Source organism: Rhodococcus globerulus, assembly GCF_019334125.1.
Lineage (GTDB): Bacteria > Actinomycetota > Actinomycetes > Mycobacteriales > Mycobacteriaceae > Rhodococcus_F > Rhodococcus_F globerula.
The window spans coordinates 1,711,716-1,827,058 of record NZ_CP079698.1; the positions used below are offsets into that span (position 1 = coordinate 1,711,716).

Here is a 115,343-nt window from a genome sequence, read left to right on the forward strand (position 1 = left end):
CGCTCTTGATGGCCTTGGAGACCATCTTGGCTTCGATCGGAACGTCGTCCGGAAGATTGAGGCGCGTCATGATCGACTCGAGTGCGGAACCGTTGAATCGGCGCATGAGCTCGTCACCGAGCGAGAGGTAGAACCTGGATTCTCCCGGGTCGCCCTGGCGTCCGGAACGGCCGCGAAGCTGGTTGTCGATACGACGCGATTCATGGCGTTCGGTGCCAAGCACGTACAGGCCACCGGCATCGCGAACCTTCTCGGCGTCGGCCTTGACGTCTTCCTTGACGCGGTTCAGGACGTCGTCCCACGCGGCTTCGTACTCTTCCGGCGTGGTGACCGGGTCGAGGCCGTTCTTGCGCAGTGCGATGTCGGCGATGATGTCCGGGTTACCGCCCAGCACCACGTCGGTACCACGACCAGCCATGTTGGTGGCCACAGTCACCGCACCGGAACGACCGGCCTCGGCGATGATCGTCGCTTCCTTTTCGTGGAACTTGGCGTTGAGGACGTTGTGCGCCACTCCGCGCTTGGTGAACTGCTTGGACAGGTACTCCGAGCGTTCGACGCTGGTGGTACCGATCAGAACCGGCTGACCGTTCTCGTGACGCTCGACGACGTCGTCGACCACTGCGTCGAACTTGGCTTCCTCGGTCTTGTAGATGAGGTCGCCGTTGTCGACACGGATCATAGGGCGGTTGGTCGGGATCGGAATGACACCGAGGGTGTACGTCTGGTGCAGCTCCGCGGCCTCGGTCTCGGCGGTACCCGTCATGCCGGACAATTTTTCGTACAGACGGAAGTAGTTCTGCAGGGTGATCGTGGCGAGGGTCTGGTTCTCAGCCTTGATCTCGACCTTTTCCTTGGCCTCGATTGCCTGGTGCATGCCCTCGTTGTATCGACGGCCGACCAGCACGCGGCCGGTGAACTCGTCGACGATGATGACTTCACCGTCGCGGACGATGTAGTCCTTGTCCTTGGTGTAGAGCTCTTTGGCCTTGATGGCGTTGTTCAAGTAGCTCACCAGCGGCGAGTTCGCTGCCTCGTACAGGTTGTCGATGCCGAGCTGATCCTCGACGAGTTCGACGCCGGCCTCGTGGACACCGATGGTGCGCTTGCGGATGTCCACCTCGTAGTGGACGTCCTTCTTCAGGAGCGGCGCGATACGTGCGAACTCGCTGTACCACTTGCTGGAGCCGTCGGCCGGACCCGAGATGATCAGCGGCGTGCGGGCCTCGTCGATCAGGATGGAGTCGACCTCGTCCACGATGGCAAACGCATGTCCACGCTGGACCAGATCGTCCAGGGAGTGCGTCATGTTGTCACGCAGGTAGTCGAACCCGAACTCGTTGTTGGTGCCGTACGTGATGTCGGCTGCATACGCGACTCGACGCTCGGCCGGCGTCATACCCGAGAGGATCACGCTGGTTTCGAGTCCGAGCGAGCGGTGAACACGGCCCATCCACTCGGAGTCGCGCTTGGCGAGGTAGTCGTTGACCGTGACAACGTGAACACCGTCACCCGCGATGGCATTGAGATAGGCCGGCAACACACAGGTAAGGGTCTTGCCCTCACCGGTCTTCATCTCCGCGACATTGCCGAAGTGGAGTGCCGCGCCACCCATGATCTGCACGTGGAAGTGCTTCTGGTCGATGACTCGCCACGACGCTTCACGCGCGACGGAAAAGGCCTCGGGCAGCAACTCGTCCAGCGTCTCACCAGCGGCGTAACGCTCGCGGAACTCGTCGGTCTTGGCCTTGAGTTGATCGTCTGTCAGGCCTTCTACCTCGGGCGACAGTGATTCGACATGCTCAGCAATGTGCTTGAGGCGCTTGACCATGCGACCTTCACCAACACGGAGCAGCTTCGATAGCGACAGCGACGGCACAGTCTTGTTCGTCCTCAATCTTCGGCAACAAATGGGTGACACAGTAAAAATCCGGCCGGGGTCCGAAAACTCCGGCCGGATTCCATGGTAGGCGCTAACTCGAGGTTGCGAGGCAACCCACCTACAGATCGGTCACGTCAGGCGGATCAGGCCGTAGTCGAATGCGTGCCGACGGTAGACGACGGACGGCTTGTCGGACTCCTTGTCATGGAAGAGGAAGAAGTCGTGACCGACCAGTTCCATCTCGTAGAGAGCGTCGTCGATGTTCATCGGCTCGGCTGGGTGATCCTTGGTGCGGACCACGCGGCCCGGGCCGTCGTATTCGTCCGGTTCTTGACCGTTCAGCGAAATATCGGGCGTGGCACCGAGTGAGTCTGCGTCGACTAGCGAGGCGGTTGCCTCGGCGACGGACAGCGGTCGCTTGTCACCGTAATGGACCTTCTTGCGGTCCTTGGTTCGACGGAGGCGGCTCTCGAGTTTGTCGATCACCGATTCGAATGCGGCATAGAAGCTGTCTGCGGCGGCTTCTGCTCGCGCTACCGGTCCTTTGCCGCGGGCCGTGATCTCGACTCGCTGGCAGTTCTTGGACTGACGTCGATTGCGTTCGTGCTGAAGTTCCACGTCGAAGTGGAATATGGAGGGGTCGAAGTGTTCCAGTCGCGCCAGCTTGTCCGAAACATAAACTCGGAAGTGATCGGGTATCTCGACATTGCGTCCCTTGACGACGATGTCGGACTTCGGAACGGTGGTTTGCGTGGAACGCTCGGTCGTGGCGTCCTCGATGAAAAACGAGGCTTGCGAAGGGGTCGTCACTCGTACCTCCCAATTACGGCCCCGCTCAGTGTTTGAGCGGCGGCAAGTTCTTCAAGTACCGAGAGGGGATCCGCCCGGCATCAGGATTGAAGTACCACCTCCCACCTGTTTTCGGGTGTGCCGCCGACGCTAGTACGTAATCCGCGCGAGTGCCACTGTTAGCCCGAAATTCATTTACACACCGGCAACAACGAGCACGAGAGTTGTCCGGATTCCGATCCTCGCGAGCACCCGAATCGATTCTGCCGCAGTCGCTCCCGTCGTCAGCACGTCATCGAGGAGTACTACGTCGACGTCACGATCCACCAATCCGGCCCCCGCGCGTGTCACGACGATTTTCTCGGCAACGTTGGTGGCCCGAGCAGCGGCAGACAACCCGACGGAATCGCGGACGCCACGCGTCATGGCCAATGCCGAATGAACTTCGGCACGGCGCGGCGGCAAGACCTCACAGGCCGCATGAGCAATGCGGCGGACCGGATCCCCGCCGCGCGAACGAGCGGCGCGCGAACGGGACGGGGCCGGGATCAGGACCAAAGTCCGACGCGTCGGATGGTGGAGCTCACCCCACCGCGCCAGATGCGTCAACGCTTCGGCCACAGCGACTCCCAAAGGCGCCGCGAGGTCGCGTCGGCCGCGCTCCTTGATCTCGATCACACTGCGCCGTCTCGCGCCACTGTATGGACCGAGCGCCCACGCCGGCGCGCCGGGATCGACTCGAGGTGTGAGCCGGATCGGATGATCGCGAAGCATGGCGACGCAGTCCTCGCACCATTGCACACCGATCCGTCCGCATCCCCCACACTCACGCGGCAACACCAGATCGAGCGCTGCTCCGCCGATACTGCTCCATGTCCGAAAACCGCCGACCCCCATGACCGTCAGTGTGCATCCGCCCACCGACAGCAACCCCCGTGCACCACCGGGAAACTCAGCCGGGCAGTACCGGAATCGCCCTCTGCCCCGTCAATCCAGGCACCTCACGCCACAACCTGTCGCCCGCGGGATCGTTGTTGTTCAACTGGAAAACTGCTCGGGCATCGGCAACGTACTCGGTGGTGGGCGACGCGTCGACGGACACCACCGGCGCCGTGAGATTGCCCCGGGGCAACGAGTCCATTCGAGAACCGTCGATCGCGACCTGCACAACGGGTACATCGGAGTTGTTGCGTGCGATCACAATGGTGTCGCTGTTGCTCCAGTCGAGTGAGAGCGCTGTGCTGCCCAATCCCGGAGCCACAGCCCGCGGACTGGTCAACGCGAAAACGCCGCTGGGCAGGCGGACCACGGTCGCCAGGTACACCTTGCCGTCGATGATCATCGCCGCTCGAACTCCGTCGCGGGACAGGCGCAGCTCGGTAATGTTCGATCCCAGTGGGATCAAAGCGCCCACGTCCACGTTCATGACCGACGTCCGACCGGTAGTGGGCTCGCGAACCACGCGCACCACGGTGTTGCCGTTCACCGCCGCCCAGATCGTGTTGTTGTCGATTTCCCACGTCGGCCTGGTGATCACCGGGGCGTCGAGGACCGGGGCTGCACCTTCGGTGTATGGACCGAGTGTCAGCGAAAATCGTTTTGCAGGATCAGGATTCGCGGTATCCGCCACTGCGGCGACGGTCTTGCCGTCGCGAGAGAGCGCAACAGACGCAAGATTGCCTGCAGTTCCGGCAAATCCGGGCACGGGTGTGACCGCTTGTTCACCGACACTGACCAGTGAACCGTCGCGTAGGGCGTGCAACCCGACCGTCGCACCGGTCGTCGCCAGCGGATTCGTGGAGGCGACGTCGGCCGTTGTCCAGCCTTCCGGATGCGCTGCGTCCAAAGGCGCCCCGTCCACCAGCAAAACGTAGGGTCCGGCGATGTCGGCGCCGGCCAATGTCCAGATGATCTGGGCGGCAAACAAAGCGCGAGTTTCGGGGTCCATCGACTGACCGATCCGGAAATCGATGCGGATGCCCCCGAGACCGACTCCCACCTGACCGGATCGACCGTCGGCCTTCGTGATGGGCCCGATCACCGCGACGCCTGCGCCCAGTTCGTTGCGGACCGCCGACGCGAGCGCCTGCTTGGGCCCCTCGATCAGCAGGCCGACCAACTGCGATGTCATCTGGTCCTGGGAACCCGATATCCACCGCAGATCCGGAACCATGGTCTGTCCGCTGGGATCCGGAAAGTACAACGACTTCCGTTGGTACGCACCGAGGAACGCCGCGCGCTCCATGATCACACCCGAAGGAAGATCGCTGATCCGCCACTCGCCGTCGACCAGAGTCAGCGTCATCTTGGCTTCGTAACTGCCGTCCTCGGGAACGTAGATTCCCCCGGCTTCGAGACGCCCGACCTTGTTGACTCGAATCGTGTAGATCGCTTCCTGATCGGTCCGCGACTCCGAGAGCGTGTCGACCTTGTCGACGATGATGGCGCTTGCTGCGTCGTCCCATTTTGCGGACATCTCGGGAGTCAGGTACTGCCGTGCCGCGAGGTGCCGGTTCGCGGGTTCGGTGCTCGCTTTCACGAAGTCCCGCACCAACAAATCGGGCTCACGCCCCGAGGCCGGCGGAGCAACGGGAGTCCCCGGCGCCACAGTGGCAAGCGTCCCGATCGCCTGCGGCGACGACGAGGCAGGCAAGCTCGCGCACGCACCGGTCAACAGCAGCGCGCTCAGGCTCAGCGCCAAGAGACCACGGCGGTATCGCTGCATCACGAACGCTCACCCCCTTGCGAGCCGGTTCGTGATTCGGTCTCGTGCGGCGTCGGAATCGACGACGTGACCTCACCGACCTCTTCGGCGACGATGTCCGCGTTGGAGGGTGTGCGCACGAACTTGGCCGTCGTCGGCTTCAGCGGTAGCGGGCTGGACACCAGCTTCTTGCCGCGCACTCGCGGCAACGTCAGACGGAAGCACGCGCCGACACCGGGCTCACCCCAGGCTTCGAGTTTGCCGTCGTGCAGATTGGCGTCCTCGACGCTGATCGCCAAGCCGAGACCTGTGCCGCCGCTACGACGGACCCTCGACGGATCGGATCGCCAGAAGCGGTTGAACACAAGTTTCTCCTCGCCGGGACGCAGTCCGACACCACTGTCGCGAACGATGAAGGCCAGAGCGTCGTCGTCGGCTCGCAAGCGCAGCAGGATGGGTTTTCCTTCTCCGTGATCGATGGCGTTGGCGAGTAGGTTCCGCAGGACCCGTTCGACCCGCCGCGGATCGACGTCGGCGATCACCGGGTCGTCTGGCATGTCGACTATCAATTCGGTGCCGGATTCACGGGCGAGGTGGCGGACGGTGGACACTGCGGCCCGCGCACACATACGGACGTCGAGTTGCTCGGACGCAAGTTCCGCAACACCGGCGTCGTGCCGGGAAATCTCGAGCAGATCGGCCAGCAGACCTTCGAACCGGTCGAGTTCGGCAACAAGCAGTTCCGACGAGCGGCGGAGTATCGGATCGAGGCTCTCGCTGCCGTCGTGGATGAGGTCCGCGGCCATCCGCACTGTGGTGAGCGGGGTGCGCAGTTCGTGGCTGACATCCGATGTGAAGCGTTTCTGCAGATTGCCGAACTCCTCGAGCTGCGTGATCTGCTTCGAGAGACTCTCCGCCATTTCGTTGAAAGACATTGCGAGACGAGCCATGTCGTCCTCACCGCGAACCGGCATACGTTCCTTGAGTCGGCCGTCGGCGAAGCGCACCGCGATCCTCGACGCCGATCGGATCGGCAGCACTACCTGCCGCGCGACGAGCAGAGAAATCGCTGCCAACAGGACCAGTAGGACAGCGCCACCGATCAACAGGGTGCTGCGGACCAGCGACAGGCTGCGATCCTCACTGGCAAGTGGGAACACGAGATACAACTCGAGGCCGGAGATCGACGACGCCGTGGGACTGCCGATGATCAAGGCCGGGCCGGAATACCCTTCGGGATCCGAGACCGTTGCGAACTGGTAGGCGATCTGTCCGTTGTGAACGAACTCACGCAAGTTGTCGGGGATCTGATCAGCCGGCCCGGCAAACACCGGATCTCGGGGCCCGTCCTGCTCGACGATCAGTGCGGGATCGAAGGTGCCCGCAGAACCCGATGCTTGACCGCCCGCCTGATTGCGGCTCGTCAAACTTGACGCCGCACTCTCGAGTTGGTCTTTGAGGGCTGCACTGCCGTCGACGCCGGCCAACTGATCTTCGACGACGCCTCGGGCGCGATCCATCTCCTCCGTGGCGGCGGTGATCTTCGCTTCGAGCAGCCGGTCGGTGATCTGGCTCGTGAGCACAACACCGAGGATCACGATCACAATCAGCGACAACGACAACGTGGAGACGACAACCCGTAATTGCAGTGATCGTCGCCACATGTGGGCGAGGGTGTTACTCAGTGAGTGGCACCACCGGAGAAAAGGCGTCAGCCACCGATTGAGGCGGCGACGCCAACGGGAAACGCCACCGGTCACGGCGGTCCGGCCTTGTAGCCGACACCCCTCACCGTCAAAACCACTTCGGGATTCTCGGGATCGGTTTCGACCTTGGCGCGCAGACGCTGGACGTGGACGTTGACCAGGCGGGTGTCAGCGGCGTGACGGTAACCCCACACCTGTTCGAGGAGCACCTCACGGGTAAACACCTGTCGGGGCTTGCGCGCAAGAGCGACGAGGAGATCGAATTCGAGGGGTGTGAGCGAAATCTGCTCGCCGCCTCGGCTGACCTTGTGCGCCGGCACGTCGATCACGATGTCGGCAATACTCAGCAGCTCCGCCGGTTCTTCCTCGGTCCGGCGCAGGCGAGCGCGAACCCGAGCGACGAGTTCCTTGGGCTTGAACGGCTTCATGATGTAGTCGTCCGCGCCGGACTCGAGGCCGAGGACAACGTCCACGGTGTCGGTCTTCGCGGTCAACATCACGATGGGAACGCCGGAATCCGCACGCAGGACCCGACATACGTCGATGCCGTTCATGCCGGGCAGCATCAGATCGAGCAAGACAAGGTCGGGCCGAGTCTCGCGCACCGCAGCAAGTGCAAGAGTTCCGTCGCCTACCACGTAGGGATCAAAACCCTCACCCCGCAGCACGATCGTGAGCATCTCGGCGAGTGCCGTGTCGTCGTCGACAACCAGAATCCTTGGTTTCATATCCCTATCGTTGCATCTTCGAGTCGTAATTAAGACCGTTACGTGACTGTGCGGCGTGCCGCGTGTTCCCTCTACTGTGCCGGAAACTTCCGAATCGGGTGGCTATCGTGACGCATCACCCGAAATCGACCAGTTTGCGGGCAAGGTCCGACGGGTCCGTATCGGGACCAATGACCCACCACGGTGATACCCACTCGGCTGCCGCGAGCTGTGAGTACAGCTCGCCAGTTCGGACCTGGAGGTCTCCGTCGCGCTCGTAGGCGTCACGCTCGCGCGTCGAATCTTCCACCTCACGACTGCGCGCACGCTCGTTTGCCAGTGCGATCGGCACGTCGAGGTACATCTGCAAATCAGGCGCCGGGAGGCCGAGGCGACCCAGTTCCAGATCACCAACCCACGCCACCATCTCGCCGTCGACGCCCTGATGCATCCGCGCCGCGTTGTACGCCGCATTGGACGCGACGTACCGATCGAGCAGAACAATGTCGTTGGTACTCAACAACTCTGCGACCTTCTCTGCCGCTCCCGCGCGGTCGAGCGCAAACAGCACCGCCATCGCGTTCACGGACTGCGCCAGGTCTCCGTGCGCTCCCTTGAGGGCTTCGGCAGCAAGATCGGCATGGATCGATTGTCCGTAGCGGGGGAAATCGAGCGTGGCGACAGTGGTCCCCGAGCGCCGAAGCTCGTCCACCACTTTGCCGATCAACGTCCGTTTGCCGGCTCCGTCGAGCCCTTCCAACGCCACGAGTATTCCCACGGCTGACAAGCCTATCCCGCAGCCTGACAAGCCGATCCCCCGGTCCGTCGAGTCAGACCGGGGGACGGCGTTGTTACTTCAGGCCGGCACTGTTACTTCAGACCGGCACTGCTACATCAGTAGCGGTAGTGCTCGGGCTTGTACGGGCCCTCGACGTCGACGCCGATGTACTCTGCCTGCTCCTTGGTGAGCTTGGTCAGCGTGCCACCGAGGGCCTCGACGTGAATCTTGGCGACCTTCTCGTCGAGATGCTTCGGGAGACGGTAAACCTCGTTGTCGTACTCCTCCGGCTTGGTCCACAGTTCGATCTGCGCGATGACCTGGTTGGAGAAGCTGTTGCTCATCACGAACGACGGGTGGCCCGTCGCGTTGCCGAGGTTGAGCAGACGACCTTCGGACAGCACGATGATCGAATGACCGTCGGCGAAGGTGAACTCGTCGACCTGCGGCTTGATGTTGATCCGCGTGACATCACCGGACTTCTCGAGTCCGGCCATGTCGATCTCGTTGTCGAAGTGACCGATGTTGCCCAGGATGGCCTGGTGCTTCATGGCCTTCATGTGCTCGAACGTGATGATGTCCTTGTTGCCGGTGGACGTGATCACGATGTCGGCCCAGCCGATGGCCTGCTCGACGGTCTTGACCTCGAAGCCGTCCATCAATGCCTGGAGTGCGTTGATCGGGTCGACCTCGGTGACCGCGACGCGAGCGCCCTGGCCACGAAGCGCCTCGGCGCAGCCCTTGCCGACGTCGCCGTAACCGCAGACGAGTGCAGCCTTGCCGCCGATCAGGACGTCGGTGCCGCGGTTGATGCCGTCGAGCAGCGAGTGGCGTGTGCCGTACTTGTTGTCGAACTTGCTCTTGGTGACCGAGTCGTTGACATTGATCGCGGGGAACGTGAGTTCACCGGCAGCAGCGACCTGGTACAGGCGCAGAACGCCCGTTGTGGTCTCTTCGGTGACGCCCTGGACGGATTCGGCGATTGCCGACCACTTGCCCTTGTCGGCCTCGAGGGACTGACGCAGGAGAGCCAGGAAGACCTTGTACTCGTCGGAATCCTGATCGTCGTCCGTCGGCGGAACAACGCCGGCCTTCTCGAACTGCGCGCCCTTGAGGACGAGCATGGTGGCGTCGCCACCATCGTCGAGAATCATGTTGGCAGGCTCACCCGGCCACGTCAGCATCTGCTCGGCTGCCCACCAGTACTCCTCGAGGGTTTCGCCCTTCCACGCGAACACCGGAACGCCCTTGGGCTCTTCCGGGGTGCCGTGGGGACCGACGACGATAGCGGCGGCAGCATGATCCTGGGTGGAGAAGATGTTGCACGAAGCCCAACGAACCTCGGCGCCGAGCGCGGTCAGCGTCTCGATCAGAACTGCAGTCTGAATGGTCATGTGGAGCGAACCGGAAACGCGAGCGCCCTTGAGTGGCAAGACCTCTGCGTATTCACGGCGCAGCGCCATGAGGCCCGGCATCTCGTGCTCGGCCAGTCGGATTTCCTTGCGACCGAATTCGGCGAGCGAAAGATCTGCAACTTTGAAGTCGACACCGTTACGGTTGTCGGCCACGGGCGTTGTTGAAACTGAGGTCGTCATCGTCCCTCTCCTGGTTGACGTGCATACTCCACTCAAGGCTATCCGCTCGACCCACGCAGTAGGACATCACCGTGATTGCGGCGAACCTCACACCGTGCCGCGCGCACCTCGGGCAACATCGATGAACGGTCCGAGCAAGGCACCCAGATCCTCCGCCACCGACGCCCCGGACTCGGGCGGCATCGATATATAACTCAGGCCAAGCCTCGCAATTGCCCTGGCCAGGATGCCCGCATCAGCGGCCGACGCCTGAATCCACCCACGCTGAAAACTCTCCGACAACCGAATTGATGCCCGATCGATGATCACGGCGCTGTCCGTCGTGATCAAACGCAACAAATCGGGCTTCGCCTCCCCCGTCAGGAGCGAACGCACCAACGGGTCCATCGCGCTGGAGGCAAAGAACGCCCCGAACCCTGACATCAGGGCGTCGACGCTCCGACCCTCGTTTGCTGCAACGGCGTCGTCCACAGCGTCGACAAACCCGTCCGCGAGCCGCAGCGCGTACGCCTGCGCCAAGCCCTGCCGCGAACCGAACTCGTTGTAGAGCGTCTGCCGACTGACACCCGCATGCTTGGCCAGAACGGTCAGACTCACCTCGGACCAGTCCCGCTCGGTCAGCAACTCCCGCATCGAATCGAGCACCGCACCGCGCAGCAGCAGACGGGACGCCTCTTTCTGAGGCAAGCGGGTGGGCGTCGACATCATGATGACGACATTACCGCCGCTCCCGCCGACCCATTCAGGCCCGCTCGATCTCCACCATGAAGAAATCACTCTTCGCCGCGCCGCAGTCCGGGCAGCTCCAGTCGTCCGGAATGTCATCCCAGCGAGTACCTGGTTCGATACCGTCGTCTGGCCAGCCTTGCGCCTCGTCGTACTCGAATCCGCACTGCGCGCACTGATACAGCTTGTAGTCGTTCATCATTCACTCTCCTGCCCTTGCCGATACAGCTTCGAAGTCCACCTTTTCCCGGACACCACAGTCTGGGCAGCACCAGTCGTCGTGGACTGCATCCCATGGCGTGCCTGCCGGAAACCCTTCTCGCGGTGCGCCGTTCACTTCGTCGTAGACGTAGTCACACACGGGGCATTTGTAGGCACTCATGCACTCGCTCCGTACCGCGCGAGGATCTTCTCCCGCTTGCCCGGCTGGATATTGACCCGGGTAATATCGCCGCCATAGTGAGCAACGACCTTGGGGTCCATCACTTTTCGCCACAGCGGCGGCACGTAGGCCAGCATGATCATGCTGGCGTAACCACTCGGAAGATTGGGTGCGCCGTCCATGCTCCGGAGCGTTTGATAGCGACGGGTGGGGTTGGCGTGATGATCACTGTGCCGCTGCAGGTGGTACAGGAAAATGTTGGTGCAGATGTGGTCACTGTTCCAGCTGTGCTCCGGCGCGGCGCGCTCGTACCGGCCGCTGGCCAACTTCGTCCGCTTCAGTCCGTAGTGCTCGAGGTAGTTGACCGTCTCGAGCAGGCAGAATCCGAAGACGGCCTGCAATGCGAGGAACGGCAGAATCGACAGCCCGAACACGGCGGCGAGTACAGCGAACAGCACTACCGACATCAACCACGAATGCAGGACGTCGTTGCGAATTGTCCACGGCTTCTTTCCTAATCGATCGAGACGCGCCTTTTCGAGTTCCCACGACGATCGCAGGGATCCCCATACGCTGCGCGGCAGGAAAGCCCAGAAGCTCTCACCGAATCGCGACGACGCGGGATCTTCCGGAGTTGCCACCCGGACGTGATGACCACGGTTGTGCTCGATATAGAAGTGACCGTAGAAGGACTGCGCCAGAGTGATCTTGGACAACCACCGCTCGAGATCGTCCTTCTTGTGGCCGAGTTCGTGTGCCGTGTTGATTCCGATGCCCGCAACACACCCGACGGTGATCGCCACACCGATCTTCGACACCAATCCGAGCCCGCCGTCGATACCGAGCCACGAGAGGTCGGTAGCCGACCACAAGTAGCAAGCCATGACGAGGCTGACCAGCTGGAACGGAATGTAGACGTACGTGCAGTAGCGGTAGTACTTGTCGTTCTCGAGCCTCTCCATGACCTCGTCGGGCGGGTTCTCACCGTCCGGCCCGAAGAAGATATCGAGGACCGGCAACACCAGGTACACGAGTAGCGGCCCGATCCACCACCAGATCGGCGACACGACGCCCAAACCAATGTTGTTGAACAGGGCCACCATTCCCACCGCGATGAAAATCGCGACCGGAGGAACCAAGCCGAGCAGCCAGAGATGCCGCTTCTTGTCTCGCCACTCCCCCGATATCTGATCGGATTCTGCGCTCACGTGTGTCGACACTGCGTGCCTCCTCCATCCGGAACGACTCACGGCTGTGAGTCACTTCACTATGAGGTAGACAATACTGCCAACATTGTAAAAAAACTATACAAATCCTTAAATTTGTACACTCAGTCGATTTCGCCGCGCTCGCGCTTTCCGATCAACGAATGCCGACGGCTGTACGCAAAGTAGATGACCACGCCGAGCGCCATCCAGACGACGAACCTGATCCAGGTCTCCACCGACAGATTGAACATGAGCCACACGCAGGCCAACACCGCCAGAATCGGCACCCAAGGCACGAGAGGAACCCTGAATCCGCGGGGTAGATCCGGACGCGTGCGGCGCAACACCACCACTCCGATCGAGACGAGAACAAAAGCGAACAGCGTTCCGATGTTCACCATTTCCTCGAGCGTGCCGATCGGGAAGAATCCGGCCAATACGGCAACCACCACCCCGACGAGCACGGTGATCCGAACCGGAGTTCCGTGCTTACCCGTCGGCGCCAACCGCCGCGGCATCAAACCGTCGCGCGCCATCGCAAAAAGCACACGAGTCTGCCCCAGCATCAACACCATCACCACGGTTGTGAGTCCGGCGAGGGCACCGAACGAGATCACATTCTTTGCCCACGTGATGTCGTGGAACGCGAATGCCGTTGCCAGATTGGATGTGTCACCCTCGAGCACTGTGTAGTTCACCATTCCCGTGAGCACCAGCGTCACCGCCACGTACAGCACGGTGACGATGAGGAGTGAGCCGAGAATTCCCCGCGGCAGCGCCTTCTGCGGTTCCTTCGTTTCCTCCGCGGTGGTGGCAACGACGTCGAATCCGATGAACGCAAAGAACACCAGGCTCGCCGCTGCAAGGAGTCCGTACCATCCGAACGTGCTGCCGCCTGCGCCCGTGACGTAGGAGAACAACGACTGATGTATGCCCTCCCCGGTGCTGCCGGGCTGCGAGGGCGGAATGTACGGCGTGTAGTTGTCGGTGTCGATGTAGAACATGCCGACGATGATCACGAGCAGCACCACGGCGACCTTGATCGACGTGATCACCAGCGACACTCGCGACGACAGTTTGGTTCCGGTCACCAGCAACACCGTGATGACCGCGATGATCAGCACCGCGCCCCAGTCGAACGAGACCGGACCCAACTCGACGATCGGACTTCGTGAACCCATCACCTCACCGAGGTACAGGGACCATCCCTTTGCGACGACGGACGACGCCAACGCAAATTCGAGGATGAGGTCCCAGCCGATGATCCAGGCGACAAACTCGCCGAACGTCGCGTACGAGAAGGTGTATGCGCTACCGGCGACGGGAACCGTCGACGCGAATTCGGCGTAACAGAGTGCCGCCAGGCCGCAGGCAACAGCGGCGATGACAAACGCCAGCGACACCGACGGCCCGGCGACATTGCCTGCCGTCCGAGCCGTGAGTGTGAAGATTCCTGCACCGATGACCACCGCAACACCGAATACGGTGAGATCCCAGGAGTTCAGATCTTTTCGGAGTTTGGTCTCGGGTTCGTCGGTGTCCTTGATGGACTGCTCTATCGACTTGGTTCGGAACAATTTGGAACGACCGGATCCGGCCTCGTCCTTGATCGCCACTGCCGCCTCCTTAGAGATGGCATCAGCCTAAGCCTGTGCGAGAGGCTTTGTTCAGGGTTTGCGAGTGACCAGTTTGTCCAGATCCGGTTCGATGTAGATCACGCGTGCCGCCGGAACAGCAGCACGCACGCGCGCTTCGGCCTCGTCGATTGCGGTCGCGACATCCGAGATGGTCGAACCGAGCGGAACGGCAACCTTCGCCGCAACAAGAATCTCCTCGGGACCGAGGTACTGGGTCTTGCAGTGGATGACTCGTTCGATGCGGGTTCCGTCGACCAACGCGGCCAGGATGAGATCGGTTTCGACGCTGGTCGCGCCTTCCCCGATCAACAGGGATTGCATTTCGACGATCAGGACGATCGCGATGATGCCGAGGAGCACGCCGATGCACAGGGTGCCGATGCCGTCGAAAACCGGATTGCCGGTCACCATCGTCAGGCCGACGCCGCCCAGTGCCAGCACCAGTCCGATCAGTGCGCCGGTGTCCTCGAGGAGGACAACCGGCAGTTCAGGACTGCGCGACGTACGGATGAACGACCACCACGACGCGTTTCCCTTCAGCGGACGAGATTCCTTCATCGCGGTGTAAAAACTGAACCCTTCCAGGCACATGGCGATGACCAGGATGACAACGGCTACAAACGCCGAGTTGAGTTCCTCCGGATGCTGGATCTTGTGAATGCCCTCGTAGATCGCGAACAGTGAACCCAAAGTGAAGAGCACCAGCGCAACCACGAACGAGTAGAAGTACCGATTGCGCCCGTATCCGAACGGGTGCAGTTGGTCGGCTTCCTTCTCGGCCTTCTTCTGCCCGAGCAGCAGCAGTCCCTGATTGGACGTGTCGGCAACGGAGTGCACCGACTCGGCAAGCATCGACGACGACCCGGTGATCAGGAATCCCGCGAATTTGGCTACGGCAATTCCGGCATTAGCCCCCAATGCGGCCAGGATTGCTTTCTTTCCACCTTCTGCCGACACGGTTATCGGCCAACCGTGGCGCTGAAAACCTGTGCCTTTGTGCTTCGGGGAGAGATTGTCGCGATGGGTTCGTCAGCGGAAATCCAGGCTGCGCGGCCACGATCGAGTTCCAGTTCGCCAGTCCCACAGCGCACCGTGACCGAACCCTCGGTGCAGATCAGGATGCGCGGATCCCCAGCCGGAACGACGCTGTCCGTCAGGTCTGCACCCAATTCGATACGCGTGAGCCGAAATTCCGGAGCGGGCGTCGGATAGACGATGTCCGCGCTGCCCGCGTGCGGCGACGGGTCGAGAATCGTGATGTCGGATCCGTTGAAGTCGAGGACCCGAAGCAACTCGGGCACATCGACGTATTTGGGGGTAAGCCCGCCGCGTAGAACATTGTCGGAGTTCGCCATGATCTCGACAGCCAGTCCGTGCAGATAGGCATGCAGGTTTCCGGCGGCCAGGAAGATTCCCTGACCTGGTTCGAGGGTGACCCGGTTCAACAGCAACGCAGCCAGCACGCCGGCGTCACCCGGATACGATTCGCCGAGTTCGAGCGCGGTGCGGATCTCCGCGGCAAATTCCGCGTCTCGCGACGACGCGTAACCGATGCATCCCGCGAGGACGGCCGGCAACAATGTTCCGAGCGCGGTGGACGGCAAGGTTATCCACGTTGTGAACAACGCCCGCAGGCCGTCCGAATCCGGTTGTCCTTCAAGGAGACCGATGTACGGCTCCAGTTCGGGCACCGCCAGTGCGCGCAGCATCTTGACAGTCCTCGTCGGTTCGCGGAATCCCGCGAGCGCTTCGAACGTGCTCAGGGCGACGACCAGTTCCGGCTTGTGGCTGCCGTCCTTGTAATTGCGGACGGGTGCGTCAATCGGAACACCGAGGGCGTTTTCCCGGCGGAAGCCCTCTTCTGCCTGGCGGGCGCTCGGATGCGCTTGCAATGACAGCGGTTCCTCTGCTGCCAACAGCTTGAGCAGGAACGGCAAGCGTTCACCGAAGGCCTCGATGTTCTGCTCACCCAGTTGCCGCGCCGGGTCCCGGCCGAGCACGTCGAGTAACGACTCACTGCCATCGTCGGTGACGACGCGCGCAGGATCGCCCGGATGCGCGCCCAGCCACAATTCCGCCTCAGGATGTGCGGACGGCACGGGAAGCCCACGAAGTTCGGCAATAGCCGTACGTGACCCCCAGGCGTAGGACCGCAGAGCGCCCTCGAGTTCGTGCACTAGCGCGGCCCACCCGTCAACTGCACGTATGCGGACGCCATGTCCACTCTCGATGCCAAGACAAACACCTGTTCCACTTCCGATACCCCCGTATTGGCGCTGTCCTCGTCTGCTGCGATCACCAGATCCGCATCGGCCAGCGCATCCATGCGTCGCACAACCTCGCCGCGTCCCGCTTCCATGGCAAAAACGAATGCCCGAACCGGGTCGATCGGCAACGGGCCGTCGAGCTCCGGATCGTGGAAGAAGGGATCGTGAAAAACCGAATCGGGGGCCCTTGACGGCGGAGCGAAGAGGGCCCGTGCCGCTGCGATCACATCCGACAGTTCACCGGAGGCCGCGGAGCATCCCGATGCCAGAAGCGACGCGCTTGCATAGTCGGCAAGCGCAGTGGCGACCGCGCCGCTGCCGCACACGACCAGTCGGCGATCGCGCATTCTGGCAGCCAAGGATTTGGCTGGATTGTGAAACACCTCGTTGGACAACCCGTCGCTGATGGCTTCGGCGTCGACGGCGTCCGCGATCCGATCGAGGGACGACGGTCCGGCTTCACCCTTGTCGCGGTTCTCGATCGCGGCAACCACGGCAACGAAGACCGCGAGAAAGCGAATCATCGTGTGGCGCGGAGCAGTGAACACACGCGGCGGCAGGGTCATAGTGCGCCCGGCAGCCGCTGCCCTCATCGGTCCCTCTTCGGGAACCGCGACAACAACTTCTGCGCCGCGGCGCACCGCCCCGTCGACGGACTCCACCAGGCGCGGATCCCCCGCGTCGTCTCCCGCAACCACCACGACGTCGAGGGGGCCGACCCACGACGGCGTCCGGTCGAGCAGCACCAGCGGGCACGGCACAGCATTGCCGAGCAGGGCAACGGCGATCCGGGCGGCGTGTCTGGCACCGGCCGATCCCGCGATCAACACGATGCTTCGTGGGCGCAGCCCGGCCAACCGATCGAGCGAGCCTTCCGCGACCGCCGAAGCCGTCGAACGAATCTGTGCGCCCCCCATGGCTACCGAACGCAGTAACCCCTCGGAATCGGCAGCTGACAATGCGTCACTGTCGTCGAGGTCGAGGAGCGGTGTCGGCGCTGTCATCTCACCGCACCCCCTTCTCCGTAACAACTTCTCTCGCAACCAACATCGACCGCAGCACCGCGTGCGCGGATAGTCCCCCAACTATCCCAGGCGGCCGACGCGCCGACAAACCAATCGGGCAGAAAAATGAACTCAGCCTCGAACGATCGCCAGAATCTCGCCGACCAACGCGTCGACGTCGGCCTGCGTCGGAGCTTCGACGTTGAGTCGGAGCAACGGTTCGGTGTTGGATGCCCGCAGGTTGAACCACGCATTACCGGACAAGTTGACCGTGACACCGTCGAGGCGGTCGACGGATTCTGTGCGGTCCGCGAAGGCGGCGAGGACCGCAGCCGTTCGATCGGCCGCATCGGCAACGGTCGAGTTGATCTCGCCGGAAGCGCTGTACCGGGTGTACTCGGCCATCAGTTCAGACAGCGGCCGGTCCTGCTCACCGAGTGCGGCCAGCACGTGCAGAGCAGCCAGCATGCCGGAATCGGCACCCCAGAAATCGCGGAAGTAGTAGTGAGCGGAATGCTCGCCGCCGAAGACTGCGCCCGTTTCGGCCATCTGCTGCTTGATGAACGAATGGCCGACACGGGTGCGGATCGGAACGCCACCCAATTCGGTGACCAGTTCCGGCACGGCGTGCGAGGTGATGAGGTTGTAGATGATCGACGCGCCGGGCTCTTTTGCCAACTCGCGCTGGGCAACCAGTGCCGTCACGGCGGACGGGGACACCGGGTCACCCTTTTCGTCGACCACGAAGCAACGGTCCGCGTCACCGTCGAAGGCAAGACCGACATCTGCGCCCGTCTCACGGACGTACGCCTGCAGATCGACCAGGTTGGCCGGATCGAGCGGGTTCGCTTCGTGATTGGGGAACGAGCCGTCCAATTCGAAGTACAGCGGCAGCACGTCGAGCGGCATCGGGCCGAAGACGGCGGGCGCTGTGTGTCCGCCCATCCCGTTACCCGCATCGACGGCAACCTTCATCGCGCGCATCTCGGACAGGTCGACCAGCCCACGCAAGTAGCTTGCGTACTCGTCGAGCACATCGCGGCTGCTGACCGCGCCGGCCGGACCGTCGAACTCGGGAACTCCGGAGACGACCTCACCGGAGATGACAGCAAGACCGGTGTCCTGACCGACTGGCTTCGCACCCGCCCGGCACAACTTGATGCCGTTGTACTTCGCAGGGTTGTGGCTTGCCGTGAACATCGCACCGGGGCAGTTCAACAACCCGGAAGCAAAATAGAGCTCGTCGGTGGACGCCAGTCCGATGTGTACTACGTCGAGTCCCTGCGCGACGACACCCTCGGCGAACGCGGCCGACAGCGCGGGTGAGGACTCACGCATGTCGTGCCCGATCACCACAGTCGATGCAGCGCCCTCCTCGTCCCGAACCAAGCGGGCAAACGACGCGCCGACATCGCGGACAAAATCTTCGTCGATCTGCTCACCCACCACGCCACGGACGTCGTACGCCTTGATGATTGCAGCAACCGACTCGGCTGTTCGCCCCACTGAATTCATTCTCCTTGTGTGCGCATCCCGTCGGATCTTTCGACCGGGACACTGGAAGTTCGCAAGACGCTGGAAGTTCTGAGCAAGCCTAATGCTTCACGCGTGACTACGGGATGTCAGGCAAAAGCGGCCGGAAGTTCAGGCCGACGGATCCGGCAGAACACGCAGGTGACCGCGACGACCGGTGCGAACCGCGGGAGGCGCGACGGAACGGGCGTCGTCGCCTGCGGACACGCCGGTGTCCTCACGTCCCTTGGCGCGGTCGCCGAAACCTGCCTCACGGACAGCTTCGGCAAGAGCGGTCAAATCGTCTTCGTCCGGAGTGCTGGTCGAGAATCCACCCTCGTACCGGACCATTTCCCAGCCCTTCGGGACCGTGATACGCGACGCATGGTTGTCACACAGATCCCACGAGTGCGGTTCAGCGACGGTCGCGAGAGGACCGACTACCGCAGTGGAGTCCGAGTAGACATACGTCAACGTCGCGACGGCGGGGTTCTTGCACCCGGGGCGGCAGCAGCGACGCAGAGATCTCACAGGTACGGAGCCTAGCCCTCCCCGCGGCGGGAACCTACTCGGACACACCGACGGAGCGTCACTGTCGTAATCTCGACGCCATGTCACGCTCCCCCCGCAGACGGTCGATCACCACCCGTTCGATCGAACGGCACGGCCGCGGCCTGCGCGGACCTTTGTTGCCGCCGGAAGTTCCGGCACGGCGAACCCGAGCGGAGAAATTCGATCTCCTCGTGATGGAGGCGTTTGCTCCGGTCGACCTGGCATGGCACGACCGGCTGAAGAAACTCGACATCGCCGTAGACGAGGTTCCGAAGATTTTTGCCCGCGATCCGGATTCGGTGAACTGGCCACCGGAAGTTGTCGCGGACGGACCTGTCCCACTCTCACGTTTGATCCCCGCCGGCATCGATCGCCACGGCAAGACGACACGTGCGCGAATTGTGTTGTTCCGTCGACCGTTGGAGCAGCGTGCCAAGAATCCGGACGAACTCACGGATCTGGTTCACGACGTGCTGGTGCATCAAGTCAGTACGTTCCTCGGCGTCGATCCATCAGTGATCGATCCGACGTTCCCTGAAGAAGACTAGGCACCTGAAAAAGACTAGGCACCCGAAGAGGACTAAGTACTCTGCAGGCTAGGGCCGAAAGCCCATGTCCCTTAAGCAAATACCTCTGAAAGTCTGTGCACGACCTGCAATTCCCCGTTGCAGGTCAAGACTTTTCGCAGACCGTCCCGTCAGCCCCGACGCTGACCGAACCGATTCAGCAGCAGATCAGATGATCCCCCGCTTGAGACGTCGACGCTCGCGCTCCGACAACCCTCCCCAGATTCCGAACCGTTCGTCGTTGGCGAGTGCATAATCGAGGCACTCGTCACGAACCTCACAGCCGAGGCAAATTCGCTTGGCTTCCCGAGTAGATCCACCCTTTTCAGGGAAGAACGCCTCAGGATCGGTCTGCGCACAGAGTGCGCGTTCCTGCCATTGATCCTCGATGGTGTCGAACAGTTCCTCGAAGCCGGTCACCAGACTCAGCACAGGCCGAGCAGTCACCGCCTCGATATCACTGCAGGCACCTTCTGCTGCGCCTGCTTGGGAATCGGTCTGCGGTTCGTAGCTCACTGTCATTGCCAGAGCACTGATCTCGACATTTTCATTGGGCATCGTTCCGCCTCCTCACCTGTAATAGCGCAGAATTTCACTCCGTATTTCAACCCATTTCAACCCCACCCCGTTGACCACTCGAAACTACGTTCGAATGTGGTCCCGCTGCAGGCAAACTCGCCGACATCGGTGGAATGACACATTTGAGATTACACACGTCCAGCGTGTCGCGGTCAAGCTAATGAACAGGAATCCATTAGTATTCCGGCCCGAGTTTTACATCTGACACACCGCCCAGCGGACACGGCAAGCCGAGCACCGCCTAGTCTTTGTCAAGTGAACGTGACTGTATTGGTTGGCGGCGTCGGCGGAGCTCGTTTCCTCCAAGGAGTGCAACACGCACTCGGCATCTCCGGTGGTGAAACGCTCGAGAAATATCAAGGCCCACACCGGATCACAGCCGTGGTCAACGTCGGCGACGACGTCTGGATGCACGGGCTGCGTATCTGCCCCGACCTCGATACCTGCATGTACACCCTCGGCGGCGGCATCGACACCGAGCGCGGATGGGGCCACAAGGGCGAGAGTTGGAACGCAAAAGAAGAGCTCGCCGCGTACGGCGCAAAGCCGGACTGGTTCGGGCTCGGCGACCGCGATATCGCCACCCATCTGATCCGCAGCCAGATGCTCAGAACGGGCTATCCGCTCTCCGCAGTTACCGAAGCGTTGTGCAATCGTTGGAATCCCGGCGTTGACCTCATCCCCGTCAGTGACGACCGCAGCGAAACGCACGTCGTGATCACCGACCCGGAGGACGGCGAGCAGAAAGCGATCCATTTCCAGGAGTGGTGGGTACGTCACCGCGCACACGTCCCGACCCACAGCTTTGCTCACGTCGGTGCCGAACAGGCGAAGCCGGCCCCGGGAGTGCTCGAGGCGATCGAGAACGCGGACGTCGTCCTGATCGCTCCGTCCAACCCGGTTGTCAGTGTCGGCGCGATTCTGGCGGTGCCAGGCATTCGTGGTGCACTGCGCACCACCGCAGCCAAAGTGATCGGACTCTCCCCCGTGATCGGCGGAAAACCGTTGCGCGGAATGGCCGACGAGTGCCTCGACGTCATCGGCGTCGAGACGACATCCGAAGCAATCGGTCGCCATTACGGCGCCCGGTCGATCAACGGCATCCTCGACGGCTGGCTGATCGACGAGGGTGACACCGCCGACGTCGACGGTGTGGATGTGCGCGCCGTCCCACTGATCATGTCCTCGCCCGCGGCCACCGCCGAGATGGTGGCCACCGCATTCGATATCGCCGGAGTGTCGCTGTGACAACAAACACGACCGATCAGGCACCCGGCGATCACTCGCCCGGCGCAGCCATCGAAGTGATTCCCGTCCATGGTCTTCCGGAGTTCCGTCCGGGGGACGATTTGGCTGCTGCCCTCATCGAGGCAACACCGTGGATCCGCGACGGCGACGTCCTTGTCGTGACGAGCAAAGTGTTCTCGAAGGTCGAAGGCCGCATCGTCTCGTCCCCGACCGACCCCGACGAGCGCGATGCCGCGCGGCGTGTACTCGTCGATCAGGAAGCCGTACGCGTCGTAGCGCGTAAGGGCCGAACCCTCATCACGGAGAACAAGCTCGGAATCGTTCAGGCCGCATCCGGCATCGACGGCTCCAACGTCGACGGCGGCGAGTTGGCTTTGCTTCCCGTCGATCCCGACGCGAGTGCCGCCGCGCTGCGCGCTCGGTTCCTCGATGCCGCCGGTAAGTCCGTCGCCGTCGTGGTGACGGACACCATGGGCCGCGCGTGGCGCAACGGGCAGACCGACGCCGCGATCGGCGCCGCCGGAATCCCGGTGTTGCACGGTTACCTCGGAGCGCAGGACAGCCAGGGTAACGATCTGATCGTGACCGAGATCGCCGTTGCCGACGAAATCGCGGCTGCCGGCGATCTGGTCAAGGGCAAGCTCGGCGGAGTACCGGTTGCCGTCGTACGCGGCTTGCGATTCCAGGACAACGGTTCCACAGCGCAGGATCTCATCCGTCGCGGTGCCGACGATCTGTTCTGGCTCGGCACGGCCGAAGCCACGGCGATGGGCCGCGGCCAGTCGTTGCTTCTGCGCCGTTCGATTCGCGCGTTCAGCGAGGAACCTGTTGACGCCGACGCGATTCGGTTGTCCATCGCCGAGGCGTTGACCGCGCCGGCGCCGCACCACACCCGACCCGTTCGCTTTGTCTGGTTGCGCACCAACACTATTCGCAAGCAACTGTTGGAAGCACTACGCGAGAAGTGGCTCACCGATCTGCGCGCCGACGGACGCACCGAGGAATCCGCGCAGGCCCGCGTCGCGCGTGGCAACATCCTGTTCGACGCCCCTGAAGTTGTCATCCCGTTCTGCGTCCCCGACGGCGCGCACAGCTACCCGGACGAGCGCCGCACCGCTGCGGAGTCCACGATGTTCACCGTGGCGGCGGGAGCGGCGGTGCAGGGCTTGCTGGTTGCGCTCGCGACCCGTGAGATCGGGAGCTGCTGGATCGGTTCGACGATCTTTGCCGCCGACACGGTGCGCGAACATCTGGGCGTGCCCGCCGATTGGCAACCGCTCGGCGCCGTCGCTGTCGGTCACCCCCTCGAACCGCTCACTCCCCGTACGGCTCCCGCAGCCGGTGACGCATTGGTGGAGATGTAGGTGAGCGCAGAGACTCTGCACAGGTCCGCCAAAGGTGTTCTGGAACAATGGCCTACGCCGTCAGCGCACGACGAGTCCCTCCGTCACACCATGTTGGCTTTTCTCGACTCCGCACCAGACGGATGCCTTCGTCGTCATGTGCCGGGGCACATCACCGCGTCGTCGCTCGTTGTCGACGAAAGCCTGAATCACGTCCTGCTCACTCTGCATCCGCGTGTCGGGAAGTGGATTCAGCTCGGCGGACACTGCGAACCGACTGATGACACTGTGATCGATTCCGCCTTGCGGGAAGCTCGCGAGGAATCGGGAATTCACGATCTGCGCATCGACCCCGCACTTCTTTCCGCACACACGCACCCCATCACGTGTTCACTCGGCGTCCCGACCCGGCACCTCGACCTGAGGTTTCTTGTTGTGGCACCGGACAACTCACCGATCGTGCGCAGCGAGGAGTCGACGGACCTGCAGTGGTGGCCCGTCGATTCCCTCCCAGCCAATGCCGAACACGAGAGCGTCAACCACATGGTCTCGCTGGCGAGACTGCGCCTTCAGGTCTGAACCTTCAGGCTTGAAAAGCGGGGGCCAACTCGGGCCGCTTGGCGCTGACTCCGTCACCCGAGGAGACGCCCTTGACGCGCCGAGCCAGCCACGGCACCAGGAACTCTCGGGTCCATTGACGGTCTTCGCGCCTGGCCTCGATCTTCGACTGCGCCGGCACGGGACCGAGATCCGGCGCGGTGAGAGTGTGGTCCACACCGATGGCGTCGAGCACGTGAGCGGCCATGTTCTGATGCCCGGCAGGTGACATGTGCAGGCGGTCGAAGTCCCACATCCGCAGATCCTGATATTCGGCGAACCGCCAGAAGTCGACGATGGTCGCGCCGTGTCGATCAGCGACTTCGCGCACCAATTCGTTGTAAATGGCCATCCGGCCACGGAGTTTGCCGAAGAACGCCGACCATCCGGTGTCGTAGGCGGTGAACATCACTACGCGAGCACCGGATTCGGTGAGCGCGGCAATCGCGGTGTCGTAGCGAGCGACTACGGCATCGAGGTCCAGCTTGGGGCGCATCATGTCGTTGCCGCCGGCGTAGATCGTCACGAGGTCCGGCTTCAGCGCCAGCGCGGGCCCCAGCTGCTCGTCGACGATCGGACCGAGTAGTCGACCACGAATCGCCAGATTGGCGTATCGGAAATCCGGGTTGCCGATTGCCAACTGCTCCGCGACGCGTTCGGACCAACCTCGTAGTCCGTTGGGGAATCTGTCGTCTGTGTCGCCGACGCCCTCGGTGAACGAATCACCGAGGGCGACGTAGCGGCTCGGAAATGAAGTCATCCGGCCATTATTCCAGTTGCGAAGCTCAACAATCACACATCTGTGCTGAAACGCACGCCGCCGTCGGGCAGCGTCACACCCGGCCACACCCGAGCGCCGCGGAGCAATTCGCAGCGAGCGCCGATATCGGCACCGTCGCCGATCACCGCGTCGCGGACGAGTGCGCGGGGTCCCACCCGAACACCGAATCCGAGGATCGATCGCTCGACAACTGCCCCGGCTTCCACCACGGCGCCGTCGAACAGGATTGCGCCGTCGAGGCGGGCGCCTGCGCCCACTTCTGCGCCGCGTCCGACAACCGTGCCGCCGATCAACACAGCTCCGGGAGCCACACCGGCACCGGGATGCACCAGGGACTCGCCGCGCGGGCCCTCGAGTGCGGGTGACGGCGCGATACCGCGAACCAGGTCGGCTGAACCGCGCACGAAGTCCTCCGGAGTGCCCATGTCACGCCAGTACGACGTGTCGACGTGACCGAAGACGCGCTTGCCCTCGGCCAGCAGGTTCGGGAACACCTCGCGCTCGACCGACACCGGGCGACCCTCGGGGATCTGCTCGATGATCTCGCGCTTGAAGACGTAACAACCGGCGTTGATCTGATCGGTCGGCGGATCCTGGGTCTTCTCCAGGAACGCGGACACCCGACCGTCTTCGTCGGTGGGTACACAGCCGAACGCTCGCGGATCGCCGACTCGTACGAGGTGCAGCGTGACGTCCGCATCCGTTTTCGTGTGTGTGTCGAGGATCGCGTTCAGATCGGTGCCGCCGAGTACGTCGCCGTTGAACACCATGATGTTGTCGCCGCGAAGTTTCGGAAGAACGTTGCGGATACCACCGCCGGTGCCGAGCGGTTCGTTCTCGAACACGTAGTCGATCTCGAGGCCCATCTTCGATCCGTCACCGAAGTAGTCCTCGAACACCTCTGCCTTGAACGACGTACCGAGCACGACGTGCTTGATGCCCGCAGCTTCGATCCGCGCGAGCAGGTGCGTCAGGAACGGCAGACCGGCCGTCGGCAACATCGGCTTGGGAGCCGACAAGGTCAGGGGGCGCAGGCGAGTGCCCTTGCCGCCTACCAGGATTACCGCGTCGGTCGGAGTAGGTTCGGTCATCGTTGTTGTCCCCTGGGATTCGAAACTGAAGTGTCATCGGTCTGGTGATCTGTGCGAGCTCGCACTGCGGATGCGACGGCGATCTTGGAACGAAGCGCCAGGCCGCCGCGCAGTGCCAGACGCAGCGGGGCCTGCCACCAATGTGGATGGCGATCGGCTTGGAAACGGTAGGCACTGCGGTGGTGTGCCGGCAGCATCAACTCCGGATGACGCCCTGCCGCATGCCCTTTCGCGTGAGTTACCTCCGCAGAGGGCACAAACACGTTGAGCCAACCCGCTTTCCCGAGGCGATCACCGAAATCGACGTCCTCCATGTACATGAAGTAACGGGAGTCGAACCCGGAGATGGCGTCGAAGGCGGCGCGGCGAACGAGCAGGCACGAACCGGACAACCAGCCGACCGCGCGCTCGGTGAGCGCCTCGTTCTCCTGGCGGTAGCGAGTCGTCCACGGATTCTTCGGCCACACCGTGCCCAGAATTGCGTGTCCCGCACCGGAAGTGATGTCGGGAACCGATCGCGCCGACGGATACACGCTGCCGTCGGGTTCGAGGACCTTGGGCCCCAGCGCACCGGCCCTTGGCCACCGATTTGCCGCAGCCACCAATTTGTCGAGTGAACCGGGGCTCCATTGGACGTCCGGATTGGAAATCACGATGAATTCGACAGCCGGATCGATCTCCGCGACAGCCCGATTTATCGCGCCTCCGTACCCGATATTTCCACCGGTACGGAGCAGACGAACGTGTTCGTACTTGCTGTCGGCGGCCTCGGGAGTTCCGTCGGTCGACCCATTGTCGGCCATGATGACCTGGGGTTTTTCTGTCGTCGCCTCGGCGAGTGTGCTCAAAAAGTTCTCGAGATGCTCGCCGGGCGAGTACGTCACCGTTACCACGGCCAGCTTGGGACTCACGCCGGTCAGCCTAGCCGCCCGGAGCGCTCCATCTGAACTTTGCTCACGCGATTGCGTCGTGAAGCGCCTCACGCCACGGGCGCAACGGGCTCAGGCCCGCGGCCGCCCACGCGTCACCGGACAACACCGAGTACGCGGGGCGCGGCGCCGGGCGGACAAATGCGGCGCTGGTGCACGGGCGAACCCGATTCGGATCGGCACCGATCTCCTCGAACACCGCGCGCGCCAGATCGAACCAACTGGCCTGCCCGTCGTTGGTCGCGTGCAGTGTCGAAGTGCCCGTGAACGGACGTGACGCCAGTTCCAACAGACCGGCCGCCAGATCGACGCTGTACGTGGGCGAACCGATCTGATCGTCGACGACGTCGATAAAGTCCCGTTCACCTTCGAGGCGGCGCATCGTGCCGACAAAATCACCGGCCTCACCCGAGTAGACCCAGGCGGTGCGAACGATCACAGAATCAGCGCCGGACTTGCGCACGGCTTCCTCGCCCGCAAGCTTCGTGCGGCCGTAGACCGTCGACGGCCCTGTCGGCGCATCGACCTCGTACGGGCTGTGAGCGTCACCAGGAAAGACGTAGTCGGTGGAGACGTGGATCAATCGGGCACCCGCCCGCGCGCAGGCCGATGCCAGGTTGCTCGGCCCGGTCTCGTTCACTGCCGTGGCCGCCGCCTCATCCGACTCCGCTGCATCCACTGCCGTGTACGCGGCGCAGTTGATCACCACCGTCTCGGGTGAGAGAACATCGGACGTCAGCGCTTTGTCGACCGCACCACGATCGGTGATGTCCAACTGTGCTGAACCCAGAGCGACAACGCTTCGACCCGCCGAGAGCGCAAGCGATTCGATACGACTTCCAAGCTGGCCGCGCGCCCCTGTGAGCAGGATATTAGTCATACCCGTCAGTTTGGCACGCCGTCGCCAGGTACCCGACCTGACGTGAGTAGACCAGTAACCTGGATGGGTGTCACACCAGCAACCACAACGCCGCGTGCGTCCGCAGCCTGCGCCTAGTCGAGCAAAGACCAGCCCAGGCCGGATCGCCGTCGCCGTCGTGTCGGTCCTGGTGTTACTGGTTACCGGCTTTGCCTGGCGCGGAGTGGACTCACTGCGCAATTCCCTGGCCACCGCCAGCGGACTCGGCTTGGGCGGCGGCAAGGACGGCGCCATCGACATCCTCATGGTGGGAACCGACAGCCGAACGGATGCGCACGGAAATCCCCTGAGCCAAAACGAGCTGGATTCGCTACGGGCCGGTGAGGAAGTTGCGTCCAACACCGACACGATCATCTTGATCCGCGTTCCCAACGACGGCAGTTCCGCCACCGCGATCTCCATTCCCCGCGACGCGTACGTCAATGTTCCCGGCATCGGCATGTCGAAGATCAACGGAGCCTTCGGAGCAACCAAGGAGACCGAGCGTCTGCGGCTGGTCAACAACGGAGCAAGCGAATCGGAGTCGGACCGCAAATCCACTGAAGCGGGCCGCGAAGCACTCATCGAATCCGTCGCGAACCTGACCGGAATCACCGTCGACCACTACGCCGAGGTCGGCCTGCTCGGATTCGTTCTGCTCACCAATGCTGTGGGTGGCGTCGACGTATGCCTCAACGCGGCCGTGAACGAGCCTCTCTCCGGCGCCAATTTTCCGGCCGGCCAACAGACTCTCGACGGATCGAACGCCCTCAGCTTTGTCCGGCAACGTCACGATCTTCCCCGCGGCGACCTCGACCGCATCGTGCGTCAGCAAGTGTTCATGGCTTCCCTTGTCAGCCAGGTCCTCAGCGCGAAAACACTCAGCGATCCCGGCAAGCTCAGTTCGTTGACCAACGCCGTGTCACGCTCGGTGGTGATCGACGACGACTGGGACATCATCGAATTCGCGAAGCAACTGCAAAATTTGGCGGGCGGCAAGGTTCAGTTCGAAACCATCCCGGTGCTCGACATCAACGGTATGACCGACTACGGCGAGTCGATCGTCAAGGTCGATCCGAAAGAGGTGAAGAAGTACATCGCGAACCTCGTCGGCGCAGAGGTCGAGGAAGAAGAAACCACCTCGGCGGCGCCTACCGTCGATGCCTCGAAATTCACCGTCGACGTAGCTAACGCCAGCGATATCGGCGGACTCGCGAGCGGAGTCTCCGAAGCACTGAGCGCACTCGGCTACCGGGAAGGCGAAGTCGGAAACAACACCGGTGCAGACGTATCCGAGTCAACGGTCTTTGCGAAGTCCAAGGACGACGACGCAGCCCTTGCCGTCGCCGAGGTATTGGGCGGCTTGACCGTAAAAGCGGATTCGTCGTTGCCCTCGAACACCGTTCGAGTTGTTCTCGCCTCGGACTACTCCGGTCCCACGTCCGCCGATTCCGTGTCACCAACGGATTCCGGCTCGACTTCAGCTTCCGGGACACCGGACTCGGCGAGCACAACCGAGACCAGTCCGACTCCCGCTCCCGCCGGACCGCCGATCGACGCCGCATCCAGCGGACCCCGCTGTGTGAATTAATACTCTGCGTAAACTGAGCGGATGCCTTCATCTGCCGACAATCTGACCGACGCACTCCTCGGACCGATCCTCGCGGCCGACCCTGCCGGACCACGGGTCACGTACTACGACGATGCGAGCGGCGAGCGCATCGAGTTGTCGGCAAGCACCCTGATGAATTGGGCTGCCAAGACCGCAAACATGGTGCGCGACGAGTTTGCTCTCGAGCCGGGAGCAAAAGTTGCGGTGCTGCTGCCGGCCCACTGGCAGAGCGTTGCCGTCCTACTCGGTGTGTGGTGGGCCGGGTGCGAGGTTGTCCTCTCCCCCGAGTCCGACGCCGAACTTGCTTTCGTGACGGCGGATCGACTCGATGACGTCGCCGATGTCCCTGAGGTCGCGGCGCTGTCCCTCGACGCATTCGGCAAGGGCCTGAGCGACCTGCCGATCGGGGTTGCCGACTACGCGACGTCCATCCGAGTGCATGGCGATCAGTTCCGCGCCGCGGGCGCCGGAGCAGCCCTGGAAGGCCGATCGGTTGCGGAAACCGTGCGCGCGGCAACGGAATCCGCCGCCGCCCGCGAACTCACGTCGTCGGATCGTGTGATGTCCAGCGCGTCGTGGGATTCGGCTGAAGAACTGATCGACGGACTGCTGTCGGTGCTGGCCGCCGGCGCGTCGCTCGTGCAGGTAGCCCACCCGGACGCGGATGTTACCGCGCGCCGAGTGGGCACCGAGAAGGTCACGAAGCAGTTCTGACCGCACTCAACTCGACAGTGCGCTGACGGGTGAGACCATCCCGGCTCGGCGGGCAGGCAGGAGTGAGGCGATCACTCCGGCCACACCGCCGATCAAGGTGATGGCCACCAACTGCGCCCAGGGCACGGCGCCGAGCGACACGTCGCCAAGCCCGAAAACAGACGCCGTTCCCGCGACTCCGAACACCAGACCGAAGACAACACCGATCACCGACGCGACTCCTGCGACCAACAGCGCTTCCCAGATCAGCATCGCTCGAATTCCCTTCCTGGTCAGTCCGAGTGCGCGCAACAGTCCGGATTCGCGGCGCCGCTCGAGAACGGAGAGCGCCAGGGTGTTCCCGACGCCGATCAGCGCGATCAGGATGGCAACCGACAGCAGGCCCGCAACCACCATCAGCATGGTGTCGAGGATCGAATCGATCGCCGAACGCATCTCTGTCATACCTTGAACGTCGCTACCCGGCGCGATCTGCCGCGCGAGTTCGGTGATGCGGTCGGTGACGGCGAGCGCCTCTTCGTCGGTGGAGGTGCCCAGTCTGACCCAGTAACCGTCGATGGTCGGGGTGGACACCGCCGCTAGGTCTGCTCGATCCACCAGTGCAGGTTGCCCTTTCACACCCTCGATCACACTCACGGTGAATGGTCCACGATCTCCGCGCAGCGTGACGGTATCACCGGCACCAAGTCCGTAGTCGGTCAGGTCGGCTCGCGATAGCACGAGTTGGCCGGGAGCCGGAACTGAAATATCGGTACGCAGAACGTCTTTCACCTGCGCCGCGTCCACCCCGTACCCCTGCAGAGTCCCGTGCCCGTCGAGCATCAGATCTGCATTTACCAGGCCGCTGACGGCACGGACTCCTGCTATCGCGCCGATGTCGGTACCCAGAGCCTCCGGCAGTGACGCGGATCCGGAACTGCTCACCATGACATCGACCGGAAACTGGTTGTCCATCGCCACCGGCGCAGCGTCTTTCACCGTGGCGATACCCACCGCCATGGTGCTCGTCAATGCCACTCCGATCAGCAAAGCCAGTGCTGTCGCAGAGGTTCGACGCGGATTCCGGCCGGCGTTGCCCGCTGCGAGTTCGCCCACCGAGCCGATCATCCGCCCGAGGACACCACCGGCCGCTGTGATCAACGCAGGCACGATCCGCCCTGCCAGGGCCGCGATGCCGACAAACGAGAGCAAGCCACCGACTGTTGCCACCATCACCTGCTGCCCGATCACACCCATTACTGTCGCCGCGATACCGCCGAGTAGTGCAACGATGCCGAAGGCAACCCGAATCACCGAGGCTGCCACGTGTTCGGGCTTCGACTCCATCGGTACCAGGGCCGCCAAGGGCGACAACCGGGTTGCCGCACGGCCGGGTGCCGACGCTGCAACCATCGTCATCACGATGCCGACCACCAGTCCGACCAACAGGGTCACCGGTGTGACGGTCAGAGTCGACAGCGGTACCGGTACGTCCGCAGCAGTGGCCACCGCACCGATCGTGGCCGCCAATCCGATGCCCAGTCCCACTCCGAGGATCGATGCGATCACACCAACTGCGGCAGCCTCGGTCCGAATGCTGCGACGAACCTGTGTGGCGGTCGCACCCACACACCGCAGCAACGCGAGCTCCTGCGTTCGGGCCGCCAGCAGGACCGCAAACGTGTTGGCGATGACCAGTGCCGCAACCACTACCGCAACCGCGCCGAAGGCCAGCAGCACGGTGCTGAGAATGTCCGTGCCGCCGAGGTACTCGGCTGCCGCGGCGTCGGTGGCGGATTCCGCACTGACAACGGTCGAGTCCGCCGGCAGCGCGTGCGCCACCCGCTCCACAAGTTGGTCAGGCGTCACCGAACCGTCACCGACGATGCGGAACTCACGGGTGGCGGAGTCACCCGCCCACGTCGCAGCCTGCTCCGGTGTGGCAAACACTTTGGTGCCGCCGAGTCGTTGCGCCGACCCACTCAGATCGACAAACCCGACAACCCGAGCACTCGGATCTGCTGCGCTCTCCCCCGAATTCGCCGCAGTTACAATGATCTCGGCCCCGAGGGGAATCCCTGAATCAGCACTCACGAGAACCTGTCCCGGCGAGGTCGGCCACTCTCCTTGGGCGAGACTCTGCCAACGCAGCCGCGGGCTGTCGGAAACCGACAGCACATCGCCGTAAGACACACCTTGCTCCGCGGAGTCGACCCGGACGTATCCCGCGACGTCCTCGGCCACTGCCGACACACCCGGCACGCTGCGCAAGGCCCCGAGGTTCACATCCGGACCCGACGCAACCGCATCCGTCGTATTATATTGCGCAGCAAGCGATGTCCGCACGCTGGCGGTCACCGTCGAACTCAACGTCAACGTCGCGACGATGTACCCGACGGCGATCACCACGGCAAGGATCGACGCGACGTACCGGCCCGCATGTGCCCGGGCCTGAGCAAAAGCCAGTGCCCTCATCGGTAGACACCGATCGGTTGCGGGGCGTTGCTCGAGCCGGCGTTACCCAGATCGTCTGCCCCGAGTCCGCGCATCGCGGCCATCACCGAATCAACGGTGGGGCCGGAGATCTCCCCGGCCGTACGACCGTCCGCAATCAGCACCACTCGGTCGGCGTACGACGCCGCAACCGGATCATGAGTGACCATGACCACGGTCTGACCACTCTCCCGAACGGCGGTGCGGAGCAAACCGAGAACCTCGGTACCGGAACGTGAATCCAGATTACCGGTGGGCTCGTCGGCAAAAATTACGTCCGGTTGTGGCAACAATGCCCGCGCCACCGCAACGCGCTGCTGCTGCCCGCCGGACAGCTCGTGCGGAAGGTGGTCGAGTCGCTGGGACAGGCCGAGGGTTTTGACCACTTGGTCCATCCACGCCGGTTCGGGTTCACTGCCGGCCAACTTCATCGGAAGCACCATATTTGCGCGGGCCGTCAGCACCGGCAGCAAGTTGAAGGCCTGAAATACGAAACCGATTCGCTCGCGGCGCAATTCGGTGAGATCGGTGTCGCCGAGCTTGGTGATCTCCGTGTCTCCGAGGTAGACCTGCCCACCCGTCACCGTGTCGAGGCCGGCCAGGCAATGCATGAGCGTCGATTTTCCGGAGCCGGACGGACCCATGATCGCCGTGAACATTCCGCGGCCGAAATCCACGTCGATGCCGCCCAATGCGTGGACAGCGGTGTCGCCGGTGCCGTAGACCTTGGTGACACCGCGCGCCGTGATTGCAGGCGCGCTGTTCCTATGCTGATTCATGTCTACGACGCTATGGGAGCACCGGGGGCGGGCGCGTCGGAGCGCGGACCGATTTCGGGCTCGCCGGTATCCTCCTACAGGAGGACACCGGATCAGTCTTCAGCAGTACGAAGCCCTGCAGTACCAAGTTTACGTATCAGCACTCAACAGGTCAGCACGGCGCACCAGTCCGATCTGGAACGCGAAGACAACTGCCTGCACCCGATCGCGGGATTTGGTTTTCGAAAGAACCCGTCCCACATGAGTTTTCACGGTTGTCTCGGAAACATGGAACTTGGCCGCGATTTCCGAGTTCGACAGCCCGTACGCCATGGCCTCGAGAACTTCGATCTCCCGGGGGGTGAGATCGCCGGGTAACGCCGCCTCGGGGGCTGAGCCTTCGAGGAGTGGTCCGACATGCTGAAGCAGACGCCGCGTTGCCCGCGCCTCGATGACGGCGTCGCCGCGGTGCACCGTGCGAATGGCGTCGAGCAACTGCTCCGGCGGCACGTCCTTGAGCAGGAATCCGCTGGCACCTGCCCTGATGGCCGACATCACGTACTCGTCGTTGTCGAATGTGGTGAGCACCACAACCTTTGGGGCATCCGCCGTAGTCAGCAGCCGCCGCGTCGCTTCGATCCCGTCCATGTTCGGCATCTGGACGTCCATGAGCACGACATCCACCCGACGAGTTGCCAGCTGGTTCAGGCCTTGCTGCCCGTCGGACGCCTCGACCACCACTTCGAGGTCGGGTTGTGAGTCGATCACCATCCGGAAACCCGCTCGAACCAATTGCTGATCGTCGACAAGAGCCACTGCAATCGGAGTCACCGGATTGTCCATGGATGACACCCTAGGTCCTCTCGTACGGCAACACCGCATGCACGGCGTATCCGCCGCCTGCCTGGGGGCCGGCGGTAATCGTCCCGCCGTGCAGCCGCGCGCGTTCCGACATCCCGATCAAGCCTTGTCCACCGGGTGAGGATTCGACAAGCGCAGCACTACCACCGCGTCCGTCGTCGGCGATGCGAAGTACGAGTTCGGTATCGGTCCAGGTGATCTCGACGCCCGCGTGGGCGCCGGGTCCGGCGTGCTTGAGTACGTTGGTCAGCGATTCCTGCACGATGCGATACGCGGTCAGACCGGCACCGGCCGACAGATCGCGTGGTTCTCCGGCCACGGACGCGGTGACATCAAGTCCACTGCGGCGCAGGTCCTCCAGCAGAGCGTCGATATCGCCGGCGCCGGGAATCACCGCAAAATCTCGCGGCCGATCTTCGCGGAGCACCGAGAGAAGCGCACGCATGTCGGTCAAGGCCGCCCGCCCCGTCGACGCGATGGTTTCCAACGCCTGAACCGCTGCCTGCGGATCCTTGGCCGCGCTGTACCGACCGCCGTCCGCCTGGGCAATCACCACGGTGAGCGAGTGGGCAACGATGTCGTGCATCTCACGGGCGATTCGCGAACGCTCACTGATGGTGGCGATCTCGGCTTCCTGCGCTCGCTCGAGTTCGAGCAGTCGCGCGCGTTCGGTCAGACCTTCGAGTTGTTTGGTTCGCACACGCCGCAAGTCTCCGAATGCCCAGACCGCAAGCATGAAGATCATCAGGCCCACCGCTTGAAACACTTGCGCGGAGAACGAAATGCCGTCGTAGCCGAAGTATCGGAACTCCGCCGCGATCGACCCGAGTAAGGCGATCCCCAGTCCGGTGAAACTACTCCACCGCGCGCCGTATGCAGCGAGGGCGTACAGCGAGATCGGAACGGCTATCGCGCAGCCGAGCAGAGTGTTTCCGATGACAAGAACGTGCAGTACCGCGAAGCCGGCAATCAGCATGCCGGACAGCTCGGGGCGGGACCGTCGCCACGCCAACGGGACGCTCATGCCGAGCGAGACGATCACAGCCCAGACTCCGGCTGTGGCGGCGGTGACCAGGCTCAGCAAGGCGACCGCGCAAGCCAGGGTGATGTCGATGCCGCGCGCGTGTTCCGTAGTCCAGCGCACAAATCGTTCACTAGTCGGAAAACGGGCCATGCCGCCCACAGTAGCGCTACTCAGACGCGGTAACCGCCGTCTGCCAGCCCGGCTTCGATCTCGAACTTGTTTCGCACGCCCGGGTGGCGCAGTTCCTCGCGCAAGTACTTCGGCCCGAATGCCAGTCCGTGCCTGGCCCATTGGTCGGCATGAATCGCCTCGTGACGCAGCACTGCCCGAGTAATGTTCCGGCGGGTCAGATACACACCACCGAGAGTTGTTCCGCCGCGGGCAAATCCGCGCCGCATCCCGGAGGCGACAAAAATTCCGAACTCGTCGTCGAAGGTGATGCGCGCGCCCAGCACTCGGGCATAGAGCAACGCCACCTGCGTCACGAATGCGGCCTGCGCGCTGCCCCGACTAGCTCGGATCAGGGTCAGCGGCAGGCCGCGTCGTTCACGCATGAAAAATCTCAGCTACGCAGCTTCTCAGCCCAGCAGCTTTTCGCGCAGCGCCTTGTCCTTCTCGAGCACCATGGTCTCGAGGCTTTCCTGGAATACCACCATGGCTGCCTGCAGCGCGGGATCCGAGGCACCGAGGATGCGGGCGGCGAGCAGACCGGCGTTGCGGGCTCCACCGATCGACACCGTCGCGACCGGAACACCGGCAGGCATCTGGACGATGGACAGCAGCGAGTCCATACCGTCGAGATACTTCAGCGGAACCGGTACACCGATGACCGGCAACGGCGTTGCCGAGGCGACCATCCCGGGCAGGTGCGCCGCTCCGCCTGCGCCGGCGATGATGACCTTGATGCCGCGGCCGGCAGCGTCCTTCGCGTAGTCGAGCATCCGTTGCGGTGTGCGGTGTGCCGAGACCACACCGACCTCGAAGCGAATTCCGAACTCTGCGAGCGCTTCGGCTGCGGCTTCCATCGTCGGCCAATCGGAGTCGCTGCCCATGATCAGGCCGACCTGCGCGCCCATACTCTCACTCACCGTGTACATCCCATCCGTCGGTCCATACTGCATACGAAAGCCAGTGCGCTGCCCGCTCAGCCCGTTCCCGAACTGCGGCAACGTAATTCGGGTCGTCGATCGAGCCTGCCCCGCCCACGATGTTGACGTGGCCGATCTTGCGGTCCTTGCGCTCACCCTTGCCGTACAGGTGAATCTTGGCGTCGGGCATCCGGGCGAAGAGGTGGTGGACACGCTCGTCCATGCTCATCTCGGGAGCTTCGGGAGCACCGAGAACATTGGCCATCACCGTGACCGGAGCAATCGGCGACGTATCGCCGAGCGGGTAGTCGAGAACGGCGCGCAAGTGCTGCTCGAACTGCGACGTCCGGGCACCGTCCATGGTCCAGTGACCCGAGTTGTGCGGGCGCATCGCCAATTCGTTGACTACAAGACGGCCGTCGGTCGTCTCGAACAGTTCCATGGCCATCGCACCGACAACCCCGAGCTCCGACGCGATCCGCAACGCAAGCTGTTCCGCTTCTGCCGCAACGGCACCGGGCAGATCTGGAGCCGGCGCGATGACAACGGCGCACTGGCCGTGTCGCTGCACGGTCTCCACGACAGGCCACGACGCACCCTGACCGAACGGTGACCGCGCCACCATCGCCGACAGTTCGCGGCGCATCGACACCATTTCCTCGACGATCAGCGGAACACCCTTGTCCAACTGCTCGGTGACGATCGCCTCGGCTTCGTCGGAGTCGTCGGTGATCCACACACCACGGCCGTCGTATCCACCGCGCGTTGCCTTGATGACAACCGGCCAGCCGTGCTCGGCGCCGAAACGTACGACGTCCTCGGCCCACGTCACCTCGGCGTACGCGGGCACCGGTGCGCCCAGTTCTGCCAATTTACGACGCATCAGCAGTTTGTCCTGAGCGAAGATCAGTGCCTGCGGCGGCGGCTGCACGTTGACACCCTCGGCCACCAGCACCTCGAGATGTTCGGTCGGAACCTGCTCGTGATCGAATGTGAGCGCAGTGGATCCGACGGCGGCGCGGCGCAGCGCGTCCAAGTCGTCGTGGCTGCCGAGAACAACATCGGGGCTGACCTGTGCGGCCGGCTCACCGGCCGTTCCGGACAGCACCCGGAGCGTCTGGCCGAGGGCAACGGCTGCCTGGTGAGTCATGCGCGCGAGCTGTCCACCACCGATCATGGTGACGACAGGCATGGCCTTGTTCGCCGGTCGCGCGGTGGTCGGGCGGGGGGAGGACTGAACTGCGTCGTTATTGCCGGTCACGGCTATCTATGTTGTCATGCGCCGGATGTAGTCATGCGCCGGGGCGGGCGCTTCGTAGCGCCGACCCTGTCTGTGATTCTGCTGATGATTTCCGAACAAAACCATGACGGCGTGGTTTTCTTTCGTAAACTCATCTGTTGTGTCATTTGTCGACGGGGTAATCGCCCGCATACCCCAGCCGTTCCGAGACATTGCCCTGCGCCACAGCGAGCTGATCAAGTTCGCGATCGTCGGCGGAACCACCTTCCTGATCGACTCGGGCATCTTCTACACACTCAAGCTCTCGATCCTCGAATCCAAGCCGATCACCGCCAAGATCATCGCCGGCGTTATCGCGGTGATCGCGTCGTACATCCTCAATCGTGAGTGGTCGTTCAAGAATCGTGGCGGACGCGAACCTGCCCACGAGGCAGCGCTGTTCTTCTTCATCAGCGCGATCGGCGTGGTGATCAGCTTCATTCCGCTGTACATCTCGAGTTACGTCTTCAACCTGCGCGTTCCCGAAGTCAGCTTGACGACGGAGAATATCGCCGACTTCATCAGCGCCTATATCATCGGCAATCTCCTGCAGATGGTGTTCCGCTTCTGGTCCTTCCGTAAATTCGTGTTCCCGGAAGAGAATGCCGAGATCGTCAGCGATGACCACACCGAAGAAGAACTCGACCAAGCCTGACGCAGCGATATTCGCGCTTCACGTCACCGCGGTTCGCGCAGCGTGCCGACGTCGACCGGCTTTTCGGACGCCACCGGCAGGAACACCGCAAACAGTGCCGGCGTTCGACGTTGTAGCTCGAGCCGACCGCCGTCCGCTTCGATCAGCGCCCGCGCCAGCGCCAACCCGACGCCGGTGGAACCGGCCCCGGAGAAGCCTCGATCGAAAATGTGCGGAGCGAGATTGTTGTCGACCCCGCCGCCTTCGTCGGTCACCTCGATACAGACCATCGCTTCGCGCTTGGGAGCTCCGTCGATCAATCGAACGGATACCGTGCAGGTTCCGTCGCCGTGGGCAAAAGCATTGTCCACCAGAACGGACACGGCTTCGCGCAGGCGAGAGCCTGTTGTCGACGCTGTCACGCCGCGGTCGCCGGTCAAGCGGAGCGCTCGTCCGGCATCCTCGAACTGCGGCCGCCAATCCCCGCAGACGCCTTCGAGTTCGCTGACCACGGAGACTGTTGTGGCTGCGGAACCGCTGCTGCGCGAGGACCGCACCAACTCGTCGATTCCCTCCGTCAGCCGATCAACCTGGGCCATGGCTTCTTCAGCTTCGTGAACGACATCAGGGTCGCTGTGCACCGACAACTCGTCCAGACGCAGCCGCACTGCGGTGAGTCGGCTACGCAGTTGGTGCGAGACGTCCGCGACCAGCGCTCGCTCACGCTGCAGTCGGCCGGCAATCTCGACAGTCGCTGCATCGAGGACATCGGACACTCGGTCGAGTTCGGGAATGTCGTGGCGTCGTGGGTCCGGCCGGAAATCACCTTCTGCCAACCTCGCCGCCCGTTCGGCAACGTCCTGCAGTGGCCCGGCCAGTCGACGTGCCGTGACCACCGCGACGACGGCTCCGGTAGTGATCGCGACAAGGACCAATACTCCGACCGCCCCAACTGCCTGCTTCTGCTGCGTCCGCAATCTCTCCGACGGCACTTCGAGGCGCAGTGACCCGGACGATCCCATCGCCAACGACTCGACCAGCGGATTTTTCACTACCGCTTCGCCGATGTCGACGCGAGCGGCCCCGTCCGACGGGGTCGGGTACACGACAACAAGTCGAGCGTCGTTCGGGGTGAGCAATCGGAGTGCGTCGGTATTGAGGGCTCCGTCGACAACGCCGAGAGAACCTTCCTGGGCGATCACCTCGGTGGCCATGCGATCGAGTCGCACCCGCAAATCGTTGCGGCTCACGTCTTCGACCCACAACCAAGCCGTGTAGATGAGCGGAACACCCAGCAACAACGCGGTGAGGATGACGACCCCGAGAATCGACTGGAGAATGCGCCGACGCATCGAGCGAACTAGTCCGTGTTGATGCGGAAGCCGACGCCGCGCACAGTGGCAATTCGACGTTCGACCGCAGGGCCCTCGTCGCCGATCTTCCGGCGTAGCCAGGACATGTGCATGTCCAACGTCTTCGAGCCGCGCAACTCGACGTCCCCCCAGACCTCACGCAGGATCGCGTCGCGGGAGACGACTTCACCAGCGTGTTCGAGGAGCACCCGCAGAAGTTCGTATTCCTTGTTCGCCAAGGCGATCTCGGATCCGTTGACGAGGACACGCCGCGCGGCCGGTTCCAGGCGGATACCGCCGACCTCGACGATGCTGTCCTCACGACTGCCGTGTCGACGCAGGAGCGCGCGCACCCGGGCCATCAGTTCGGCCAACCGGAAGGGCTTGCCCACGTAATCGTCGGCGCCGGCGTCGAGACCGACGACAAAATCGACCTCGTCGGTACGGGCGGTCAGCATCAGCACGGCCAGAGTCGTCCGATGAGCGCGAATCTGTCGGCACACCTCGAGCCCGTCCATACCGGGCAGCCCCAAATCGAGGATCAGCAGATCGAAGTCACCTTCGAGCGCCTGCTGCAGTGCGGCGGGACCGGTCTGTTCCACTGTGACCGTGTACCCCTCCCGCCCCAATGCTCGGGCAAGTGGTGCGGCAATGGCCTCGTCGTCTTCGGCTAGCAATACGGCAGTCACAGGGACAGCGTACGGACAGCGAGCCTTTGCGCGGTGATTACCAAGCGTTTCCGTCATCTTCGCCCTGATCCTCGGGGCGGTTTCGCTCGTGCTGTTGCTGCGTGGAATCGAAAACCTGGTGATAGAGCAGCGAATGCACGTGCTCCACGTCCGGGATGTCGTCGAATTCGAGCGGATCGTCACTGGCCGACGCGATCACGAGCGTGCCGGTCTTGAGAAGCCGGTCGACCGGGCCGTGCCGGAACTGGACGTTGCTGATCCGGCCCATCGGGATGTCAATTCCGGTGTGGGTCAACACACCTTGCCGAATCAGGACCCGTCGATCGGTGACGATGAAATGCGTGAACTTCCAGACGGTGAACGGCGCCACCGATCGCCAGGCGACAACGCCGAACCAGGCGACGCCGATCACGATCGACAGCACGGTACGCGCTGTCCCGTCGACCTGCTTCTGTGTCACGCCGAGCAAAAACCCTGCCACGGCCGTCGCCAGGACAAACGTGAGCGCTGGAACCACCAGCATCTTCCAGTGTGGATGCCGATGCAGGATCAGTTCCTCGTCCTGGGCGAGCGCATCTTCCGGATATCCCATGACGGGAAGTGTGCCATCTACCTCGGACAGATTAAGGCTGGGCGAGCTTGCGCAATACGAACGGCGTGATGACGATAACGATGCCGTACAGCACCATCCAGACACCGACGACGATCCGGAAGACCTCGAGGGACAACTCAGGCTGCAGCAGCACAACCGCGCCGGCCACGATGCTGATGACACCGAGCACGATCGACAGGCCACGATCCGCAGTGCCACCGGACGCCGCGGCGATGATGTCGAGTACACCGCGGAACACCCACCAGGCACCGATCACCAGGGCGATCAGCACCACGGTCTGCAGCGGGCTGCGCAGGACGAGGAATCCGAGGAGCACTGCAAGCGCGCCCGAGATCGCGACGAGCGTGCGAGTGCCGCCGCTCGCGGTGACGTCGGCGAAGGAACGGATGATCTGCACGATGCCGAACGCGAACAGCTGGATGGCGATCACTACCGCGACGACAAACAGTGTGGCGTCCGGCCATACGAGAACCGCAATACCGAGGCCGAGCGTCAGGAGGCCGAGGAGCACAGTCATGCCGGTCAGAACGCGCCGGGCGCTTTCTGCCATTTCTGATTCGGTCGGAAGCACGATCGGTGTGGTCATGACCGAAAAATAGCACCCGAGCGGTCAAAAACGGACACGACTCGCTGTTTTTCTAGTCCGTGATCGGCGCCGCCCGCAGATGCGTGATGTCACCGGCGGCAACGGCAAACGTCTCGCCACCACTTCCCTCGATCTCGATGACCACGCGACCGGAGGTGTCGATGTCCGTCGCCGTGCCGAAAACTTCCTTGTCCCCCGGCAGGACAGCACGTACCCGTTTGCCGAGAGTTCCGCAGCGCTCGCGATATTCGGCTGCCAGCGCCCCGGTATCCCACCCGGAGTTCTCCCAGCCGCGGAACTGCCTCGCCAGTTCCCGTGCCAGTGCCCGCACCAACGTGTCCCGGTCAACGGTTTCCGCGTTTTCGAGAAGGAGCGAGGTGGCCGTCGGCACCGGCAGTTCCTCGGCGCCCAGACTCACGTTCAATCCGATTCCCACGACCACCGCGGGTTCCGGGGTGGTCCGCGCGACCTCGGCGAGAATGCCGGCCACTTTCTTGTCACCGATCAGAACGTCGTTGGGCCACTTCAGTTCTGCGGGCACCTCGGCCACCGTGCGCAATGCGTCGACGACGGCGATACCGGTGAGCAGCGGCAGCCAACCCATGTCGGCGAGGTTCAGTCCAGGCATCCCCAGCAGAACCGACATCGATATCTGTGCCTGCGCGGGGCTGACCCACGTGCGCGCGTGTCGCCCGCGCGCGCTTTCCTGATATTCGGCGATCAGCACATGACGATCGGCGCCCGGATCCGACGCGCGTGCCAAGAGGTCCGCGTTGGTCGACCCGGTGCTCTCGACGACGTCGAGCCGGTTCCAGAACGCACGTGCATCGCTACCGCCGTCGCTGCGCACGAGTGCGCGTCGCAGCGACGCTTGATCGAGGGGTGGTCGGTTCAGATCAGTCCACATAGTCCCAGCCTAAAGCGACGAGCAAAATGTACTGGTCAGTAGCTTAGGCGGGCGAAACCGCAACAATCGGACCTGCCTTCGAACCGACCCGAGGAGCCTCGTTAAGCTCACGACTCATGACCACTGTCCAAGAGCCCAACGCGCCGGAGGCGGCGACCGCACCCGATATCCATACGACCGCGGGAAAGCTCGCGGATCTGCGGATCCGGCAAGCGCAGGCGCAAGCACCGAGTGGCGAAGCCGCCATCGACAAAGTGCACGCCAAAGGCAAGCTGACCGCCCGTGAGCGCATCACCGCCCTTCTCGACGAGGGTTCCTTCGTCGAACTCGACGCCTTGGCCCGTCACCGCTCGGTGAACTTCGGCTTGGCCGAGAACCGTCCCGTCGGCGACGGCGTCGTCACCGGTTACGGCACCATCGACGGCCGCGACGTCTGCGTCTTCAGCCAGGACGCCACCGTCTTCGGTGGATCGCTCGGCGAAATCTACGGTGAGAAGATCGTCAAGGTCATGGACCTCGCGATCCGCACCGGCCGCCCGCTGGTCGGCATCAACGAAGGTGCAGGAGCCCGCATCCAGGAAGGCGTCGTCTCGCTCGGCCTGTACGGCGAGATCTTCCACCGCAACGTTCAGGCGTCCGGTGTCATCCCGCAGATCTCCCTGATCATGGGCCCCGCCGCCGGTGGCCACGTGTACTCCCCCGCGCTGACGGACTTCGTCGTGATGGTCGACGAGACATCGCAGATGTTCGTCACCGGCCCCGATGTCATCAAGACCGTCACCGGCGAAGACGTCACGATGGAAGACCTGGGCGGCGCACGCACCCACATGGTCAAGTCCGGTGTCGCGCACTACGTCGCGTCCGGCGAGCAGGATGCCCTCGACTACGTCAAGGACCTGCTGAGCTACCTGCCGTCCAACAACCAGGCAGCAGCACCGCGTGGCGAGATCACCGATCCGATCGTCGGTTCCATCGAGGAGAGCCTCACCGCCGAGGACATCGAACTCGACACCCTCATCCCGGATTCGGCGAACCAGCCGTACGACATGCACGAGGTCATCCGCCGCATCCTCGACGACGACGAGTTCCTCGAGGTCCAGGCTGAGCGCGCGATGAACATCATCGTCGGCTTCGGTCGCGTCGACGGTCGCAGCGTCGGTATCGTCGCCAACCAGCCGATGCAGTTCGCCGGTTGCCTCGACATCGACGCTTCCGAGAAGGCTGCGCGCTTCGTCCGCACCTGCGACGCGTTCAACGTCCCGATCATCACCCTCGTCGACGTTCCCGGCTTCCTCCCGGGTACCGAGCAGGAGTACAACGGCATCATCCGCCGCGGCGCGAAGTTGCTGTACGCGTACGGCGAGGCCACTGTGGGCAAGATCACCGTCATCACCCGCAAGGCATACGGCGGAGCGTACGACGTCATGGGCTCCAAGCACATGGGCGCCGACCTCAACCTGGCCTGGCCGACTGCACAGATCGCCGTCATGGGCGCATCGGGAGCCGTCGGATTCGTCTACCGCAAGCAGCTTCTCGAAGCCGCGAAGAACGGTGACGACGTCGACGCATTGCGCTTGAAGCTGCAGAACGAGTACGAGGACACCCTCGTCAACCCGTACGTAGCGGCCGAGCGTGGATACGTCGACGCTGTGATCCCGCCGTCGCACACCCGCGGTCAGATCGTTGCCGCTCTGCGTCTGCTCGAGCGCAAGTCCGTTTCCCTTCCGCCCAAGAAGCATGGGAACATTCCCCTATGAGCACAGTTACCGAGGACATCACGACGGAAGAGGTCACAGTTGTGGCGACTTCGTCCGTCAACGGTGCCGATGTCGACGGCGCCGTCGCTGACTCCGCGGTGACCGAAAAGGCCGAAACCCCGGTTTCGGATGCGTCGGTCATCAAGATCGTCAAGGGTTCGCCCACCGACGTCGAGATTGCCGCGCTGGTCAGCGTCCTTGCCGCTGCATCGGGTGGTTCGGCTCCGGCCGAGTCGCTCCCGACGGAAACATGGGGAGATCCGACGCAGTTCCATCGCACGCGTGCGCCGTTCTCGCCGTACTCGTACCTGAACCCGTTCGGACGGCGTACCTGAACCCGTTCGGGTAGCGCACCTGATCTAGCCTGCTTGTGTGACTCAACTAGTTCTGGCTTCGGCATCCCCGGCACGCCTCGCAGTTTTGCGGGCGGCCGGGGTTTTGCCTGTTGTACGTGTTTCCGGTGTCGACGAAGACAAGATCGCGGGTGAACTCGGACCGGGTGCGGCCCCGCAGAAGGTGGTCACGGTGCTGGCCGAGGCAAAGGCCGCGGAGATCGTTCCCGGCCTGGCGGCAGACGGTTTGACCGATGTTGTTGTCGTCGGCTGTGATTCGATGCTTCTGATCGATGGTGAACTGCACGGAAAACCTGGCAGTGTAGAAGTTGCGCGGCGTCGGTGGGCCGCGATGGCGGGCCGTAGTGCCACTCTGCTCACCGGTCATTGTGTGATGCGGGTGATCGAAGGCCAAATAGTGCGCGTCGCGTCCGATCACAGCGCCACGGTGGTGCATTTCGCGAATCCGTCCACCGAAGATCTCGAGGCCTATCTCGCCACGGGCGAACCCCTGCAGGTTGCAGGCGCTTTCACGCTGGACAGCCTTGGTGGATGGTTCGTCGAGAAGATCGAGGGCGACCCGTCGAGTGTGATCGGTATCGGATTACCTTTGGTGCGAACCCTTTTGGAGCGCGTAGGTGTCTCCGTCTCCGATCTGTGGCGCACTCAGAGCGTCTTCTGATCTTCCATCACCAGAATATTGACCTTCGGCAGCCCCAGCGATGCAAGTGCAATTGCCAGCGCGATGACGGAAATGATCGTCAGCACGCTGCGCTGGGCCTGCAGGAAGGCTTCTCCCGCCGCTGATCTGGTGGACGCATACGCTGCCGTGACGGCCACCTGAGCGGGGCCACTCGCTGCGACTGCGGAACCTTTCGAACTGCATTCCGGCGCCACCGTCATCGGCGAGCCGGATTCGAGTTGGCTTGTCGCACAATCGACAAAGGCCTTCTCGGCAATGTCGCGGATACCTTCGTTCACGCCGGCAGCCTCGAGCGTCGCGACGTAGTTCTCGCGCTCCCCTTGCACCGCGGCGGGCGCATTGCCGGCGACGAGCGAAAAGAACACGACTCCGATCAGCGCCAGCCCGATCGAGCTCCCCACCTGTTGCACGGTGGGCAGCAGGCCAGACACCGAACCTGCGTGTTGTGGCCGCACCGAAGCAAGAATGGCCGTCTGCAACGGCGCGACGAACAGACCGAGTCCGGCGCCGCCGATCAGCAGCGGCCCGGCCAGGGAAAGCCAGGACGGATCGGTCCCCACCTTTTCGAGAATCGTCGAGAGCGTCAGCAGTGATCCGGCAAAAACCACCATTCCCACAATGAGTACGCGGTTGCCGAGCAGCCGGTAGACCGCCGACGAGAGCACCGCCGCCACCCCCATTCCCACTGCCCATGGCAACGTCATGACGCCGGCACGAAGTGGGGAGAACCCGAACCCGAACTGCAGCGTCAGGCTGATCGTGAAGATCAATGACGTCAAAGTGCCGAAGAACACGAAGGCCAGGGCTGCGCCGACGGCAAATGCTCGGTCTCGAAAGAGTTCGAGGCGCAGAACGGGATCGCCGCCGTGTTTTCCCAATCGATATTCGTAGAGGACAAACGCCACTGCGATCGGAACCGACGCCGCGATCATCACGACGAGCGGGGTGGGCCACCCGCGGGCGCGACCCTCGGCCAGGGGGAAGATGAGCAAGAAGAGCGCTACGGACGACAGCAGCGCGCCCACCAGATCGAGCGAACGAACAGAATCCGCCTTGGCGTCGGCAAGATGGAAGTAGCCCACGATCAGTGCGGCGATGCCGATCGGGATATTGACGAAGAAAATCAGCCGCCAACCCCAGTCGAAGAGATTCCATTCGATCAGCAGTCCGCCGATCAGCGGGCCACTGACCGTCGCCAGACCGATAGTTGCTCCGTAGATCCCGAACACCCGTGGATGACGGGATTTCGGAAACAATCCCGAGATGATCGCAAACGTCTGCGCGGACATCGAGCCTGCCGCAAGACCCTGCAAACCACGACAGACAATGAGCATCGTGGCACTCTGCGCCAGTCCACAGAGCAGTGACGCGACCACGAACACCGACAATGCGGTCAGGAACACCGCACGACGCCCCCACAGGTCGCCCAGACGCGCTGCCGTGATGAGGGAACAGGCAAATGCCAGGACGTACACACTCACCATCAGCAGCTGCGCGGAGACACCGGCGCCCAGATCGACGGCGATGCTGGGCAATGCCACGTTCACGATCGTTGCATCGAGCAACTGCATGAATGCCGCGGCGAGGCTGGTCGCGAGGCCGAGCCACGGCGTCAGTGACGACGGGGTGGACGACCGATCACGGGTAGTGGGAAGCACCCGGCCACACTAGACGAGGTTGTTGCCACCCTGTCCATATGACGGCATTCTGGATACGTCACTATGGAGATGACCACAATGTCCGGTAGGTGTGGTTGTAATCATTATCGGTTTAGAACAGGGAAGAACAGACAATCCGTTCTCCCGAATGCGATAGTTCATCGTCTGTCCAGTTCCAGGACGGACCTTCTCTTACGACATGCGCAGGAGCCCTACTCGATGGATCTGAATTTGATCACCCATTGGCGTCCACAACCCGGAAGGGTGGTCGAATGGGGGGTCACGGATGCCTGCGCCGCGAGCGCTGCCGGAGCAGAGATCAATCGGGATCTACCTCCTACAACGATGCAGGACCGTCACTTCCGACGTGCGCGGATCGCTGCTGAGAACGGTGATCCCCAATCGCCGTGGATCGGCATCGCCTTCGATTTCGACGGCCCGCTCGACCGCGCGGCGATGACGCGTGCGCTGACGAAGTACGTCCGCCGGCACGACACTCTGCACAGTTGGTTCTCGTTCGACGCTGCGATGGCCGATCCGAGCGACCCGAACTTTCCGGTGCGACGCCATGTGGTGCCGCCGGAAACCATCGATCTCACATACCGAGAAGGCCAGGAGCTGAGCGACCCGGAGGACGTCCGCGCTCTGGTCGAGCAAAAGTTTGCCACCGAGACCAGCGGATTGGGTTGGCCCGCGTTTGTCTTCGGCGCGGTGGAGCACCTCTCGCCCCAATCACCCGGCTTCACACTCTTCCACGCGATCGATCATGCGCACACCGACATGTATTCGATGGTGCTGACGTACGCGGAGCTGCGCGCGTGCTACGCCGCCGAAACGACCGGAACCGACATCGAGCTTCCAGCTGCGGGTAGTTACGCCCAGCTGGGTCGAGCCGAGCAGGAACTCTCCGCGACCTTGACCATGGAATCTCCCGAGGTTCACGAGTGGCTCGGCTACCTCATGCGCAGCGGTGGGTCGTTCCCGGGATTTGCCTTGCCGCTCGGTGCCGAGGACACCCCGAAACCCGCGATCGGATCGCGGTTCGAATTGGCCGACGATATCGAATGCGAGAAATTCGGGGCCGTCTGCAAGGAGAACGGATCGAATTTCATCGGTGGAATTTTCACTGCGCTCGCTATTACCGAATTCGAATTGGCCGGCCGCGACAAGTTCATCGCGCTCTCGCCGGTCAGCACTCGATCAGAAGCCGACACGTTCTCCCAAGGTTGGTACGTCAATCTCATTCCGGTCGGAATCGACATCGGGGAGCAACAGACGTTCACGCAATTGGCCGAGATCGGCCAGCAGGCGTATCACCGGGGCAAGTCACTCCTGCACGTATCGGTGCAACAAGTGATCGACGTCGTGCTCGCCGCCATGGGTGAAGCGGGAGCGTCGACCGGAATTACGAAGACATTGACGCCGCCCCCCATCGTCTCCTACATCGACGGCCGCCGCACGCCTGGATCGGAAACCTACGTCGAGACCAATGCCACCGGCATTGTCGGCGGTAAGGAAACGCAGATCGCCTCCATGTGGATCAATCGGGTGCAGACCGGTACCTGGATGGCGATTTCCCATCCCGACACACCGACCGCGCACGAGTCGGTCACCCGTTTCGCGAAGCACCTGGCGAATGTCATCACAACTGTTGCCACCCAGGGTGATTACTCGATTTCACGCGCGTCGGGTGTCGCCTGATGCATGTGACATCGATCGACCGTTACGGCCTCGAACCCGGCGTCGTCACCGAATGGTCGCTGCAGCCGGCTGACGACGCTGTCACCGAATCCGCGATTCCGCCGTCCTACAATCAGCATTTCCACCTCGAGACGGCGCGCACCCATGGCGTCGGCCGAAGCGTCTGGATGGCAGCAGCTTTCGATCTCCCCGGCCAATTGAACCGTCCGGCACTGGATCTGGCTCTGCGACTGTTCATCAGTCGCCACGACACGTTGCACACCGGCTTCGAGGTCGGCGAGTTCGGTGCGGTTCGGATGGATCTGGACCATGCGACCGCAACTATCGTCACGTCGGAACCGATGACCACGGCCACCACTGCGGAACTGCGCAGCCATCTCAAGAAGCGGTTCACCGAGGTCTGCGATCCCTTGACGTTCCCCGCGTACACCTTCGCGACGGTGGAGCGCGCCGAGCACTACACAGTCCTGAGCGCATTCGACCACACATTGGTGGACGGCTATTCACTGGTCATCGCACTCGGTGAGCTCCGTCAGATCTACGAGGGCTTGAACGCGCTCCCCGCGCTCGACGACGCGAGTGCTGTTGCCGACGTGATGAGCCACCTGGGTGATCCGGGCAGCTTCGTGCGCTACTGCGAACTGGAAGCCGACGGGCTCGTTCCCATCGAGAACGATCCCCGCTTGCGAGAGTGGGAGCGGTTCTACGAAATCTGTGGCGGCACGTCGCCGAGTTTCCCCCTCGATCTCGGTGTGGAGGCCGGACATCCGGCGCCGCAAGGAGCGGACGTGCGGGTTCTCCTCGATGCCGAACGGACAGCGGAATTCGACTCGATCTGCACCGCGGCAGGTGGCAGTGTCTTCACCGGAGTTCTCACGGCGATGGGAATGACCACGGAATCAACTACCGGGAAATCCACACTGCCACTGCAGTTTCCGTTGCACATCCGTAAGGACCCCCGCTGGGCGGACGCAATCGGGTGGCTCACCACGAGCGCGCCGATCACTGTGCGGGTCACCCCGGACGGTGATTTCGGGGCGTCGCTGGCACATACGCACGCGTCGTTCCGGGTGGCACTGACACTCGAAGGTCTCACGATGGCACAAGTTCGTGATGCGTTGGGCGAGAAGATCCGTCGCACTCGCACTGATGTCTTCATGGTCTCGTACATCGACTACCGCAGGCTTCCAGGCACCGACGATCACGACGAACTCAACGCTCACCACATCAGCAACGTCACCGTGGCCGACGACGCACAGTTCTGGATTTCACGGACAAACCGCGGCTTGTCACTGCGATCGAGGTTCCCGGACACCGACGTAGCGAACGTCACGATGGTGAACTTCCTCACCGAACTGGACCGGATACTCCATGACATCTGCAAGCGCGGCGTGACGCCGATCGGAAGTCTGACCGAACAATTGAGGGATTCGGCGATCGGAGCAGGAACACCGCTGATCTAGCCCGACCTGGTTCGGGGCAGCGGGAGCGGGAGCCCTCGCACGCATTCGAGCGACTCCCACGCGGGGAGCGCCTAGAATCGTTGGAGTCCGTCTATCGACCCGATCGATTCGCCTTACAGGAGCCACCCGTGCCCGTTGCCCCCGATCCTTTACCCGCGTTTGCCGAGTTCAGTAATCCCGACCGGTTGGTCTCTACTGAATGGCTGTCGGCGAATATCGGTGCGCCGGGACTGAAGGTGGTCGAATCCGACGAGGACGTTCTGCTGTACGACATCGGGCACATCCCCGGTGCCGTCAAGATCGACTGGCACCTCGACCTCAACGATCGGGTCACCCGCGATTACATCGACGGCGAGGCCTTTGCCGACCTGATGAACCGCAAGGGCATCAGCCGCGACGACACCGTTGTCATCTACGGCGACAAGAGCAACTGGTGGGCGGCATACGCTCTGTGGGTGTTCACCCTGTTCGGACACGAGGACGTCCGTCTGCTCGACGGCGGCCGCGACGCGTGGATTGCGGAGAACCGCGACACCTCGTTCGACGTCCCGTTTGCCACGTCCACCGGTTACCCGGTGATCGCGCGTAACGACGCTCCCATCCGCGCCTTCAAGGACGACGTCCTCGCGCATCTCGGCGGCGGACCGCTGATCGACGTGCGGTCACCGCAGGAGTACACCGGCGAGCGCACCCACATGCCCGATTACCCGGAGGAAGGCGCGCTGCGCGGAGGTCACATCCCCAGCGCCCGGAGCATTCCGTGGGCCAAGGCCGCCGCCCCTGACAGCCGTTTCCGCACGCGCGCAGAACTCGACGAGATCTACGGTGACCTGTCGCGCGAAGACAAGATCGTTGCGTACTGCCGTATCGGTGAGCGCTCGAGCCACACGTGGTTTGTCCTCACACACCTCCTCGGGTACCCCGACGTCCGCAACTACGACGGTTCGTGGACCGAGTGGGGCAATGCCGTCCGCGTTCCGATCGCTGTCGGCGAAGAGCCCGGAGACGTTCCCGCCGGAGCATCGGCATGAGCGAACTACCTGAGCCACTGGCGGAGATAGTCGACGACTTCGCAGCCGTCGGCACCTCCGACAAGCTCACTCTTCTTCTCGAGTTCAGTCGCGAGTTGCCGCCGCTACCCGCCGAACTCGAACAAGACGCCATGGAACCAGTTCCGGAATGTCAGTCGCCGCTGTTCCTTTCGGTGGACGATGCCGATCGTGACAAGGTCCGGCTGTATTTCAGCGCGCCCGCAGAAGCCCCGACCACTCGTGGCTTTGCCTCCATCCTGGCGCAGGGCCTCGACGGTCAGAGCGCGGACGCGATTCTTGCGGTTCCCGACGATTTCTACTCGGCGCTCGGTCTCGCGGAAGCGGTCAGTCCCCTTCGTCTGCGCGGCATGTCCGCGATGCTCGCCCGTATCAAGCGTCGTTTGCGGGGCTGAGTACAAGAACATGGAATTCACCGAACTTGCCGACTACGCGATTCCCAGTGGATCGCTCGTCGAATGGCTTCCGTGCGCAACCGGTCAATGGACGCCTGATCCGCGCCCGGCGTCGTACATCCACGAGGCGCACCTGCAGCGCTCGTCCGCAGGCGCGGGCGGGCAGTCCTGGCTCGGAACGGCGTTCGAGATCCCCGGACCACTCGATCTCGAGGCTTTCCGAATTACCTTGCAGCAGTGGATCGATCGGCACGAAGTTCTTCGCTCGCACACGTCACTCGATACCGAGTCGGGTGAGATCATTCGGCACACGGTTCCCGTGAACGGAATCGACATCGGCGTTGTCGATCACGGATACAACTCGCCGAGCCAGGTCAACTTCGAGCACCTGCACCGCCTGTTCGACGAGTTTGCGTCACCGCACAGTTGGCCGTCGTACGTGTTCGCGACCCTCACACCTCGAACCGACGACGGCCCCTTCACAGTGTTCTTCGCGGCCGATCACTCGATCATCGACGGTTTTTCCATCGTCCTGATCGCACACGAGATCGCGTCGCTGTATCGCGAGAATCTGACAGGCCAGCCTGCCAACTTGTTCCCGGTCGGCAGCTACGTCGATTTCGGGGCACAGGAACGCCAGCAGATGGCCGATCAAGACGCCGAGGACGCCGCTCTCGACGTCTGGCGAGAGGCCATGGAAGACGGCGGACTCCCCCAGTTTCCACTGCCTATCGGCGACCGGGGTCCGGAGTCCCAGAACGGGCTGTCGACGTGGCTTCTCGACACCGATCAGTCGAAGGCGTTCAGCGCCAAGTGCGCCGCGAGCGGGGTCGGCTACTTCGCGGGACTGCTCGGCCGCCTTGCCGCCGTCGGGCATGACGTCGCCGGGGTCGATCATTTCCGGGTCGTGACGCCGATCCACACTCGCACCGCTCAGGAATGGGCCGGCGCGCTGGGGTGGTTCGTCGGTTTGTGTCCACTGGACATCCCGATTGATTCCGACCGCTCCTTCGACACTCTCGCCGAGCGGGCTGCCACATCGATGTCCATGCGCAAACCGGCGGCAGCGATACCGTTCGATCGCATCGGAGAGAAACTCGGAACTCCGATCCGGCCTCGATTTGTGGTGTCCTACATGGATGTTCGATTTGTCCCGGAAGCAGCACAGTGGCCGGAATGGAAGGCACGCGCGCTGCGCAGCAAGGCATACACCCATGACGTCTACCTCTGGATCAATCGAACACCACAGGGTCTCAATCTGGCTGTGCGCTATCCCAACAACGACACCGCAAACTCGTCGGTGCACAGGTATGTGGCGGCGTTCCGTCGAGCGATCGAAGAAACGGTCGTCGGCAACGAAGAGAAGAACCCGACAAACGACGCTCCCGGCTACTCGTCGGTAGCTTTGCAAACCGTTTCGTGAGCACGGCCCAGGTAGACCGATCCGGTTACAACCTGCATCGAAGCGATGAATACACTCCGAAGCGATGCCAGTAAAACTCCGACGGTGACTGCTCCGTCAGTGCACCGAGGAGACAGATAATGCGAACTACAGGAGGCTCAGTGCCCAGTCATGCCAGCGCGCACATTACGAAGGTGCTTGTCGCAAACCGCGGTGAGATCGCGGTGCGGGTCATTCGGGCAGCCAAGGACGCCGGCTACGGCAGCGTCGCTGTCTACGCCGAACCCGATGCCGACGCACAGTTCGTGAAGCTCGCAGACGAGGCGTTTGCCCTCGGTGGACAGACCTCCGCCGAGTCCTACCTCGTATTCGACAAGATTCTCGACGCAGCCCGTAAGTCCGGCGCCGACGCCATTCACCCGGGCTACGGCTTCCTCTCCGAGAACGCCGACTTCGCCCAGGCCGTCATCGACGCGAACCTCATCTGGATCGGTCCATCACCGCAGTCCATCCGCGACCTCGGCGACAAGGTCACCGCTCGTCACATCGCCGAGCGCGCCAAGGCTCCGATGGCAGCCGGCACCAAGGACCCCGTCAAGGGTGCCGACGAGGTCGTCGCGTTCGCCAAGGAATTCGGTGTACCGGTTGCCATCAAGGCAGCATTCGGCGGCGGTGGACGCGGCATGAAGGTCGCCCAGACCATCGAGGAAATCCCCGAGCTGTTCGAATCCGCTACCCGTGAGGCCATCGCCGCCTTCGGTCGCGGCGAGTGCTTCGTCGAGCAGTACCTCGACAAGGCGCGCCACGTCGAAGCTCAGGTCATCGCCGACCAGCACGGCAACGTTGTTGTTGCCGGTACCCGCGACTGCTCGCTGCAGCGTCGTTTCCAGAAGCTCGTCGAAGAGGCTCCGGCCCCCTTCCTGACGGACGACCAGCGCGCACGCATCCACGCGTCCGCCAAGGCGATCTGCAAGGAAGCCGGCTACTACGGTGCCGGAACGGTCGAGTACCTCGTTCAGGGCGACACCATCTCCTTCCTCGAGGTCAACACCCGCCTGCAGGTCGAGCACCCTGTCACGGAAGAGACCGCAGGCATCGACCTGGTGCGTCAGCAGTTCCTCATCGCCAACGGTGAAGAGCTCTCCATCAAGGAAGATCCCACCCCGCGTGGACACTCCTTCGAGTTCCGCATCAACGGCGAAGACGCCGGCCGCGGCTTCATGCCCGCCCCCGGCCCCGTTTCCGTCTACCGTGAGCCCTCGGGCCCCGGCGTCCGCGTCGATTCCGGTGTTGTTGCCGGCGACGTCATCGGCGGCCAGTTCGACTCCATGCTCGCCAAGCTCATCGTCACCGGCGCCAACCGCGAAGAAGCCCTCCAGCGTGCTTCTCGCGCTCTGGCCGAGTTCGAGATCGACGGCCTCGCGACCGTCCTCCCGTTCCACCGCCACATCGTCGAGAACCCGGCATTCGTCGGCAACGGCGAGAAGTTCGACATCTACACCAAGTGGATCGAAACCGACTGGGAAAACACCATCGAGCCGTACGCCGGTTCCGGTGCACCGGTCGACGACGAGGACGAGGCTCTGCCGCGTCAGAACGTTGTCGTCGAGGTCGGTGGACGTCGTGTCGAGGTTTCCCTCCCGGGTCAGTTCTCGCTCGGCAACGGCGGCGGCGCAGCATCCGGTGCCATCCGCAAGAAGCCGAAGGCACGCAAGCGCGGCGGCGCGGGCGGCGGCGCAGCATCCGGTGACGCCGTCACCGCTCCGATGCAGGGCACCGTCGTCAAGGTTGCCGTCACCGAGGGCCAGGAAGTTGCCGAAGGCGACCTCATCGCTGTCCTCGAGGCCATGAAGATGGAAAACCCCGTCAACGCGCACAAGGCCGGTATCGTCACCGGACTGTCCGTCGAGGCAGGCGCAGCCATCACGCAGGGCACGGTTCTGGCAGAACTTAAGTAACAGGCTTCGCGTGTGCGCCTTTCCGGTAGTTCCCACTACCGGAAAGGCGCACAGTCGTTTGAGTAGGCTGTCACTCATGGCTGATGTTCCCGACATTCGTATCGGCACTGCTGAACGTGAGCAGGCATTGACGGCGCTGACCGAGCATTTTGCAGCCGGTCGCCTCACTGTCTCGGAGTTCGACGAGCGCAGTGGAATCGTCACGGCTGCAACAACTCGCAGTGAACTCGCTCCGGTTTTCAAGGATCTTCCCGATCCCGTTCCATCTCCCGCCGCCACATCAGCTTCGGTTCCAGCGCGGAAGTTCGACCCCGACTGGTCCGGTCGCATCATGGCGGTCATCCCGATTCTTGCCCTCATCCTCTTCTTCGTCACCGGTACGTGGCTGTGGTTTCTTGCCATTCCACTGGCCGGCGCGCTGCTGTTCGGGACGGACAAAGAACGCAAGAAGAAACGTCGCGACGACAGGAATTCCTGAATTCATGGACCCGATAGAGATCAATGCGGGCGCGTGGTACCTGCGAGCGTTGCGCTCGGACGAACGCGTCGACGACCGACCGGCGCTTGCCGACGGAGGGATCAGCGACCCCGGTTACGTAGATCTCCGGACATCTCAGTGGGCCGAGAACACCGTCTACTCGTGGGCTGTGTGCCAACCGAATACCGGTGAACTTCTGGCGGAGGTTCTGCTGACGCCCCGCGGCGCCACTGCCGAACTCACCGGTTGGGCAAGATCCGGCCACGACGAGGCTCTTGCTACCGCAACTGACGCGGTTTCGCGTTTTGCCGAGGGCGCCCTCGAACTCACGGTGACGCGCGGATGACGTACAACCGGTACTGGCCACTCGCCATCGCTGTGGTGATCGCACTGATCATGTTGTTCTCCCCCGGATCCACCGTTCCGTCCGGGCCGGAGAACAGCGACAAGGTCACCCACACATTGATGTTCGTCGTTCTGGCGATGACGTCGTTGCACGCCAGAATCCCCTGGTGGCTCACGGCGCTGTGGCTGATCGCGTTTGCCGCGGTGTCCGAAGTCCTGCAGGGAGTCCTGCCGATTTCCCGTTCCGGTTCGGTGTGGGACGCGGCCGCCGATCTGGTCGGTATCGCGATCGGCATCGGGATCGTCGCCGCCGTCGGATACCGGCGACGCGCCCGCGCCGTCTAACCCGCGATCAGCCGATCAGGTTGCCGCGCAACCGAGTCTGAGTGTCCTGGTCGATCTTGAGCCCGTCGGTGAAATACGCCTCGATGGAACCGTGCACCGATTCCAGTTCGGCAAGCGATGCCTCCAGGTACTCGGGCCGCACCCCCAGAACGCCTTCGAGCAGCGTCGGGTCACCACCCGTGGCGGCAAATTTCTCGAAGAGCGGCGCGAACAGCGGTAGCAGGACCGTGTTCGTCAGCAGGTAGTCCTCGAACACCGCGTCCTTCGGCGCACCGAGGAAGAGCAACAGCGCCGCCGCGGCCCATCCCGTCCGGTCTTTACCCGTCGTGCAGTGAATGAGTGCCGGCGCGCTGGATGGCTCTGCGAGATCGAGGAACAACTGGCGGTACGACGCCACCGCGCTGGGCAGGGTCACAAAATCGCGGTAGCTGCCTTGGAAGTACTCGAGCGCCTGCCCGCTTCCCAGCAACTCTGACGCGGCCCGGGGATCGGCGATCATTTGTTGCATCTGGGCCGGGATAGCTCGATACTGCTTGTCCGCCAATACGTCCAGTCCGAGTTCCCGGATTCCGGCCGGGGTCCGGTCCGGTGCTGTTTCGCGCTCGGAGGCGGTTCGCAGGTCGTAGATCGTGGTGACGGCCAAGTCGGCCAGCGTCTGCTCGCCTTCTTTGCTGAGCGACGCTAGATCGGTGGAGCGGTACACCGCGCCGGTTCGCACCGAACCGCCGAATCGGGACTCCGGTCCCCCGATATCGCGCAGGTTCGCGAGCGAAGGAACAACGGAAGACAGCTTCGGATTGTCAGTCATACCTACGAACATAGGCGATGACACCCTCACGACTTATGACACTCGCGACAATTGCGACGTACGATCGCCCGTAATTGCTGCGCTACATTTCCGAAACATGTTCGGATAATGCTGTGGACATGCCTACAACGAATTCCAGCGGTCTCGATGCGTTCAACGCACTCGCAGACCAATCGGTGCGCAAGGCTCTGCTCGACTGTTGCCACTCCGACGCCTGGGCGAACTCGCTCGCGGCGGCACGGCCCTTCGCGAGCGTCGACGCTCTGCTGGACAGCGCGGATTCCGTGCTGCGCGACCTACCCGAATCCGAGATCGACAAAGCCCTCGCGGGGCACCCGCGTATCGGTGAGCGCACCGAGAACGCGTCGTCGAGTCGCGAACAGGCCGCGGTATCCACGGCCGGCGCCGACGTCCTCGAGCAGTTGCGCATCAAGAACGCCGAGTACGAGGACAAGTTCTCGCACGTCTACCTCGTCTGTGCAAGCGGTCGGTCGGCCACCGAACTCCTCGACATACTCCAGAAGCGACTGGAAAACGATCCGGAGTCCGAACGCCGCGTGCTACGAATCGAGTTGGCCGCTATCAATCGCATCAGACTCACCCGTCTGATCGACTCGTTGTCCGGAGATGATGCATGAGCAAGGTACTGAGTACACACGTCCTCGATGCGACAACCGGCAACCCGGCCGAAGGTGTCCACGTCCAGCTCTGCGGGCCGGACGGTTCGCCGATTTCTCAGGCCCACACCGATTCCGACGGCCGGGTCGCCGAACTTGCCCCAGACGGCCTGACTTCCGGCACCTACCGCCTGATCTTCGACACCGGAACATATTTCGAGTCGATCCAGCAGGAAAACTTCTACCCGGAAGTGACAGTGACCTTCCGGATCGACGACACGAGCCGTGGCTATCACGTCCCGCTGTTGCTGTCCCCCTTTGCCTATTCCACCTATCGCGGGAGCTGAGAACCACTGTGAACACCATCAACACCACCACCGCACCGCTCTCCGGGACCATCGAACTCACCGGGCACCAGTACGGCAAGGCCGAGAATCGTGTTGTCCGGATCTACCGCGACACGCCGCGCCACGAGATTCACGATGTCAACGTTTCCACCTGTCTGCGAGGCGATTTCGCCGATGCCTACCTCACCGGCGATCAGTCGAAGGTTCTTCCCACCGATACTCAGAAGCAGACCGCGTATGCCTACGCCAAGGAAAAGGGCCTGATCTCGATCGAGTCGTACGGCCTCGAACTCGCATCGCATTTTGTCGACGACATCGAACCGGTGACGGGCGCACGGATCGAGATCGAGGAGTACGCCTGGGAGCGCGCGGTGGTCGACGGCGCCGAGCACGATCACACCTGGATTCGCAAGGGTCAGGAAGTGCGAACCGCGTCGATCACGCACGACGACACCGGAACCTGGGTGATCGGCGGCCTGAAGGACCTGGTTCTGCTCAAGTCCACCGGCAGTGAGTTCTCCGGGTTCCTCCAGGATCCGTACACCGTCCTCGAACCGACGCAGGACCGCGTCATGGCCACCACTCTGGTGGCGCAGTGGCGATTCACCACCACAGACGTCGACTGGGAATCGGTGTACGTGGCCGTCAAGGCACAGATCGTGAAGCAATTCGCGACGGTGCACTCACTTGCGTTGCAGCAGACCTTGTTCCAGATCGGCAAGGCGATCCTCGAGGACTTCCCGATCATCGCGGAGGTGCGGCTGTCCGCGCCTAACAAGCACCATTTCGACTACGCGCTCGGCCGTTTCGGTATCGAGAACGACAACGAGGTGTTCCATGCCGCGGATCGCCCGTACGGCCTGATCCAGGCCGCCGTCAGCCGCTCGGACGCACCGGACGCCGGCCCATCGTGGACAACCTACGCCGGATGGCTTTCGTGACCGACTTCGTCATCAGGGGTGCCCACGTCGTCACCATGGACGGCGCCCGTACCGAATTCACCGACGGGTACGTAGCAGTTACCGGGAATACGATCACGGCCGTCGGCCAAGGGCCGGCTCCGGAGTTTCCCGGGGCACGTACTGTCGACGCCCCCGGTTGCCTCGTGACGCCGGGCCTGGTGAACACGCACCATCACCTGTACCAGTGGATCACTCGCGGCCTGGCTGCCGATTCGACGCTGTTCCAGTGGCTGACCACGCTGTACCCGATCTGGGCGGGGATCGACGCCGACGCAGTGCATACGGCCGCAACCGGTGGCCTCGCCGCGCTGGCGAAGACGGGATGCACCACCACCACCGATCATCACTACGTGGTCCCACGCGATGCCGGTGACGTGTTCGAAGCGGAAATCACGGCGGCAGCCCAGGTCGGCCTGCGATTCCATCCGACGCGGGGGTCGATGGACCTCGGGCAGAGTTCCGGCGGACTGCCGCCTGATCACGTCGTGGAGAAACTGGACGACATCCTCACCGGCACCGCGTCGGTCATCGACCGGTGGCACGACCCCAGCCCCGATTCGATGCTGCGGATCGCGGTGGCACCCTGCTCCCCGTTCTCGGTCACCGAGGCGTTGCTCCGTGAGTCCGCGGTTCTGGCCCGGGATTCCGGCGTCCGAATGCACACCCATTTGGCGGAGACGCTGGACGAGCAGGACTTCTGCGCAGAGCTGTTCGGCTGCACGCCGATGGAGTACATGGAGCGAGTCGGCTGGGTTGGCCCGGACGTGTGGTTCGCGCACGCCGTCCACCTCGACGATTCCGCGATCGAGACGATGGCGCGCACGGGAACCGCTGCGGCACACTGCCCTACGTCCAATGCGCGACTCGGCGCCGGGATCGCGCGCACCCGCGATTTGCTGGACGCCGGTGTCACCATCGGGCTCGGAGTCGACGGCGCGGCCAGCAACGAGGCGTGCAGTTTGGTCGAGGAGTCGCGCCACGCCCTCCTGTTCGCCCGCGCTCGCGGCGGCCCCCAGGCTTTGACGGTTCGCACCGCCCTGGAACTCGGGACCATCGGGGGTGCGAGGGTTCTCGGCCGTGAGCACGAGATCGGCTCCCTCGAAGTGGGAAAACTGGCCGACCTCGCGGTGTGGGATCTGAACACGCTCGCGCACACCGGCATCACCGACCCGGTCGCGGCGTTGGTGCTCGGCTCGACACCACCGTTGAAACTTCTGATGGTGAACGGTGCGGTTGTGGTCGCCGACGATCGGGTAACCACGATCGACGAGGACGTCGTCGCATCGGACGTTGCTCGCGCTCACCTCGACCTGGTGCGAAAGGCCGGGTGAGCCGACAGTGGATCTGCACACGGTCGATCAGGTTCTGGTGCCGGCCACTCGGACCGATCTGCCCGGTCCCTCGACCGGTGTCGGATTCATCGGAGGCGGCACTTGGCTGTATTCCGAACCTCAACCTCATCTGAGCACGCTTGTCGATCTGGCCGGCTTCGGCTGGGAGCCGCTCACAGTCACCGAACATGGCCTCGAGATTGCCGCGACCTGCACCATCGAGGAACTGTGCCGCTCCGAACTCGTGGCACAGTTCCGGGCTCAGCAGTTGTTTCGGGACTGCGCGGACGCGCTGCTTGCGTCGTGGAAAGTGTTGCGCCACGCCACCGTCGGCGGAAACATCGCTCTGTCGTTTCCCGCCGGCGCCATGACCACGATGGCCGTCACTCTCGACGGCGAATTGACCGTGTGGCGTCCGGGCAGCGGCGAATACCGTGTGGCCGTGAAAGATTTTGTGACCGGAAACGGCACCAACGCGCTGGGCGTCGGCGACATCATTCGGTGCATCACTCTCCCCACTCGGTCGCTGCTCGCCCGCACCGCATTACGCAAACTCGCTCAGACCTCACTCGGACGGTCTGCCGTTGTCGTAGCGGGCCGAAAAGACGTCGCTGGTTTCACACTCAGCATCACGGCGGCAACGCGGCGGCCCCACGTGCTGCGATTCGACGCCCACCCGAGCGCGTCCGAGTTGGCCGACGCCCTTCGCGTGATCCCAGCCGACTGTTATTTCACGGACGTCCACGGCAGCGCACCCTGGCGTGAGTCGATGACAGCACTACTGGCCGAAGAGGTCAGGGAGGAACTCACATGAAGTACTCCGTCGACGGGGTTGCCCGCGACGACGAACCACGTCCGGGACAGTGCTTGCGGACGTTCCTGCGCGAGCACGGCGTAATGTCCGTCAAGAAGGGGTGCGACGCCGGGGATTGTGGCGCGTGTTCGGTACTGCTGGACGGCACGCCCACGCATTCGTGCATCTTCCCGGCGCACCGCATCGACGGGCACGAGATTGTGACCGCAACCGGTCTCGGCACTGAAGACGATCTGCACCCGGTGCAGCAGGCGTTTGTCGACGCCGGCGGATTTCAATGCGGATTCTGCACCGCAGGCATGGTGGTGACGGCGTCGGCGCTGACACCCGCTCAGAAGGAGAACCTGCCGGCGTCGATGAAGGGAAACCTGTGCCGCTGCACGGGGTATCGCTCGATCCGCGACGCTCTGGCGGGCGCGAAGAACGTCGAGGACGCGGTTCGCTCTGTAGCTCAGGGCCGTTCCATTGCGGCCCCGGCTTCGAGTCGAATCGTCACCGGAACAGAACCCTTCACTCTGGATCTGGCCGAGGGCGACGTCCCTTCGGGCTTGGTGCATGCAGCGGTTCTCGGCAGCCCGCACCCCCATGCGTATGTCAAGGAGATCAACACTGACGCAGCACAGTCCGCGCCAGGTGTCGTTGCCGTTCTGACCTATCTCGACAGCCCGGATGTTCTCTTCTCCACAGCGCGCCATCAGAACCGCACCGACGATCCGGACGACACCCGCATCTTCGACCGCACCGTACGTTTCGTCGGTCAGCGAGTTGCCGCTGTCATTGCAGAGACACCGCGGGACGCACAGCGCGCGCTCGCGCTGATCGAGGTCGACTTCGAGGTTCGCGCAGCTGTCTTCGATCCGGAGCCCGCTCGCGCGCCCGGCGCGCCGCTTCTGCACGCGGACAAGGATATGTCCGCTCGTATCGCCGAGCCCACGCGCAATATCGTCGCCGCACTCCACGACGGAGTGGGCGACGTCGAGAAAGCCCTGAGTGCATCCGCTGCCGTTGTCGAAGGCACGTGGCAGACCGCTCGGGTTCAGCACGTTGCCATGGAGACGCACGCCGCGGTGGGATGGCTGGACTCCGGTGGCCGGCTTGTCATTCGCAGCAGCACGCAGGTGCCGTTCCTGGTTCGGGACGAGTTGGCACACATCTTCGGTCTCGCCCGCGAGGAAGTCCGCGTGTTCACCGCGCGAGTGGGTGGCGGTTTCGGCGGCAAGCAGGAAATGCTGACCGAGGATCTTGTTGCCCTTGCCATCCGGAAGACCGGCCGACCGGTGCAGTACGAGTTCAGTCGCAGCGATCAGTTCACGATGGCCCCGTCGCGGCATCCGATGCGGGTGTCGGTCCAGTTGGGCGCTGACGAGCATGGCCACCTGAATGCGCTGGCGATCGACGTCCTCTCCGACGCCGGCGCATACGGCAACCATTCGGTCGGAGTGATGTTCCACGGCTGCGCGGAATCTATTGCCGTCTACCGTTGCCCGAACAAACGCGTCGACGCCGAGGCCGTGTACACGAACAATGTGCCCTCTGGTGCGTTCCGCGGCTACGGCCTGGGGCAGATCATCTTTGCCGTCGAATCCGCGATGGATCAACTTGCTCGGAAACTCGGCGTCGACCCGTTCGAGTTCCGTCGACGCAACGTGGTGGTTCCGGGAGACGACTTCGTGGACTGGCACGTCGAGGACGGCGACCTCGAGTTCGGCAGTTACGGTCTCGATCAGTGTCTGGACCTGGTCGAGCGCGCGCTGTCGAGCGGACGAGGGCAGACGCCGCCAGACGGACCCCGGTGGAAAACGGGGCAGGGCATGGCCGTTGCGATGATCGCCACGATCCCGCCGCGCGGACACTTCGCCGACACCACGGTCACCCTCGAGGCCGACGGGCGCTATGTGGTCCGGATCGGTACCGCCGAATTCGGTAACGGGACAACAACAGTTCATCATCAGATTGCCGCCACCGAATTGCGAACCACCGTCGATCGCATCGTGATCGCTCAATCCGACACCGATATCGGTGGACACGACACCGGCGCCTTCGGTTCGGCCGGCACCGTTGTGGCGGGCAAGGCTCTCCAGATCGCGTGCGAACGCCTCCGTGATCGGATACTCGCACGAGCACAATCACTGTGCGTCGGTCCGGTCGAACTCACGACGGACGGTGTTACCACCACAACCGGCTCTGTCGGTTTCCCTGCACTCCTCGACGGCGGACCGCTCTCGGCCGACGGCCACCATGACGGCTCGCCGCGGTCGGTGGCGTTCAACGTCCACGGCTTTCGCGTCGCGGTGGATACAGCAACGGGCCGGGTCGTCATTCTGCAGTCGGTCCAGGCTGTCGACGCCGGCACGGTACTGAACCCCGCACAATTGCGTGGGCAGGTGGAAGGTGGTGTGGGACAGGCACTCGGCGCAGCGATGTTCGAGGAGATCGTCATCGAGGACGGGCATGTGGTGAATCCGCAATTGCGCAACTATCACGTTCCGCAGTTGGCGGATCTCCCGATCACGGAGGTTCTTTTTGCCGATACCTACGACAAGTTGGGACCATTCGGCGCCAAGTCCATGAGCGAAGCGCCGTTCAATCCCGTTGCCCCGGCACTGGCCAACGCTATCTTCGACGCGGTGGGTGTTCGGTGCCGCGCCACTCCGATGACACCGGATCGGATCTGGGCCGAGCTCACGCGGTAAGTGTGTGCAGTACCCGCTCGACGGCGTCCACCGCTGCGTCCAACTCACCGGTTGTCACGGTCAGCGGTGGACGGAACCGAATTCCGCGCTGCCCGCTCGGCAGAATGAGGACATGCTCGTCGTCGCGAAGCGCGGTCACCACCCGGTCGCGTAACTCGGTGGCGCTCAGGGTGATCGCGCACATGAGGCCACGTCCGCGGGGTTCGGTGACCTCGTCGAACCTTTCGCTTGTCGCGGTCAGTCGCTGAAGTAGGTGCGCGCCGGTGAATCGAACCCGGTCGATCAACCGGTCGCGTTCGATGACCTCGAGAATGCGCCGGGCACGCACCATGTCGGTGAGATTGCCGCCCCACGTCGAGTTGATCCGCGAGCTGATGTGAAAAACGTTGTCGTGCACCTCGTCGACACGGCCGCCTGCCATGATGCCGCAGACCTGAGTCTTCTTCCCGAAGGCCACGACATCCGGTGCCAACCCCAATTGTTGGTAGGCCCAAGGCGTTCCGGTTGATCCGCACCCGGTCTGCACTTCGTCGAGAACGAACAATGCGTCGTTCTCGCGGCACAATTCCTGCATCGCCTGGAGAAACTGGGGCCGGAAATGGTGGTCACCACCCTCACCCTGGATCGGTTCGGCGATGAAACAGGCGATGTCGTGCGGATTCTCGTGAAATGCCTGCCGGGCCTGTGCCAAGGTTTCCTGCTCGACAGCCTCGATGTCGCGGCCGTCCGCGACATAGGGCGAGGTGATCCGAGGCCAGTCGAACTTGGGAAACCGGGCAACCTTTTCCGGATCGGTGTTGGTGAGCGACATCGTATAGCCACTGCGCCCGTGGAAAGCCTCAGTCAGGTGCAAGACCTTGGTCCCGAGATCCGGTGAGCGCCCCTCACTTTCGTTCCGTCGGCTCTTCCAGTCGAACGCCACCTTCAGTGCATTCTCCACAGCAAGGGCGCCGCCGTCCACAAAGAACAGATGCGGTAACGCCGGATCGCCAAGTACCCGAACGAAGGCGTCGACAAATCGTGCCATCGGCACACTGTAGATGTCGGAATTACTCGGCTTGTTTGCTGCAACCATTGCCAATTCGCGCGAGAATGCCTCGTCGTCGGCAATGTCCGGATGGTTCATTCCGAGCGCCGACGACCCGAAGAACCCGAACATGTCCAGATAGTCGACACGGGTGCGGAGATCTTGTAGATACACACCGTGCGAGCGTTCGAGATCGAGAACCAGATCGAATCCGTCCGTGAGGATACTGGCAGACAGGACCTCGAACACCGGGAAATCCGCACTGCCGTCGAAGCCTTGCGTCGCGGTACTCATACGCAAAGATTAAGTCAAAATTATTGCCATGTCGATGATTAGATGGAAAAATTACTGCAGATCGGTCATTCGTCGTAAAATGTTTGAAGAATGACCGTGCTACGGGTGCTCACATTGGCCGCCGTTCGGATCTCCTGCAGCAACGCCTCCAACGCCCGGGGCGAGGCGACTCGAACAAGAAGTACGTAGCTTTCGGCCCCGGCTACCGAGTGACAGGACACCACTTGGGGCAAGTGCCGGAGCCTGGCCGGCGCATCGTCGGGTTGAGAAGGATCCAGAGGGGAGATCGCGACAAATGCCGACAGATTCTGACCCACAGCTTCCGGATCGATCTTTGCCGCGTACCCCCGGATCACGTTGCGCGATTCAAGCCGACGCACCCGCGACTGCACCGCCGAGATCGATAACCCCGCCTTGTCGGCAAGACTCGCCAAAGTGGCACGCCCGTCCACAACGAGCTCTCGAATCAACAACTTGTCCGTGTCGTCGACCGGAGGAATTCCGCCGTCATTCTGTTCGTCACCCACCCGCGAAGGTTAACGTAACCGGACATACACATGCTTGAAAAGTGGCAGTTACGTTCTCGGTTTGCCGCCGAACTGTCGCGGATGTACGGGAACGAGGTTCCAGCGTACAACACGCTGGTTGACGTGACACTGCAGGTCAATCGGGATTACACGGCCACCCGTCCGGGCTCGGAACGCTGGGGAACCCTGGGCCGGATCAGTGCGGAACGGCACGGTGCGATTCGGCTGGGCACTCTCGGCGAACTGCGCGACGTCGCGACGATCTTCGGCGCCCTCGGGATGTCGGCGGTCGGGTTCTACGATCTGCGGCTCACCGATCCCCCTGTTCCCGTGGTCTCTACCGCATTCCGTCCTACCGATCCGGGAGAACTCGCGCTGAACCCATTCCGCGTCTTCACTTCGGTTCTCACTACCGGAGACAAGCGCTTCTTCACGGCCGATCTTCAGCGCAGAATCGCCGCATATCTGGGTACGCGATCTCTCTTCTCCCCCGACCTGCTTCGCCTGGCCGCGGCGGCGCAGCGCGACAACGGGTTGCCGGAGCCGCAGGCGACACACTTCGTCGACGCCGCCACCCGCGCCTTCCGCCTCGGAACCGGGCCGATCGACGCGCCCTGGTATCGCGAACTTGCGCACATCTCCCCGGTGGCCGCGGACATCGCAGGCCAAAGGTCGACCCACCTCAACCATCTCACCCCGCGGGTACTCGACATCGACGATCTGTACCGCCGCATGACCGAACGCGGCATCACCATGATCGACCGGATTCAGGGTCCACCGCGATGGGGTGGACCACCACTCCTGCTGCGGCAGACCTCGTTTCGGGCGTTGGCCGAGAACCGCCCGTTCCGCGAGCCGGATGGTTCGGTGCACGATGTCCCCGTCCGCGTGCGCTTCGGTGAAGTCGAGGCCCGCGGCATAGCGCTGACTCGCACGGGCCGCGAGATCTACGACGCTCTGATCTCCTCCCCGGACACGGCGGTATGGGAAGACGCGTTTCCATCCACGGAGGACGGCCTTGCCGACGCCGACCTGGCGTATTTCACCTACCGACGTGACGGTTCGAGGATAATTCGCGAGCCCATCGTCTACGAAGACTTCCTGCCGGCGTCCGCCGCTGGGATCTTTGCGTCGAACCTCGATTCGCCCGGTGGATTCGTTTCCGATGCGGACAGCGCCGATTACGGGCAGGATCGACTCGAGGGTGCCATCGGACACCCCATCCTCGACCCTTTCGAGTTGTACCGCACGCAGCAGGACGCCTCCCGCGAAAGGACTCACCCGTGAACCTTCCCGATCCTTCCGCTCTCGCCGAGCGCGCCCACTCCGCGCTTGCTCGCTGCGGAGCCGAGTGGCCCACCGGCAACCTGACGGCTCGCACACCGATTACCGGAACCGAAATTCGCACTCTGGAAAAACATTCCGCTGACGATGTCAACGGCGCGGTTGCCGCAGCACACGACGCGTTCGGTGACTGGCGCACGGTTCCTGCGCCGATCCGCGGCGCCGTCGTGCGGCAACTCGGCCGACTCCTGAGCGAGCACAAAACGGATCTCGCGGAACTGGTCACGCTCGAGGCCGGCAAGATCTCGTCGGAAGCACTCGGCGAGGTCCAGGAAATGATTGACATCTGCGAATTCGCGGTTGGTCTCTCGCGCCAACTCTACGGGCGGACCATGCCTTCGGAACGGCCAGGACACAGACTGATGGAGACGTGGCATCCGATCGGTGTTGTCGGTGTCATCTCGGCCTTCAACTTCCCGGTCGCGGTGTGGTCGTGGAACACCGCGATCGCTCTGGTGTGCGGAGACACGGTGGTCTGGAAGCCGTCCGAGACCACACCTTTGACCGCGCTGGCCTGCCATACCCTCCTTCGCCGCGCCCTCGCCGATTGCGACGCCCCTCGAGGCGTCCATCAACTGGTGATCGGTGGACGCGACGTGGGTGCGGCACTGGTGGACAATCCGCAGGTCGCGCTGGTGAGTGCCACCGGGTCGGTACGCATGGGACGCGAGGTTGCGCCGCGAGTGGCGGCGAGGTTCGGACGAAGCCTCCTCGAACTGGGCGGAAACAACGGCGCCGTTGTCACCCCGTCCGCGGATCTTGATCTGGCAGTCCGCGGAATTGTCTTCTCAGCGGCCGGAACTGCGGGGCAGCGGTGTACATCGCTGCGCCGGTTGATCGTTCACGAATCGATAGCCGACGAGCTGGTCGCAAGAATCTCTGCCGCCTACGCACAACTACAGGTAGGCAACCCGTTCGACGACGGCGTCCTGGTCGGTCCGCTGATCAACGACGCCGCACTCGAGGCGATGCAGTCCGCGCTCACCGCCGCGCAGTCGAGCGGCGGCACCGTCGTCTGCGGCGGTGAGCGGGTCGGCGACACCGGTTGCTACGTGCGCCCGGCGCTGGTCCGGATGCCGAAACAAAGCGAGATCATGCACACCGAGACCTTTGCACCCATCCTCTACGTTGTCACCTACAACGAGTTCGACGATGCCATCGCACTCCACAATGCTGTGCCGCAGGGTCTTTCATCCTCGATCTTCACACTCGATCAGCGGGAAGCCGAACGGTTTCTCGCAGCCGACGGTTCCGACTGCGGTATTGCCAACGTCAACATCGGCACGTCGGGCGCAGAGATCGGCGGCGCGTTCGGCGGCGAGAAGGACACCGGCGGCGGACGCGAATCGGGTTCCGATGCGTGGAAGGCGTACATGCGCCGCGCAACCAACACGATCAACTACTCGGACCAACTACCGCTGGCTCAAGGCGTCGAGTTCGGCTGAGGGCATCTGCGGCAAATTCGGCGATCGCGGTGACCAATTCGGTGCGCGCGGACAATTGCGGAGCGTGATCGGTCTCGAGACTCACCACGTTGGCCCCAGGCACTCGCTGCTGCATTCCTCGCTGCGTCTCGATCGGAACTGTACGGTCCAAGGTGCATTCGACGTATAGGCGCGGAACCGTACCGAATCGCTCGGGGGTGATTGTCGGTGCCATCAGTCGTGCAGTTTCCTGTTGTGGCACAAGTTGGCGTGCCGCAGCGATCGCGTCGGCTACCGGGGCCTCGTGGAAGAACACCGCTGCACCGGCTTCGGGTGGGACCACACTCGAAAACCCGTCATCCGAGCTGACCACCCATCGCGAGATCCCGACGGGCGCCGGTAATTCCACTTCGTTGCACAGCATTCCGAAGTCCATACCCGACGGCAGCATCATCCCGGCGACATACACGATTCCCGCGACCGCAGCGGGAACTCGCTCGGCAACCTGCGACACCACGATGCCACCACCCGAGTGGCCTACCAGCACAGCCGGACCGTCCAGCGAATCGAGCACCGCTACAACGTGATCGGTCACGGCACCTAGGTCTACGACAGTGTCCCGATCGAGGACGCCGGCCCCGGGAAGGTCAACGACTACCGGGTTGAACCCCGCCGCTCGCAGTGGTTCCAGCATCGAATCCCAGACCCAGCCTCCGGCCCAGGCACCGTGGACCAGAACAAGATTCCCGGCAGTCACGACGTTGCCTCCAGCTGCGCTGCGACGCGAACCCGCTCGGCTTCGCGCCCGGCCGCGGTGTTGGACTTGCCCTGCCGCGATCCGGCCAGCTTGGCTTTGATGTGATCCCGGACAGAGACAGGTTCGTACGCCAGTCCGGACTCGTCGAAGAAACTCGGCAGCGTTTCGATCACGGCATCGACGTTTCCGTCGTGGAAAAACGCGGCGGAACGACGACGCTTGATCGTGCCGTTCACCACGGGAGGTGCCACGCGGTGCAGCGTCGACATCCAGCGGTCGTTGGTCAGCTGGGCCGTCAGATCGCCCAGATTGACCAGTAGCGCATCGTCTTCAGGCCACACGTCGTGCCACCGTTGGTCACTTCCGAGTACCTGGAGCCCCTCGACCTGATCGGCCCACAGGACGGTGACAAGCCCGAAGTCGGTGTGTTCGCCCATCCCCTTGAGCTCGCCGTCCAGCGTCACGGTTCCCTCGGGCAACGCGTAGTTGTTCATTCTCAGCACGTCGATCGAGTGATCGGTGATCGAGTCGAAGAACCCCGGTGTCAGCCCGAGTGCATCATCGAAGATAGTGGTCAGCGTGCGAGCTATCCGTGCTGCGTGTGTGTAGTACGACTCGATCCTGGCCCGGAATTTCTCGACGTCCGGCCACACGTTGATACCGTAATCCGCTTCGGAGAGATCAAGATCGGTGAACGACCGAGCTTCGATGCCGATGTTGAACGCCTCGAAAAAATCGTTCATCCGGGTCGCGGATTCCACGCCGAGACTCAGGCTCAGCGATTCACTCTTGGGTGGGCTGTACCCGCGGTTGGCTCCGGCAACGCGGTACTCGTTCTTCGCCTCCATCGGCAGTGCAAAGAAATCGTCCATCGCGCCGGCGAGACCTCCCGCCACTTCCGCAGGAATTCCATGACCCCGGATCTGGATGAATCCCACTCTGCTGCAGGCATCGTCGATCTCGGCGGCAACTCTGGCCTGCTCCTGCGGCGAACCGCCGAGAACGTACGGGGAGATGTCGATGACGGGGACTTCGAAGGACTCAGGCGGTAACTGTGACATGGGCGTCTCCTGTCGGTGTGACTGGGGATTGTGCGACTGCAGGTGATTCGGGAAGGCTCTCGCGCGAACTGCGGGCGAGTTCGCCGAGTCGGGTGTGGTTGAACAGCAAGTTGAGCGTGAAGGCGGACGCCGCGGCCAGGGTGATTCCACTACCCAGCAGGATCTGCGCAGACGACGGGAACCGCTCGAACATTCCTTCCGCGAACTCCGGAAGGAGACCGATTCCGACGGATACCGCGGCAATGGTCGTATTGATCGGATCGCTGAGATCGACCTTGCGGAGTGTGTTGATGCCGACGACGGCAACCGTGGAGAACAGGATGATGCCGACGCCGCCCACCACCGGATCAGGCAGTGCTGCAACAACTTCACCCATTCGGGGGATCAGTCCGAGAACGATGAGGATGGCGCCACTGGTAGCGGTGACGTATCGGCTGTACACGCGGGTAGTCGCGACGGCGCCGACATTCTGCGAGAACACGGTGTCGACAAAGGCGTTGAAGATACCGCCGAGCACTCCGGACAGACCGTCGGCCACCAGGCCACGCGCCAAATCAGCCTTCTTCAAGGGCTTTCCGGTGATCTCACTGACTGCCAACATGCTGGCGGTCGATTCTGCGAACACGACTGCCATCACGATGCTCATGGCCACCACTGCGGTGACCGGGAACTCAGGTGCTCCGAAATGGAAGGGCATGGGAATGCCGACCCACGCGGAACCGGATACACCACCGAGGTCGATCAAGCCCATCGGAATGGCGATCGCGGTACCGATGACCAGCGCGATCAGGACTCCCAGCTGAGTCCACATTCCGCGCCCGAGGCAGATGAAACCGACCGCGATCGTAACAACCGCGGCGGCCAGCGCGAGGTTCTTGGGATCTGCGAACGACGGTGCGGTGGGGTCGTTTCCGACGATCAGGCCACCGGCGACGCCGATCAGCGAGATACCGATCACGGTCAGGACCACTCCGGTGACGAGCGGCGGGAAGTAGCGGACGATCTTGGCAAACGGCACTGCCAGCGCGATTCCGACCACACCGCCGACCAGCATGGAGCCGTAGACCGCCTGCAATCCGTATTCCTGGGCGATGAGAATCATCGGTGTCAGGCCGGCGAATGTGGCGCCGCAGACGATCGGAAGTCGTACGCCCGCAACCTTCCCCACGCCCAGGCTCTGAATGATGGTGATGATGCCGGCAACAAGCAGATCGGCGCTGATCAGCAGTGCAACGGTGCTACGGTCCAGGCCCACGGCCGCACCGAACACCAGCGGTACCGTGATGCAGCCTGTGTACATGATCAGGACGTGCTGAAGAGCAAAAGCTGACTGGCGGGCAAAGGGCAACCGCTCGTCGACTGGATGGATGGCCATGCGCCGATCTCCGTCCGTAGCTGGGAGTGTTTTGTGTACTTCCCTATTGAGCACGTCGATAATTTCTTGCTGTGGTCAATTTTGTTTCGCGCATGTAATGAAATTCTCCGCTCGGATGCGCCGCCTCCGCACTGCTATGTTCAGCACATGGACGACGACCAAGTGGCGATCGCAACGGCAATCGGCATCGCAGTGCGCAACGCGCGCAAGGAAGCCGGATTGACCATGCGTGAGGTTGCACTGAAATCCGGTCTCTCACAGCCGTTTCTGAGTCAGACCGAAAACGGTCGCGCAGTGCCGAGTGTGATGAATCTGCACCGACTCGCACAATCGCTTGGTACTACCGCTCATGCGCTACTCGCCCAAGGTGAGCGCACGCCGTCGAGTCTGGTGCGGGCACACGAGGGCCGGAAGTTCGAACTCGCCCACGATTCCTCGATCCGGTTCTGTTCCACCGGGTCACACACCATGGAACCGAACGAAATCACGGCCGGGCCGCACAGCGAAGCCGGTGAACACACTGAACACGCCGGCGAGGAATTCATTCACGTTCTCGAGGGAACTGTCGATGTCGAAGTGGGCCTGGACGAACGGCATCGGCTGAATGTCGGGGACACATTGTTGTACGCGGCGACCATTCCCCACCGATGGTTCAACCGAACCGATCGAATTGCCCGGTTCCTGATCGTGAGTTCTCCCCCGTCCTTCTGACACACCGCATACCCTGAAGCGGTGACCATGTGGCCGGAACTTGCGCGCGAGATCGCCGATACCGTTCTGTTCCCCGTTGCCGACAGCGTTGACGCGGACGGTGAAATTCCGAGCAGTCATTTCGACGCCCTCGCCGCCGACGGGTTCTACGGCCTGGCCGCGCTCGGCGAGGAAGGACCTTCGGCGGCCGAACTTGTCGAGGTTGTCGAAACACTGTGCGGCGGTTGCCTCGCGACTGCATTCACCTGGATGCAGCATCACGGCGTCGTCGGCGCCTTGGCATCGACCACCAACACTGCACTGACTGAGCAGTACTGGGACGGCCTCGTCAGCGGAGAACTGCAGGGCGGTGTCGCCTACGCCGGCGCCATCCCGCGCCCTCCCCTGCTGTGGGCACGCCGGGTCGATCACGGATACGTCCTCGACGGGATAGCCCCCTTTGTCACCGGCTGGGGAATCGTCGACGTTCTTCTCGTGTCGGCGCGGGACGAATTCGACAATTCCATCGTCCACTCGGTGGTCAAGGCTACCGACGCGCCTGGCCTGTCCGTCGAGGAACTCCCCCTTATCGCTGCTCGCGGAAGCAACACCGTCCGAATAGCTTTCGACGGTTTTTCCATCCCCGATGCCCATGTCACTGCAGTTGTCGACGATCAGCAGTTCCAGAACACTCAACTGCCCGGCCTGTGGTTCAACGGAGCCATGGCGATGGGGGTCGCGCGGCGCGCAATGGCAGAGTTGGCGGATCTCGGAGTCGATACGGAACCGTTCCAAAGCCAAGCCGAACTGGCGCGTGAACACCTCGACAGCGCTGTGGCGGGCAACGCCGACATGTCTGCCGCCCGCGCCGTGGCCTCCGAACTCGCAGTCCGGGTTGCGGCGGCTTTCGTCACGGCTACCGGCTCGCGCTCGCTGGTGGGCAGCAACACGGCCGAGCGTCTGATGCGTGAAGCCACGTTCACACTGGTAGCCGCCACCCGCCCTGGAATCAAGACTGCTCTGGTCGAGCGACTGCGCGATTAGCCGAGTGCACCCCGCTGCCCTGGATTACGCTCGGTGCCATGAACAGTGTTATGAACAGTGTCACGAACAACGGTGCACCTGTACTCATTCCGGCCGGAACCAGCTTCATTTCCGACGATCTGACGTTCTATGCCGATCGTGAATCACGCACACTCGACGACGCGATCGCGGGCGCCGATCTTCTTGTGAGCTGCCCTCATTCGGGTTCAGCCATCCCGGAAGAGCTTGCCGAGTTTCTGGCACCCGAGTTCACGAGGCGCCTACAGTTCGATTTCACCGACATGTCGACCAGCGCGATCGTGCGTCGGTGGGCCGAGATCGATCCGCGCATCGTGTACGTCGAAAATCCTCATCCGCGCATGATCCGCGATCCAAACCGCGCCAAGCCCGAAAACCTGGAAGCTTCACTGCGCGAAGCATTTGCACGTGTTCACCAGGCCGGGGCGGGCAACAAGGTGGACCTCACGGGCGTAGACGCCGTCCGCCCGGTCACGTTCTCTTTCTACCCGTTGCTGCTGGAACCAACTGACGACGCCGGGTGGAAGCGTCTGGCCGACACGTTCACCGAGACAGCAGATCGCGGACTCGGCGTGTACGAGCGCACGCGTGATTCTCTGGTCGAGAAAATGGTGGAGAAGAGTTTCGAGGTGCGGCGATCGTTCACGACACTCTCGTTCCACGACACGATGAACCACACGACGCGACGCGACGGTGCGGTCAATGTACTTCGCCCCGAGGAGGATCGGCTGCCTGACGTCGTGGCCCTGTCCAATCGCGGTGATCACGACGGCAATCGACGTGGCGACAATCCCGTGACGATGGACCCCGAACTCATTCGAACTCTCGCGGCAGCACATCGCAAGGGATTTCAGGTCGACGATCCGGGCGCTGTCGCCCTCAATCAGCCGTATCTCGGCAGCTTCGAAATCATCACAGCGGGTGCGCGATTCGCCGAGCAGTCAGCACGCGCGGATGCTGCCGGCATCACACTCAGCGCCGTGCAGGCGGAGTTCAAACGCGAGTTCCTTCTCGGCGATGCCCTCGCCGCGCACATCATGGAACCCGGCGTCGACTGGCCGAGCTCTGATCCGGAGCGGGTGGACCAGCTCGCCCGCGCGTGCAAGGCGAGCTGGGACCACTACCGAGACAGCTAGCCGAGCACCACTCCGAATATCGCGCCGGCGGTAATCGTGGTCACGGCCAGGATTATCGTCGGCAGGAAGAACGAGTGGTCCACGAGCTTGGTACCGAGCTTCGTGCTGCCGGAGAGGTCGAAGTTCGCGGCCGCGATCTGCGAACCGTTTGTCGGCAACAGGTAGATACCGGCAAACGCTCCGGCCCACATACCGGTCAGCAGTCCGGGGGCGATTCCGGCCGCAAGCCCGATCGGCACGATGGTTCTGGTGGCGGTCGACTGGCTGGTGGTGAGCACACACACCAGGAAGACACCGAGCGCAAAGATCCACGGTGCGGCACTGACCAAGTCGCCGACGGTGCTGGTGATCAGCTCCAAGTGAGCGCTGATAAACGTGTCGGTGAGCCACGCGAGACCGAACAGCGCAATCGCCGAGACCATACCCGCACGGAACACCGTCGAGGTCGGAACGTCGGCCACATTGGGCTTGCACACGAGCAGGATGAGAGTGCCGACCAGGAACATCAGCATCTCGATGATCGGGGTCATTCCCAGCGGCGAGCCGTCGGCTGCCTCGGGTCGAATTCCCTTGAAGAGTCCGAAGATCACGATCGCCAGAACACCTGCGAGGAAGATCAGCGCTGCGTTGCGACCGGTCTTCGTCGAGACCAGTTCGGTGGTGGCCGCAGCGCCGGGGCCGGCTAGCTCTCCGGACTTCAGCTTTGCCTGCACGTCGGGATCGTCGGCCAGTTCCTTGCCGAGGCGATTCACAGCGAACGACGAGATGATGATGCCGATCACCGCTGCCGGGAAGGTGATCTTGATGATGTCGATGAGCTCGAAATCGTACGGCGACACATCGGTCAACGTCACCATCGCCGCCATGGCCGCCGATACCGGGCTACACGCCAGCGCAACACCGGTCGAGACGACGGACAGCGACAGCGGCCGTGACGGACGCACCCCGTTCTTGTACGACACGTCGTAAATCACGGGCAGCAGCGGATACAGAATGTTGGACGTTCCGGCGCCGACCGAGAAGAGGAACGACACCAACGGCGCAATCAACGTGATCTGTTTGGGCCTGGATTCGATCAGTTTTGCCGCGATGGTGACCATCCAGTCGATGCCACCAGCTGCCTGCATCATCGACGACGCCAGCACGACGGACAGCACGATCAGGAGGGCATCGACCGGCGGCGCTCCTACGTCCTCGCCGAACACGAACACAAGGACGGCGACGCCGGCACCGCCCCACAGACCGAGTGCAACACCACTCGATCGAGTGCCCATGACGATTGCCCCGAGCACCACTACGAGCTCGAGAGCAATAATTACAGCTTCCATCTGGCACTCGCCTTCTCGAAAAACAGCCAAACCGTCCTGATTAGAGAAAAATATAATGCCGCCGACGTCTTCAGCAGGTTTGAACACGCTGTCGGTGGGCAGGTGCACTATGGATACGTGACCGACGTCCTCGAAAAGTTCTCGCCCGCGACACGAGAATGGTTCGACGGTGCCTTCAGCGCCCCAACACCGGCTCAACTCGGCGCGTGGGAATCCATAGCAAGCGGCGCGCACACCCTCGTCGTTGCGCCTACCGGTTCCGGCAAGACGCTGTCCGCTTTTCTGTGGGCACTCGATCAGTTGGCTTCGCGGGACGAGGGTCACCGCACCACCAAGGTCCTGTACATCTCACCGCTCAAGGCACTCGGCGTGGATGTCGAACGCAACCTCCGCGCTCCGCTTGTCGGCATCACTCAAACCGCCAAACGCCTCGGTCTCACTCCGCCCGAGATCACGGTCGGCGTCCGCTCCGGTGACACCTCCCCCGCCGATCGACGCTCGTTGATCAAAAGGCCGCCGGACATCCTGATCACTACCCCGGAATCGCTGTTCCTGATGCTCACCTCCGCCGCCCGCGAGACGTTGGCCGGGGTCGACACCGTCATCGTCGACGAGGTCCACGCCGTAGCCGGGACCAAACGCGGCTCGCATCTCGCACTCTCGCTGGAGCGTCTCGACGCATTACTCGAGTCCCCCGCGCAGCGCATCGGTTTGTCCGCCACCGTCCGCCCCCACGAAGAAGTCGGGCGGTTCCTTTCCGGGTCCGCGCCCATCAGGATCGTCGCGCCGCCGGCCGCCAAGACCTTCGACCTCACCGTCCGCGTTCCCGTGGAGGACATGACCGAATTGGGCATCGCGACACCGGCAGACGGATCAGAATCTCCGACGCCCCAAGCGGGCTCCATCTGGCCGCACGTCGAAGAGCAGATAGTCGATCTTGTTCTCGAACACCGCTCATCCATAGTGTTCGCCAACTCCCGGCGCCTCGCCGAGCGTTTGACGGCTCGGCTCAACGAAATCCACGCCGAACGCACCGGTGTTGTGGTCGAAAAAATGCCGAAGCCGCCGTCACAAATCGGCACGCCCACCGAAGTCAATTTCGGTGCCGAACCACTGCTCGCGCGCGCCCACCACGGCTCGGTCAGCAAGGATCAGCGCGCCATCATCGAAGACGACCTGAAATCCGGGCGACTGCGGTGCGTCGTCGCGACAAGCAGCCTCGAACTCGGAATCGACATGGGCGCAGTTGATCTGGTTATCCAAGTCGAGGCGCCGCCATCGGTTGCGAGCGGACTCCAACGCGTCGGCCGGGCCGGACACCAGGTCGGCGAAATCTCCCGAGGCGTGGTGTTTCCGAAACATCGAACCGATCTCATTCACTGCGCCGTCACCGTCGAGCGCATGGTCGAAGGCAAGATCGAAGCGATGGCCGTTCCTGCCAATCCGCTCGACATTCTGGCCCAGCAGACGGTGGCCGCAACGGCACTCGAACCGATCGACGTCGACGACTGGTTCGACACTGTCCGCCGAAGTGGTTCGTTTGCAACACTTCCCCGCTCCGCGTACGAGTCCACCCTCGATCTGCTGGCCGGTCGGTACCCCTCGGACGAGTTTGCCGAACTGCGTCCACGCCTGGTGTGGGATCGCGAGGCCAACACACTCACCGGACGCCCGGGGGCTCAGCGTCTGGCTGTCACTTCGGGCGGCGCAATCCCCGACCGCGGCCTTTTCACTGTCTACATGGTCGGCGAAAAAGCCTCCCGAGTCGGCGAACTCGACGAGGAAATGGTCTACGAATCCCGAGTCGGCGACGTGTTCGCCCTGGGCGCGACCAGCTGGCGGATCGAGGAAATCACGTTCGACCGCGTTCTGGTCAGCCCCGCCTACGGACAACCGGGGCGCCTCCCGTTCTGGCACGGCGACGGTCTTGGGCGCCCAGCGGAACTCGGCCAGGCTCTCGGTCAGTTCGTCCGTGAAACTGCGCTCGGCAACGAGGCCGACGTGATCGAGCGCTGCCGCATCGGCGGCCTGGACCACAACGCCACCACCAACCTGATCCAACTGGTGGGCGAGCAGAAAAACGCGACCGGGCAGGTACCGTCGGATCGAACGTTGGTGGTCGAACGCTTCCGCGACGAACTCGGCGATTGGCGTCTGGTCCTGCACTCCCCGTACGGGCAACGGGTGCACGCTCCGTGGGCACTTGCCATCGGCGCACGGCTGCAGGAACGGTACGGCGTGGATTCCAGCCCCACTGCCTCCGACGACGGCATCATCATCCGTCTCCCCGATACCGAGAACGACCCTCCCGGCGCCGAACTCTTTGCGTTCGATGTCGAGGACATCGAAGATCTGGTCACCCAGGAGGTTGGCGGGTCTGCACTGTTTGCCTCACGGTTTCGTGAATGTGCCGCTCGCGCACTGCTTCTTCCCCGCCGAAATCCCGGCAAGCGTGCGCCGCTGTGGCAGCAGCGTCAACGCAGCGCCCAGCTCCTGGACGTGGCACGCAAGTTTCCCACGTTCCCCATCCTGCTCGAGACCGTGCGCGAATGTCTCCAGGACGTCTACGACCTGCCGGCGCTCATGGAATTACTCGGAAAGATCGCCAAACGCCAGATCCGCATCGTTGATGTCGAGACGGCGTCACCATCCCCGTTTGCCAGTGCGCTGCTGTTCAGCTACGTCGGCGCCTTCATGTACGAGGGTGACAGCCCGCTCGCCGAAAGACGGGCGGCAGCACTGTCTCTCGACTCCACACTGCTCGCCGAACTGTTGGGCCGCGTCGAATTGCGGGAACTGCTCGACGGCGGTGTCATCGAGCAAGCCGAGCGCGAGCTGCAACGACTGGTGCCGGAGCGCAAGGCAAAAGACCTCGAGGGTGTTGCTGATCTGCTGCGCATGCTCGGCCCACTCACGACGGCGGAGGTGACCGCGCGTTCCCTCGAAGATCCGCGATCGTGGCTCGACACCCTGGTGACGGACAAACGCGCCCTACATGTTTCGTTTGCCGGGCAACAATGGTGGACGGCAATCGAAGACTCCGCCCGCTTGCGCGACGGCCTCGGCGTACCCCTACCCATCGGCGTGCCCGCCGCATTCATCGAACCGGTGGATCAGCCGCTCGAGGACTTATTGAGCCGCTATGCGCGCACGCACGGACCTTTCACGCTCGCCGACGCGGCCGCCAGATTCGGCATCGGCGTATCGGTGGCTCGCGATGTTCTCGGCCGTCTTGCCTTGGAGAAGCGGGTACTCGAGGGTGAATTCCGCCCCGGATCGGCTGGGAGCGAATGGTGCGACGCCGAGGTTCTCCGGCGATTGCGTCGACGCTCACTCGCTGCTGCCCGGGCGGATGTGGAACCCGTCAGCACCGCCACTCTGGGCCGCTTCCTCCCCAGCTGGCAGCATGTCGGCGGCACTCTCCGCGGTATCGACGGCGTTGCCGCCGTCGTCGATCAGCTTGCCGGAGTTCCGATTCCGGCGTCGGCGCTCGAATCGCTGATCCTGCCGAGTCGAATCCCTGACTATTCACCGGCCATGCTCGACGAACTGACTTCGACCGGCGAAGTCCTGTGGTCTGGGTCCGGAGCCATCTCGGCCAAGGACGGTTGGGTTGTCCTGCACCCGGCGGATCTTGCCCCGGCGACTCTCAATCCACCTGCTGACACCGATGTCTCGGACTTGCAGCAGCAAGCCCTCGACGTCCTGACCGCTGGTGGCGCCTACTTCTTCCGTCAATTGGCCGAAGCACTCGACAATCCGGAAGACGGCGCGCTCACGACCGCACTGTGGGAATTGGTGTGGCTCGGACACATCGGCAACGACACCCTTGCTCCACTTCGTGCTCTGCTATCCGACACCACTCGAACCACAACCAGCCACCGCGCTCCGAGGCGTGTTCCGCGGGCCCGTCCGTATCGAGGAATGATGCGTCCGGCGGTGCCCGCGCGCACCGGACCGGCCACCGCCGCCGGACGCTGGTTTCTGCTACCTGCTGCCGAACCCGATCCAACGGTGCGGGCACACGCGACTGCGGACCTCCTGCTCGAACGCTACGGAGTTGTCACCCGCGGCAGCGTGGTGAGTGAGAACGTCCCCGGCGGATTTGCGTTGATCTACAAGGTGCTCAGTACTTTCGAGGACAACGGCCGGGCAAGACGGGGATACTTCGTCGACACTTTGGGCGGCGCGCAGTTCTCCACGCCTGCGGTCGTGGATCGTCTGCGCACGTTCGGGGAATCCATCGAGGGTCGCCATACCCCTTCTGCCACCGTCACCCTTGCTGCGTGCGACCCCGCCAATCCGTATGGAGCGGCGCTCCCATGGCCGGCATCGAACGCCGAAGAATCACCCGGACACCGACCCGGGCGGAAGGCCGGCGCGCTGGTCGTTCTCGTCGAGGGAGAACTGGTGCTCTATGTCGAACGTGGTGGTCGAACCATCCTGACGTTCACCGACGACCCCGGCGTACTCCGAACGGCAGCAACGTCTCTGGCCCAGATAGTGAAGAACCGATCAGTCGAGAAGATCGTCGTCGAGAAGGTGAACGGCGAAACCATCCACGGCAACAACTTTGCGCCGGTCTTGGTCGAAGCCGGTTTTGCCGCCACCCCACGCGGCTTCAGGCTGAGATCGTGAAGGGTGCTCACTGATGCCCGAAGGCGATACCGTCTGGCGGACGGCCAATGCACTTCGCACGGCACTGAACGGCAAGGTACTCACCACGTGCGACGTGCGTGTCCCGCGATATGCCACCGTCAATCTGACCGGCACACGAGTCGACTCCGTAGTCAGCCGAGGAAAGCACCTGTTGATCCGAGTCGGCGACGCCTCCGTCCACACCCATCTGAAGATGGAAGGCGCGTGGCAGATCTACGCACCAGGTGAGCGGTGGCATCGCCCCGCCCATCAGGCGCGCATTATCCTGGCGACCGAAGATGCTGTTGCCGTGGGGTTTTCGCTCGGCATCACCGAAATCCTCGATCGCAACCAGGAAGACTCCGTCGTCGAACATCTTGGGCCGGATCTCCTCGGCCCGGATTGGGACAGTGCTGTTGCGGAGGAAAATCTGCGCGGCGCGGGCTCCGAACCGATCGGCGTTGCGCTCCTCGATCAACGGGTCATGGCTGGACTCGGCAATGTGTATCGCAATGAAATCTGTTTTCTCCGTGGGCTTCATCCACGCACACCGACAGACCGGGTTCCGGATCTCGCGGCCGTAGTCGATCTGTCGCACCGCATTGTCGGTGCCAACAAATCACGTCACGTTCGGGTGACCACCGGCGATACTCGTCCCGGGAGGCAGACGTGGGTGTACGGCCGCCGCGGAAAGCCATGTCGGCGTTGCGGAACGCGAATCCGCGAGGAACTGCTCGGACCCGACCAGCTCACCGAACGACAGATATTCTTCTGCCCTTCCTGCCAACCGCTTACGCGCGATTAGCTTTTGTCAACAAACGGACGCAGTGCGCGACAAAGCGATCGCGGCTTACGTCGATTGTGCCGTCGAGGTATCCGATGAACAGGGTGAACAGTGCACCCACCAATCCCACCGCGGTCAGCTGCTTCTCCACCGGATCAGTGATTTCGGAGAGCTGTGCATAGACGAGGTCCACAAAAGCCGGCATCGATTCGATTCCGCGGCCTCCGAGCACCGGTTCGGAGAGCGGAGCGATCAACAGCACTCTACCCATCGCGGGATCGTCGACCATCAACTTCACGAACGTGTCAACCGCTGCGGTGGCAATCGCTTCGGATCCGGACTCTGTAGCTACTGCTGCCGCGAGTGCGGTTTGGGCGCGCTCCGAAACATATGAGTGGACCGACACCACGTACTGATCGCGATCGGTGAAGCTCTCGTAGAAGTACCGTTCCGTCAGTCCCGCAGCCTTACATACTGCCCGGACATTGACGGCAGGACCGTCCACTGCGCCCAGTAGTGTCACGCCGACATCGAACAGCGCTGCCTTCCGTGCTGCACGCCGTTCCTCGATACCCACTACCCTGCTCCGATTCCTTGACTACTGATGTTGTCGATCCTAATCTGACAACATGCGTAGTCAAAGTGATGACGTACCCACACCAACACCGCTTGGGCCCGATTCCTTGACCTGGAAGTATTTCGGCGATTGGCGAGGCATGCTTCAGGGCGTGTGGGCAGGTTCTATGCAGAACATGCATCCAGGACTCGGGGCCGGCGTCGAGGAGCATTCGCAGTTCTTCGACGAGCGCTGGGAACGCCTCTACCGATCGCTCTACCCCATCGCCGGAGTTGTCTTCGACGGCGACAGAGCCCAGGAAACCGCTGAACAGGTACGCGGCTACCACACCACGATCAAGGGCGTCGACAAGCTGGGTCGGCGCTACCACGCCCTCGACCCGGACACCTTCTACTGGGCACACGCGACCTTCTTCATGGGCACAATCGTGACGGCGGAGAACTTTTCCGGCGGCCTCACCGAAGCACAGAAACGGCAACTCTTCACCGAGCACATCCAGTGGTATCGCCTCTACGGCATGAGCATGCGGCCCGTCCCCGAAACGTGGGAGGCATTCCAAGAGTATTGGGATCACATGTGCCGCAACATTCTCGAGGACAACAAGGCCACGCGTGATGTGCTCGACCTCTCCGGCCTGGGCAAGCCGCCATTCATGACGTGGCTACCCGAGCCGATCTGGAGGCTCGCACGCATTCCCGTCGCACGAGGCTTTGTGTGGCTGACCGTCGGTATGTACGACCAGCCGGTTCGCGATCTTCTCGGATACTCGTGGAGCGCGCGCGAGACGAGGATTCACACAGCTGTCGGCAAGACCGTCAACGCGGTCTTCCACCTTGTCCCGTGGCGCTACCGTTATCAACCGCGCGCCCGCGCGGGCTGGGACCGAGCCACGGGCAGGACGGCGCCCGATGCGCCACTCGTTCACACACCGGCCCGCAACCTGCCTCCCGCAACGCGCCGTGACAGTCCGATGCACTACAGCCCAAATGCCTGATCTGCCATAATCAAGCGATGCCGCGGAGCCTACGTACCCTGCTCAATCGCCCGATTACCGCCCGCGGTCGCCACCTCGGGCAGGAGCGCATTGCCGCCCGGACCACCGCCTACGTGTACGGCAATATCTTGGCTCTGGCCGCTCTGATTCCGGTCACCCAATCTCAGGAATCGCTCGGCGTCGCCATCGTCATCGGCACGGCCCTGTCGACGTATATCGCGCATACTTTCGCCGAGGGCGTCGGCGAGAGTATTCGCAATGATCGAGAACTCACGACTGCGGAGAGAATCGAAGCTCTTCGTGATTCCGTGCCCATCCTGACCTCGGCCGTGGTTCCGATCGTCATTCTGGCAACCGCCTGGTTCAACCTTCTCGAGCCGCGGACCGCGCAATTGATTGCGGAATTTGTGTTGGTGCTCCGTATCGGTTCCACGAGTTACGTCATCAGCTATCTCCGCGGCGAAAAAGTCGGCACAGCAACTCATGTCGCGGCGTTCGGTCTCGCTGCGGTAGCGACGTTGATCGTCGCCATCAAAATCGTGCTGACTCACTGACTTCGCGCGTGCTTTATGAGAACGTCATCGCACTCATCCGACAATAGCTACTGCGCCCCCGCGATCCGATATACATAACGCAGACAATTCACTCTTCATGACGGATCCGGAGAACCTGCCGATATGAACGCCCCACAACCGCCAGATCCGTGGGATTCTCAACCACAGTGGGACTCCCAACCACAGCGGGATTCACAGCCACCGAAAGATCCACCGCCACCACAAACACCGGCGTGGGTGTGGGTTCTTCTCGGTGCCGGGGTAGCTGCGATCGTTGTGGTTGTTGGGCTTGTCTGGGTGCGGCCGATGCTCTTCGACGCAGAGACGAATCAATCCGCACGATCTTCGACTCAGCTCAACACAACGGCATCTACAACAACTACACCCACCACAGAATCTTCTCCCACCACAACGTCGGCAGCTGCTCGAACCACTACCTCCGCGCCGTCGTCCGGCACAGCTGTCCCAGCAAACGCAACGCGCTGCGGACCCGTGTTTTCCAACAACGAATTGCCGAACTCCGCGACCGGCAGCAAAGCCACGTCATGCGAGTTCGCCGAAGAAGTTCGGTATCAGTACGTCAGTCAAAGCAAACGAAATGCGACAGTGTCGATCAACGCTGTCAGCCCCGTCACCAATACTCGCTATTCGATGAGTTGCACCGGAAAGAAAGTTGTCACCTGCACTGGCGGTAACAACGCAATCGTCTACCTCTTTTAGTAGATACGGCTCTTTTAGTAGATGAGGCGGCGAATTCAGAATGGCGGTGGGTCGTCGCCATGGTCGACAGGTTTGTGGGGCACGCGCTTTCGGGGTGTGGAGATCGGGAACGTTTGCCGGCGTTTCCGATCCGCGTGTTGTGCTGTTCGGTGCTGAATCTTGACACGCCGGAGCTTCCGCTCACCTCGGATGCGGGCAGCTTTGTTCTCCAGTCGTGTTCGTCGCGGTTTGCCGCCTTCCGGTGGCGGCGGTTCCTGTTGGCTGGCGAGTAGTCCGGCAGCTCTGGTGCGGTAGCAATGGCCCGTCTGCGAGGTCAGGGTAATGCTGCGATCCGGGTTCGGGTCCAGTTGCCACTTGCCGGAGTGCTTGAGGCGGTGATGGTTGCGGCAGAACGCACTCAGATTCGACGCGACCGTCTTCCCACCGCTCGCAGGGTCCGCGTGGTTGAACGGGTCGTTGTGGTCGAGGTCGCAATTCCAGGCCGGGACATCGCAGTGCGGCCATTGGCAGCTTCCCGCGATGACCCGCAACCACCGATCGAGTGTCGCCCCGGGACGGTACACCGATGCCGACGCGGGCTCATATGTCGGTTCGGGATCTGCGGGTACGCGGACTTCTTTTATCGTGGCGTCTTTTGCGATGTCGCGGGCATGTTCGGCGCTGATCACTCCGTACCCGTCGAGGTGAGCGGGTTCGTCGCTGCCGGGAGTGTGGCTGCCGGCGAAGGTGGATTCGTGCATCACGACATGAACGAGTGGCCGGCGAATGATGACCATGCCGCTGCGATCTTGCGGGCAATCGGTGCGGTCGCAGTCGCACACCAACACCGTCGAACCACTCACCAAAGCGCCCAACGCATCCGCTCGGCGCTGCTCATACGTACGGGAATCACGGCGGCACACCGACATCGCCAACTCCCGCAACCGGCCGTCGAACGCCCGAGCCTGCTCCGCCGGGATACTGCCCAAGATGCGGGCCATCCCGTCCTCGGCGGCACTGACTCCGACAAACCTGTCGGCGAGGGCGCGGCGTCGTCGTTCCCGCATCCCTTCCGGATCGACGCGGGCTACGATCCGGTCGATCGCCGCCGTCAACCGCCGACCCGTCAAACCGATACCACCGTCCACGGGTGGAGCCAACACCTGCTCGAGCAACAAGCGTTCGACCTCGTCGATCAACCCGTCGCTGACATTCGCCGTCGCGGACTCGATCAACCCCACCCGGTAGAAGTCGAGTTCGCCGCGGGCCATCGCCGCCCGCGTGCGATGCAACCGCGTCTTCAAAGCAAAACCCAACCCGATGAGCTTCCCGGCAGCAGCGCGCCCCACCGTCAGGACCGCACCGACCTCGGATTCGGCCAACTCGTGCGCCGACGACGTCCACGTGCCACCCTCGACGTGCTCGGCGCTGCGGCGGGTGAAGAACTCCGCCACCACGGCCAGTTTTCGCTCGACCAACATCGCTTCACACGAATGCAACTGGGCCATCAAATCAACCAGGGCGCAATCAGTTTCGGTACCACTCAGCTGCGCCGAGATACCGAAACTTCCCACCCCCGGATCGAACATGCTTTCACCGTAATCGAATTCCTGTTCGAATTCGAGAGCTCCTCGAAATCAGTCGGAAAAGTCCGATAAGTGAAAAATGCCCCACGAACCGCACACAGTTAAAACAGCTACACGCGGTCCGCCACCTCGACTACCGGCTCGAGGATCTCCACCCGTGATTCCGGTGCCGCTGCCCTCAGTGCGTCCGCTGCTTCATCGTCGGGCTGAGCCTGTGATTCCACTTCGGCCTTCACCCGAGCGCGGTAGGTGTCAACCTCACGATCGACGGCCTCGGCATCCCAACCCAGCACTGGGGCAACAAGTTCCGCGACTTGCTGGGCGCAGTTGACGCCGCGGTGCGGGTACTCGATCGCAATGCGCGTGCGCCGCGCCAAGATGTCGTCCAGATGCAGTGCCCCTTCTGCGGCCGCGGCATACACTGCCTCAACCTGAAGGTAATCGGGCGCATCGGTGATGGGCTGCAACAACTCCGGAGTTGTGCGACCTAATTCCAACACTTCGGTGATCAAGGAACCGTACCGGTCGAGGAGATGCTTGACGCGGTACGGATGCAGACCGTACGTCTCACCCAACTGCATGGTCTGATTGACCAACGCAAAGTATCCGTCGGCGCCCACGAGCGGCACCTTCTCGGTGATCGACGACGCAACTCGCGCCGGAATGTCCTCGGACGCAACGTCAACCGCATCCTCCGCCATGACGCGGTACGTGGTGTACTTTCCGCCTGCAATGGCAACGAGGCCCGGAGCAACCCGGGCAACGGCATGCTCACGCGACAGTTTCGACGTCTCGTCGCTCTCGCCGGCCAGCAGCGGACGAAGGCCGGCGTACACACCGTCGATGTCGGCGTGCGTCAAAGGCGTCACGAGCACCGAGTTGACGTGTCCGAGAATGTAGTCGATATCGGCCTTGGTTGCGGCTGGGTGCGCGAGGTCGAGATTCCAATCCGTGTCCGTAGTTCCGATGATCCAGTGGTTGCCCCACGGAATCACGAACAGCACAGATTTTTCGGTGCGCAGGATGATCGCCGCTTCACTGACGATGCGGTCACGAGGAACGACGATGTGCACGCCCTTCGACGCCCGAACCCGGAACCTGCCACGCTGACGCGACAGTGCTTGGATCTCGTCGGTCCACACGCCCGTCGCGTTGATGACGACGTGTCCCTTGACCTCGGCGGTCCGTCCGTCTTCACAGTCACGAACACGGACACCCGACACTCGATCTGCTTCGCGTAGGAAGCCGACAACCTGCGTCGACGTCCGGACCACAGCGCCGTAATGCGCCGCCGTCCGCGCGACGGTCATGGTGTGACGGGCGTCGTCGACCACTGTGTCGTAGTACTGGATTCCGCCGGTCAGCGAACTGCGCTTGAGGCTCGGCGACATACGCAGTGCCCCGGCTCGCGTCAGGTGCTTCTGCGAGGGCACCGATTTGGCCCCGCCCATCCGGTCGTACAGGAAGATTCCGGCTGCCATGTACGGGCGTTCCCAGACGCGGTGAGCCAGCGGGAACAGAAACTTGAGCGGCTTGACCAGGTGCGGCGCCAGTGTCGTCAGAGAGAGCTCACGCTCGCGTAATGCCTCACGGACCAACCCGAATTCCAGCTGTTCCAGATAGCGCAGACCGCCGTGGAACATCTTCGATGATCGGGAAGACGTGCCAGACGCGTAGTCACGAGCCTCGACCAACGCGACTTTGAGTCCACGCGTTGCGGCGTCGAGCGCTGTGCCGACACCCACGACGCCGCCACCGACGACGATAACGTCGAACTGTTCACTCTGAAGCTGCTCCCAGGCAGCTTCTCGCTGCTGTGGGCCGAGAAACTGCACACCCTGCTGCTTACTCAACCCGTATCTCCTGTAAGTCGACGACGAATTCGCATCCAGGCTAGTAGCTTCATGCTCATACTGCGACAGCGCACGAACCAAGGAGACATGTGAACCAGTACATCGCCGCCATCGACCAAGGCACCACGTCGAGCCGATGCATGATCTTCGACCACGACGGTGCTGTTGTCAGCGTTGCCCAGAAGGAACACGAACAGATCTTCCCGCAAGCCGGCTGGGTCGAACACGATCCGGTGGCGCTGTGGATGAACACCCGCGAAGTGGTGGCAGGTGCACTTGCCAAAGCCGACCTCACCCGCGCGGACATCGCGGCCGTCGGAATCACGAATCAACGTGAGACAACGGTGGTCTGGGAGCGAAAGACCGGCAAACCTGTCTACAACGCCATTGTCTGGCAGGACACGCGCACCGATCAGCTGTGCCAGGAACTCGGTGGCGACGCCGGGCCGGAAAAGTACCGCGCCCAGACCGGGTTGCCGTTGTCGACGTATTTCTCGGGCCCGAAAATCCGGTGGATTCTCGACAACGTCGACGGGGCGCGCGCGAAGGCAGAAGCCGGCGAATTGTGCTTCGGCACCATCGACACGTGGATTTTGTGGCACCTCACCGAGGGGCAGCACGTGACAGATGTCACCAATGCGTCACGCACAATGCTGATGGATCTGGAGACTTTGCAGTGGGACGAGTCCATCTGCGCGGATTTCGGCATTCCGATGTCGATGCTTCCGGAAATCCGCAGTTCTTCCGAGATCTACGGCAAGGGTCGACCTCGGGGCAACCTGGCCGGCGTTCCGGTCGCGGGCATTCTCGGAGACCAGCAAGCAGCCACGTTCGGTCAGGCCTGTCTGTCGGTGGGTGAAGCAAAAAACACCTACGGCACCGGCAACTTCCTTCTCCTCAATACCGGTACCACTCCGGTCCACAGCAAGCACGGCCTCCTGACCACTCTCTGCTACAAACTGGGCGACGCCCCAGCGGTCTATGCCCTGGAAGGTTCTGTTGCCGTATCGGGATCACTGGTCCAGTGGCTGCGTGACAACCTCGGGATCATTCAGAATGCCAAGGACATCGAGGCCCTCGCTGCCACCGTCGACGACAACGGCGGCGCCTACATCGTCCCTGCCTTCTCCGGTCTCTTCGCGCCGCGCTGGCGTCCCGATGCTCGCGGAGTCATCGTCGGACTGACCCGCTTCGTGAACAAGGGTCATCTGGCCCGGGCAGCACTCGAAGCCACCGCGTATCAAACCCGTGAGGTCATCGACGCCATGCGCGCCGATTCCGGCGTCGAACTCTCCGCCCTCAAGGTCGACGGAGGCATGGTTGTCAACGAGACCCTGATGCAGTTCCAGTCCGACATTCTCGGAGTGCCGGTCATCCGTCCCGTTGTCAACGAGACGACCGCGTTGGGCGCTGCCTACGCTGCCGGTTTGGCCGTCGGCTACTGGTCCGATACCGACGACATCCGCCGCAATTGGGCCGTCGGCAAGACGTGGGAGCCCGACATGGAAGAGTCCGAGCGCGCCCGCCTGTACGCGGAGTGGAACAAGGCCGTCGAACGCACGTACAACTGGTCCGATTAGTCGGGTTCGGTGGGGCGCCGCACGCCCCACCGAAATCCGCTCCAACTGTTCACCTGCGCGCAATTACGAGTACAGCGTTCTCGTAATTCCGATACAGACACCGATGGTTTCGTAACAGGCGTCAAACTCCCCCGCCTTTTCGGAAGGTCCATCATGCGTGCTCGAGTCGGTATCGCCGTCGCGTTGACTGCCGTCGCTTCACTCGCCCTGTCCTCGTGCTCCACCGAATCCGAAGCCTCGTCTGCGGATTCGAATCAAATCATTTTTGCCACGCCTCCCGGCACCGATGACGTCAAAGAGCTCGCCATCATGACCGATGTCGCCGACATGGTGGGAACCGCGACCGGCAAAACCGTCAAACACGAGTCGCCGGCGGACTACCTCGGCGTCGTCGAGGCTGTTCGGAACGGATTTGTCGACATAGCCGTCCTCAGCCCCTTCTCGGCCGCCCTCGCATTCAAGACGGGAAGCGTCGAGCCCATCCTTGCCTGGAACGGGGCACCCGATCCAGCGTCGTACTGTCTGGCCAAGTCCGACAGCACAATTCAATCCGTCACCGACATCAAGGGACATCAGGTCGCCTTTGTCGATCCGGGATCGACCACTGGCTACTTCATGCCGAAGGCAATGATGGCCGAGGCAGGACTCGCCGACGGAACCGACTACAAGAGCACCTTTGCCGGCGGACACGACTCTGCGGTTCTCGCATTGATGAACGGGAACGTCGACGTTGCCTGCACCGCGCGCCAGCTCTATACGTCGTTCGTAGCCGGTGGCATGTTCACCGCCGACGACGTCCGGATCGTCGGCCAAAGCGCACCCATCCCGGTTGGTGTTTCCATTGTCGCCCGCAGCGGCCTCGATTCCGAGACTCGTGACGCGATCAAGGACAAGCTCCCGGCAATGCTCTCGGCGAATCCCGAAGCATCGAAGATCCTGGGCGTTGGCGGCACGTACACCGCCGATCCCGACTTCTCGGTGTACGAACCGTTGGTCACGATCGCGGAAGCTGCCGGAGTCGACCTGGACAACATCCGATGACAGCGCCGGTAATTCGCCCGCCGCGCTCGTCCATAGTTTCGCCGCCGGTGGTCGCTGGACGCAACATCCGAGTCACGTTCGGCGACAACATCGCCCTCGACGGCGTCGACCTCACCGTTCGCCCCGGTGAAGTAGTCGGTTTGCTCGGCCACTCGGGATCCGGCAAATCGACATTGATGAAGACACTGACCCGCCTCACCGACTTCACCGCCGACGAATTGACAGTTGCCGGCCGAGACGTCGCGCAGCAGAACGGTTCCGACTTACGTTCTCTGCGTTCGGATGTCGGCTACGTCTTTCAGCACTTCAATCTGGTGCCGCGACTGAGCGCCCTGACCAACGTCTTGACCGGCGGTCTGTACGACGCCGGTGCGGTCAACCTGATCGGCGGATTCGGACGCACCCAACGCGTCGAGGCTCTCGAACTATTGCGCCGAGTCGGATTGGAAGGCAAAGCATCTCAGCAGAGCCGGACACTCAGCGGCGGTGAGCAGCAACGGGTAGCGATCGCGCGCACTCTGATGCAACACCCGAAACTGATCCTCGCCGACGAACCCGTCGCCTCCCTCGATCCACGACTTGCCGGAACCATCCTCACCTTGCTGAGGGAGATTGCCCGCGAACGTCAGGTTCCGGTGATCGTCAGCCTTCACGTCGTCGGCCTCGCGAGAAAGTACACCGATCGCGTCATCGGCCTGCGGGACGGACGCATCGTATTCAACAGCCGTGCAGAAGAACTCAACGAAGAGGCGGTGAGCACGATCTATGGTGAACATGCAGACATCATCGAGCAGTAAGCGCGAACAGACGCAGGCTATGTCGAAGGAAGCCGAACGCCTCGCCAAACCGTGGCGTCTACCCTCCCCTCGCAGCGGGGTCGGTCTGATCGTCATTGCAGTGGTCCTCGCGTGGTCGTTTGCCGGCGCAGACGCCGACCCCGCGCGCCTGGTTTCCGGTGTACCCAACATGGTTGATTTTGTCTCGCGACTGTTCCCGCCGACTTTCGACAAGTTCGACGTCATCGTCACCCTGCTGATCGAAACGCTCCAGATGGCAATTGTCGGAACGCTGGTAGGCGCGGTTCTGTCACTGATCCTCAGTTTCGGTGCGGCATCGAACATCGCCCCGAAGTGGCTCTACGGCATATCCCGGGCGATCCTGAACGTCTTGCGCTCGATCCCCGAACTCATCTACGCCCTGATGTTCGTCTCCGCTGTGGGCCTCGGCCCGTTTGCCGGTGTGCTTGCCATCGTGGTCGGCTCCCTCGGCTCGATCAGCAAGATCTACGCCGAGGCGATGGAATCGGTCGATCAAGGTCCACTCGATGCCTTGAGTTCCGCGGGAGCCGACAAACGGCAGATCATCGCCTACGGAGTTCTGCCGCAAGCAGCACCCCTGCTTGTCAGCTACACCCTGCTCCTCTTCGAGGGAAATGTCCGCGGTGCAACAATTCTCGGTCTCGTCGGTGCCGGTGGTATCGGTTTGGAACTCACCACGGCCATGCGCATGTACGACTACGGGCACCTGAGCACCATCATTCTGAGCATCATCGTGCTCGTCACCGTCATCGACCGAATCAGCGCGATGATCCGCGCCCGACTGAGCTGAGAAAAACCATGACCAACGTACTCTCGTCCCCCGAACTGCTCGACCCGGTGAACCTGCGCGATCTTGCCGCGGTGCCAGTGGCAAGCGGATACATTCGCGAATCTGTCGCCTTCCGCAGCGACGACGTCTCACACCTGTCGACGGAATACGCCGATTCACTGTGGAACAGGGGAATCCGCACGGTGATCGATCTACGGTCCCCTGGCGAAGCGGCACACACCGGGCGCGGCCCACTCGCTGCTCACGCTATCGCCTATCACCACATTCCACTCGTCGCCGAGGTCGCCGCTCCCGCCGCCATGAATCAGGCGCTGCCACAGGTAACCACTCCCGATCACGTCGGCCAGTGGTATGCGGACCTTCTGGAATCCGCGGCACCTCAACTCGCGACAGGTCTGACCGTCCTCGCCCTGAGCCCCGGCGGAACCGTATTCCACTGCGCCGCAGGCAAGGACCGCACGGGGGTGTTTGCAGCGGCGCTGCTCAGTGCAGTCGGCGCGGACGCCGACGCCATCGCAGACGACTACGCCCGCACCTCGGCTGAGCTACCCCGCCTGCATGCGCGGGTCCAGATGATCATGGGCGGCTTCCTACCGTTCGACTTCGACGCCGGCAGCATGCCCAGTGGCGCCATGATGGGCGCCGAGCGTACCTCCATGACCGTCATGCAGCGCACACTCGTGCGGCGCCACGGGGACGTTCTGGCGCCGTTGCGTGCGGCCGGACTCAGCCAGGAAATGGTTGCGCTCTTGCGCACGAAAATGCTTGCAACACAGTGATACTCGAGAACGTGACAACACCGGAAACGCCGCGCGGACCCGGTCGCCCCCGCGATACCGCCGTCGAAGAAGCAGTCCTTACCGCAACCATCGAATTGTTGACGGAATTCCCCAGCGCTGACGAGGTGACGATCGCCGCCATCACCACTCGGTCCGGAATTTCGCGCGCCGCAATCTATCGACGATGGTCGAGCCGCGAGGAACTCCTGGCGGCAGCGCTCGACAGCGTCCGATCCGAGGTGAAGACAACCTTCACCGGCGATCTCCGCGTCGACCTTGCCAATTCCTTTGCGGTCGGCATGGTCGACGTGACCGGCGCGTCCGGTGACCTGGTTCGTAAACGCATCGTTCTCGGATTGCAGAACGACAAGGTCCGCGAAGCCAGCTGGCAGCAACACGTCTCACGGCGCCGCGTCCACCTGACGGAAGCAATGTCCGAAGCGCAGGCCGCAGGCACCTTGGACTCCTCGGTGGACACGGATGTCCTGATCGACCTGATCGTGGGAATGTCCTACTACCAGTTTGTCGTCCGCGGACCGTCCACGGCCGACGGGGCCGACGATCGGGTCCGTGCCGCAATCGAATTGCTGTGGCGCGGAGTTCAACCCCGAGACTGAGCGGAAGCATCACGGAAGGCGTCGCACAGTTTCCGTGCGGCGTCTTCCAGCACTGTTTCCGGATACGTCGCAAAACACAGTCGGGCCGATAGGCTCAGGTCTGCGTCGACGCCGAATGCGGCACCGGGCACAAAGGCAACACCATGCTCGACGGCAACATCGAGAACCGCCGCAGTGTCTACGGGTTCAAGGCTCTCCATCCAACAGAACATGCCGCCGCGCACGGGCGAGAATCGTGCGCTGTCGCCGAAGCCGGCCTCCAAGGCACTGACAAGAGTCTTCGCGCGGTTGCCGTAGGACGCCCGCAACTTGTCCAGATGCGCGTCGAACCACGCGGTGTCCGAGAACAAGTCGGCCGCAATCTGTTGAGTGAGCGACGACCCGCACAGATCTGCACCCTGTTTGATCAATTCGACCGCTTCGCACACGCGCCGGTCACCGTGCAGCCAGCCGACACGCAGGGCAGGAGCCAGCACCTTGGACGCACTGGACAGCCGAATAACCCTGTCCGACAATGCTGCGACCGGAAGCGGCGGCGGACCGTCGAAGTACAGTTCCCCGTACGGGTCGTCCTCGAGTATCCAGAAGCCGTACGTATCGGCAAGTTTCGCGAGGTGTGCGCGACGTTCGAGCGAAAGAACGGACCCGCGCGGATTGTGAAAGTTACTCACGGTATGAACAACTTTCGGGCGAAGTCCACCCGCAAGCTTCGCTTCGAGAACGTCGGTATCCATGCCGTCCGCGTCGACCGGGACGGCGGCCAGGCTTGCCTGCGCAGTCCGAAAGACCTGCAGTGCGCCGGTATACGCCGGATCTTCCACAACAACGGTGTCACCGGCGTCGAGCAATACCTGAGCCAGCAAACTCAGGCCCTGTTGGGAACCATGCGTGACCACCACGTCGGACGATTCGAGTGTGCGGCCGATCTTGACGGATTCGCGGGCCGCAATGACCTCACGAAGGTGTCGCAACCCCGAGGTCTCACCGTACTGAACGGACGACGCATCACCGAGAGCGTCGGCAGCTGCCTGTGAAATGCGCTCTCGCGGAATGAAATTCGGATCCGGCAAGCCGCCGGCCAAACTGATCACGTCAGGGCGAGCAGTCAGGGTGAGCAGGTCACGGATTGCAGAACTACGGAGCCCACCCATACGAGCAGACAGCGCGGCGTGTTTCATAGAAACTCCCAGGCACGCAAAAAGAAAGATCAGAGGAAAAACACCCTGAGCCGCCGAGGGGTCTACGGGGCGGGGAGAGCGCCGTGGTACCGATCCATGATTCGACCGGTACCACGACTATCCCACCATCACGCCAATATGTGAAATCCAATTCTCAGATTTCGGGAAACCACATTACGGAAAATCAGTCGAGGTCGTCGTGACGCATGAGCTGACGCGCCGCCTCGGTGATCGAACCGGTCAGCGACGGGTACACCGAGAACGTCTGGGCCAGGTCGTTGACGCTCAGGTTGTTCTGCACGGCCATCGCGAGCGGCAGGATCAACTCGGATCCATTGGGCGCGACCACAACTCCGCCGATCACGACACCCGTTGCGGGACGGCAGAAGATCTTCACGAAGCCACGACGCAGTCCGGACATCTTGGCGCGCGGGTTGGTGTTGAGCGGCAGCATGACGGTACGAGCCGGAACTTCACCGTTGTCGATTGCAGCCTGCGTCACACCCACCGTTGCGATCTCGGGACGTGTGAACACCGCCGACGCCACCGTCTTCAACTTGATGGGGCTCACGCCTTCACCGAGTGCGTGGTACATCGCGATGCGGCCCTGCATGGCGGCCACGGATGCGAGCGGGAGCAGGCCAGTGCAGTCACCGGCAGCGTAGATACCCGACACCGCGGTGCGGGAGACGCGGTCGACGCGCAGGTAGCCGCCCTTGTCGAGCTCGATGCCGACCTTGTCGAGACCGAGTCCGTCGGTATTCGGAACCGAGCCGACTGTCATGAGGGCATGGCTGCCCTCGACCGTGCGGCCGTCGGAAAGCTTGACGATGATCCCGTCCTCGGTGCGCTCGACGGCATCGGCGCGCGCGTGCTTGACCAGGATCACGCCGCGCTCGGCCAACGCGTCTTCGAGCACGAGGGCCGCGTCGGCATCCTCGCCCGGGAGCACTCGGTCACGGCTGGACACCAGCGTCACCTTGACGCCCATCTCGGTGTACGCGGACACGAACTCGGCACCGGTCACACCGGAACCGACAACAACGAGGTGCGAGGGCAGCTCTTCCAAGTCGTAGAGCTGACGCCACGTCATGATGCGCTCACCGTCCGGTTCCGCGCCCGGGATGATGCGGGGGCTGGCGCCGGTCGCAATAAGGACTACGTCGGCAGCGATGGTGCGCTCCTCACCGTCGGCGAGGGTCGCCCGCACCTGGTGTGTCGCCAATCCGAGTTCCTGGTCCGTCAGTTCTGCGGTGCCGGAGAGGACCTCGACACCAACCGTCTGCAGTCGAGCGCGAATGTCCGAGGACTGGGACAGCGCAAGTGCCTTCACACGGGCGTGAATCTTGGGGAGCGATACCGACGCCTGCTCGGGATCGAGCGTGATTCCCAAATCGGATGCGCGACGCATGTCGGTGCGGATGCCGGTCGAGGCGATGAACGTCTTCGACGGCACACAGTCGAACAGGACACACGCGCCGCCGACGCCGTCCGAATCGACCAGGGTGACGGTTGCGCCGTGCTGGGCAGCAACCAGCGCTGCCTCATATCCGGCAGGTCCGCCGCCGATGATCACGATCCGGGTCATGTGTCCTCCAAGTCGTCAGGCGACCGGCAGGGGTCTCCCGCCAGTCCATATACCTCATGTACAGCACGCGTTGGTCACGCTATTGCAGCGATCGAGGTCGCGCAGTGCTTGTACCAGATTACTAGCGTCCGGTGGTCCGCTTCGCGTCACCCTCACACCACCGTTTAGGCTTGCGCCCGTGTCGATTTATGCTGCGTACGGTTCCAACATGCACCCCGAGCAGATGCTGTTGCGCTGCCCACACTCCCCCATGTCGGGAACTGGATGGTTGCGTGGCTGGCGCCTGACCTTCAGCGGCGAAGACCTCGGCTGGGAAGGCGCTCTCGCCACTGTGGTGGAGGACCCGGATTCCAGCGTTTTCGTAGTCCTCTACGACGTACCGGAAGAGGACGAGGTGAGCCTCGACCGCTGGGAAGGCGCCGAACTCGGACTGCACCGCAAGATCCGGGTACGTGTCGACACCACGGACGGCGCTGTTCTGGCCTGGCTCTATGTCATGGACGCCTACGAAGGTGGTCTTCCGTCCGCTCGCTACATCGGTGTGATGGCCGACGCAGCCGAGATCGCGGGCGCTCCGGCCGACTACGTCCGGGAACTGCGGACGCGAAACAGCCGGAACGTGGGTCCCGGAAACGGTTTGACCGACTAATCCAGATTGACCGACTAGAGCAGCAGGAAATAGGCCAGCACCGCAAGCGCGATGATCGCCGCTACGGCGGCAACTGTGATCACGATGCGCGTGGAGCCGGACTTGCCGGTCTCGGTCTCCGCCACCGACGTAGGTTCCGCCTCCGCAGTAGCCACCTGTGCCCCTTCGGCCGACACGGCAACCTTCGGGACGTTGTCGAATACTTCGGTGACGTCATGTGACGGCGGCAGTCCGATCGGCACGATCTTGTGCGACGTCGACGTGAAACCGGCTGCAAGAATTGCTGCACCGAGCGCTGCCGACTGTTCCGGACCAGGTCCGAGTTCACAACGGACATTGAGCTTTTCGGCGACCCCAACGGCAATGGCCGTCATCGCCGCCTTGTCGCCCGCCATGTCACCGTCGCCGGTCACGACAACGGCGTCGAGGTTTTCCGGCATCCATCCGAAGGCGCCGAGCGCCGTTGCAATTCGTGAACTCGGAGAGCTGCCGTCGCCGGCGAATCCGAATGCGCGGCCCGCGGCAACACCCGAACGCACCAGGGTGACAGCGGCTCCGGTGTCGTCGACGTGATAGATCCCGATGAGCGTTCCGGCCAGCGCGGCGATTTCCGATTCGAACCACGCCGACACGGCTTCGGCGTCCGATACCAAGGTGACCCGTTCGAGGCCCGCGTAGACCAGTGAATCGCGCAGGATCGCCGCCGTCGAGGAATCCCAGCGTGACGGGTACGTCGCCACGATGTCGGGCGCTCCGCCGTCCTTACCCCCACGATCGGGCAGCGGCTCGCATTCCTGTAGCAGACAGCGGATGGACGTTGCCACCAAATCTTCAGCGCGATAACGGGTATCAGCTGTTCCGGCAACACCGCTCGGATCGCCGACGCGGGCGACAAAACCCGTCCAGCTTTCCGTGAACTCGCGGCCGCCGCCCAACTCCGACTCGCCGCCGAGCACGGTGGTGCCGTCCTTGCGCTGATTGAGAACCGTATCGCGAACGATTACCACCGGATCAGCCGAACCTGGATCGTTCGACGCGACCACTGCCGTCGACACCACTGTGCCGATTCGCACTCCCACACCTATGGACATGCCCGTACCTTCACTCGAACCTTACGAAAAACGGTGCCCCCGACGGGAACCGGAACTAACCGAGAACGAGGCTTGTGAGAACTTTCACGCCCACACCGAGCGCGCGCTCGTCGAGATCGAATGTGGGTTGATGGATATCGAGTTGTTCACCTTCGCCGGACCACACACCCAACCTGGCCATAGCGCCAGGGACGGTCTCGAGGTACCACGAAAAGTCTTCTCCACCACCGGATTGTGGTGTGTCTGCCAAGGCATCCTGCCCAACGCTGGCGATGGCGTCCTCGAACATACGCGTCGAGATCTCGTCATTGACGACCGGCGGGACACCGCGGCGGTAGTTCAGTTGGTAGCGGACACCTGTCGGTGCGAGCAGTCCGTGCACGATCTCCTCCACAAGAGGTTCGAGCAGTTCCCATGTTTCGTGATCGCCCGTTCGGACCGTGCCCGTCATCATGCCGGTCTGCGGGATCGCGTTAGGTGCTTGACCGGCGCTGACCGCGCCCCACACCATGACAGTGCCGGTGCGCGGATCGATACGGCGGCTGAGCATTCCGGGCAAACCGGTGACAACAGTTCCGAGCGCGTAGATGAGATCAGTTGTCAGGTGAGGCCGCGACGTATGGCCTCCCGGCGAATCCAGAACCACTTCGACGGTATCGGCTGCGGACGTGATCGCGCCGAGTCTCACACCGACCTGACCCGCTTCCAGGCGCGGATCACAATGCAGAGCAAAGATTCTCGAAACACCGTCGAGTGCACCGGCCGCGATGACGTCGAGCGCACCGCCCGGCATCACTTCTTCGGCAGGCTGGAAGATCAACCGAACTCCGACCGGAAGTTCCGGCAACGACGCCAAGGCCACGCCAACGCCCAACAGGATCGTGGTGTGCGCGTCGTGCCCACAAGCGTGGGAAACACCAGGGACCGTGGACGAGTACGTGGCACCCGTCGCCTCCTGCATCGGCAGTGCATCCATGTCGGCGCGCAGGGCAATGCGGGGTCCGTCCGGACCGATATCGCACGTCAACCCCGTGCCGCCGGGAAGCACCTTCGGTGAAAGTCCAGCTTCGATGAGCCGCGTCGCGACAAATTCCGTTGTCGCGTACTCATGGCGCGCCAATTCGGGGTTGGCGTGAATGTGCCGTCGCCACGCGACCAGATCGTCGGTATGCGCGTGAATCCAAGTATCGATTGCCGCGTTCACCGGCGATCTACTCCTTCCAACAGACGGGCGCGTTCCGAAGGATCGGACGCTACCCGGACAGCAGTGCGAGCCAAGGCTATTGCGCCGTCTACAACGGCGCGATCAGCAGATTCCGTGACACACGCAGCAGCGAACTCCGGCTGATGTGTCACTGCCCCAGCTGAATCCAAACCGATCACAGGATGAATTCCAGGAATCACGTTGGTGACATTACCCATGTCGGTACTTCCGAGCGGACGAGAACGCTCCCATTCAGGTGCCAACGGCACCCGGCCCAGGTCCAGGATCTGTTCGCGGTACACATCAGCGAGCCACGGATCAGGCGTCAATTCGGTGTAGGTCGGAGATACGGTGCGGATCTCGTGAGTGCAACCGGTGCCAAGAGCGCCGGCTGCAAAACAGGCATTCGACCGCTCCGACAGATTGGCCAACGACGCTGCGGTCTCCGCCCGCAAGTAATACAACAGCTCCGAACGCGCCGGCACGATGTTGGGGGCGGTTCCACCGTCACTGACGATGCCGTGAATCTGCTGACCGGGGAGCAGGTGCTGGCGCAACAACCCCACTGCCACCTGAGCCAGGGTTGCCGCGTCGGCGGCATTGAGTCCGAACTCCGGGGCGGCGGACGCGTGAGCCTCCCGTCCGTGGTAGCTGACGGCGATATCGGCCAAGGCCAGCGACGTCGCACCGATGATGTCGATCGGGCCAGGGTGAACCATCATCGCGGCGCCGACGCCGTCGAACGCCCCGCGCTCGAGCATCAGCACTTTGCCGCCACCGGTTTCCTCGGCCGGAGTTCCGATCACCCGAACAGTGATGCCGAGTTGGTCCGCCACAGACGCCAAGGCGATACCGGCACCTACCGCCGCCGCAGCGATGATGTTGTGCCCACAGGCGTGGCCGATGTCCGGAAGAGCGTCGTACTCGGCGCAGATCGCGATGACCAGCTCTCCGCTGCCGTACGTCGCATCGAACGCCGTGGGTAGATCGACCAGACCGCGAGTGATCGCGAAGCCGTGCTGCTCCAGCAGTTCGGACACCTTGGCGCTGCTGCGGAATTCCTCGAATGCAAGCTCCGGATCACCGTGAATCGAATGCGACAGCGCAATCAGATCGGTCTCCACAGACCTGACTACGCCGTCGACTTCATGATTCACCGAATCATTGTCTCACCCGAACGAGAAGTTGCTCTTGTCAGTCACCCGTCCAAGATCAACCAACAGGTCTCGATGAATCCCGGCCTTGATTCCGGCCAGGTTCGGTCCGTGTGTCGCGGTGAGCGCAGCGGCCTTGGCCACCGCGGTCGCGAGCACCGAATCACCCTCGACGGTTTCCTGGACAATTCCGGCAGACAGTGCGTCGGCGCCACCGAATCGGCGCCCGGTGGTCATTGCCTCCACGGCCGCTTGCTTGGGGAGTCTGCTGTTCAGCAGGGCCGACATGCCAACGGTGAACGGCATGTTCAGGCTCACCTCTGGCAGGCAGTAGAAACCGCGGTCGGCGCGCATGATCTGGAAGTCGTGCGACGTCGCGAGCATCGCGCCCGCTCCGAAGGCGTGGCCACCGATCGCCGCGACCGTCGCCATCGGGAATGTCAGCAAGCGGGTGTACAGCGTGTGTACCTTGTCGAGGTACCCGGGAAGACCGTCGATGTTGGCAAAGATCCACGTGGTGTCCAGGCCGTTCGTGTAGAACTTGCCCGTCGCCGTGGTGACCAGGGCAGCCGGCCCCTCGTGCGCTTCGACCTCGTCGAGTGCGCTGTGCACCGAGTCGATCCAATCAGGGGTGAAACGGTTCTCGTTGTCAGTTTCACCCTCGTTTCCGAGGTACAGGATGAATACGTCGCCGTCGCGTTCGAGATAAGGCATGAAGGGCAGCGTAATGGCCGGTAGGTCATCCGACGAACCGACCCGACTCGTCAGTAAGGTAACGCACATGGGAACGATCGCCGAAGCCGCCGCTGCCGCTCTGTCCGCCATGACCGGAAGCGCGCCGCCCTCCGTCGCCGTAGTCCTCGGTTCAGGGTGGACCGACGCTGCCGACCAGTTCGGTGAGCCCACCGCCGAGGTGTCGATGGCCGACCTACCTGGCTTCGCTCCGCCGTCGGCTCTCGGCCACGCCGGAAGGATCCGAACCGTCACCGTCGGCGATACCCAGGTTCTGTTGCTTCTCGGACGCACCCACGCGTACGAAGGCCATGAACTCAGCTCCGTGGTCCATCCCGTTCGCACCGCCATCGCAGCGGGCGCGGACACCGTGATCCTCACCAATGCCGCCGGCGGTATCCGCGAGGACTACGCCGTCGGTCAGCCGGTCCTGATCAGTGACCACCTCAACCTGACGGCCCGCTCGCCGTTGGTGGGCGCGGAATTCGTCGATCTCGTCGACGCCTACTCCCCCGAACTTCGAGCACTCGCTCGCTCCATCGACCCCGAACTCACCGAAGGCGTATACGCCGGGCTACCCGGGCCCCATTACGAAACGCCTGCCGAAATCCGGATGCTGCGCACCCTCGGCGCCGATCTCGTAGGCATGTCGACGGTCCACGAGACCATCGCGGCTCGCGCTCTGGGCGCACGGGTGTTGGGCATCTCGATGGTCACCAATCTTGCCGCGGGCATCACCGGCGCACCACTCGATCATCAGGAAGTACTCGCGGCAGGCAAGGCGTCCGCGACCCGAGTGGGAACGCTGCTGCGCCAACTGGTCCGCGAACTGTGATCCTGGCGGCGCAGGAGTGGATCAACTCCGATCCCGACCCGGCCACCAGGCGCGAACTCGCATCGCTCTCCGAACATGAACTGGCCGAACGTTTTTCCGCTCCACTGACATTCGGCACGGCGGGGTTGCGCGGACCGGTGCGAGGCGGCCCCAACGGGATGAACGTAGCTGTTGTCATCCGCACCACCGCCGGACTCGCAGCGTGGCTGAACGCGCACGGCCACAGCGGCTCTCACATCGTTGTCGGCCGCGACGCCCGCCATGGTTCCGAAGCATTTGCCACTGCCGGCGCCGAGGTTCTGGCCGCCGCCGGATTCGAGGTCACTCTTCTCCCCCACCCGCTACCGACACCGGTGCTCGCATTTGCCGTTCGGGCACTCGGCGCCAGCGCCGGAATCCAGATCACCGCGTCGCACAACCCCGCCGCGGACAACGGCTACAAGGTGTACCTCGACGGTGGATCCCAACTGGTCTCACCGGCGGATCGCGAGATCGAAAGCGCGATCGCGAAGGTCGGCGGCGCGTCGAGCATTGCCAGAACTCCGGTGACGCCGGTGGGCAACTCCGTGATCGAAAACTACGTACGACGCGTCGCAACGCTTCCACACGGGCAAGCCCGCAACATTCGCATCGCACTGACACCGCTACACGGCGTGGGCGGAGATACCGCACTGGCCGCGTTGCACGCTGCCGGTTTCACCGACGTCCACGTAGTCTCCGGGCAATTCGATCCCGATCCCGATTTCCCGACTGTCGCCTTTCCCAATCCGGAAGAGCCGGGCGCTGCCGATGCGCTCCTCGCGCTGGCCGACACCGTAAGCGCTGATCTCGCGATAGCTCTCGATCCGGACGCCGACCGCTGCGCCGTCGGCGTACGCGACGGCCACGGGTGGCGGATGCTCCGCGGAGACGAGACCGGCGTGTTGCTTGCCGACCACGTACTTTCCACGACTCCGCCGAATTCGCTGGTAGCGACCACCATCGTGTCGTCCACTCTGCTCTCGAAACTGGCTCCCACTCGCGGCGCCCGGTTCGCGTGCACCCTCACCGGGTTCAAATGGCTGACCCGAGCAGGCGACGGCCTTGTCTACGCCTACGAAGAGGCGATCGGCCACTGCGTCGACCCCGACGCCGTCCGAGACAAGGACGGAATCTCGGCCGCCGTCCTGGTCGCCGATCTGGTTGCCACTCTTGCCGACACCGGCCGAACCGTGCTGGATGTGCTCGACGACTACGCCCTCGAATTCGGCTACCACCACGGGGACCAAGTTTCCCGCAGAGTCGACGACGTTGCCGACATCGCCACGATCATGGACCGCGTTCGGAGCAATCCACCGCACGAAATCTGCGGCGAGGCAGTTGCTTTCGAAGATCTGGCTGCTTTCGAGGATCTGGGGACGGTCGATTCGCCACTGCGCACCGACGCGGTGGTCTTCACCGGCGCGACGACGCGCATCGTCGTCCGCCCGTCCGGCACCGAGCCCAAGCTCAAGTGTTATCTCGAGGTCGTGATTCCGGTAGCGAACCGCAGCGAACTCGCCGGCGCCCAGGCAGCAGCGAAGACCCGGACAAGACAACTCCGGGCCTTCGCAGAAAATTTGTAGGCTAGCGCGGTCCGAACTGCCGATCGCCCGCGTCGCCGAGGCCCGGCACGATGAAAGCGTTCTCGTCCAAGCCGTCGTCGATGCTCGCCAGAACCAGGCGAACCGGGTGGCCGGACTCCGCAAGCGCGTCGACACCACGCGGTGCCGCGACAACACACACCGCTGTCACGTCGGTTGCTCCGCGCGCAACGAGCAGGTCGATCGTGTGAACCATCGATCCACCGGTTGCCAGCATCGGATCGAGTACGAATACCGGGATTCCGGAGAGATCAGCCGGGAGCGATTCGAGGTACGGAACGGGCGCGTGGGTCTTCTCGTCGCGCGCCATTCCCACAAAGCCGACACCAGCCGACGGGATCAACGCACTGGCCTGCTCGACCATGCCCAGACCGGCGCGCAGCACCGGGACCAGCAACGGCGGCTTGGCCAGACGAATTCCCGTTGTCGCTGCCACCGGCGTGTCGACGGGGAACTCTTCGATCTCGGCGTCGCGCATTGCCTCGTACACGAGCATGTGCGTGAGCCGACGCAGAGCCGACCGGAATGTCGCATTGTCGCTGCGTGCATCACGCATTGTCGTCAGGAGTGCCGCTGCCAGCGGATGGTCGACTACGTGCGTTTGCATGACCATGAGGATAGTTCCTCGGGAACCGAGCGGCCCCGGGCGGCGTCCAAGAAAGGAGTAAGCGCAACGGGGGGAAGAGAAGTTGGACAATTTTCTAGCTCACACAGAAGACATCACAGACTTCGGTTCACGCTTGGCCGTCGTCGCCGACACCGTGGCCCGCGCCCAGGCCGACGCGGCCCGTCACGATCACACTGCGCTCGGCGCAGTCCTGGGATTGATTGCGGAGGACTTCGTCCGAGTCACCGGCGAAGCCCAACAGACTCACATCGACGATCTCGGCCGTCTTGCCACCGTTGTGTCCAGTGCCGCAGCCGCCACACACAGCGTCCGCGACCTGTACGTGGGCACAGACGAGTTGGTTCGCAGCACCATCGTCGAAGCGGCGCGGACATGATCCCCGTCGAGGTCCTTGCCCGGCCGATCATCGACCTGGTGGCAACCCTTGGTTCTGGCGTCACCGACTCGAACGGACCCGAAGTCGGACTCCGCATCGCGTCGGACGTACTGGAGATCGCCTACCAACTGGGTACCGCTGCACTGGGGGAACTGTCCGGCGGCGGAACATCCACCGCGGGCATGAGCGCCGCGACAACAATGACCGAACAGACCCAAGCGGCAACTCGAACACTCACCGATAAAGGCACCGACATCGCCGGAATTGTCGACGAGGCCACCATGACGGTGTCCGCCGGGATCAACGAACTGAACGGCATCTTGCAGTCGTTTCTCGGGATCGCTGCCAAAGCCGGTCCGGCCCTACTGACGCCGCCGGGCCAATTGATGCTCGTTGCAGCTGCATTCGACCATCTTGGGCAGGCAATATCCGTCGTCGAGAGAATGCGCGGCGATCTCTCCGGGTCCACCGACAAGATGTCCGCTCTGGTGCCGTCAGTCCCGCTGCCGGATCCCGCGCCCGGGGTCACCAACCCGGAATCGGGAACCGGTTCTGCTGCCAGTACCGGCAGTGCTGGTAGTACCGGCAGTGCGGCAGGATTGCAGATCGACCTGCCAGACGGTTCTGTTGCGACTGCCCCCAACGCCGAAGCCGCTGCAGCGGTGCGCAACGCACTCACCCAGCAAGGAGTGCCATACGAGTGGGGCGGCACCTCACCTGGAGTTGGCCTCGACTGCAGTGGTTTGACGCAATGGGCCTACGGACAAGCGGGCGTCGATATTCCGCGCCTTGCCCAGGAACAAGGCATCGGCAGCCCCGTCGATCAGTCCGAACTTCTGCCGGGCGACCTCGCAGTCTGGGACGGCCACGTTGCCATGGTGATCGGCAACGGCCAGATGGTCGAAGCTAAGTGTTGATACAGGTATCAATGCGAAAATTCCCCTACCAGCACACTTATACCGTACGTCTGGTTTGATCTGTGAATGAAACGAACCTTCGCGGCTTTGGCTATTCCGGCCGCTCTACTACTGACATCATGTTCAAGCTCGGACACAAAGTCTGCTGAACTTGCCTCATCCTCAACTGTCGCCGTCACGACAACCAGTAAGACCTCGACTCAAGCGCCCCTGGCGACACAAGCTCCGGCGTCTGCAACGACAGCGAAGGCGGCGGGAGCGATGCCCGCTCACTTCTGCAGTTTCACCCACTACTCAGGTGCGACCTACTACGTCCAATATCTATACGGTCAGTCAGGTAGCGCCAGCAATCTCGGAATCTGCGCGGCAGGGAAGCCGTTGACTCAGGAAGAATTTATCGATCTCGACCTAACACGCGAATGCGTTCTATCGGACGACCAATCCATCAAGCAGAAACAGGGAATCGTGTTCTACTACTCGGATGGAAGCGCTGCGGGAGTTGCCGCGATTCAGGACTTCTGTGGATAGCAAAAGGCTCGCCTGACGATATATCACGTCCGTCTGGTTTGATCTGGACATGAAGATGATCCTTACCGCGGCTGCGGCCCTTGGCTTCGCCATCGCCATCGGCGGCTGCTCGGAAGCGCCGAATAATGAGTTTGAAGCGCGGTCGGGAGATCAGGAATATGACCAAACGGTGGGGATGGCCAGCGACCTCAGAGCAGCAGGCGAGCCCTGCGTGGACTTCTCAATCAACGACGTTGCAACGTACGCCAGAGAGTCTGCAACTTGCACTCTCGATGGCCACGAAGTGATTCTGTCTATCTTTGAGTCCACTGAAGACCAGGCGGCGAACGTTCAGAACTTCGCAGATATAAACGAGCCGGTACGTATGGAGTACGGACTTCTTGTTGGATCCAAGTGGATGATCAACTGCGGCGACACGACCACGTCCGAGACCTGTGTGAATCTTCAGGCGAAGCTGGGTGGCGAGCTCGTCAAGCCGAATTACGGCTAATCGCAAGGCGGAATTTCTGATGCCCGCTTGGCCCACCGATCGGCCTGCGGCATTGCGCCGGCGCAGGGCGGCGTCCGCACAGTCTCATCACAGGCCTTGCAGTAGTGCGTCCGATGTCCACCGTTCTCGGCCGTTACGCAGCCGCAGACTTCCCAGCCGACGAGGCAGGTGTTGGCTTCGAACCTGTGCCCGTTAGGGCAGCGATCGGGTGCAGCTTCGACGGACATACCCAAGGTTTCGCACACACGTTCGAACTCTGCTATCGTCGGTCACGCGGGGTCCGGAGGGTAAGGGAAGACCAGCCGGCCCCCGCAAATCACGTAAGGCATCTGCCTGCCAGGCCACGTCGCCTGCCATACCTCGGGTGTATTCCGGACGGGCCACCACGCATCATGATCGGCGCGGGATTCCCGTAGTTCATCCAAAGTGCAGCCGAGTACCGCGCACGTATCGATCTCTTCGTAGGTGGCGTCCATACCGATTGGACGCGGCTTGCACTTCCCCTGGTTCCCTCAACGCAAAAATGGCCCCACCCTCGCGATGAGGATGGGGCCACTCGTATGTCAGTCTTTCGCCGGCGGCGGCGTGTAGATCGCCTCGGGCTTCTTCATGATGATGAGTTCGGCGTCGGGTGCGTCTTTCCATCGGTACGCCCACGAGCCGTCTGGGAGTAGGACGGTGCCGGGTTGACCCTCGTCTGGGTCGGGTTCGAATGCCATGGCGACGAGTATCTCAGGCAGGGTCGTGTGAACTGTGCCACGAACGGTTTACGGTTCAACCGCTTTGGGCGATATGGGTATTGGCTCCCCGGAATGTTCCCCCCGACCTTTCCGGTGGGCCACTTCGGCTTGCCGGGCTGGATACACAAACCCCCAGCCTGGCAAGCTTCAGATCGTTCCGATCTGACCGTCTGGTATCTATTGCTGATGAAACGAATCCTGCTCGCAATCGCGATCCCGGCCACCCTGCTGCTGGCGTCGTGCTCGGGCGATAAAGGGCCGGTGGCCGCCGCCCCGATAACGTCTACCACCCCACTCGCCACCTCATCGAAAGCGGACACCTCCACGGCGGCCGGACAAGCATCCGACGCTCGCTGCGCCCCGGCGACTGCAGAGCTGACATTCCTCGTCAGCTCAGGACTGTCGAAGGACGGTTTCGAGCTGACAAATGGAACTGTGATCACCGAGGGCGGATTGACGTTTTACGGGGCGACGACGGTAGACAGTGGCGGAAAGATGGAGAACAGGTCCGACGTGTGGGTCATCAAGGACAACCTTGTTTACTCCTCATCGGGTGGTGCCCGCAATACGACAATCTGGACCAAAGCAAGTGATGCACCGTTGAAGATTTCCGCGGGCGATGAGCGAGTCAAGGCCGTTGACCAGTGCGTCGTAAACATCACTACCGGCAAGAACTCTGCACCCACGACAGAAAGCCCCGCATCTGTAGCTGTGACCACTCCACCCGCTGTCATAATTCCCGAGTCGACCGTTCCAGTGGTTACGCCGCAAGCCCCGATCGGTTTCACGGGTGCGCCCAATGGTGCGCCCGCTCCCCTATCTGGCAAGACTGTCGCGTACTGCATGGACGGCCCTAGCTATCAGCCCGGCACGACCGCGTTCACGGACGGCACGACTGGCTGGACCCAAGAGTGCGCGAGCTAGTTCCTGAACGCACAAAACGCCCCGCACCCGAATCTCGGGGCGGGGCATTATGACGCTTTTTAGTTCGCGAGCAGATTGGAGATTAAATCGTCAGTTCCTCATATGCCGATCGAGTGCGCTTCAAGCACATGAGAACCGTGAACACCAAATGAAGACCGACCATTGCTAAAATTCCCGACCACCACCGGTTAATTCCGCCACCCCATGTATCGGAAACTGGTGCCTCGCCGGTCGCAGCCACAACGCTCACCAACGTTGTAATCAGACCAACCAAGACTGCATAGGTGACATTCGAAAATAGCTCATCGAGAAGGGTAGTAAGATGCCCTCCTCGCGTGACTCTTGGATCGTTTGCGACCTGCAATCTCAGCTGAAACACATAGATTACGAGAGCAAATAATAGGCCGGTGAGAATGGAGACGCCCGCGATTACCGCACTCACACCCTTGACATGAACATTAACAGCAACAAGGACTCCCCCTAATATTAAGGGGAGTCCATACATTACGAATATGTCAACTCTATTTAGGCGGTCACTCCCTGAATGACGAAGGGTGTGAAAATGATCAGAAACCGTTGCCGTAACATTCAGTTTCGTACTCATGAACTATCTCCCCATCTTCGACTAATCTCCTCGGTCGACCAGGTCCCAACCGACTGAGTATAATCCCAATCTACACCCAACCGTCCGAAAATGTCATCTGCCTCCTCCAAGCAGTATTTCAGAATCGCCGCTTCGCTCATAGCCACCTCTTTCGCGTCGGTTAGCTTATAACTTACCCCTGCGCTTTTTTCTTTACCCAGCACGAAGGACTTCGACACCCCGCCTGAGCCCACCCTAACGACTACTTCGTCTGGTTGTTCGTTATTCGGAAAGCCAAGTAAGGAGCCTTCGTCCAACTGCCTCGCCTTAAGCTTATTCCAAATCTCAGCCGGTAGATATTTACTGCCCTGGCGCGGGGAAAGCGAATGCTGCAGATCGCCAACAATTTTCGGATTGTTCTTGTCGGCGGCATCCGAGCTGTAATTATGAAGCGTCGCAGTCACCTTCTCCAGTTGTGCATTTTTTAGCCATAGATCGCCTTCAACCAAGGTTTCAGGCCTAAATGTAAATTGGTTATATTTCGCTTGGAACGCTGTTTTGAACAGGTCTACTAACCTTGAAGTTCCTCCGACGCCAGCAGCCTTTTCTGTAAACAAGAGCGCTGCGGTGCCTTTCTTGGGGACGACTAGAACTGCATGTGTCGTCACAGTATTGGCATGATCTTTTCCGTATGTCGAAGCAACTGTCCCAGTCTTGACGTCTCTAACCTCCCCCTCTTCGCCAAACCTTCCAGGGGCCGTAACAATGCAGATCGTTCGACCAAACGGCGTCAATTTTTCAATTTTGTTATATCGCTCGTGATCATCCTCTATTAAAGCGTCATCCTTAAGTGAATTCGCAAACGAATAGAAGAAGTGGAGTAGATCGTCGTTATCGGGGAGCTTGGCGACATCCAACCATTTGCTTCGGGTATTCCTCTTTTGGTACGACAGTCTCGTCACGGTCATGGTACGACGTGGCACTTTTGATCCTCTTCTTGGAGATGGTGCACTGACTCTATAAGACACCGAATCCTTGCAGTGACGTATCCGAGATTTTCGCCGTTGAACTTCCTAGTGTCAGTGCCGCAGTCGCCGGAGGGTTAAGGTAGGTCCAGTGCGAATGGCCTGGAGTCTTCAGTCATCTTGACTAGATTCGCCGCTGAAAAATCCCCGGCACCTAGGCCGGCTTCAACTGGGGGCAGCCGGGGTTGAGCCTTTCCCTGTACTAGGGCATCCGATCTCCAGTCTTCCCCTATAGGTTCACGACGATTGAGTCCCATCTGGACACCGGAAGTCGCAGCCAATGTCGAGATCAGGACTTTTGCCACTTATTTGCACAGAGTCCTAAATAGGCTCGAAAGCGATTCAGCCGTGGATCTGTGAGGACTGGCCACGAGGGGCAGTTCGGCGCCGGATAGAGGCTAATCCGTGTTTGTACTCAACGCAGACGATGCAAAGCAGACCCCAGCCTCGCGGAGGTTGGGGTCTGCTTGCTGAGCTCAAGCGCGTCAGATGCGGGGCATAGTGGCACTTTGGGTGAGTCAGGAGTAGCAAGCCCGCCAATCGTGGTCACTGTCAATTCGATCCTCAAGTCGCGACGCAACTTCAGCGCTGAGCGCGACGTGGAGTGGGTACTCAAGCAAACGGCCACTTCCGGACCCTGACGTTCCGGTGACGCGCAGTCCGTCTGCTATCGGATTAATGGATGGATCGTTGAGTGCCAGCTTTCCGAGGAGAGCGGCTATCAGAACTGATATGGGTGGCATCTGGTCGCCATCAGAACCATCGCCTAGAGGCGCCGAGCGAACAAGCCCGCTCTTGACTGCTGGCCGTATCTCGATTCCTGCAGCTTTGGCGTTCCGTGCCATCGTTTTAGTAAACGTCATCGTCACGCGGTCCCAGCAATTCAGGTTAGCCACACACACGAGGTCGAGACCTAACCGTGGCCCTGAGTCGACATCGGTATCAATCAGAATCTCTGAAATCTTGTCTTCAACTACTTTGGCGTCGGATTTCCAGGCATGCGCGTGCGCCAACACCCCATAGAAGACTGGCGGAACGACTTCGCTTCGGAGGGTCGAAGAGCGAACTTTCATTCCTCGCCGTAGTAGTCGAGCTGCTTCAGCTGCTTCTAAAAGTCCGGCACGGTCGAGCGTTCGTTTGGTGCTGAAGGCGGCAGCCACGCCGGACGCGAGCACGGTCGTCCGATCACGGAGGGCCTGAGGATAGGACGGATGGAAGACAACTATGTCGGTTTCTCGGGTCTTCCTCACATCTCCTTCTTCGAGCAAGAGGTATTTCCGATAACCGATTGAGTAGTTGGGTGGCAGCCATTGACCTAACACCCGCCCCCAGGCGGTTTCGGCGTGGTGCCCAACCTCCTGTGTCGCAGCAGTTCCGCGCTCTTCGAACTCTTGTCTACTCCGCTCATAGTCCCGTTCGATCTCGGTCGACACTTCTGCGAGCCATTCGAAATGCTCATGCGATCGTGGCTCTTCCGCGCGACCTGTACTCGTCATGCCACAGACTCTAGCCGCGCTGCATAAATAGACAATTCGGATTCTCAGCAAGCTCGATAATGTTGCCCCGCGCTCGGATCACCAGGCGGTTTGCATCCGCAAAGCGTTCAGTTCGATGCGTAGATGAGCAAGAGTGGGTCGGGTCGTTGGACCGGAAAATTCAGCCAAGGTTTCGGATTTAATCTGACCGGATATAAGACTGACGTGGCGGCAATACTCAAACGCGGGGTCCGTCACGCGTGGCCTGCCTACCGGCTGTCACTCGCCGGGGGTGAGCCTCGTTGAACTACGCACCGTTCCCCCAACTCGCCGTTGACCGGCTCGGTGCGTATGGCTCACCGGCGCGCCGCATTCACACGCTTGCGCCGGTGAGCTGCCCAACCGCTACGTCTGGGCGGGTGAATTCAGGGGTGAACCTTCCACCCAGGAGGGACCAACGTCCCCATTCCCGACAATCCCATGGCACACTTTCAGCTATGTGGTGGATTGTCGGAATTGTCGCGGCCTGGATCGTCGTAGGCACGTTTGCTGGCTTCTGGATCGGTCGTGCAATCAGCCACACCGACCTTGAGGAATCAGCCGCCGAACTGCGACGTGCAGAGAAGCATGAGAAGCAGCCCAATCGTTGCCACGAATAGCGCCGAACTAGTCAGGCCGCGACGTAGTGCGAGATAGTCAGATCATCAGCTACCGCACCTGCGCCAGTTCCGCACCGGAAGCCCGCTACACCAGCCGCAGTGACCGCCCCGTTGACCTGACTGATCAATGGGGTGGTCGAGCCGTTGGCGAACACCTTGATCGCGGTTCCTTGGCAGTCGAGAGCAAGCGTGTTGCCTGTCCACCCCACGCCGGCCAAAGTGACCGCCGTCCCCAGTACCGTGAAAGCGCCTGCAACGAACACCCCCAGCTCGACAATCAGATCGGCAGTGCCGGACCTTCGGGTGCGCACGACGTAGCCGCTGCTATCTGGCTGCCAGCGCATGACGATTCCTGCGAGAGCTGTCGTGGATGCTGGTTCGATGACCGCTGAAACTCGGCCGTCGGCGATCGACACCGGCAACGTTCCCAGCACCGCTGAGGCAGGGTTGGGGATGGACAACTTGTTCCCGGAGATCACGAATGATGGCCCCGCACTCGTCGCCCACACCATGCCAATGCCGCCGTGTGTCGCGTCGCTCGTGCGACCGGAGACCGTCCCGTCCGTACCTGTGAAGCTGTCGGAAGTGACCACCTCCAGAGTGGGCGCTGGATCGGGCGGAATAATCGGGATTGGCGGTGCAGATGCTGCCTGGGTGAGCAGATTTCGAGGCGGATCAGGAAGTGTGACCGTCCAGACCTCCGACCTCGATGGGGCCTTGAGGAACTGAGGGAAGATCCGCAGAGTCCCGTCGAGCCGGATCGACTCGGGATCAATTGATGCAGAGGTCATCGCATCGACATTGTCCGGGCCTGAGCGTGAAGCCAGCTCGTGCCGGTAGAAACGCTCACCGTCGCGTGAGGTGTACAGGTACACCGCCGTTGGAGGCCGGTTTTGATCCTCTTCGCCGACCAGTGAGGGATGGTTTCCGTGCCGTTCCGCCGCGATAATCACAATCCACCCGTCAGCGGTGTACGCGGCCTGTGGGACTCCCGACTGCCAGGTGGGTTCAGGCTGAAATAGGCGCTGCCGTTTGATCTTCCCGGTGTACTCATCAACCTTGCTGGCATATAAGGCCATGTACTCCGAGTCGTGCGCCGGGTTCATCCAGGTTGCGACGACGACCGGGCTGCCATCGGAAGCGACGACCAGCGCAGAGGATGCGGCAGTGTGTGCTCCCTGAGTGAGGACATCGGCACCGGGGCGGCGCGGGTAGATGACGGTGATGTTCTCGGGTGAGAACGGTCCGTCGATCGGAGTGCCGTCCATCTTCAGCCAGGTGTTGCCATCGTCGTAACACTTCACGAGGCCAATATCGCGACGTGGATACCCTGACTGTGCAGTCTCGGAATTGGATCGGAACTCGGGGCAGCAGTACATGACGCCGGGACCAAACGCGATGCCATGCCCGTAAGCGCCGATCGCGGATAGTGGATTGGGACCGCGACTGTCGAAGGCCTTGGTCGTTTCGTTCCACTTGTACAGGCGGGCAAGGTAGTTGTCGCCACGCAAGATCATCCAGATGTCGCCCGTGTAGGGGTTGCGGAAGAAGCGGCGGTACGAGGTCGCGGCACCACCGGTCAGTGCCGGGATGATCGACCGTGGGCTCAGTGTTTGTGGGGCATTCGACACACGCCCAGCCCACGACGCATTATGCGACTGACCATGTTGGATGACGTACCCATTGCGATCAACGCAGATCGAGCCATTACGGTGACCGAGCGAGTAGTCATGTTGTGACGCAGGCACGGACGTGATCTCCACCGCCTCGCCGGTGACTTTGCTTAGGCGGGCGGCCTGTGTGATCTCCGAGCCTCCCACCGTTACCGGCTGAATGACGTAGATGAAGTCCTTGTCCGACCAGATCGGCGTGAAGTTACCCGCCGACGCTGCGACTTTGATTCCGTCAAACGAGGTCTTCAGCTTCGAGATGGCCAACACCTTCGGGCTCACCATCAGGGCGTCAGAATCGACCAGATTCGGGATAACTGCCGGGGCATAAGTGCCGTCTCCGACCTCCCGGATACGGGACGTCACAGCTGCTGCCGTCTCGGTCTCAGAGACCACCAGTTCAGCAACTGCAGCATCATCCGCGATCGCGGGTGGAAGTTCCCACGACACAGTCGAGCCGTCTGTTAGGTGGACCGTGCCGTCAGGATCAATCGCCGCAATCCCGGCACCAGGAGCACCGGGAGCGCCCTTCGTGATCAGGACGCCGGAGACCGAAGCCCGGGAAACCACGGTCGACAGGTTGAGTGGCGGCATCAGTCCGGTCTCGGGATCGACGTCGACCATCGGCACAGGGCACGTCACGGTCGGCGCCCCGGCCCAGTCGCCGCGGAACTGGTATGTCCACGAGTTGTGCGGCTCGATATCCGGATCGTCCGTGCACACCAAGTAGGCGCGCATCATGCCAGTGGAGTCGAGATTCACGGCGTCCGCGCGCGTCGAAAGCGTCAGGGCAGGCGACACACTATTCACCACGACCTGACCGGCCGCCGGCGTGATCGTCACCTTTCCGGCCTGCGGTACTGACGTCGCCGTGCCATTCTCGGATGTGAGGATCAGTTTCTCGTTGGGCCAGATGACTTCTCGCCGGTCAACGCCGGTCGGAATGGAAGCAGTAATGGGAAGCTCCTAAGAACAAAATTTAGGTGACACGCAGATAGGTGTCAGCAACATTGATCGTTGTCGTGCCATTTGCGGCCGACACCATCAACGAAATGAGATCGCCCGATGCGACTGTGCCCGTAGTCGTCCCCGACACAGTGAACGTGCCTGAACTTCCCGTGCGCGTCAGAGCAGTACCCAACAAAGCACCGTTCTTGTATGCGGCAACAGTGACCGTTGTATTGAAAGCGTTCGTGCAATTCACCGACATGGCAATCGTTGCATCAACTCTGGCTTGACCAATACTCAGCGCGTTGAGTGACACACTCGATCCAGGGTATGCGGGGTCTGCCACCATGCCGGTGACCTGCTTCAACGTTCCCGAAGACGCAGTTGTTGTCGAACCGGACTTCAACATGCCTGCTGGCGTGTATGAAGTGACATCGGCGCTGGCCGTTCCCTCGTCGATCGCCCCGGCAATAACAGTCGTCGACGGAATTGTCACGCCGCTCACAGTTCCTGTATCGGCAACCTCGACGGTGCCGTACCCCTGAATCGCAACCGAGGCAGTGGCATCCATGACCGTGTCCACTTCGGCAATCACAACAGCAGAAATCTGCGTGACAGTAGCGGCCGACCCTCCATCAGAAATAGCCGCGTTCACCATCGCCGCCGGGCTGATCACCACCGAAGCTGTGGACTCACCCATCACCGGCGCATCGATGACATCACGAATGACAGTGACATCGGCTGTCGTATCAGAGGTCACGGACGATTCAATGGCAACGGACGCCAAAGCCATGCCGTTAACAATCGACCCATCCACGATTTCGACAGTGCGCCATGGAATCTCCGAGACAGCCGCAGTCGCAGTCATATCCGAGACGACTTCCGCGACGACGAACACCACCGGAATCGGCGCCGGCGGAAACGTCTCCACCGCGGCGTCGGGTCCAGGGAATCGCGCAATACCAACACCCGGCCCTGGGAAGCGGGCCACCCCGACGTCCGGGGCCGGGAAACTCACGACTACGCCGGGAGTGAGTACGGCGCGGTGTATTTCGGCGTCACCTTCGCCTCGCCCGCCGGGCTCACCGTCACATCAGTAGTGTCGATGACATCGAGCAGAGTGCTGCCAGACCAACGGCACATGTACGTGTACGAGCCTGCCGCGACAGGAAATACCATCTGCGAGCCGGTCACAACACCGAGTGCTGCACTCCCCCAAGTTGTCGCCTGACGGGCATACCCTCCGCCGGTTGCCTCGTTTGCCGTACCAGCTGCGCCGGGATGTCCCGTGTGCAGCGAATAGCTTGCACCCAGTGATGCCCAATGATTGGCCACACTATTCGCGGTGGCAACGATGGAAAGAGCCATGATCGTTCCTTACGTTTTGATTTGGTTTCGACGGCAACGCCCGATCTTCCAGGGGTAATCGTCAGTAGTGGATGTGTTGCCGTTCGGATACCGGACGGCAGTGGTGTACTCGGTGTTGTCGGCAATTAGATCGGCGACACCGGATTCGACCCGCCATGACGCGGTAGCACCCGAGATCGATGCAGGCCACACTTGCCCTGTTGCCCAGATGATTTCGATGACCGTCCCTGCGGGGATCGGCCCTTCATCGCGATCTCTGGAGAATATCCAGTCGTACCCTTTGGTGAGTTCGATGACTTCGAGGATTGGTTTCCAGCCCGCCATTACTCCCCCTTTTCGTAGAGTTCGCGCATGATATCCGCGGTCTCGGCGTCGACGTTTGCGGATGCGCTGGAG

At 62.5% G+C, this 115,343-nt stretch carries 110 protein-coding genes (2 of these 110 cut by a window edge); 48 read left to right on the top strand and 62 right to left on the bottom strand.

Translation table 11 applies throughout. From position 1 onward, the window contains the following. From secA to KYT97_RS07780, 18 genes are all read right to left on the bottom strand, one after another. Window positions 1-1,879 carry the 5' portion of a preprotein translocase subunit SecA gene (gene secA / locus KYT97_RS07695; RefSeq protein WP_219112006.1) on the bottom strand. The gene continues 959 nt to the left of window position 1, outside the view, so only the first 1,879 of its 2,838 coding nucleotides appear in the window; it begins with the start codon at window positions 1,877-1,879; its stop codon lies beyond the left edge, outside the window. 132 nt (window positions 1,880-2,011) lie between these two features. Then, window positions 2,012-2,692: a ribosome hibernation-promoting factor, HPF/YfiA family gene (hpf, locus tag KYT97_RS07700; RefSeq protein ID WP_033231192.1), complete on the bottom strand. Its 681-nt coding sequence runs from the start codon at window positions 2,690-2,692 to the stop codon at window positions 2,012-2,014. 174 nt (window positions 2,693-2,866) lie between these two features. After that, complete coding sequence (locus KYT97_RS07705) at window positions 2,867-3,568, bottom strand: ComF family protein (RefSeq protein WP_045070568.1); 702 nt, start codon at window positions 3,566-3,568, stop codon at window positions 2,867-2,869. A gap of 55 nt (window positions 3,569-3,623) precedes the next feature. Next, window positions 3,624-5,396 carry an MtrAB system accessory lipoprotein LpqB gene (gene lpqB / locus KYT97_RS07710; RefSeq protein ID WP_219112879.1) on the bottom strand — a complete coding sequence of 591 codons (1,773 nt, stop codon included), beginning with the start codon at window positions 5,394-5,396 and terminating at the stop codon, window positions 3,624-3,626. Continuing rightward, a complete protein-coding gene (gene mtrB / locus KYT97_RS07715) occupies window positions 5,396-7,039 on the bottom strand; it encodes an MtrAB system histidine kinase MtrB (protein WP_233365392.1) in 1,644 nt (547 codons plus the stop codon). Before mtrB ends, lpqB begins: the two co-directional genes overlap by 1 nt. A gap of 92 nt (window positions 7,040-7,131) precedes the next feature. Continuing rightward, window positions 7,132-7,809: an MtrAB system response regulator MtrA gene (gene mtrA / locus KYT97_RS07720; RefSeq protein WP_033231194.1), complete on the bottom strand. Its 678-nt coding sequence runs from the start codon at window positions 7,807-7,809 to the stop codon at window positions 7,132-7,134. A gap of 115 nt (window positions 7,810-7,924) precedes the next feature. Further along, window positions 7,925-8,566: a dTMP kinase gene (locus tag KYT97_RS07725; protein WP_033231195.1), complete on the bottom strand. Its 642-nt coding sequence runs from the start codon at window positions 8,564-8,566 to the stop codon at window positions 7,925-7,927. A gap of 116 nt (window positions 8,567-8,682) precedes the next feature. Further along, the gene (gene ahcY, locus KYT97_RS07730; RefSeq protein ID WP_033231196.1) at window positions 8,683-10,161 is read right to left on the bottom strand and encodes an adenosylhomocysteinase; all 1,479 of its coding nucleotides are present in this window, start codon (window positions 10,159-10,161) and stop codon (window positions 8,683-8,685) included. Window positions 10,162-10,248: 87 nt separating this feature from the next. Beyond that, entirely contained in the window at window positions 10,249-10,869 is a 621-nt protein-coding gene (locus tag KYT97_RS07735) for a TetR/AcrR family transcriptional regulator (protein WP_045070579.1), read from the bottom strand. Between the two features lie 34 nt (window positions 10,870-10,903). Next, on the bottom strand, window positions 10,904-11,086 hold the full coding sequence (locus KYT97_RS07740) for a rubredoxin (protein WP_033231503.1): 183 nt from the start codon (window positions 11,084-11,086) through the stop codon (window positions 10,904-10,906). Window positions 11,087-11,089: 3 nt separating this feature from the next. After that, complete coding sequence (locus tag KYT97_RS07745) at window positions 11,090-11,269, bottom strand: rubredoxin (RefSeq protein WP_084703039.1); 180 nt, start codon at window positions 11,267-11,269, stop codon at window positions 11,090-11,092. Next, window positions 11,266-12,489, bottom strand: a complete 1,224-nt coding sequence (locus KYT97_RS07750) for an alkane 1-monooxygenase (protein WP_045070583.1) — start codon at window positions 12,487-12,489, stop codon at window positions 11,266-11,268. Before KYT97_RS07750 ends, KYT97_RS07745 begins: the two co-directional genes overlap by 4 nt. 110 nt (window positions 12,490-12,599) lie before the next feature. After that, window positions 12,600-14,093 carry an amino acid permease gene (locus KYT97_RS07755; protein ID WP_045070584.1) on the bottom strand — a complete coding sequence of 498 codons (1,494 nt, stop codon included), beginning with the start codon at window positions 14,091-14,093 and terminating at the stop codon, window positions 12,600-12,602. A gap of 51 nt (window positions 14,094-14,144) precedes the next feature. Continuing rightward, the gene (locus KYT97_RS07760) at window positions 14,145-15,071 is read right to left on the bottom strand and encodes a cation diffusion facilitator family transporter (RefSeq protein ID WP_033231200.1); all 927 of its coding nucleotides are present in this window, start codon (window positions 15,069-15,071) and stop codon (window positions 14,145-14,147) included. A gap of 2 nt (window positions 15,072-15,073) precedes the next feature. Further along, on the bottom strand, window positions 15,074-16,291 hold the full coding sequence (gene manA / locus KYT97_RS07765) for a mannose-6-phosphate isomerase, class I (RefSeq protein ID WP_219112007.1): 1,218 nt from the start codon (window positions 16,289-16,291) through the stop codon (window positions 15,074-15,076). Further along, window positions 16,291-17,385, bottom strand: a complete 1,095-nt coding sequence (locus tag KYT97_RS07770; protein WP_219112008.1) for a tobH protein — start codon at window positions 17,383-17,385, stop codon at window positions 16,291-16,293. The genes manA and KYT97_RS07770 overlap by 1 nt, the downstream gene beginning before the upstream one ends. Window positions 17,386-17,517: 132 nt before the next feature. Beyond that, window positions 17,518-18,891: a phosphomannomutase/phosphoglucomutase gene (locus tag KYT97_RS07775; protein ID WP_092801333.1), complete on the bottom strand. Its 1,374-nt coding sequence runs from the start codon at window positions 18,889-18,891 to the stop codon at window positions 17,518-17,520. A 138-nt stretch (window positions 18,892-19,029) separates the two neighbouring features. Next, window positions 19,030-19,428, bottom strand: a complete 399-nt coding sequence (locus KYT97_RS07780; RefSeq protein ID WP_033231204.1) for a DUF3499 domain-containing protein — start codon at window positions 19,426-19,428, stop codon at window positions 19,030-19,032. An 80-nt stretch (window positions 19,429-19,508) separates the two neighbouring features. Between KYT97_RS07780 and KYT97_RS07785 the strand changes: the two genes are divergently transcribed. Continuing rightward, window positions 19,509-19,997, top strand: coding sequence for a metallopeptidase family protein (locus KYT97_RS07785; RefSeq protein WP_033231205.1), 489 nt, complete (start codon window positions 19,509-19,511; stop codon window positions 19,995-19,997). Between the two features lie 186 nt (window positions 19,998-20,183). Here KYT97_RS07785 and KYT97_RS07790 read toward each other — a convergent pair whose 3' ends face one another. Then, window positions 20,184-20,447 carry a WhiB family transcriptional regulator gene (locus KYT97_RS07790; protein WP_165826358.1) on the bottom strand — a complete coding sequence of 88 codons (264 nt, stop codon included), beginning with the start codon at window positions 20,445-20,447 and terminating at the stop codon, window positions 20,184-20,186. Window positions 20,448-20,849: 402 nt separating this feature from the next. Here KYT97_RS07790 and cofD point away from each other — a divergent pair, with 402 nt between their 5' ends. From cofD to KYT97_RS07805, 3 genes are read left to right on the top strand one after another with little or no spacing between them, the layout of a single operon-like run. Next, window positions 20,850-21,842, top strand: a complete 993-nt coding sequence (gene cofD / locus KYT97_RS07795) for a 2-phospho-L-lactate transferase (protein ID WP_033231206.1) — start codon at window positions 20,850-20,852, stop codon at window positions 21,840-21,842. Beyond that, on the top strand, window positions 21,839-23,206 hold the full coding sequence (locus KYT97_RS07800) for a coenzyme F420-0:L-glutamate ligase (RefSeq protein ID WP_045070590.1): 1,368 nt from the start codon (window positions 21,839-21,841) through the stop codon (window positions 23,204-23,206). The genes cofD and KYT97_RS07800 overlap by 4 nt, the downstream gene beginning before the upstream one ends. Then, the gene (locus tag KYT97_RS07805; protein ID WP_045070592.1) at window positions 23,207-23,764 is read left to right on the top strand and encodes an NUDIX hydrolase; all 558 of its coding nucleotides are present in this window, start codon (window positions 23,207-23,209) and stop codon (window positions 23,762-23,764) included. It abuts the gene before it with no gap. Window positions 23,765-23,768: 4 nt separating this feature from the next. Here the strand turns inward: KYT97_RS07805 and KYT97_RS07810 are convergent, their stop codons facing one another. The 4 genes from KYT97_RS07810 to rfbD are packed head-to-tail and all read right to left on the bottom strand — an operon-like array spanning window position 23,769 to window position 27,463. Then, complete coding sequence (locus tag KYT97_RS07810; RefSeq protein ID WP_116101573.1) at window positions 23,769-24,542, bottom strand: SGNH/GDSL hydrolase family protein; 774 nt, start codon at window positions 24,540-24,542, stop codon at window positions 23,769-23,771. Between the two features lie 32 nt (window positions 24,543-24,574). Next, window positions 24,575-25,654, bottom strand: a complete 1,080-nt coding sequence (gene manB / locus KYT97_RS07815) for a mannose-1-phosphate guanylyltransferase (RefSeq protein WP_033231210.1) — start codon at window positions 25,652-25,654, stop codon at window positions 24,575-24,577. Next, a complete protein-coding gene (locus KYT97_RS07820; protein WP_116101575.1) occupies window positions 25,651-26,565 on the bottom strand; it encodes a glycosyltransferase family 2 protein in 915 nt (304 codons plus the stop codon). Before KYT97_RS07820 ends, manB begins: the two co-directional genes overlap by 4 nt. Window positions 26,566-26,608: 43 nt before the next feature. After that, window positions 26,609-27,463, bottom strand: a complete 855-nt coding sequence (gene rfbD / locus KYT97_RS07825) for a dTDP-4-dehydrorhamnose reductase (protein WP_116101576.1) — start codon at window positions 27,461-27,463, stop codon at window positions 26,609-26,611. A 94-nt stretch (window positions 27,464-27,557) separates the two neighbouring features. Between rfbD and KYT97_RS07830 the strand changes: the two genes are divergently transcribed. After that, window positions 27,558-29,072, top strand: coding sequence for an LCP family protein (locus KYT97_RS07830; protein WP_280639083.1), 1,515 nt, complete (start codon window positions 27,558-27,560; stop codon window positions 29,070-29,072). A gap of 21 nt (window positions 29,073-29,093) precedes the next feature. Further along, complete coding sequence (locus KYT97_RS07835; RefSeq protein WP_116101579.1) at window positions 29,094-29,807, top strand: TIGR03089 family protein; 714 nt, start codon at window positions 29,094-29,096, stop codon at window positions 29,805-29,807. A 6-nt stretch (window positions 29,808-29,813) separates the two neighbouring features. Here the strand turns inward: KYT97_RS07835 and KYT97_RS07840 are convergent, their stop codons facing one another. The 7 genes from KYT97_RS07840 to KYT97_RS07870 form a co-directional block, all read right to left on the bottom strand. Further along, window positions 29,814-32,261, bottom strand: coding sequence for an ABC transporter permease (locus KYT97_RS07840; RefSeq protein WP_219112010.1), 2,448 nt, complete (start codon window positions 32,259-32,261; stop codon window positions 29,814-29,816). After that, on the bottom strand, window positions 32,258-33,058 hold the full coding sequence (locus KYT97_RS07845) for an ABC transporter ATP-binding protein (protein ID WP_141484525.1): 801 nt from the start codon (window positions 33,056-33,058) through the stop codon (window positions 32,258-32,260). The genes KYT97_RS07840 and KYT97_RS07845 overlap by 4 nt, the downstream gene beginning before the upstream one ends. Before the next feature lie 129 nt (window positions 33,059-33,187). Further along, window positions 33,188-33,880: a response regulator gene (locus tag KYT97_RS07850; RefSeq protein ID WP_033231507.1), complete on the bottom strand. Its 693-nt coding sequence runs from the start codon at window positions 33,878-33,880 to the stop codon at window positions 33,188-33,190. A gap of 10 nt (window positions 33,881-33,890) precedes the next feature. Further along, window positions 33,891-35,072: a sensor histidine kinase gene (locus KYT97_RS07855; protein WP_033231508.1), complete on the bottom strand. Its 1,182-nt coding sequence runs from the start codon at window positions 35,070-35,072 to the stop codon at window positions 33,891-33,893. Window positions 35,073-35,092: 20 nt separating this feature from the next. Beyond that, a complete protein-coding gene (locus KYT97_RS07860) occupies window positions 35,093-35,476 on the bottom strand; it encodes a hypothetical protein (protein ID WP_033231215.1) in 384 nt (127 codons plus the stop codon). 24 nt (window positions 35,477-35,500) lie between these two features. Continuing rightward, the gene (gene purE, locus KYT97_RS07865) at window positions 35,501-36,019 is read right to left on the bottom strand and encodes a 5-(carboxyamino)imidazole ribonucleotide mutase (RefSeq protein WP_033231216.1); all 519 of its coding nucleotides are present in this window, start codon (window positions 36,017-36,019) and stop codon (window positions 35,501-35,503) included. After that, the gene (locus KYT97_RS07870) at window positions 36,003-37,271 is read right to left on the bottom strand and encodes a 5-(carboxyamino)imidazole ribonucleotide synthase (protein ID WP_033231217.1); all 1,269 of its coding nucleotides are present in this window, start codon (window positions 37,269-37,271) and stop codon (window positions 36,003-36,005) included. Before KYT97_RS07870 ends, purE begins: the two co-directional genes overlap by 17 nt. Window positions 37,272-37,410: 139 nt before the next feature. On the opposite strand from KYT97_RS07870, the gene KYT97_RS07875 reads away from it, so the two are divergent. Beyond that, a complete protein-coding gene (locus KYT97_RS07875; RefSeq protein ID WP_033231509.1) occupies window positions 37,411-37,944 on the top strand; it encodes a GtrA family protein in 534 nt (177 codons plus the stop codon). A 23-nt stretch (window positions 37,945-37,967) separates the two neighbouring features. On the opposite strand, the gene KYT97_RS07880 is transcribed toward KYT97_RS07875, so the two are convergent. From KYT97_RS07880 to KYT97_RS07900, 5 genes are read right to left on the bottom strand one after another with little or no spacing between them, the layout of a single operon-like run. Next, on the bottom strand, window positions 37,968-39,275 hold the full coding sequence (locus KYT97_RS07880) for a sensor histidine kinase (protein ID WP_033231218.1): 1,308 nt from the start codon (window positions 39,273-39,275) through the stop codon (window positions 37,968-37,970). Between the two features lie 8 nt (window positions 39,276-39,283). Further along, window positions 39,284-39,964 carry a response regulator transcription factor gene (locus KYT97_RS07885; protein ID WP_033231510.1) on the bottom strand — a complete coding sequence of 227 codons (681 nt, stop codon included), beginning with the start codon at window positions 39,962-39,964 and terminating at the stop codon, window positions 39,284-39,286. A gap of 37 nt (window positions 39,965-40,001) precedes the next feature. Then, a complete protein-coding gene (locus KYT97_RS07890; protein WP_033231219.1) occupies window positions 40,002-40,556 on the bottom strand; it encodes a PH domain-containing protein in 555 nt (184 codons plus the stop codon). A gap of 31 nt (window positions 40,557-40,587) precedes the next feature. Further along, on the bottom strand, window positions 40,588-41,163 hold the full coding sequence (locus KYT97_RS07895) for an HdeD family acid-resistance protein (protein WP_033231220.1): 576 nt from the start codon (window positions 41,161-41,163) through the stop codon (window positions 40,588-40,590). Window positions 41,164-41,215: 52 nt separating this feature from the next. After that, on the bottom strand, window positions 41,216-42,070 hold the full coding sequence (locus tag KYT97_RS07900; RefSeq protein ID WP_095886586.1) for a biotin--[acetyl-CoA-carboxylase] ligase: 855 nt from the start codon (window positions 42,068-42,070) through the stop codon (window positions 41,216-41,218). Window positions 42,071-42,186: 116 nt separating this feature from the next. On the opposite strand from KYT97_RS07900, the gene KYT97_RS07905 reads away from it, so the two are divergent. The 3 genes from KYT97_RS07905 to KYT97_RS07915 are packed head-to-tail and all read left to right on the top strand — an operon-like array spanning window position 42,187 to window position 44,841. Beyond that, a complete protein-coding gene (locus KYT97_RS07905) occupies window positions 42,187-43,827 on the top strand; it encodes an acyl-CoA carboxylase subunit beta (protein ID WP_033231222.1) in 1,641 nt (546 codons plus the stop codon). Further along, the gene (locus KYT97_RS07910; protein ID WP_219112011.1) at window positions 43,824-44,162 is read left to right on the top strand and encodes an acyl-CoA carboxylase epsilon subunit; all 339 of its coding nucleotides are present in this window, start codon (window positions 43,824-43,826) and stop codon (window positions 44,160-44,162) included. Before KYT97_RS07905 ends, KYT97_RS07910 begins: the two co-directional genes overlap by 4 nt. Window positions 44,163-44,199: 37 nt before the next feature. After that, the gene (locus tag KYT97_RS07915) at window positions 44,200-44,841 is read left to right on the top strand and encodes a Maf family protein (protein ID WP_033231224.1); all 642 of its coding nucleotides are present in this window, start codon (window positions 44,200-44,202) and stop codon (window positions 44,839-44,841) included. Here KYT97_RS07915 and KYT97_RS07920 read toward each other — a convergent pair. Continuing rightward, window positions 44,826-46,520, bottom strand: coding sequence for a DHA2 family efflux MFS transporter permease subunit (locus KYT97_RS07920; protein WP_280639074.1), 1,695 nt, complete (start codon window positions 46,518-46,520; stop codon window positions 44,826-44,828). The two genes, KYT97_RS07915 and KYT97_RS07920, sit on opposite strands and share 16 nt — an antisense overlap. 219 nt (window positions 46,521-46,739) lie before the next feature. Here KYT97_RS07920 and KYT97_RS07925 point away from each other — a divergent pair, with 219 nt between their 5' ends. The 9 genes from KYT97_RS07925 to KYT97_RS07965 all read left to right on the top strand — a co-directional run bounded on the left by KYT97_RS07925 (window position 46,740) and on the right by KYT97_RS07965 (window position 55,656). After that, window positions 46,740-48,221 carry a condensation domain-containing protein gene (locus tag KYT97_RS07925; protein ID WP_219112012.1) on the top strand — a complete coding sequence of 494 codons (1,482 nt, stop codon included), beginning with the start codon at window positions 46,740-46,742 and terminating at the stop codon, window positions 48,219-48,221. Next, window positions 48,221-49,684: a condensation domain-containing protein gene (locus KYT97_RS07930; RefSeq protein WP_045070621.1), complete on the top strand. Its 1,464-nt coding sequence runs from the start codon at window positions 48,221-48,223 to the stop codon at window positions 49,682-49,684. Before KYT97_RS07925 ends, KYT97_RS07930 begins: the two co-directional genes overlap by 1 nt. A 128-nt stretch (window positions 49,685-49,812) precedes the next feature. Continuing rightward, window positions 49,813-50,715, top strand: a complete 903-nt coding sequence (locus KYT97_RS07935) for a sulfurtransferase (RefSeq protein WP_033231227.1) — start codon at window positions 49,813-49,815, stop codon at window positions 50,713-50,715. Continuing rightward, the gene (locus KYT97_RS07940; protein WP_033231228.1) at window positions 50,712-51,128 is read left to right on the top strand and encodes a SufE family protein; all 417 of its coding nucleotides are present in this window, start codon (window positions 50,712-50,714) and stop codon (window positions 51,126-51,128) included. The genes KYT97_RS07935 and KYT97_RS07940 overlap by 4 nt, the downstream gene beginning before the upstream one ends. A 10-nt stretch (window positions 51,129-51,138) precedes the next feature. Continuing rightward, window positions 51,139-52,551, top strand: a complete 1,413-nt coding sequence (locus KYT97_RS07945; protein WP_172936045.1) for a condensation domain-containing protein — start codon at window positions 51,139-51,141, stop codon at window positions 52,549-52,551. A 140-nt stretch (window positions 52,552-52,691) separates the two neighbouring features. Then, window positions 52,692-54,488, top strand: a complete 1,797-nt coding sequence (locus KYT97_RS07950; RefSeq protein WP_033231230.1) for an acetyl/propionyl/methylcrotonyl-CoA carboxylase subunit alpha — start codon at window positions 52,692-52,694, stop codon at window positions 54,486-54,488. 76 nt (window positions 54,489-54,564) lie between these two features. Further along, on the top strand, window positions 54,565-54,966 hold the full coding sequence (locus KYT97_RS07955) for a DUF1707 SHOCT-like domain-containing protein (RefSeq protein ID WP_092801241.1): 402 nt from the start codon (window positions 54,565-54,567) through the stop codon (window positions 54,964-54,966). Window positions 54,967-54,970: 4 nt separating this feature from the next. Next, entirely contained in the window at window positions 54,971-55,312 is a 342-nt protein-coding gene (locus KYT97_RS07960; RefSeq protein ID WP_219112013.1) for a hypothetical protein, read from the top strand. After that, on the top strand, window positions 55,309-55,656 hold the full coding sequence (locus KYT97_RS07965) for a VanZ family protein (protein ID WP_045070628.1): 348 nt from the start codon (window positions 55,309-55,311) through the stop codon (window positions 55,654-55,656). Before KYT97_RS07960 ends, KYT97_RS07965 begins: the two co-directional genes overlap by 4 nt. Before the next feature lie 7 nt (window positions 55,657-55,663). Here KYT97_RS07965 and KYT97_RS07970 read toward each other — a convergent pair whose 3' ends face one another. After that, complete coding sequence (locus KYT97_RS07970) at window positions 55,664-56,464, bottom strand: tyrosine-protein phosphatase (RefSeq protein ID WP_219112014.1); 801 nt, start codon at window positions 56,462-56,464, stop codon at window positions 55,664-55,666. A 119-nt stretch (window positions 56,465-56,583) separates the two neighbouring features. Between KYT97_RS07970 and uraD the strand changes: the two genes are divergently transcribed. The 6 genes from uraD to KYT97_RS08000 are packed head-to-tail and all read left to right on the top strand — an operon-like array spanning window position 56,584 to window position 63,228. Further along, window positions 56,584-57,102, top strand: coding sequence for a 2-oxo-4-hydroxy-4-carboxy-5-ureidoimidazoline decarboxylase (uraD, locus tag KYT97_RS07975; RefSeq protein ID WP_219112015.1), 519 nt, complete (start codon window positions 56,584-56,586; stop codon window positions 57,100-57,102). Next, window positions 57,099-57,428 carry a hydroxyisourate hydrolase gene (uraH, locus tag KYT97_RS07980; RefSeq protein ID WP_092801250.1) on the top strand — a complete coding sequence of 110 codons (330 nt, stop codon included), beginning with the start codon at window positions 57,099-57,101 and terminating at the stop codon, window positions 57,426-57,428. Before uraD ends, uraH begins: the two co-directional genes overlap by 4 nt. 17 nt (window positions 57,429-57,445) lie before the next feature. Then, window positions 57,446-58,369, top strand: coding sequence for a factor-independent urate hydroxylase (gene pucL, locus KYT97_RS07985; protein ID WP_219112883.1), 924 nt, complete (start codon window positions 57,446-57,448; stop codon window positions 58,367-58,369). Next, window positions 58,357-59,721, top strand: coding sequence for an 8-oxoguanine deaminase (locus tag KYT97_RS07990; protein WP_219112016.1), 1,365 nt, complete (start codon window positions 58,357-58,359; stop codon window positions 59,719-59,721). The genes pucL and KYT97_RS07990 overlap by 13 nt, the downstream gene beginning before the upstream one ends. 7 nt (window positions 59,722-59,728) lie before the next feature. Beyond that, window positions 59,729-60,535 carry an FAD binding domain-containing protein gene (locus tag KYT97_RS07995; protein ID WP_219112017.1) on the top strand — a complete coding sequence of 269 codons (807 nt, stop codon included), beginning with the start codon at window positions 59,729-59,731 and terminating at the stop codon, window positions 60,533-60,535. Continuing rightward, window positions 60,532-63,228, top strand: coding sequence for a molybdopterin-dependent oxidoreductase (locus KYT97_RS08000; protein WP_219112018.1), 2,697 nt, complete (start codon window positions 60,532-60,534; stop codon window positions 63,226-63,228). Before KYT97_RS07995 ends, KYT97_RS08000 begins: the two co-directional genes overlap by 4 nt. Here KYT97_RS08000 and lat read toward each other — a convergent pair. Together lat and KYT97_RS08010 are read right to left on the bottom strand one after the other, a co-directional pair. Beyond that, the gene (gene lat / locus KYT97_RS08005; protein WP_033231239.1) at window positions 63,218-64,549 is read right to left on the bottom strand and encodes an L-lysine 6-transaminase; all 1,332 of its coding nucleotides are present in this window, start codon (window positions 64,547-64,549) and stop codon (window positions 63,218-63,220) included. The genes KYT97_RS08000 and lat overlap by 11 nt on opposite strands. A 65-nt stretch (window positions 64,550-64,614) precedes the next feature. After that, window positions 64,615-65,076, bottom strand: coding sequence for an Lrp/AsnC family transcriptional regulator (locus tag KYT97_RS08010; protein ID WP_045070647.1), 462 nt, complete (start codon window positions 65,074-65,076; stop codon window positions 64,615-64,617). Between the two features lie 30 nt (window positions 65,077-65,106). On the opposite strand from KYT97_RS08010, the gene hglS reads away from it, so the two are divergent. Further along, window positions 65,107-66,363: a 2-oxoadipate dioxygenase/decarboxylase gene (gene hglS, locus KYT97_RS08015; RefSeq protein ID WP_219112019.1), complete on the top strand. Its 1,257-nt coding sequence runs from the start codon at window positions 65,107-65,109 to the stop codon at window positions 66,361-66,363. Next, window positions 66,360-67,865: an L-piperidine-6-carboxylate dehydrogenase gene (gene amaB / locus KYT97_RS08020; protein ID WP_219112020.1), complete on the top strand. Its 1,506-nt coding sequence runs from the start codon at window positions 66,360-66,362 to the stop codon at window positions 67,863-67,865. The genes hglS and amaB overlap by 4 nt, the downstream gene beginning before the upstream one ends. Here amaB and KYT97_RS08025 read toward each other — a convergent pair. From KYT97_RS08025 to KYT97_RS08035, 3 genes are read right to left on the bottom strand one after another with little or no spacing between them, the layout of a single operon-like run. Beyond that, window positions 67,816-68,601, bottom strand: a complete 786-nt coding sequence (locus KYT97_RS08025; protein WP_219112021.1) for an alpha/beta fold hydrolase — start codon at window positions 68,599-68,601, stop codon at window positions 67,816-67,818. The two genes, amaB and KYT97_RS08025, sit on opposite strands and share 50 nt — an antisense overlap. Further along, a complete protein-coding gene (locus KYT97_RS08030; RefSeq protein ID WP_219112022.1) occupies window positions 68,598-69,662 on the bottom strand; it encodes an isopenicillin N synthase family dioxygenase in 1,065 nt (354 codons plus the stop codon). Before KYT97_RS08030 ends, KYT97_RS08025 begins: the two co-directional genes overlap by 4 nt. Then, complete coding sequence (locus KYT97_RS08035; protein ID WP_095886595.1) at window positions 69,643-71,037, bottom strand: uracil-xanthine permease family protein; 1,395 nt, start codon at window positions 71,035-71,037, stop codon at window positions 69,643-69,645. The genes KYT97_RS08030 and KYT97_RS08035 overlap by 20 nt, the downstream gene beginning before the upstream one ends. Window positions 71,038-71,184: 147 nt before the next feature. Here KYT97_RS08035 and KYT97_RS08040 point away from each other — a divergent pair, with 147 nt between their 5' ends. The 3 genes from KYT97_RS08040 to KYT97_RS08050 are packed head-to-tail and all read left to right on the top strand — an operon-like array spanning window position 71,185 to window position 73,925. Continuing rightward, window positions 71,185-71,748, top strand: a complete 564-nt coding sequence (locus tag KYT97_RS08040; protein WP_092801277.1) for a helix-turn-helix domain-containing protein — start codon at window positions 71,185-71,187, stop codon at window positions 71,746-71,748. Window positions 71,749-71,769: 21 nt separating this feature from the next. Continuing rightward, entirely contained in the window at window positions 71,770-72,771 is a 1,002-nt protein-coding gene (locus KYT97_RS08045; protein WP_095886596.1) for an acyl-CoA dehydrogenase family protein, read from the top strand. Between the two features lie 38 nt (window positions 72,772-72,809). After that, a complete protein-coding gene (locus KYT97_RS08050; protein WP_233365419.1) occupies window positions 72,810-73,925 on the top strand; it encodes an N-formylglutamate amidohydrolase in 1,116 nt (371 codons plus the stop codon). On the opposite strand, the gene KYT97_RS08055 is transcribed toward KYT97_RS08050, so the two are convergent. Beyond that, complete coding sequence (locus tag KYT97_RS08055) at window positions 73,922-75,253, bottom strand: anaerobic C4-dicarboxylate transporter family protein (protein ID WP_045071171.1); 1,332 nt, start codon at window positions 75,251-75,253, stop codon at window positions 73,922-73,924. The genes KYT97_RS08050 and KYT97_RS08055 overlap by 4 nt on opposite strands. Window positions 75,254-75,370: 117 nt before the next feature. On the opposite strand from KYT97_RS08055, the gene KYT97_RS08060 reads away from it, so the two are divergent. Continuing rightward, complete coding sequence (locus tag KYT97_RS08060; RefSeq protein WP_219112023.1) at window positions 75,371-79,891, top strand: ATP-dependent helicase; 4,521 nt, start codon at window positions 75,371-75,373, stop codon at window positions 79,889-79,891. Between the two features lie 13 nt (window positions 79,892-79,904). After that, window positions 79,905-80,696, top strand: a complete 792-nt coding sequence (locus tag KYT97_RS08065; protein WP_219112024.1) for a DNA-formamidopyrimidine glycosylase family protein — start codon at window positions 79,905-79,907, stop codon at window positions 80,694-80,696. On the opposite strand, the gene KYT97_RS08070 is transcribed toward KYT97_RS08065, so the two are convergent. Continuing rightward, window positions 80,683-81,252 carry a TetR/AcrR family transcriptional regulator gene (locus KYT97_RS08070; protein WP_033231249.1) on the bottom strand — a complete coding sequence of 190 codons (570 nt, stop codon included), beginning with the start codon at window positions 81,250-81,252 and terminating at the stop codon, window positions 80,683-80,685. The two genes, KYT97_RS08065 and KYT97_RS08070, sit on opposite strands and share 14 nt — an antisense overlap. Window positions 81,253-81,304: 52 nt before the next feature. Here KYT97_RS08070 and KYT97_RS08075 point away from each other — a divergent pair, with 52 nt between their 5' ends. Further along, complete coding sequence (locus tag KYT97_RS08075) at window positions 81,305-82,246, top strand: oxygenase MpaB family protein (RefSeq protein WP_219112025.1); 942 nt, start codon at window positions 81,305-81,307, stop codon at window positions 82,244-82,246. Window positions 82,247-82,263: 17 nt separating this feature from the next. Further along, window positions 82,264-82,800 (top strand): hypothetical protein, encoded by a 537-nt coding sequence (locus KYT97_RS08080; protein ID WP_033231251.1) that lies wholly within the window; start codon window positions 82,264-82,266, stop codon window positions 82,798-82,800. A gap of 350 nt (window positions 82,801-83,150) precedes the next feature. Here the strand turns inward: KYT97_RS08080 and KYT97_RS08085 are convergent, their stop codons facing one another. The 3 genes from KYT97_RS08085 to KYT97_RS08095 all read right to left on the bottom strand — a co-directional run bounded on the left by KYT97_RS08085 (window position 83,151) and on the right by KYT97_RS08095 (window position 86,938). After that, the gene (locus KYT97_RS08085) at window positions 83,151-83,342 is read right to left on the bottom strand and encodes a hypothetical protein (RefSeq protein WP_155276672.1); all 192 of its coding nucleotides are present in this window, start codon (window positions 83,340-83,342) and stop codon (window positions 83,151-83,153) included. A gap of 213 nt (window positions 83,343-83,555) precedes the next feature. Further along, on the bottom strand, window positions 83,556-85,088 hold the full coding sequence (locus KYT97_RS08090) for an HNH endonuclease signature motif containing protein (RefSeq protein ID WP_219112026.1): 1,533 nt from the start codon (window positions 85,086-85,088) through the stop codon (window positions 83,556-83,558). 107 nt (window positions 85,089-85,195) lie between these two features. Next, window positions 85,196-86,938, bottom strand: coding sequence for a glycerol-3-phosphate dehydrogenase/oxidase (locus tag KYT97_RS08095; RefSeq protein WP_033231254.1), 1,743 nt, complete (start codon window positions 86,936-86,938; stop codon window positions 85,196-85,198). An 89-nt stretch (window positions 86,939-87,027) separates the two neighbouring features. On the opposite strand from KYT97_RS08095, the gene glpK reads away from it, so the two are divergent. From glpK to KYT97_RS08125, 6 genes are all read left to right on the top strand, one after another. Beyond that, window positions 87,028-88,518: a glycerol kinase GlpK gene (gene glpK / locus KYT97_RS08100; protein ID WP_033231255.1), complete on the top strand. Its 1,491-nt coding sequence runs from the start codon at window positions 87,028-87,030 to the stop codon at window positions 88,516-88,518. Between the two features lie 153 nt (window positions 88,519-88,671). Then, window positions 88,672-89,559 (top strand): phosphate/phosphite/phosphonate ABC transporter substrate-binding protein, encoded by an 888-nt coding sequence (phnD, locus tag KYT97_RS08105; protein ID WP_219112027.1) that lies wholly within the window; start codon window positions 88,672-88,674, stop codon window positions 89,557-89,559. Further along, window positions 89,556-90,356, top strand: coding sequence for a phosphonate ABC transporter ATP-binding protein (gene phnC, locus KYT97_RS08110; RefSeq protein ID WP_219112028.1), 801 nt, complete (start codon window positions 89,556-89,558; stop codon window positions 90,354-90,356). The genes phnD and phnC overlap by 4 nt, the downstream gene beginning before the upstream one ends. After that, window positions 90,334-91,167, top strand: a complete 834-nt coding sequence (phnE, locus tag KYT97_RS08115) for a phosphonate ABC transporter, permease protein PhnE (RefSeq protein ID WP_033231257.1) — start codon at window positions 90,334-90,336, stop codon at window positions 91,165-91,167. Before phnC ends, phnE begins: the two co-directional genes overlap by 23 nt. Window positions 91,168-91,175: 8 nt before the next feature. Beyond that, window positions 91,176-91,946 carry a tyrosine-protein phosphatase gene (locus tag KYT97_RS08120; protein WP_219112029.1) on the top strand — a complete coding sequence of 257 codons (771 nt, stop codon included), beginning with the start codon at window positions 91,176-91,178 and terminating at the stop codon, window positions 91,944-91,946. Between the two features lie 11 nt (window positions 91,947-91,957). Beyond that, window positions 91,958-92,563 (top strand): TetR/AcrR family transcriptional regulator, encoded by a 606-nt coding sequence (locus KYT97_RS08125; RefSeq protein ID WP_033231518.1) that lies wholly within the window; start codon window positions 91,958-91,960, stop codon window positions 92,561-92,563. On the opposite strand, the gene KYT97_RS08130 is transcribed toward KYT97_RS08125, so the two are convergent. Both KYT97_RS08130 and KYT97_RS08135 read right to left on the bottom strand, forming a co-directional pair. Next, the gene (locus tag KYT97_RS08130; protein ID WP_033231259.1) at window positions 92,548-93,741 is read right to left on the bottom strand and encodes an aminotransferase-like domain-containing protein; all 1,194 of its coding nucleotides are present in this window, start codon (window positions 93,739-93,741) and stop codon (window positions 92,548-92,550) included. The genes KYT97_RS08125 and KYT97_RS08130 overlap by 16 nt on opposite strands. Before the next feature lie 184 nt (window positions 93,742-93,925). After that, window positions 93,926-95,329, bottom strand: a complete 1,404-nt coding sequence (locus KYT97_RS08135; protein WP_033231260.1) for an NAD(P)H-quinone dehydrogenase — start codon at window positions 95,327-95,329, stop codon at window positions 93,926-93,928. A gap of 178 nt (window positions 95,330-95,507) precedes the next feature. On the opposite strand from KYT97_RS08135, the gene KYT97_RS08140 reads away from it, so the two are divergent. Further along, complete coding sequence (locus tag KYT97_RS08140; protein ID WP_033231261.1) at window positions 95,508-95,978, top strand: gamma-glutamylcyclotransferase family protein; 471 nt, start codon at window positions 95,508-95,510, stop codon at window positions 95,976-95,978. Window positions 95,979-95,992: 14 nt separating this feature from the next. On the opposite strand, the gene KYT97_RS08145 is transcribed toward KYT97_RS08140, so the two are convergent. The 4 genes from KYT97_RS08145 to KYT97_RS08160 are packed head-to-tail and all read right to left on the bottom strand — an operon-like array spanning window position 95,993 to window position 100,141. Continuing rightward, the gene (locus KYT97_RS08145) at window positions 95,993-97,069 is read right to left on the bottom strand and encodes a hypothetical protein (protein ID WP_179300736.1); all 1,077 of its coding nucleotides are present in this window, start codon (window positions 97,067-97,069) and stop codon (window positions 95,993-95,995) included. A 55-nt stretch (window positions 97,070-97,124) separates the two neighbouring features. Further along, entirely contained in the window at window positions 97,125-98,273 is a 1,149-nt protein-coding gene (locus tag KYT97_RS08150) for a M20 family metallopeptidase (protein WP_045070687.1), read from the bottom strand. Then, a complete protein-coding gene (locus KYT97_RS08155; protein ID WP_051730213.1) occupies window positions 98,270-99,430 on the bottom strand; it encodes a M20 family metallopeptidase in 1,161 nt (386 codons plus the stop codon). Before KYT97_RS08155 ends, KYT97_RS08150 begins: the two co-directional genes overlap by 4 nt. Window positions 99,431-99,442: 12 nt before the next feature. Next, on the bottom strand, window positions 99,443-100,141 hold the full coding sequence (locus KYT97_RS08160) for an enoyl-CoA hydratase-related protein (protein WP_033231264.1): 699 nt from the start codon (window positions 100,139-100,141) through the stop codon (window positions 99,443-99,445). Window positions 100,142-100,208: 67 nt separating this feature from the next. Here KYT97_RS08160 and KYT97_RS08165 point away from each other — a divergent pair, with 67 nt between their 5' ends. Together KYT97_RS08165 and KYT97_RS08170 are read left to right on the top strand one after the other, a co-directional pair. Then, the gene (locus KYT97_RS08165; protein WP_033231520.1) at window positions 100,209-100,994 is read left to right on the top strand and encodes a purine-nucleoside phosphorylase; all 786 of its coding nucleotides are present in this window, start codon (window positions 100,209-100,211) and stop codon (window positions 100,992-100,994) included. 158 nt (window positions 100,995-101,152) lie between these two features. Continuing rightward, window positions 101,153-102,598 (top strand): phospho-sugar mutase, encoded by a 1,446-nt coding sequence (locus KYT97_RS08170; RefSeq protein ID WP_245006153.1) that lies wholly within the window; start codon window positions 101,153-101,155, stop codon window positions 102,596-102,598. A gap of 1 nt (window position 102,599) precedes the next feature. Here the strand turns inward: KYT97_RS08170 and upp are convergent, their stop codons facing one another. Further along, window positions 102,600-103,223, bottom strand: a complete 624-nt coding sequence (gene upp / locus KYT97_RS08175; protein ID WP_033231521.1) for a uracil phosphoribosyltransferase — start codon at window positions 103,221-103,223, stop codon at window positions 102,600-102,602. 82 nt (window positions 103,224-103,305) lie between these two features. On the opposite strand from upp, the gene KYT97_RS08180 reads away from it, so the two are divergent. From KYT97_RS08180 to KYT97_RS08195, 4 genes are all read left to right on the top strand, one after another. Further along, the gene (locus KYT97_RS08180; RefSeq protein WP_219112030.1) at window positions 103,306-103,620 is read left to right on the top strand and encodes a hypothetical protein; all 315 of its coding nucleotides are present in this window, start codon (window positions 103,306-103,308) and stop codon (window positions 103,618-103,620) included. Then, complete coding sequence (locus KYT97_RS08185) at window positions 103,617-104,537, top strand: C40 family peptidase (protein WP_219112031.1); 921 nt, start codon at window positions 103,617-103,619, stop codon at window positions 104,535-104,537. Before KYT97_RS08180 ends, KYT97_RS08185 begins: the two co-directional genes overlap by 4 nt. Window positions 104,538-104,798: 261 nt before the next feature. After that, window positions 104,799-105,065, top strand: coding sequence for a hypothetical protein (locus KYT97_RS08190; protein WP_219112032.1), 267 nt, complete (start codon window positions 104,799-104,801; stop codon window positions 105,063-105,065). Between the two features lie 49 nt (window positions 105,066-105,114). Further along, window positions 105,115-105,555 (top strand): hypothetical protein, encoded by a 441-nt coding sequence (locus KYT97_RS08195; protein WP_219112033.1) that lies wholly within the window; start codon window positions 105,115-105,117, stop codon window positions 105,553-105,555. 563 nt (window positions 105,556-106,118) lie between these two features. Here the strand turns inward: KYT97_RS08195 and KYT97_RS08200 are convergent. Further along, window positions 106,119-106,274, bottom strand: a complete 156-nt coding sequence (locus KYT97_RS08200) for a hypothetical protein (RefSeq protein WP_219112034.1) — start codon at window positions 106,272-106,274, stop codon at window positions 106,119-106,121. A 207-nt stretch (window positions 106,275-106,481) separates the two neighbouring features. Here KYT97_RS08200 and KYT97_RS30860 point away from each other — a divergent pair, with 207 nt between their 5' ends. Beyond that, the gene (locus tag KYT97_RS30860; RefSeq protein WP_245006054.1) at window positions 106,482-107,219 is read left to right on the top strand and encodes a hypothetical protein; all 738 of its coding nucleotides are present in this window, start codon (window positions 106,482-106,484) and stop codon (window positions 107,217-107,219) included. Window positions 107,220-107,819: 600 nt separating this feature from the next. Here the strand turns inward: KYT97_RS30860 and KYT97_RS08210 are convergent. The 7 genes from KYT97_RS08210 to KYT97_RS08240 form a co-directional block, all read right to left on the bottom strand. Continuing rightward, window positions 107,820-108,785, bottom strand: a complete 966-nt coding sequence (locus KYT97_RS08210; RefSeq protein WP_219112035.1) for a hypothetical protein — start codon at window positions 108,783-108,785, stop codon at window positions 107,820-107,822. A gap of 560 nt (window positions 108,786-109,345) precedes the next feature. After that, window positions 109,346-110,323 carry a DUF6602 domain-containing protein gene (locus tag KYT97_RS08215; RefSeq protein WP_219112036.1) on the bottom strand — a complete coding sequence of 326 codons (978 nt, stop codon included), beginning with the start codon at window positions 110,321-110,323 and terminating at the stop codon, window positions 109,346-109,348. A 649-nt stretch (window positions 110,324-110,972) separates the two neighbouring features. Continuing rightward, on the bottom strand, window positions 110,973-113,474 hold the full coding sequence (locus tag KYT97_RS08220; RefSeq protein WP_219112037.1) for a BNR-4 repeat-containing protein: 2,502 nt from the start codon (window positions 113,472-113,474) through the stop codon (window positions 110,973-110,975). Between the two features lie 136 nt (window positions 113,475-113,610). Then, window positions 113,611-114,597 carry a hypothetical protein gene (locus KYT97_RS08225; protein ID WP_219112038.1) on the bottom strand — a complete coding sequence of 329 codons (987 nt, stop codon included), beginning with the start codon at window positions 114,595-114,597 and terminating at the stop codon, window positions 113,611-113,613. Between the two features lie 2 nt (window positions 114,598-114,599). Next, on the bottom strand, window positions 114,600-114,947 hold the full coding sequence (locus tag KYT97_RS08230) for a phage tail fiber protein (RefSeq protein WP_219112039.1): 348 nt from the start codon (window positions 114,945-114,947) through the stop codon (window positions 114,600-114,602). Between the two features lie 9 nt (window positions 114,948-114,956). Next, the gene (locus KYT97_RS08235; protein ID WP_219112040.1) at window positions 114,957-115,271 is read right to left on the bottom strand and encodes an LtfC-like domain-containing protein; all 315 of its coding nucleotides are present in this window, start codon (window positions 115,269-115,271) and stop codon (window positions 114,957-114,959) included. After that, window positions 115,271-115,343, bottom strand: partial view of a translation initiation factor IF-2 N-terminal domain-containing protein gene (locus tag KYT97_RS08240; RefSeq protein ID WP_219112041.1) — the end only. 221 nt of this gene lie beyond the right edge of the window; the window shows 73 of its 294 coding nt (coding positions 222-294); its start codon lies off the right edge, out of view; its stop codon occupies window positions 115,271-115,273. The genes KYT97_RS08235 and KYT97_RS08240 overlap by 1 nt, the downstream gene beginning before the upstream one ends.

Bases quoted from the DNA above. Each gene is read 5' to 3' on its own strand.
- KYT97_RS07705 (WP_045070568.1), bottom strand. From the start codon at position 3,568: ATGGGGGTCGGCGGTTTTCGGACATGGAGCAGTATCGGCGGAGCAGCG.
- lpqB (WP_219112879.1), bottom strand. From the start codon at position 5,396: ATGCAGCGATACCGCCGTGGTCTCTTGGCGCTGAGCCTGAGCGCGCTG.
- mtrB (WP_233365392.1), bottom strand. From the start codon at position 7,039: ATGTGGCGACGATCACTGCAATTACGGGTTGTCGTCTCCACGTTGTCG.
- mtrA (WP_033231194.1), bottom strand. From the start codon at position 7,809: ATGAAACCAAGGATTCTGGTTGTCGACGACGACACGGCACTCGCCGAG.
- ahcY (WP_033231196.1), bottom strand. From the start codon at position 10,161: ATGACGACCTCAGTTTCAACAACGCCCGTGGCCGACAACCGTAACGGT.
- KYT97_RS07735 (WP_045070579.1), bottom strand. From the start codon at position 10,869: ATGATGTCGACGCCCACCCGCTTGCCTCAGAAAGAGGCGTCCCGTCTG.
- KYT97_RS07740 (WP_033231503.1), bottom strand. From the start codon at position 11,086: ATGAACGACTACAAGCTGTATCAGTGCGCGCAGTGCGGATTCGAGTAC.
- KYT97_RS07745 (WP_084703039.1), bottom strand. From the start codon at position 11,269: ATGAGTGCCTACAAATGCCCCGTGTGTGACTACGTCTACGACGAAGTG.
- KYT97_RS07770 (WP_219112008.1), bottom strand. From the start codon at position 17,385: ATGACAGCGCCGACACCGCTCCTCGACCTCGACGACAGTGACGCATTG.
- KYT97_RS07785 (WP_033231205.1), top strand. From the start codon at position 19,509: ATGTCACGCTCCCCCCGCAGACGGTCGATCACCACCCGTTCGATCGAA.
- KYT97_RS07810 (WP_116101573.1), bottom strand. From the start codon at position 24,542: ATGACTTCATTTCCGAGCCGCTACGTCGCCCTCGGTGATTCGTTCACC.
- manB (WP_033231210.1), bottom strand. From the start codon at position 25,654: ATGACCGAACCTACTCCGACCGACGCGGTAATCCTGGTAGGCGGCAAG.
- rfbD (WP_116101576.1), bottom strand. From the start codon at position 27,463: ATGACTAATATCCTGCTCACAGGGGCGCGCGGCCAGCTTGGAAGTCGT.
- KYT97_RS07835 (WP_116101579.1), top strand. From the start codon at position 29,094: ATGCCTTCATCTGCCGACAATCTGACCGACGCACTCCTCGGACCGATC.
- KYT97_RS07840 (WP_219112010.1), bottom strand. From the start codon at position 32,261: ATGAGGGCACTGGCTTTTGCTCAGGCCCGGGCACATGCGGGCCGGTAC.
- KYT97_RS07845 (WP_141484525.1), bottom strand. From the start codon at position 33,058: ATGAATCAGCATAGGAACAGCGCGCCTGCAATCACGGCGCGCGGTGTC.
- KYT97_RS07850 (WP_033231507.1), bottom strand. From the start codon at position 33,880: ATGGACAATCCGGTGACTCCGATTGCAGTGGCTCTTGTCGACGATCAG.
- KYT97_RS07855 (WP_033231508.1), bottom strand. From the start codon at position 35,072: ATGGCCCGTTTTCCGACTAGTGAACGATTTGTGCGCTGGACTACGGAA.
- KYT97_RS07860 (WP_033231215.1), bottom strand. From the start codon at position 35,476: ATGCGTGAACGACGCGGCCTGCCGCTGACCCTGATCCGAGCTAGTCGG.
- purE (WP_033231216.1), bottom strand. From the start codon at position 36,019: ATGTACACGGTGAGTGAGAGTATGGGCGCGCAGGTCGGCCTGATCATG.
- KYT97_RS07880 (WP_033231218.1), bottom strand. From the start codon at position 39,275: ATGCGTCGGCGCATTCTCCAGTCGATTCTCGGGGTCGTCATCCTCACC.
- KYT97_RS07890 (WP_033231219.1), bottom strand. From the start codon at position 40,556: ATGGGATATCCGGAAGATGCGCTCGCCCAGGACGAGGAACTGATCCTG.
- KYT97_RS07895 (WP_033231220.1), bottom strand. From the start codon at position 41,163: ATGACCACACCGATCGTGCTTCCGACCGAATCAGAAATGGCAGAAAGC.
- KYT97_RS07900 (WP_095886586.1), bottom strand. From the start codon at position 42,070: ATGTGGACTGATCTGAACCGACCACCCCTCGATCAAGCGTCGCTGCGA.
- KYT97_RS07905 (WP_033231222.1), top strand. From the start codon at position 42,187: ATGACCACTGTCCAAGAGCCCAACGCGCCGGAGGCGGCGACCGCACCC.
- KYT97_RS07910 (WP_219112011.1), top strand. From the start codon at position 43,824: ATGAGCACAGTTACCGAGGACATCACGACGGAAGAGGTCACAGTTGTG.
- KYT97_RS07925 (WP_219112012.1), top strand. From the start codon at position 46,740: ATGGATCTGAATTTGATCACCCATTGGCGTCCACAACCCGGAAGGGTG.
- KYT97_RS07930 (WP_045070621.1), top strand. From the start codon at position 48,221: ATGCATGTGACATCGATCGACCGTTACGGCCTCGAACCCGGCGTCGTC.
- KYT97_RS07940 (WP_033231228.1), top strand. From the start codon at position 50,712: ATGAGCGAACTACCTGAGCCACTGGCGGAGATAGTCGACGACTTCGCA.
- KYT97_RS07945 (WP_172936045.1), top strand. From the start codon at position 51,139: ATGGAATTCACCGAACTTGCCGACTACGCGATTCCCAGTGGATCGCTC.
- KYT97_RS07955 (WP_092801241.1), top strand. From the start codon at position 54,565: ATGGCTGATGTTCCCGACATTCGTATCGGCACTGCTGAACGTGAGCAG.
- KYT97_RS07960 (WP_219112013.1), top strand. From the start codon at position 54,971: ATGGACCCGATAGAGATCAATGCGGGCGCGTGGTACCTGCGAGCGTTG.
- KYT97_RS07965 (WP_045070628.1), top strand. From the start codon at position 55,309: ATGACGTACAACCGGTACTGGCCACTCGCCATCGCTGTGGTGATCGCA.
- KYT97_RS07970 (WP_219112014.1), bottom strand. From the start codon at position 56,464: ATGACTGACAATCCGAAGCTGTCTTCCGTTGTTCCTTCGCTCGCGAAC.
- uraD (WP_219112015.1), top strand. From the start codon at position 56,584: ATGCCTACAACGAATTCCAGCGGTCTCGATGCGTTCAACGCACTCGCA.
- uraH (WP_092801250.1), top strand. From the start codon at position 57,099: ATGAGCAAGGTACTGAGTACACACGTCCTCGATGCGACAACCGGCAAC.
- KYT97_RS07990 (WP_219112016.1), top strand. From the start codon at position 58,357: ATGGCTTTCGTGACCGACTTCGTCATCAGGGGTGCCCACGTCGTCACC.
- KYT97_RS08000 (WP_219112018.1), top strand. From the start codon at position 60,532: ATGAAGTACTCCGTCGACGGGGTTGCCCGCGACGACGAACCACGTCCG.
- lat (WP_033231239.1), bottom strand. From the start codon at position 64,549: ATGAGTACCGCGACGCAAGGCTTCGACGGCAGTGCGGATTTCCCGGTG.
- hglS (WP_219112019.1), top strand. From the start codon at position 65,107: ATGCTTGAAAAGTGGCAGTTACGTTCTCGGTTTGCCGCCGAACTGTCG.
- KYT97_RS08030 (WP_219112022.1), bottom strand. From the start codon at position 69,662: ATGTCACAGTTACCGCCTGAGTCCTTCGAAGTCCCCGTCATCGACATC.
- KYT97_RS08035 (WP_095886595.1), bottom strand. From the start codon at position 71,037: ATGGCCATCCATCCAGTCGACGAGCGGTTGCCCTTTGCCCGCCAGTCA.
- KYT97_RS08040 (WP_092801277.1), top strand. From the start codon at position 71,185: ATGGACGACGACCAAGTGGCGATCGCAACGGCAATCGGCATCGCAGTG.
- KYT97_RS08050 (WP_233365419.1), top strand. From the start codon at position 72,810: ATGAACAGTGTTATGAACAGTGTCACGAACAACGGTGCACCTGTACTC.
- KYT97_RS08055 (WP_045071171.1), bottom strand. From the start codon at position 75,253: ATGGAAGCTGTAATTATTGCTCTCGAGCTCGTAGTGGTGCTCGGGGCA.
- KYT97_RS08065 (WP_219112024.1), top strand. From the start codon at position 79,905: ATGCCCGAAGGCGATACCGTCTGGCGGACGGCCAATGCACTTCGCACG.
- KYT97_RS08075 (WP_219112025.1), top strand. From the start codon at position 81,305: ATGCGTAGTCAAAGTGATGACGTACCCACACCAACACCGCTTGGGCCC.
- KYT97_RS08080 (WP_033231251.1), top strand. From the start codon at position 82,264: ATGCCGCGGAGCCTACGTACCCTGCTCAATCGCCCGATTACCGCCCGC.
- KYT97_RS08090 (WP_219112026.1), bottom strand. From the start codon at position 85,088: ATGTTCGATCCGGGGGTGGGAAGTTTCGGTATCTCGGCGCAGCTGAGT.
- phnD (WP_219112027.1), top strand. From the start codon at position 88,672: ATGCGTGCTCGAGTCGGTATCGCCGTCGCGTTGACTGCCGTCGCTTCA.
- phnC (WP_219112028.1), top strand. From the start codon at position 89,556: ATGACAGCGCCGGTAATTCGCCCGCCGCGCTCGTCCATAGTTTCGCCG.
- phnE (WP_033231257.1), top strand. From the start codon at position 90,334: ATGCAGACATCATCGAGCAGTAAGCGCGAACAGACGCAGGCTATGTCG.
- KYT97_RS08120 (WP_219112029.1), top strand. From the start codon at position 91,176: ATGACCAACGTACTCTCGTCCCCCGAACTGCTCGACCCGGTGAACCTG.
- KYT97_RS08130 (WP_033231259.1), bottom strand. From the start codon at position 93,741: ATGAAACACGCCGCGCTGTCTGCTCGTATGGGTGGGCTCCGTAGTTCT.
- KYT97_RS08135 (WP_033231260.1), bottom strand. From the start codon at position 95,329: ATGACCCGGATCGTGATCATCGGCGGCGGACCTGCCGGATATGAGGCA.
- KYT97_RS08145 (WP_179300736.1), bottom strand. From the start codon at position 97,069: ATGTCCATAGGTGTGGGAGTGCGAATCGGCACAGTGGTGTCGACGGCA.
- KYT97_RS08160 (WP_033231264.1), bottom strand. From the start codon at position 100,141: ATGCCTTATCTCGAACGCGACGGCGACGTATTCATCCTGTACCTCGGA.
- KYT97_RS08165 (WP_033231520.1), top strand. From the start codon at position 100,209: ATGGGAACGATCGCCGAAGCCGCCGCTGCCGCTCTGTCCGCCATGACC.
- KYT97_RS08170 (WP_245006153.1), top strand. From the start codon at position 101,153: ATGAACGTAGCTGTTGTCATCCGCACCACCGCCGGACTCGCAGCGTGG.
- upp (WP_033231521.1), bottom strand. From the start codon at position 103,223: ATGCAAACGCACGTAGTCGACCATCCGCTGGCAGCGGCACTCCTGACG.
- KYT97_RS08185 (WP_219112031.1), top strand. From the start codon at position 103,617: ATGATCCCCGTCGAGGTCCTTGCCCGGCCGATCATCGACCTGGTGGCA.
- KYT97_RS08190 (WP_219112032.1), top strand. From the start codon at position 104,799: ATGCCCGCTCACTTCTGCAGTTTCACCCACTACTCAGGTGCGACCTAC.
- KYT97_RS08195 (WP_219112033.1), top strand. From the start codon at position 105,115: ATGAAGATGATCCTTACCGCGGCTGCGGCCCTTGGCTTCGCCATCGCC.
- KYT97_RS08200 (WP_219112034.1), bottom strand. From the start codon at position 106,274: ATGGCATTCGAACCCGACCCAGACGAGGGTCAACCCGGCACCGTCCTA.
- KYT97_RS30860 (WP_245006054.1), top strand. From the start codon at position 106,482: ATGAAACGAATCCTGCTCGCAATCGCGATCCCGGCCACCCTGCTGCTG.
- KYT97_RS08215 (WP_219112036.1), bottom strand. From the start codon at position 110,323: ATGACGAGTACAGGTCGCGCGGAAGAGCCACGATCGCATGAGCATTTC.
- KYT97_RS08230 (WP_219112039.1), bottom strand. From the start codon at position 114,947: ATGGCTCTTTCCATCGTTGCCACCGCGAATAGTGTGGCCAATCATTGG.
- KYT97_RS08235 (WP_219112040.1), bottom strand. From the start codon at position 115,271: ATGGCGGGCTGGAAACCAATCCTCGAAGTCATCGAACTCACCAAAGGG.